This window comes from Occallatibacter gabretensis, from assembly GCF_001449115.1.
GTDB lineage: Bacteria > Acidobacteriota > Terriglobia > Terriglobales > Acidobacteriaceae > Telmatobacter > Telmatobacter gabretensis.
Genome location: NZ_LAIJ01000010.1, coordinates 634,386 through 729,622, shown reverse-complemented (window position 1 = coordinate 729,622; position 95,237 = coordinate 634,386). Strand labels below are relative to the sequence as shown.

Sequence of the window (95,237 nt, the reverse complement as noted above, 5' to 3'; positions counted from 1 at the left end):
TACCTCGTGCCATCTTGCTCTCCTCATTCCAGTGTGTCTCTTAGTCACTGGTACAAAGCAAGCCGGGCAGACCAAGACGCCAAACGGCGCCGCAACCAGGAACACATAACGAGCGGTTCTAAAGTGTTCTGTAAGGTTGTCTGCGAACCCATTGGGACGTTCACGTGCAAACAACGATTTCGGAGCCTGCGACATATCGATTCCTCAAGCCTCAATGGCGTTCAACTAGAGCCGTCGTACTGAGCAACAGTTCGGCTGGGTACACAATTCCCGCCAGCTGTGTCGGTTCGAATTGAAGCGAAACGAGACACACCCGCGAGATCAGCTAAAACTTCTCCAGCTGAAAACCATTCGATTTTGTTTTGGTAGGAAATGAAAAACTCCTACCGAGAGGTAGGAGTCATCAGCCTTTCCATTTCGGAAGGCGTTTAAAGGCGGATTCCTTCGCCACAATCTTTATATCAAAAACCAGAAGCAAGATCAACTCAAGCAAATCCTCGGTAACCCATCTGAATTAACGCATTCGCACTAAGACATGGTTGCCTGCTGGGTGGCGATTGAACTCATTTCCATCCCAGACTTCGTTACAGTGCAGAAGCGAATGGCTATGTAGTCGCACAGCGTGGGACTACACCTAATGGAACGATCAAGCTATGGCAGACAGGAACAAGACCCAACAGATGGCGGGAGATGTTCTCCGATTTCCTGACGAAAAATTGTGGCGGTGGATACGACTCTCACCGGCTCAAGCGCAGGCAGCACCATAGCCAACCGCATCATCGCTTTTCAAAACATGGTGCTGTCGCTGCTTCGTACTACCACGCCCTCGAAAATTCAGGGCCGCCGTTGCTGTCCTCGCGCAAACGGCTGTTGACACCGGCGTTGTGCTCAATGAGACGGCCGAAGAGCCAGATTACATCCGAAAGGCGATTGAGATAGGCCAATACTTCCGGCTGCACATCCGTGGCGCTGCTCTCCATAAAGCGAACGGCGCAACGCTCGGCACGGCGGCAGACGGTACGCGCGATCTCGTATGCGGCGGATTCCGTGTGGCCGCCGGGGAGCGACCAGTCTGCGAGAATGCCTTCTGTCGACTCAATCCTGTGCACGAGTTCCATGAGCTTGTCCACGTCTTCCGTTGCAATCACAGGCGGTGATTTTCTGCTCTCCGGCGGGTGGCTAACGCGGAACCAACGCGGAAGAGTGTCCTCTGGATTTCTTCGGTCCACGCTGCGATCTCTTTGTTCTGACAGATGCTGCATGCGAAACCGAGATGCGAATTCAGCTCATCGACCGTGCCGTAGGCCTCAACGCGAAGATCAGCCTTCGAGATACGTATGCCGCCAGCCAGGCCGGTCTGTCCTCCATCTCCATGCTTGGTTGCAATGCTCATCGTTCTTCTCCTTGCAGCGAATCGGTCTCCTCTCATGGGATGCGAAGTGTCTTGATAAGAAGAGAATGGTCCTATTCGATGATAAGTTCATCCTCGAGAGAATTCAGGCTCTGTTTTGCATCCTGTGTCGGCGGTAATTCTATTTCGCTGATGGGGGTGTCTTGAGAGCGGCCAATTCCCTGTTTGCCTGGCGGAGAAAAAGGGCGTCGGGATCGGCGTGAGACCAGAGGGCGAGAAAATGCTGATACGCATCGATCGCGGCGGCGCGATTGCCTTCAGCGGCCAGAGTGCGGCCGAGTCCCAGCCAAGAAAGCGGCTGTTCCTCGGTGTCGGAATTCTGTAGCGGGTAATCGACAATCACGTGATATTGCTTTTCGGCCAATGCGTTTTCGCCGGCTTCGCGATATGCGTCGGCGCGTAGCAGCGTGGTGAGCGGATCGCGTGCGTCGAGAGGCCGCGTGCGCTCGAGAGCGGCGACCGCGTCCGCAGGTTTATGCGCCGCCATGTCGGCCAGTGCCTGCACTTCCGGGCCACGGTAATCGTTCCAAATGGTGCCCTCGGGAAACTCAGCCTGCATCGCGTGGATTGCCGCTTCGGCTGCAGCAAAGTCTCCCACCCTGGCAAGGCCGACAATACTGTCCTCATCCTTTGGGTCGGCGGGCACGCTGCGGATCAGGCGCGTGCCATCCGCGACGTCGCCCTCTTCCACCAGGTTGGCGCCCTCATTCCATATAAGACCGTTTGCCCTGTCGTCGTCGCCCTGAGTCCGAAGCAATGCTACGCTCTGGGCGAGAAGCCGTTGTGCGTCTCCGAGTCGACCCTCGGCGGTGGCGATCTGCAATTCCACCATCCGGAAATAGACCGCGTCCGGATGTGCTGCGGCCCAATCCCTCTGCTTCTGCATGAGCGCAGTGTCATGAAGGACGTAGGCTGACTCAAGATAATGCCCGCGGACATTGTCCCCATCGAGTCCCCTGGCGATGGCGCGATCGAGGGTGGCTATGGCTGCTTTGGGATCGCCTGCCATTCGTTGTTCAAAGGTCAGATTGGTGTACATCCCTTGAACGTCGGGCCGTAGCTCCAGGGCACGTTCTTCGGAGATCAGAGAATCGGCATTGCGGCCGAGGTCGCGCTGAACGGCGGATAGTCCGGACCATGCCGGTCCGGAACGGGGGTACAGCTCGGTCCAGGTGCGATAGTTTCTTTCGGCTTCGTAGAGATTTTGTGTCGCGGTGGAGTGGTAAAGGGCGGTAATTTCCAATCGGACTGGCTCGCTGGCTGTGTTCCGTAGGCGAAACGCCGTGGAAATTGATTTTCGTTCCTCGGCAAATTCGTTGGTGCTGAACTGGTTTGCAGCCAGACTGAAATATGCGCCGGCGAAATTGGGATCTATGGTGATCGCGTTTTTCAGCAAGGCGATTGCGTCGGTGTATTTTCCCTGCGCTCCCAGAATGTTGGCCTGGCTGTAATCCTTGAGCGCTTCAAGAGACGGGGTGTTTTCAGGGAAGAGCGGCGTGTCAAAACGGGCGATGCTGCGGCGGGATTCGCCGAGTTCCTGGCGAAGACTTTCGGCGAGCTTGTCAATGCTCTGCGGAAGCTCTTCCGGAGTGGCGGCTTCCCGCTTTGCCTCGGCGAGGACTGCACCGTTCACGCAACTGGTGGCGTCTTCGGTCACCAGAAAATGTTGACCGACCCGTGCGACCGTGCCACGCAAGACGGCCTGACTATTGGTTCGCTCGCATATCTCACGCCAAATTGCCGGGGTCATGGCTTCGTCCGGCTTACGCATCATGGCGCCGAGGGTTAGGCGGACACGCGCGGGTGAGACTACGGAGACAAAAGGGCTTTGTGATAAATCGATGCGCAGGGCGTCGTCCAGAGTCCTGTCCAGAATCTTGTCGCCGGTACTTCCATCCATCGGAGTGAGAACGACGTCGATGGGCGCGCCGCCGGTGCGGTCAAGCCAGCGCTGCCAGCCAAACCAGCCCCCCGCGGCCAGCGCGACCGCGAGCGCACATGCGGCGGAAGCAACGACAACCGGATTCCGCTTTCGCGCCGCGGCTGGCAGACGCGCGGATTCGCGACCTACTTCCGTCTCGTCTTCTTCGAGCTTTTCTTCGAGAGTGATTCGTGTGATCGATTGGCTGGTGCTGAGAACGATCTGCTGCTGGACCTGTTCGTGCGAGACGGGAAGAGGCTCGATTTCGACTGGCGCGGCGAACCGATAGCCTCGACCGGGAACGGTCTCGATGATCTTTATGCCGGACTGGTGTCGCGAAAGAGCCTTGCGCAGCAGGAAGACCTGCTGGGTGAGATTGCTTTCCTCCACGAACTGGCCGGCCCAGACGGTTTCGAGCAGTTCGTCCTTGCTGACCACGCGATTGCGGTGCTCGACCAGGTAAAGGAGCACATCAAAGCTCTTCCGATTGAGTGCAATCGGTTCTTCCGCCCAGCGCAGAGTCCAGCTGAGGCGATCAATTACATAGCCTTCAAATCGGATGTGGCTCTTTGCTTCCAGCAAGATAGACCGCTTGAGAAGAAATTGAGTTGGGATTGATCGGGAGTTGAAGGCAGCATTTCAATGCGCATGGGATAACGGAGACCATGCAACGGACGAGTAGCAAAATACAACGATCAAAGCCTTGCTTGAAGCATAGCAAACAGGCGGTGGAAGCGCCATCGTTGTCGATGCGGGCAACATGTCTCCCATTTCTGGCCATCGCCGGCTCCGCTTCGCTCACACGGATGGCCTCATGAGGCGCGTTCGCCGGATTTCGGTCAGCATCGAGCACCGCGAGATCTCTGCGTCGATCACCCAGATCCTCCAGCGACCTGTGACGAGTTCTGGAAGCACTGGCTCGCCCGATGTCCTGAAAGACGCTATTCCGCCGGTGCACTGCCCGCAATGCGGCGGTACATGGTTTATGGGCTTTCAGGATGTGCTGGATCGAGGATTCATCGACTGGGTTTTACTCAAACTCGCGATTCTCACCGGGAGCATTCACCTCCAGCGACAGCCGGATGGCCAGCTCTGGATATGTGAGCGTTCGCTGCAACAGTTCAAAGAAAAGCCCGGATGACCTGGCGCAAGCGGCAGAATTTTCGCCCCGCCTCCGTCCTTTTGCTTCGCCCCATTTCTTTTCGAATTCGTGACTTTCAGATTTAGGAGCTTCGCTATGATTCCCCTTTTACCCTCAAGACGCTCTCTGCCAACTCTAGTTTTCATGCTGCTGACGCTCGCCACCACGTCTACCTCAAAGGCTCAGGCCCTACCCCGGACTTCGGCTGAACCTCAGACTCGGACTGGCAGCCAGTCCTCAACTTCAGCTTCCAAAGACGAAATACGCAAGACGCTGATGCGGCAGCCCCTGCATTTTGAGCCCGCTGCTGACGGAGCCATGAACGGAGAAATGACCAGCCGGACCTCCGAGCAGACATTGCGTATCGGCGTAAGTGGAAAGGTGGAGTTCGCGGCTCCGGGCGCATCTTCACTCTCGATGCAGCTTGTCGGCGCGAATGCCAAGGCGAAGCCCGAGGGAGAAGATGTGCTTCCGGGTTGCAGCAATTACATGATTGGCAACGATTCTGCGCGATGGCGGAGCGGCGTCAGACAGTTCGGACGCGTTCGAGTGCCGGCAATTTATCCCGGCATCGATCTTGTCTATTACGGCAATGGCAGCCAGCTGGAGCATGACTACATGGTTGCCGCGAATGCCGATCCGACCCGGATACGGATGCAAATTCAAGGCGCAAATGCCGTTACGGATGACAAGACTGGCGATCTGATCATGAGCCAGGCGGTTCATGCCGGCGCTGATGGAGAACGGTTGCGCTTTCTGAAGCCGGTGGCGTACCAGAAGCTTAAGGACGGCACGAAAAGGCCGATTACGGCCAGCTATCAGCTTCTGGCTAATGGCGATTACGGTTTTTCCCTGGGCCCTTATGACCACTACCAGCCACTGGTGATCGATCCCGTGATCCTCTATGCGAGCTACTTCGGCGGCAAGCACTATGACTCAATCGTCGATGTGAAGCTAGGCACGGATGACAGCATTTATCTGCTGATGACGACGGATTCCACCGATCTGAATACGGTTGGCGCACCCACCGGCGCATGCGCCGGCCAATGCGGCCCAACGAACCCGGACAACGGCGCTTACACCGTGCCCGACATGTACGTCGCCAAGCTCGACAAGACCGGCCAGACCCTGCTCTTTGCCACCTATCTTGGCGGCAGCAATATGGACCAGGCGTTTTCCCTGGCGCTTGATTCCGACGGAAGCATTTACATCGCGGGCACTACCCTCAGCGCCGATTTTCCACAAGTCAATGCCTATCCCGGCGGCCAGCCCACAGAGGGAGGCGAGTCGACGACCGGAGGCATCCTTTCCAAGCTATCGGCGGATGGATCGAAGCTCCTTTATTCGACCTATATCGGCTTCGGGCTACCGAGCGCGGGATATGTCGGTCAGGTCGGGGATGGAACCTCGCACTATATGGTCACCGCAAACAACGGCATCGTCTACCTGCTTGGAGCAGCGTCCCTCGGAAGTCCCGACGAATTCATCTGGAAGAAAAATGCCTTGTTCAGCACCGGTGTGGATTTCGTCGCCGAGATCGATACCACCAAGTCCGGAACCGACGCCGTCCTCTGGGCCACCCAGGTGGGCGATGGCAATTCTGCCATAACCTCAGCTACGTTATCGTCGCTGGCGCTCGATTCCAAAGGCAATGTCTGGCTTTATGGCGGTACTCCGGACTCCGCATTTCCGGTTGCCACCTCTGGCGCAGTGCAGCCCAAATGCAGCACAACGAGCACTACATATTGCAATTCGAGCTTTCTGATGGAGCTCAACCCTGGCGGCACCGCTGTGCTCTACTCCTCCTTCCTTGGAGGAACGAATCAATCCTCCGGCAATTATGGCAATCTCTACAGTGCCGAAATTCAGATAGACGCCGCAGACAACATCTATGTCTCGGGCAGCACCAACCAGGCTGATTTCCCGATTAAGAACGGTGTTTATCCGACCATTCCAAGCGACGACTTTTACGGATATCTCAGCAAGATTTCCGCGGATGGCGGAACGTTGATGTATTCGACCTATCTGCATTCGGCGGGTGTAATCGGGGTTTCTTCGAACGGCCAGGTGGCCTTCGCCGGCAGCTCCGGTGCTGGTTTCCCGCTTAAGAACAATCTCACGACTACGGAGCCCTCCGGAGAATACATGGACGGTGTCTTCGGCTTAATAGATCCCACTCTGCCCGGCGACAACTCGCTGTTGCTCTCGTCCTACCTGGGCACTACCACGAACTTCACGCTGCCGATGCGAGTGTTGCTGCCCAGCAGCGGCCAGATACTCATGGTGGGCGAGACCTACGCGACCGATCTTCCTGTCATCAACGCGTATCAGGCCACCTGCTCCAGTTGCGCGTCGGATACGGGCGGTGATGGATTCATCGCGGCAATTCAGCCAAATGACACCCTGACACTGACGCCTGCCACGATCACTTTCCCTGCAACGAGCGTGGGATCGACCAGCGCGGCCATGACCGCAACGCTCTATAACGGAACGACGAAGAGCATCTATGTTAAAGAAGGCTCGCTCACTGACAGCAAGGATTTCACTCATAGCGATAACTGTGCCATCCTCTCCCCGCTGACCGGCTGCACAATCACGTTCACCTTCACTCCTCAATCCGCTGGGACGCTGACTTCCACTTACACAACCGGCGACCTTGATAATCCATCCAACCCGCTCACCATCGCGCTGACTGGTGCGGCGAACTCGGCGTCCATAAGCGTTTCACCAACCTCGCTTGCTTTCGGCACGGTAGCGGATGGCACAACTGCAACCCAGTCTGTCACCGTCACCAATTCCGGCGATTCAGCCGCGCCTATCAGTGGTGCAAGCATAAGCGGGAACGCGGCCTTCGCTTTAACCAACAACACGTGCGGCGCCTCAATTGCCGCCAATGCAACCTGCCAGTATTCCATCACGTTCTCTCCCACGGCAGAATCGCCCTTCACGGGCACATTGACCATTACGGATAACCTGGGAACGCAGGTGGTCCAGCTCACGGGAACAGGAGGCCCGGCTAAGGCCTCTGAAACTCTCACGCCGGCCACCGTTGCTTTCGGCAATGTCTACGAAGGCCAGACCGCTACGCAGACAGTGACCTTCACTAACAACGGTTCGGCTGCGGTAACGATTAGCGCTGCAACCATCAATCCTCCCGTCTACTCGATCGTCACCACAACCTGCACTTCGCACGTAGCAGCCGGGGCATCCTGCACCTACACATTAAGCTACAACCCCATCGGCGTTGGCTCTGCAGTGGGCAGCTTCACTGTCACGGATGGATCGTCGAATCCTTCGGTGACTCTCACGGGAACAGGCATCCAGCCTATCAGCGGCGACAATGTCTTCCTGATCCCGGGTTCTATCAACTTCCAGAACGTCGTCGTGGGGCCACTTACCGAATCCCCTTATGCCAGTCTCACATTTGCCAACCAGACATCGCAGACCATTCAAGCCCAAGCCAAGAACTACGGCATCACGGGAGCGAACGCGCCCGTGTGGGGGCAAACCCTCGGTTACTCAGGATTCTGCCAGTACGACGGTAATGGTGACTACACAATCACCCTGGCTCCGTACACCAGTTGCATAATCAGCGTCTCCTTCGATTCGGATTCCGCTGCCGCAGATACGACTTACACCGCGCTATACCAAGTCAACTGGAACTATTCCGGCCAGACACAACTGCACTACATGGCGAGCGCTCTTACCGCTAACACGATTACTCCTGAAATTTCTTCTGTAACTCCAACAACGATTCAATTTCCGGCCACACCCAACGGCAAGACAAGTCCTGCCCAGGTCGTCACCATTACCAGCTCCGGCGATCAGCCGCTCAGCTTTGCGGGAGCCACGTTCAATGGCACGAACCCCGCGGCTTTTAAACAGACCAACAACTGCCCGGCAAGTCTGAACAAAGGCACTACCTGCCAGATATCCGTGTACTTCATTCCGGGAGCCACCGGGAGTGAATTCACGGCCAACATGGATGTGAGCCTCGGCACGGGCGATACGACCGTGACACTCAGCGGCGGCACCAGTCCTTCCGACTTTGTCCTCTCCTCTCCAACCCCACCGCAGGGTACTACGAACGCGAAATGGGAAATTGACGTCGCGCCACTGACCGCAGCCATTGGATTCAACCAACCCATCACGTTCACAGTGAGTGGCCTCGATCCTTCCTATGGAACACCGGTCTTTACCCCGTCCACGGTTACACCCAAGAACGGCACGGTCACCACGACGTTGACTCTCACACAGGCGTCACCTGCGGCACTCAATCACAAACCGGCTCGTGGTCCGGGCGGCATACGAACCGCTCTGCCGGCCCTCGCCTTCTGCATGGCGTTCCTGTTAGGGTTCCGCAGGAAACTGAAGAACTATCGCACCCGCATCGCGGCAATCATCGTGGTTATGGGACTCACAGCATTCGCACTCACAGGATGCGCCCAGCCCGCAGTCAATTTCACCGTAACCGCAACCAGTGGAAGCATCAGCCACCAAATAACACTGACTATCCAACCCTGACCATGACTATCCAATCATGACTGCTACCCATGCACTAAGGCCGTGTTTACGGCCTTAGTGCAGCGCAGCTGCTCACTTCGATCACTCGATTCGGCAAGTTCGGTGGCATCACGTCTGCGGCGGGCTCGGCGTGATTCTTATTCCCGGATACGATCTTGCAAGCTTCGACTCGATTTACCGCAATAGCGCCGGTCTGGCCGCATCTATTACTGTGCTTTTTTCTCATTGTTGCTACGGTCGTCATCCGGCAACTGATGGTCGGGGTCGACGACAACAGAAGCGATTGGTGTCTTGCTTTCGACCGTCCAGGTATAGCTGCCTTTCTGCAGCCATGTTTCCACTGGAAGCCTGACGCGCGTTTTTGTTCCGTCTGCAAGGATGGCCTCCACTGTGGTGGGCAACACGAGCTGGCCGCGATTGCTCAGCGTGACAGTTGAGCCTTCAATCTTATCCACGGCCACATCGTACTTCCAGTTGTTCAGATACCAACCACGCCAGAACCATCCCAGATCTTCCCCTGCTTCGCTTTGCATCTCGCGGAAGAAATCCGAAGGCGAAGGATGCTTGTATGCCCAATCGCGGGTGTACTTGCGGAAGGCCCAGTCAAAGCGCTCCGACCCAAGAATCTGCTCGCGCAAGAGAACCATTCCGTAGGCGCCTTTGAAGTAGCTCACGGGATGGCCCACAGCAAAGCCATAAGAATCCGCCGTGGCCATAAGTGTGGGCGCATCGGGATTATCCAGCACCTTCAGAATTGTGTCGGGGGGCTCTCCTCCGGCAGAGTATTCGCTATCGCGCTTCGGTCCGTATTTGCCGTTTGCGTACGTTGCAGACTCATCGATGTCGATGAAGGTGTTGAAGCCCTCGTCCATGAACGCGTGGCGTCGCTCATTCGAGCCTACGATCATCGGGAACCAGTCATGGCCAATTTCATGCGCCGTAACCCAGAAGAGAAATGAGCCATGATCGGGAATGCCATCAAAGACAATACCCGGATATTCCATGCCGGTTGAGAAGCCGGCCACATTGATAGCCGCAGGCCAAGGATATGGGTACCATTGCTTCGAAAAATGCTCCACCGTGTCCTTCACATACTCGGTGGATTTATCCCACGCATCCGGCCCCACGCTTTCTGGCGGATAGAAGCTCATTGCCAGCGACTTTTTGCCATCGGGCAGATTCATTCGCGCCGCATCCCATACAAAGACAGGAGAAGCGCTCCACGCCACATCGCGCGTGTGGTCCATGTGGAAATGCCATGTGAGGGGACCGTTCTGCGTGGGACGGCTCGCGGGGTCTGTTGCTTCCTCCGGCTTACGGATATAAACAGTCTTGTCGCTTGTGCGCGCTTGTTCCAGCCGATCCTGCTCGGCTTTGGTAAGAACCTCCTTCGGATTCACAAGCTCTCCGGAGCCGGCAACGAGCATGTTTGAAGGCACATTCACGTAGTAATCAAAATTGCCGTATTCCAGATAAAACTCACTGCCGATATAAGGCAACGTGTCCCATCCGCGCAGGTCGTCATACACGCACATCCGCGGATACCACTGCGCCATATCGTAAATTTCACCCTGCTTGGACATGCCCCAGGAATTGCGCCCGCCCCATACGCCGGGAATCTTGTAGTGGTACTGGATGTGAATCTTCAGCTGTCCACCGTGCGGCTTGAGCGGTTCCGCAAGCCGAACCTGCATCCGCGTGTCATTGACAATATAGTCGGCTTTCGCCTTCGTCTTGCCTGACTCAATCTCGACCGAATCCAAAACAAATCCGTCTGTCGAAGTATCCTCTGCTGGAGCAGTTGCGGCACCACCACGTGCGCGTCGTAAACCACCCATAATGGCGTGCGCCCGCGAATCCTTGCGATAGATGTTCTGCTCCATGTGAATCCACAGGCTGGGCAATGTATCAGGGCTGTTGTTCGTGTAGTGAATGATCTCCGTCGCACTCAACTGCCGTGCTGCTGTGTCGAGCTTGGCGTGGATCTCATAGTCCGCCGCATTCTGCCAGTAGCTCGGCCCCGGCGCACCATTGCTTGACCGGTATGCGTTCACCGGATCGGGCAACGAGAGCGGCGCAAAGGTCCGGCGCGGATCATAAGTGGTGGTCGTTGCACTCTGTGAGAAGGCCGTTGCGGTGGCAAGCGAAAGAAACAGAACCGGCTGGCATAATCCGCGCGGAAAGACCGAAGAAATCTTCATTAGCACTCTCCCCACCCAACAAAAGTGGATCTGTAAGTTTGAATCAGATTACATGAGAGAGCTGCTGCGCATGATGATCTGCTAATGCGCGAGGATGCGGCGTAGCTGTTGCTGAGCGCGCAGATTTTCTTCCGGAAGGCCTATGGTGATTCGTACCCAATTGTTATACGGCGGAAAGGCTCGCGCAACTTCAATGTCTTTCGCTGCGAAGGCGGAAGCGATCTCATCATGCGGGCGGCCGCTGTCGAAGAAGACGAAGCTGGCGCGTGAATCCGTGTAACGCAGCTTGAGTTCATCGAGAACGGCATGCCACTTGGCTCGTTCACTTGCCACGGCGGCACGAACGTGGGCAACATGTGCCTGGTCCGCAAGCGCAGCCGAGGCCGCCGCCATATTAAGCCTGCCGAGTGCTTCCGCATCGCCAAGTCCCTGTTTGCGCAGAAATTTTCCAATCTCTTTCGGTACGATTGCATACCCAATGGGAAGACCCGCGAGGCCGTGGATCTTGACGAAGGTGCGAAAGACAATCACGTTGGCGCCGTCACGCACCTTGGAGGCTGCTGAACGTTGCGCGAAATCATCGGTGTATTCGAGATATGCTTCATCGACGATCGCGGTCGCGTGCTGCGATACGTTGCGCAGGAAGCCGTGAAAAGTGGTGGAGTCGCTGACTGTGCCGGTAGGGTTATGTGGATTGACGAGAAATATGGCGCGAGTACGGGGCGTAATGCGCGACGCAAGGGCTGGCAGGTCATTCTCGAATGCTGGGTTCAGCGGCACGCCAATGCCTACGCCTCCGACGCGACTTGCTGCATCGATGAGCGCGAGATAGCCGGGTGTTGAGTAGAGGAACTCTCCTCCCGGGCCGCCCTGGCTGCCGAGGTACAGCCCAAGCTCAACCAGGATTTCTCCAGGGATAATCTGCTCCGGGGCTACGCGCTCATATGCGGCGATCTGCTCTACGAGTGCTTGAGCGGCGGAGGGTTCGCCGTAGCGAGAGATTTGCGTAAGCGCTTTTTCGATAGCAGGCGCGACCGTTGGAGACGGGCCCCATGCATTCTCATTGAGGTTGAGCCGGATGCGCTGCTGTTCTGAGGGTGCTGCCCAGGCAGTTAGAGAACCCGGCAATACAAGGCCGGAAGCGAGAAAAGCGCCTGATGTCTGAAACAGCGAACGCCGTGTAATGACTTGAGACACTGCAATGGCTCCTTGAAAAGTGAGGCGGCAGGCCGCCAGGGCCCGCCGCGTAGTATTCGTTAGTAAGTGATGTGGAGACCGAGTTGAAGATAGCGTGGAAAGTTAGCCATGGACGTAATCTGTCCGAAGTTCGAGCTTCCCAATGCAGTGTTGGGGCCATTGAACAATGGCGTGTTGAAAGTGTTGAAGGTCTCGGCGCGGAACTGGATATTCACACGGTCCCGGATAGGGATGTTCTTGAACAAGGAAATATCCCAGTTAGCGTAGCCTGGTCCACGCAGTGAGAGTGTGCGCGGAGCATCGCCGAAGGTGTAAGCGGATGATGCGGTGAAAGCTGCGGGATTGATGTAGCCGTTGAGCCTGTTATACAGGCTTCCGCTGGTTCCCAGAGGCGTATCTTCCACAAGATTTGGTCGCTGCACTCCGTTGCCGGCTACGGCGCTATTGGCATTGTTGCTCTGATAAACCGAGATGGGGAAACCGCTGCGGAAGGTTGGAAGCACATTCAACTGCCAATGGCCGATGATGTGATCGACGAATTGGCTGTTTGTTGCAAAGCGCTCACCGCTGCCGAAGGGAAGATCATAGAGCGCCCCGGCAACGAATCGATACGGGACATTGGAGACCGATCGTGCATATTCGCCTTCGAGGTTATAGACGTTTTGCGGAGCAGCTGATCCCGGGCTTTGAATGCTGTTGGCTGTGGCAAAGGATGAATCCCAGTTGCTTGACCAGGTGAACGACGCGATCAGGTTGAGTCCGCGTGCGGCACGCTTTTCAGCTTTGATCAGCAGTGCATCGTATTTGGCATGCGCAGAACTCACCAGCAGGTTGACGGAGGTGAACTGCGGAAACGGACGCAAAGCCTGGGAGCGCGCCACCGTGGATTGACCTAGGATACCTGCGCCTCCGGGAACATATACCGGGTTCGCTACCTGGTCACTTAGAGAGCTGCCGAGAGAGAAGTTCGAAGGGTTGAGCTGGTTGATGTTGATTGGCGTGCTGCCTCCGGGTGAGGGGGACAGGTTCGTAGAGCGTGAACCGATGTAGGCAGCGTCCAGGGCGATGTGTCCGGGCAGGTCGCGTTCTACATCCACTGAGAACTGCTGCACGCGCGGCGCATGAAAATTCTGATCATATGTTGTGACAGAGTTTCCTATGCCGGTGAGCAGACCGGCGGAGTTTCCTGCCGGCTTCTGGAAACCATCAGGAAATGGATTGCTGAGCGAGTTCGCGGATGTCTGGTCATTGTCTGTGCTGGCTACGTAGTTGTTTGCCTGAGAGTAGCCGGGCGCCAGCGCACCGATAGGATCGTAGCGGACAGGAGCATACAGAATGCCGTAACCGCCGCGCACTACTGTTTTAGAGTCGATCTGATAAGCAGCGCCGATACGCGGCGCAAACTTGGCGCGCGAAAGATCGCCAATATCTCGCTGATTGCCGTTGACGCCGGCAAAAAGAATGCCGCCGGTTACGCTGGCGCCATTGGAGAGCTGCGCCTGGACCGTGCGATTGAATCCTACGGCTAACTGGTTGTTGTTTTCCTTGAGGCCAGTTTCCGCTTCCCAACGCAAGCCGAGATTGAGAGTAAGGCGGCGCGTGATACGCCAGTCGTCCTGCGCGAAGACTGCGTTGTAGTCGAGATATGTGTGCAAGAACGTAGTGAGATCGACTTCGCCCGAGACTGGATAGCCGAGCAGCAGATCGGCAATGTCGTCCCCGGAGAGACCATCGGAAGAGTTTGGGTTGGCCTGTGTGAATGCGCCGGTGAAAGTGTAGGTTCCTGGAGCATTGCTGTAGTCCTGAAAGTCCAGACGCAAGCGGCGATACTCGGCGCCGAACGTGAAGTCATGATGACCAATGCTTTTTGAGAGCGCTCCATTGATGATTTGCGATTTCCAATTGTCGAGCTGGCTTGTGTTCTGGCCGAGCTGAGAGTAGTTGGCGAAAAAGATAGTTGGGAAGAATTTGGACTGAATGTTGTCCGAGTAGGACTGTGGGAAGCCGAGTTCACTGGGATCGAATCCCTGGCTGACTTCATTAATCAGATTGGGGAAGCGATTGATGCCGTAGCGCGCGGTCAGCACCGTGCTCGGATTTAGAATCCAAGTGCTGTTCACCTGCGTAGCGTCTACCTGACGATGATAGATGTACGAGTAGCTGCCCGGCAGTGTATGCAGCGGATTACCTAGCGGCTGCAATGCTTCATAGAAGATGTAGGAGCCATTCACGCTCCACCACGGCCGGATTTGTTGATCCAGCTTCACCGTGACTTCCTGGGCATGATCGCGCACGTCATCTGTTCCGGTGAACTCATTGGTGCCAGCTGCCGGCGACGGAAAGTATGAAACGATGTTCTTGCCAACCGTGTTGACATTACCGATGACATTGCCTGTGAAAGGGCGCCGGTGCACGCCGGTTGCATCCGTGTAGGTGTCATTTGGGTTGTAGATGACGTGTGGTGAACCGTCCGCGTTGAAGTCCTGGGAAAAATTGCCGCTGCGCTCAAGATCCGTGGGCACTACAAAGGTTTCTGTGTACGGTGAGGTTTGAATATAGCCTTCGGACCCGATCCAGAAGAAGGTTCTATTACTGCCATCATACAGATGCGGAATGAAAACAGGTCCTCCCAGTGACGCACCCCAGTTGTAGTAAGGACTATCCGGACGCGCAATCCCGTTGCGGTTGGCGAAGAAGTCATTGGCCAGCCATGCTGTCTGGCGGGTCTCGCCAAAGATGGATCCGTGCAGTGCATTGGTGCCGGAACGCAGCAGCGTATTGAAGACGCCGCCGCCGGTGCGGCCAACCTGTGCGTCATAAGTGAGCGCCTGTACCTTCACATCCTGGATGGACTCGATTGTCGGTATCGCAATGGGACGGTTGTTGGTGTCGGTGATCGGCACACCATCGATAAGATAGAGGTTTGAGGCAATTGGTCCGCCTGCAACCGATGTCGCCGTGGTTCCATTCTGATCGGCAAAGCGGATGAATTGGGGATTGCCGGTATTTACGAACACGCCTGAAAGACCTACGGCGATGTAAGGATTGCGGCCGAGCACAGGAATATCTTCGAGGCGGCGCTGATCGAAGTTCGCGCTTATGGAAGCAGTGGCGTTATCCACCAGCGGCGCCTGCGCTGAAACCTGCACGGAATCAACAGCAGTGCCGACGGCGAGCTGCACATCGAGTGTTAGAAAATCCTGCGTGGCCAGGGCAATGTGGGTGCGGTCGGCGGCTTCGAAAGAAGCTGCTGCAACATGCAACGTATAGATGGAAGGCCGAAGCGCGTCAAATGCGTAAGCCCCGTCCGAGTTCGACGTGGTGGAACGTACTTGGTGGGTGGTTTCGTCGGTCAATGTAATGGATGCCTTGGGGATTACTGCACCGCGGGCATCGGTGATGGAGCCGCGCAGGCCTCCGTTATACGTCTGCGCTCGCGCATTCGCAACAAAGAGAATGAGCAGCGAGAACACGATGAAGTGCAAAGATTTTCTGAATGATTGCGTCATGAAACAGCCTCTCCTGGAGCATTGACAAGGGAATATGTGGAATTTTGCCCGCTGCAGGAGGTCGCTTGAAGCGATTATGGAATGCGCCTGCACGTCAGGCACTGATTCCATTGAGTGGATGAGGAAGGAAAAAGACTACCGGCGAAGCATCGACACGCAGCCGCTCAACTCAATGGAATAAGCCCTTGAGTAACGACAACAACAGTTTGCCGAACGCTTGCGCATGATAAGAGTATATGCGTTTCAGGAATCGAAGGTCAAAGTGTATGCGATGAAGGGAGACAAACGTGCAGTGCTGACCTTCGAAAATTATGGGGTCGCAGGCTCACCCGGCGCCGTGCCGTTTTCATTCTTGCCGTTCGAACTGAGACGATTCTCATCCCTGACTACTTGAAGGCGCTGCACCATTTGATTGCGCTTGTCATTTTCGCCCAGTCCCGCGTATGCCCTGACGATAAGGAGATATGCTTTCTCATAACGCGGATTCGATTGGACTGCAGCAGTGAGATAGCTTACGGCATCCGCGGGACGCTGCTGATCCAGGAGCAATGCTCCCCATTTCACATTGTGCAGGAGAGTAATTGCCATCTGCCGCGAGGGACTGAAGGTTCCACATATCCAAGCTGCGCGACGAGTTCCTCAACGGGGAGATCTTCTACTCGATGAAGGAAATCAGGATCCTGGCAGAACGCTGGAGGGTTCACTACAACACCATCCGGCCACACTCCTCACTCGGCTATCGGCAAACAGCACCCGAGTCGTGGCAGACCGAAACCAAAACAGAGTATGGAGAAGTGGAAAGCAAACAATGCATCCCACTTCCCCACGCCCTCGACAGCGGCGATTTGATCACAAAAGAAGCTGCGCTACGCTAACACTCCACGGTACAAAAGATCGGGCAGTCCAAGTTGAGGCAGCGTGGTTGATGTCGCCTCTCACATCGCGCAGTGCATCTCTTGAGTCAAGAGATTGAACTCAAGAGATGCCCCATGCTAAGCATGGTCTGTGACAAGAAATGTCTGATTCTTCTCCATCGACTTCGTCAATTTCTGAAAATCGCCCTGAGTAAGTTGAGCAGGCAGAAAATCTGTCCTGCCCTCCGGATGCACTGCATCCTTCATCATCCGCTCGTGGTGATACGTTGACACACTCAGTGGCCTGACCGATGTTTTGCGCCAGTGATTTTGTTAGTGTAGCGCAGCTTTCTCTGAGTTCAGGTAGCCGCCGTCGGGGGTGTGGTGAAGTGGGAAGCGCGTAGCGGTTTCCACTTCTCCACACCCCCAGGTGTTTGCCAGCCAGGCCTCCGGTGCGGGCGGTCGATAGCCCAGTGATGAGTGCGGCCTGACGGTGTTGTAGTGGATGCGCCAGCGTTCGGCCAGCACACGTATTTCCTTCATAGAGTAGAAGATTTCTCCGTTGAGGAACTCATCCCTCAGCTTCGAGTTGAAGCTTTCGCAATAGTCGTTCTCCCAGGGAGAGCCGGGCTCGATGTACAGTGTCTTTGCTCCTGTATCTGCAAGCCATTTGCGCAGATCATTCGCAACGAACTCCGGTCCGTTGTCTGATCGTAGATACTCCGGCACTCCTTTCATCACCATGACATCAGCCAGAGCTCCGATCACTTTGGCACTCGACCATCTACGTTCGGCACGAACCAGCAGGGATTCGCGTGTGTGCTCGTCGATTAGATTAAGCAGACGCACTGTTCTTCCATCGTGCGTCCGTGCGCTGACGAAGTCGTAACTCCATACATGGTTCCTGTGCTCAGGCCTCAATCGCACGCACGAGCCATCGTTGAGCCACAACCGCCCTCGTGGCTTTTGTCTCTTCGGAACCTTCAGCCCTTCGCGACGCCATATGCGCTCCACCCGGTCCTTGCCCACTCGCCAACCTGCTCGCTGCAACAACGCCGTGATCCGGCGGTAGCCGTAGCGCCCTTACTGGCTGGCCAGATCGACGATGGCCCTAGTGAGTGCATCTTCGTCTTCACGCTGTGTCGGCCGATAGCGCTGCGTGCCGCGTGGCTGGTTCACCACACGACACGCCAACCGCTCGCTCATCCCGTGCTCTTGCCGGGCATGAGCCACCGCGCAACGCCGTCGCTCAGGGCTTAGAAGTTTCCCGAAGCGATATCCTTCAACACCAGCTTCTCAAGGCTTAACTCACTGACCAGACGCTTCAGCTTCGAGTTCTCTTGCTCTAGTTCCTTGAGACGACGCGCCTGGTCTACCTGCAGTCCACCGTACTCCTTGCGCCATCGATAGTAGGTCTGCTCAGTGATCAGGGCTTCCTTGCACGCTAAAGTGGTCGTCTTGCCGTTCGCCACTCCCACTTCGATCTGCCGAAGCAGGTTCACCACCTGCTCAGGCGTATGCCGCTTCCTCGCCATATCCGGCTCCTTTTCGTCCAGTTCCTATCATTGCAACTGGCACAAAACGAGCCCGGCAGTCCTCGTCATCAAGTTCGATGAGCGTTTGACCTGCCTTGACACTTTCATAGTCACCGACGTTGACCCTTTTAACTGTGCCGGAAATCCGTGTACTCAAGGGCGTCATATCGGCCTTCAGGTACGCATCGTCGGTCTCCTGGTCAGGGCGACTCCCCTGCCATCCTGTCCAGCGCCCTGCTATACCAAAGAGAAGACCTGCAGCAGTAAGCAAGACGATCAAGGGAATAATCCACGATTTTCTAATCATGCCTTGGAGCCTCCGGGCCTCGCTTAGATTCATTCGTCTTAGACTTGATCATTCGAGCCCTCGCTCAGTGCACTCCAAGTACACTGCAGGTAGCGTTCTGAGCGAGGTCATAGACGGAGCTCCAAAGACGGGATAGATAGAAGTCGTGCTGATGCAATCCAACAACCAGCAGATCGGCCCTTTGGTCTTTCAGGAAGTGGAGAACTGCTTGTACCTCGTTGCCAGCTACAACCGAACCTTGTGCATGAACACCCAACTCTCGCGCCAGGCTCGCTGCCTTCTCGTGCATTTCCCTGTGGCGGTGCCGTCGCTCTTCGATCATTGCGGCAGAAGCATCTGGATCAACAACAATTGAAAACGAGACGTAAGCAGGAAGATCACCAAGAATTGAAACAGTCGTTAGTTCTGCACTGCACACACGTGCAAGATCGATCGCCATCCGTAAAGCGCGCTGCGATTCAGGCAGATCATTCAATGCGACAACAATGTTGGAGAACATGAAAGCAACTCGGCTCTATCGTAAGAAGCCCCCTCGAGTGGTGGCCATTACATATTTCTGGTATGCCGGAAACATCACTTCGAGAGCAGGGTCGAAATCTATACAGAACTCGGGCTATCCCAGGAACCATCCGGAAGGACTCAAGCTTAGATCTTGAGTACAAGGAATATGTAATTTACCAGTATTCGAAGGATTACTAGCATCCGATTGTTCACCTGCCGGCATGTGATTTATTTCCAGCCAGGCCAAAAGCGACCTTTTGACGACGTATTCCGCAATACGCAATGCAGTACTCAGCAACCACAAAAACTGTAAAGGAGATCGTTAGAATGCCGCTCTACACTGCGATTACCCAGGAGGGCGCCGTCTCAAATGAGACCAAAGCGAAGATAGCGGAAGAGATCACGCGAATCCATTGCTCTGTAATGAAGGTGCCAAGGAACTTCGTCCGTGTCATCTTCCTTTCGTATTCTCAGGGATCAGGTTTTACAGCAGGGTCAGAGGCTCCAACGGCCACGCTCAATTGCGTTTTGAGGAGTGGACACACAATCGAGGAAAAAACGGACATGCTCAAGCAACTCTGGGCGAAGTTTCAGGATCTCACGGGAATTGCAACGGATCAACTCTCTCTTTCTCTGCAGGAGATCCCGTCTGCCAATGCCATGGAGATGGGGCAAATCATGCTACCGGTGGGACAAGAATAGAATCTGGTTCGTATTTCGGATCACTTCTCCGCCGTCACTCGCGGAGTTGATGCATGTGCTTCTTTTCTCCATTGGATTGATCCTCAGGATCGGTCGAACTGCTTTCGGATCTTGCGCGAAATAGCTTCTGCCCCGCTCTTCGTGGCTGGGACAGGACGACGAGATAAAAAGGAAGCGGCTCCAGCTTTATGTTCTTCTTCTTGGGCACAAGCCAAAGATGAAAGTGCGGCGCATGCTCGTTCACCGAAAGGTAATAGATGCGGTGGGCTCCAGTGATAACTTTGACCGCCGGTACAAGTCGTCGCATGATCGAAGCGAATTCCGCAATCTCGGCCGAAGTCATTTCACCAAAGTCGAGAAGATGGCGTCTGGATTGAATGATTACCGTTCCCACATGAGACATCTTCAGCGGGGCATGCTCTACAAGAAAATGTTTCCCTTCGACAATGTACCTCCTGTGGGCGGAGGCTCTATTCCTTCTTGCTTCCGGCAAACAAAGCAGTCTGATCGGTGATGCCACGGGCGTGGGCCAATTTCTGCAGGCCTCTTGTCGGACTGCTCCTTATCGGAATAGACGAACATTGACGACCTCCCTATAACAGCGAGATGTTACAAGGAGGTCCGGAGCAAAGAAATTACATGTTTCTAATATGCCGAATTGCCCACTAAACGGCTCGTAGCTTTTGTTCCGCTTCACCTGCGGTCGGCAGAGTGAAGCAACAAGCGAACTCGAAAGTTGTGCAGACGGTGATGGTGCAGAGACGGGAACAATCACCCGTTGCACAAGAGCAAGGGCAGTTTAAATCTTAATTGTGGGGTTTTGTGGGGTTGGCCGATTTTATCGAATCCATTAAGCACTTTGAAATCTGGTGGACGCGGTAGGAATCGAATTATCAACTAAACGGATTTTCAACAACATGCAGGTCAGCGGATGACACCTTAGACCATGCAAAGCAACCTTAAACCGATAGACAAAGCGCAGATAGAGCGCGCTTTTGACGCCTGCGCGCTGTAGGTTTGGCATCTGGATAGAGTTGCGGGACTCGAAGGCCAGGATCACCTGCTATGTCGGGGTCATGCTTAAAGCTTACTAATTTTGTACCACTGCTATCGTGATGTTGCCATGCACAAATTTCCGTCGGAATGGCGCTCCAATCCGGCGACATAAACCGGCCTATCGCGCTGCTGTAATATCGGGCGTCTAAGTAGTCGTTTCCGATTCGGCGTCTGTTTCTTTGCCGGTTGAACGGGGGCGCGAAAAACGCCGGTTGATTGCACAAATGGTGGGGAGCGTCATACTATTACTCCCTCCCGTCGTAGGCTCACTGCTGCTTCGGTCGCTGTCTCACCATTAAGTCCATGTATCGCAAGGAATTATTGCGAGAATAGGCGTATTTGTTCAAGCTTTGGAGATCGGCTAGATTTGTGTCTTTCCAGAAATCATCCGGCGACATGAACCGTCCCATGCTGGATGCATAGTACCTGGCCTCGAAGTAGTCGTTGCCTGATTCTCCGTCTCGCTCTTTGCTGGTGAAGTGGATGTCGTCGTTGTTGGATCCGAAGAGATCCGTCTGGGCGTCGCCGAAAGGCAGGCTGAGGTACGCCGCGGTCGGAACACCAGTTGCGGGACTGGTGTAGGCGGCCTGGGAGCTGAGCCAGTTGGTGAGGGCGAAGTTCTCCGTCTGGCTGGCGTTGCCCGATGCGACCGTCGCCTCGCCGAAGTGTTTGCCCCCTACCCACATATCTTGGAAGTTGCCGACGTAGCTGCCGTTGACGTAGATCGCCAGCAAGGAGCCATCGGGATCGCGGATGTATTCGGTCTGAAAGCTGCCGAAGGTCTTGTTCACCCGTTGACCGTCTGCGCCATACAGGTAGGTGGCCGTGCCCCCGATTGTGGGGGAAAACGAGGTCGCCAGGCGCCCCTCCCGATCATAGGTCAACGTATTGGTTCCATCGTACAGCAGATTTCCCGCCGCATCGGAACTGTACGTGGGACCGCTCAACCGGTTATTCGCGTTGACCGGAGTATTGATCGATGTACAGGTGAGCCCGGTTCCCGATGGTTGCTGACTGAGGCGGTTGCCGAAGGCGTCGTAGGTCTCCGCGCAGCCGAACTGAATCGCCCTAGAGCTCATAGCGCTCGATAGGGGGTTGGAGGCGCAGAGAAGCCGGGACAAGCTATCGTAAGTGAAACTTCGTACACGAACGAGCTGGTTAGTATCAATAGCGAACGCACACTGACGCCGGAACAGTATCGTGATTTCGCGGATGTTCCTCCCGAGCTGGAAAACTCGCCAACATCGCCAATGCGAAAACGCGACGCGCCTATTATTCGGATCGGGATTATGGTCTTCTGTCGAGATTCTCACTCAAAACAAAATACACTTTATGTCTCATGTAGTTATTTTGTAATCTGCATTTCTCTTTGTGACGCATGTACAGGCGTACACCAGTTCAGATGCGGGTGTTTCCTTACGGTTGCTATCCGAAAACTATTGTTCAGCGGTACGTACAGTGCTGCAAAACCTATAGGCTGGCGGGAAAAAGTGCACTGGATGTTTGTTCTATTTATCGCGCTATACGCAGCGCTAGACCAATGTGAGCTTGATTCCCATGACGCGTAGAGCATTGGCGATCTCCAATGAGAGCCCTGTGTCCGTGATGACATGATGAATTGCTGAGGCTTCCACGATTTTAGACAGGCTACGGCGATTGAATTTGGTTGAATCGCACACAGCGACCACAATCGAAGAGGCTTTAACCATTGCCCGATTTACGCTTGACTCCATTACATTGGGCGTCGTCAGGCCGGCCTCTATATCGAAACCATCCACGCCAAGGAAGAGGATGTCGGCGTGCATGTCATGCAACATATCCTCCGCCAAAGGTCCTACCAGGGAGAAGGAGTTCTTGCGCAATGAGCCTCCGGTAAGCAGCACCTCCAGGTCGGATCCGCTCAATTCTCCGGCGATGTTGACTGCATTCGTAATGATAGTCAAATGCGAAAACCGCTTTAGTGCGCGCGCAACTGCCGTAGTGGTTGTGCCGGAATCGAGCAAAACGCACTGCCCTTCCTGCACCAGATCGGCCGCCGCCACGGCAATTCGCAGCTTTTCCCCGGAATGACGGCCTTCTTTTTCCTGAAGGGATGGATCCGCGAGCGCGCCATTGCCTGCCTGCAGAGCACCACCGTGCGTGCGTTGCAGTACACCTCGGCTCTGCAGATAATCCAAATCTTTGCGGATGGTAATGCGCGAGATGCCAAGCGATTCCGCAAGTTCCTCGACGAGCACGCGGCCATGCTTTTGTGCCAATCCAACGATGTACTGACGGCGCTCCTCAATCAACATCTGGGAGCCGCGCCCTCCCCCAACCGCAGTTCTGGACGAAGATGCCTTTGAAACGCTTTGTCGCCGCATGCTTTCTCACAACGTAAATTAGATTCTGCTCTAAGAGCATGTGCAAGATTACCTGATTGCAATAAGAAAGGGAATACGAAAGAAAACGGAGCATGGCAGCCTGGGAATGGCTATGCGACTTGCGTCATGCATGCGGCTGCGTACCGCCGCAGCACGTCGCGGATGTGGTCCACAATCAGCGACTCAGGATTGCCGGCGAATAGAGGCTCAGCATGCTCTCGGGGATTACTATCTCTGAAAGATTGGTAACAAACTTTCGTAGAGCAGTGGATACTTCCAGCAGAGCCCAGTAGTAGCGGACGCGGTCGCTGTAGCTGCTGCAATACGAACTCTCGAAGTGTAGCGGGAGACATCTAGGTGTAGCCGCCGTATTGATTGACGTGATTGCTTATAGCCTCTACCAGGAGCAAAGATCTGTCTTCGGCTGCCTGCTCCGCAGCGGCGTACAGAACCCAGGGATGCCGCACAGACCTAGATCGCTATCGCGATGCCGGAACTGCGTTTGAGCAAATGATTTTGAAGGATGACGAACATGGAATTAATAAATCCGGAAGCTCTGCACAACGCGGTTAATGACGCCGCCGGGGCTCGGAGAGTCCGGGTTCAGCTTGTGCGCCACGGAAAAATAAAGACCCAGCAATTGGCCAAAGATCACATCGACAGCGGGACGATACACATCTTCCACATCCAGATGCAATGCCAGATATCGGTCGCAAAACGGAGCAACTTCCGCCTCCGCATGTGCCGGCCCTAGCGCAATGCGTTCCGCCACCACCTGCTTCTGGCCGATCTCCGCAAGTAGATCCCTGGCATATTTCGTACCGCGATCATTTCCAGAAATAAAGCTGATAAAGAGCGTCTCCTTATCCAGCGCCGCCATCGGGCCGTGTCGCAATCCGAGCACCGTTTCCGACATTGTCTTTACTTGCCCGGCAGTCATTTCCAGCACCTTCAGAGCGGATTCTTTGGCCACGCTCGCTAGCGATCCACTGCCGACAAAACATACTCGGGAAAAATTGCGCTCCGTGAGCGCATCCGCCTCCACAGCTACGCGCATCAGTAAGTCTTCGGCGGCGCTTATCAGCTGCTCCAGTACTGGTTTGTACTCTGCGATGGACCACGCGTTGGCAAGACAATGGCCCATCACGACCATGTTGGTGAAGGAACTGGTCATGACCAGGCTGCGGTCGTTCACCGCATTATCGAGCACTATCACCTGGGTGCGTTCTACGCCCCTACAGACTTCGACCATTCGAGCGTCGGCGTTGCAAGTGACAACGAGATGAGAGATGTTCGGATAGAGCTCGATTGCCTGTTCCAGGACAGCCACACCTTCTGGAGAGTCACCGGAACGGGAGAAGGATATCCACAGATACCTGCGGCCTGGCACGATGTACTCTTCCATATTCGGCAACAAATCTGTGCTTGCCACCGAACTCACTTCGCAGCCCCATTTCTGGCGGAATAGAAACTCCAGGGCTTGTGCGACATAATCGGAAGTGCCCGCACCAATGAGCATCACTGCCGGTCTTTTTTCCAGCGGCTCACGCACTCCAGCAGCATCTAAAAAGGAAGCGATTTTCTGCTGATTCTGCTCGAAAATACTGAATGTAGTCCGCCAGGTCTCCGGCTGCTGTGCAATCTCACTTGGAGTGAACAAAAGGCCTCTAACCCTTTTCTCCTCCAGAGACAAATCAACAAAACTCGACAGAAAAGTCACAATCCGCGTCCTCGAAAGAAAAATGCTATTAATCGCACATATTCGAAATTAAAAATAACGAACGATAACTACTATACTGCAATTAAGGAGGCAAAAACAACAAAAGCTTGCTATGAAAACGAAAGCTAATTCCCTTCCCCGAAACCCCTGGATATTGCGATTGCAGGAGAAACTAACCTCGACCTTGTGCTTTACGGCCTGCGGGAAGACATGCCTGTAAAGCGGGAAATTCTGTGCATCCAATTTAATGTTATACTGGGAGGTTCATCTTCGATTCTGGTCCATAATCTTGCCACTTTAAGCGGTGTGTTATAGCTGCCCCTATTATGCGCCGGGTGCATGGGCCATAGGCGTTCCTTACGCAATGGAAAGATGGAGTTCGCGGGACGCATTCTCGAGATAGACCTTGCGCAGAATGGAATCCGGAAGATGAACGCCGTAAATCTTCCAACGCCCTTGTGGAGGCACGTTTGCAGGCGCGTAATCAAAATACTCGTCATCGGTTTCGAGAAAGCGGAAGTAAATCTCGTAGAGCTTGTCGTTGAAAAGCTGCTGCGGAAGATCGTCTGTATGTGGGGTTGCGTCTGTGCCAAACAGAATGCGGTCCTGATACTTTTCGAAGAAGGCGCGGGCTGTTCTTGGCTGCCGCCCAAGCTCGCCAATGCGTGCGGCGATATCGACTGTCATATTGGAAAAACGGTCCATATTCTGTGCGACATTTTTCAGATTTTCCGCGAAATTACCACAGTGCAAGACAACAAACCGCGTCCTGGGGTGACGGGCTATGACTCTGTTTCTTGCTTCAATCAATTCCTCGTTGGACGGAAAGTCTTTTCCATAAAAAGACCAATCCGGATGATTGTTCAGCTCTTCATAGCGCTCGTTAAATCTGTCCGTAGGAGTGAAAAAAGCCACAGGATCGGAGATGTGAATGGCGACAGGCATCTGCAATGCGCCGCAGGCTTCCCACATCGGGTCAAAGCGAGGATCATCGATTTTCACGAGTTTCCCGGTGGTGATGTTTTCCCTGAGGTAGAGCCCGAGCGTTTTCAGAACCTTCAGCCCACGCGCACCATTTCGGTGCGCCTGCTCTATGGCCTGCGCCTGAAGAACAGGAAAGTTGGGTTCGAGAAATTTTGAGTAAATCGGCTCTGTGAATGTATAAAAGCGATCCGGATGCACTTTGTCATATTGCTTGACCGCTTCGATCAGGCCTGTGTCGTATCCTCCGGTTAAATTCACCATTGAACGAATATTCTTGCGATCCATGACTGTGAGCAACTGCAGGGGACTCTCATAGAATTTGCGCTCCGGCGACATTGGGATGCCATTAACTGTCTTTGCGGAAAAGCAAAGGTGCGTGTGTATGTCGATGAGCGGATAACGGGAGCGTGGTATATGCGTCTCTTGAACCTGCAACATGCTTTTGGGTTCGTAATTCACGAGCGCGAGCGTGTCGGATTGCTTTGGTTCGAGAGTCTGCAATGGAGCAAGCGCGTCGGCACGAGGAATAGTTCCAGCGATAAGACCAGCCCCCGCAGCATATAGCATCTCACGACGATTCATCGGTGACTTCCTATACTCAAGTTGGGTTCATTCATGATCATGCCTGCCTGAAGACTCTATAAAAAACTCCCGTGGACAAATTCCTGTCCACGAGAGATGTTAGAGGCAGATCAAACAACACTTCCTTACAATATTCATCCTGCATTTTCATGCGGATGAATATGCGAATCAGAACACGTACTTTGCCGCAATCTGGAAGAACCTTGCGTCAGGTGTGTTGCTCTGAAAGATCTGAACGCTGCTTATCCGTCCGCCGCTAAGGCTGAGGTCGTCACCGCCCGAGGGATTGGCCCACGAAGGCGTATTGAACAGATTGAAAGCATCGGCGCGAAGCTGAACGTATTGCCCGTGCAGCGTGTTGAAGTTTTTGAAGCCGGACATATTGACGCGCTCATTTCCGGGCCCGTGAATCTGGTTGGACTTGGAGCCGGAATACTGGATTGCGCTTTGAAGGCTCGTCAAAAACGTGCCGACGGGAATGTTGGCACCGGGCGTTGGATCAACAAATGCGCAAGGGTTGTACCAGTTTGTCCTGTTCTTCACGTGAGCCGGGCAGGTTTGTCCGGCCATGTCGATATTCGCGTCAGGCACGCTTCCACCGCCCTTGAATGGGTCGCCGACACGAATCGCATTGAGTTGATTAAAGCCCTTGGCACCGACGAAGTTGCCCCCGCCGGTGGTGACCGTGAACGGAATGCCTGTCTGGGCAATCCATGTAGCGCTGGCAGACCATCCACCTACAAGGTAATTAAGCAGCCCGCCGGAATTGAGAAACCTCTTCCCCGTGCCGAAAGGCAGTTCATACATGCCATTCAGCGTAAAGCGATGACGAATATCGTAATTCGAATTCGTGAATTCCGCTTTCAGCGGAATGAGGTTTGTGTTGCGATAGCTGGGCCCACCGCCAATACCGGGGTTAGCGGCATCATCTTCTCCATGTGCATAGGTATATGCAGCAAGGAAATTCAACCCGTTGGAAGCATGTTTCTCCAGCTTCAATTGCAACGAGTTGTACATGCTTTCGCCTATCCACTCTTCTGCGTTGGAAGTTGAGAGAGACAGGTTGGGAAATGCAAGAGTGCTTTGATTGCCGTTCGGGTCATTGGCGCCGGTTATGGCAAGAGGACCGAGGGGGTTGGTGCCGGCATACGTGTGCTTGGCATTGTTTCCGACGTAGGCAGCCGTTGCAACCATAGTCGGCGTCAATTCCCGTTCGATTGTCAAATGGTAGCTCTGCGTGTACGGTGTCTTGATATTGCTGTCGGACATGGCCAGTCCGCTGGAGCCTGCATATTGGCCGATGCCGCCATTCGCGTAGTAAAGGGAGCTGCCGCTTTCAAGAGTCGTTGAATAGGGCAGATAAGGTGCGTATGTATTGTCTGCCGTGGCGTTGGAGGGACATTGGCTGGCGGTATTAAACGGGCCTCCCTGAGTGGAGGGAAGGCAATAGCCGTAAGGTGCAATGTAGTTATTATTGAGCACCACCTGGTAAGCGAAGGGATAGTTTGTCTCCAGTTCCGCACCACCAGGAGCTTCGAGCGAGCCATAGAACAAACCGTATGCGCTGCGCAGGATCGTCTTGCTATTGAGCTGGTAGGCGAACCCAAGGCGGGGGGCGAAGTTATAATGCTGTACGCTCACCAGGGAGTTCTGATTCGCAGTGGTGTATTGAATCGAGACATTGTTTGCCTGCATGGTGTTTATAAAGCTGGTCGAGAGCGGAGCGGAGTTCGCGACCATGGCGGGCAATACATAATGACCTGCGCCGACAGCGGATTGCCCATTGATGCCAGCGCCCGCCGCAGTCAAGTTCTGCGAGTCGATGATGAAGTTAGCCAGTTCTCCACCCTTACTGCTGGGCGGCTGGACAAAGTCATACCTCAACCCAACGTTCACAGTAAGCCGCGGGCTGACCTTCCAGTCATCCTGAAAATATGCAGCGCGATAGTTGCGATAGTAGCTTGTATTCCATCCCGGCGACATGCCGATATTGCCCATGTTGTCAGTAAAGGCATCCGCTGCGCCCGTTCCGGTAAGAGTTGTTCCCACATTTCCAGGAGTGAATTTTCCGGTGTACTGACCATTGAAGTTGTATCGTCCACGCGGATATACGGATTGCGAGAAGAGAGGCCGGATGCTTTCAATTTGGAATCCAACTTTAAAGGAATGACGTCCCCAGGTCCGGGTTAAGTTATCGAGTATCTGGTAGATGTTCTGGCGCTCAACCGAAGGAACATCGTGACGCGAGCCTGCTGTGGACAAACCCTGCGAACCGCCGAAGAGCAATTCCGGCAGGCCGCCGTTTGGCCCGGCAAATCCAGTGAAGGGCACGCCTCCCATCCCGGGGATTAACTGGTCGGCCGGAATATCGCTGTTTGTCTGAACAAACTCATACACGCCCCAGTTGTATCCGAAGCGAAATTCATTCACCAGATTGGAGCTGAAGATGTGAGTTTCGCTGAGCATGAAGTTCTGCGCGAGATTGTAGTTGGTGGAACCGTGAAAACCGCCTGGAGCAACCTCGTTGCCATCAAGAATTGGACCTAGAGGGGTGCCATAACCGGTTTGCTCATGCGTATAGCTATAACGAGCGTATGCCTGGTCCTTTTCATTGACGTTCCAGTCCAGTCGCTGATCCCACTGCCATGTATTGTCATGGACGGGCACATTCACGTTGTAGTTTGCATAGGTTGTTCCGGAGCCCGGCGTGTTGTAGTTGGAAGCAGTCCAACCATTGGCGTTTGGCTGGGGATAAGCCTTCATGATTTCCTGAGCAACAATGTCGATCTGCCCGCCCGCACCTGGATCGCCACTGGAAAGAGCATTTGTCGTCGGAGCGCCGATTCCACTGCCAGGAGTGGCAGCGGCCCATGCGCATAGCTGTGGTGTACTGGCGCAGAGCCCCTGAGCCCCCGCTGCCGGATTGGCAAAGGCGCCCGATGCCGTCAACGGCACTTGGCCGCCCGTATTCGGCGCAAAAATCCCAATTGGCGCATTTTTGCCTGTGAGGCTGGTATTGAACAACTCGGAGAAATCGCCCGCGCGCTCACTTGCCGTAGGCACCGTCAAACCTGGGTCGGGGTAGCCGAACGAGATACGATTTACTTCCGCATCTCCAAAGTAGAAGAGACGATTCTTCCAGATAGGCCCACCAAACGTAGCACCGAACTGGTTCTCGTGGTATGCGGGAACAGCACCATTTGCTGAGTCCCAGTCTGCCGCATCCAGGGCATCGTTGCGAAAATATTCCCACACATCGCCATGAATCTTATTGGTGCCCGATTTTATGCTGGCGTTCAGCACCGCTCCTGCAGAGTGTCCAAACTCGGCGCTGTAGTCCGAAGTATCGATCTTGAACTCTGCCAGCGCGTCCGGTGGAGGCTTTACGTTGTAGCTAGCACCATTCTGGAAGTCATCCACGTTCACGTTGTTGTCGACGCCGTCGAGGATGAAGTTGTTCTGCGTGGTTCTCTGGCCGTTCGCAGAAAAATCTCCTGTCGCGCCGCCGCGCGCGCCACCGGCCGATAGGCCCGGAGCCACACCGGAAGTCAACTGCGCGATATAAACCCAATTGCGCCCATTGAGAGGTGTGTCATTGATGGTCTGCGTACTCATAATCTGCCCAACGGATGACGTATCGGATTGGAGTAGCGGCGGCACATCCTTCACGATCACGGATTCCGTTACGGATCCGACCTGCAGGGAAACAGGAACGCTCAAATGCTGCTGGATGTCCAGATGCAGGTTCTCGCGGGTTGTTGTCTCAAATCCAGGAGCCGTTGCGCTCACGGTATAGTTACCGATCTTCACCGGCGTAAATGTGTAAGCGCCCTGGGCGCCCGTCTTGTCCGTCAGGACCAGCCCCGTATCCGTGTTGAGGAGCGTGACCATAGCGCCCGGAATAACTTTGCCTGAGCTGTCGGTCACAACTCCGGTGATGGTTCCCTGGTCAGCCTGGGCAGATGCCAGGCGCCCCGACAGAACGCAGTAAAAACCGAGGAAAGCAAGCAGTGTACAGATGATGCGTCGTCTCATTGGCCTCAACACGATGTCCTCCATTGATTTTTTCTTCCCTTGCACTGCTCTATCTCGTTCTTAATCCAAATTTGGCAGCATCATTCCCATTCTTGGAAATTTGTGATGGACAATATCACAGTTAATTCACAAAAAGCAAAGAAAAACATACATAAAAAAACTTATAGAAACATCATCTTGCATCTCTTTATCACACATATACTTACCGGAAATCATTTAAACCGTTAGCTGGATAACTACTCTTTGTGGAACTGGAATGTCGAACGCGGACACCTCTAAATTTCTGTTTCGGCTTTCCTATCTGATTTTCATGATTGACGATTTGTTATAAACACAATCAAACGATTGGTTGCGTAATTGAGAGCATGTTTCGGAAGAAAGCAGAGAAAGCCGCCATAGACGCACTGTTGCTGCGGACTTGCGATATGCAAGACCTTCACTGAGGTTTTCTTTCGCCGTGCAGTTTGGGCCGACAGTATCGCTCTTCTGAAGGACAATACAGCGGCGCGGAGAAAAAGAACGAAAGCTGCTCAGGCAGCACTTCGATTCCTTTTCTCCGTCCAACTGGCCAGATTCTTTCCTGCGCTAGCGGGTAAAGAGAGTTAGGTCGATTGCGTCTCCCATGGCCTTGTACCCGGCATCGGAAGGGTGCAAATGGTCTCCACTATCGTATATAGAGAGAAACTGCTGCGGATTTGCTGGATCTTGCGTCGCCTTATCGAAGTCGATTGCGCCATCAAATGCTCCGCCGGTACGAATAAAGGCATTGACCTTGTCGCGAACTTCCTGTCCCTGCACGCTTGCGTAGCCGGCGCCGCCATAAGGTGTCAGTGTGGCTCCATAGATCTTGATGCCGTGCGCATGGGCGCGCTCAATAAGTTGCTTGTAGCCTTCAATCAAATCGTCGGCCGTGATGAGGTCACCGGGAAGTTTGGGATGGGCTATGTGCCCAATGTCGTTGATGCCTTCCAGCACAATGACATAACGCACATTCGGCTGCGCCAGCACGTCCCTGTCAAAGCGGGCAAGCGCGGAAGGCCCTGCCTTGTCATGTAGCACGCGATTACCGCCGATTCCTTCATTCATCACAGCAAGATCCGCGGTCTTTTTCTCCGTGTGCAGCCGCGCAGCCAGTATGTCCGGCCAACGATGATTGGCGTCTGTTCTGCTGGCCGAGCCGTCCGTGGTGCTATCTCCAAAGCAGACAACCGCGCCGCGCGTGGCCGTTTCCACTTGCACGCCCTTAAGGAAATACCATGAATGATTGACGGTGGGCTTATCGAGGTTCTCTGCCGTAAGCTGGTTACCGGCAGCACTAAGGTTTGTCTGGTGAGCAGCTTCATGAAGAGAAATCGTACCGATGTGCTGCCCTGGGATGAAGAGCGTTACCGCGATATCTGAGAGTGAAAGCAGCGGTAATGCAATCGGGTCGCTTACGGCCAACGCCCCCGGAGCAATGGTAATTCCGGACTGGCCTCCGAAGAGAACAGGCTTAGCGCTTCCGAGCTTGAGAGAACCATCCTGCACGTAGCCATCTCCAGTAGCCGTGGCAGGCAGGGCTATGGAAGCTCCATCGATTTTGAGGTCAGAGTCGCCAAATTCATTCGTGAGAACAATGCGAATCGACGAGCCACCCAACGACACATGCACATACTGGCGCAGCGTCGTTTCTTCCGCAAAGGCATTGTGTTCGTTGGGCTCGGCAATCGGAGCAGCAACCCACGTTCCTACCCAGGCATCATGCTTGGCAGCAGCGTACGCCGAAGGCATAGACAAGTGTTGGGCACATAGAAGCAACACGACAGACAGGTAACGAAGGCGCATGGGAGATCCTTTCGATTCAAATCAACGACGCAGCATAAGCAGCGAAATTTGTGCAGGAAGGCGCCCTTGGTTCTGCATCAAGGATGCGCAACCGGAACCGGCGATACGACTGCCTCATGCCCATTCGAGTCTCCCTCGACGGGGCCATGCCAGACTCCTCCACCGAATGTGGTGATGTAGATTTGCGCAGGGTCGTTCGTATCGAGAAATATTCGATGCGCCCACTTGAAGTCAAATCCGGGAATACGTGTCCAATGTGCGCCCGCGTCCGTTGATCGATATGCTGCCGCGTCAAATCCTGTTATGTAGAGGGTATCCGGATGGCGCGTATCAACTGTTAAATCGTAGACATGCTGTGACTCGGTAAAGAGTGCCTTCCATGTTTTTCCTCTGTCGTTTGAAACGTACACACCTCCATTGTGGTCCGTCTCATCGCCCTCTTCGCCCCACGCTGTGAGGTAAAGATGCTCCGGGTTACGGGGATCGATTTCGAGACCTGTCGGTCCGGTTACACCTGCGGGAAGCGCAACCGCCTGCCAGTGTTCCCCGTGATCGGTTGAGCGATAGAGCGCTCCGGCTCCCGCGAGCTGCTGGCCTTTGCCTTCGCTACGGCGCGCCACGACAAGATACAACGAGCCATCCTGACTTGCGGTGATGCGCCATGCAAAGGGCTCTTCTTCAGCAATGCCATCGTTCTTTTGCACCCAGTGTTTGCCGCCGTCCGTGGATTTGTAAACGCCACTGCCAAAGGAGCAGGCATATAGCGTACGGCTGCCGACGGGACTGGAAGGATCAAGCAGAATGTGTGTAACCGAATCCTGTGGAAGACCTGCGTTGCTGGGCTGCCAGTGGCGGCCGCCATCGGTTGAAACAGCAACTCCTCCTGCAAAAGACTTCGGGCTATGCTGGCGCCACATCTTGGGGCGAGGCAGGTCATGCGTGCCGCTGAACGCGCCCCACATCAGGCCGCGCTGAGAGGGATCGAAGGCCAACCAATAAGTGGTGTTGCGCCAAGCATCCGGAATGCCTTCTGTGCTGCCATGCCATGACTCGCCGCCATTCGTGCTTGCGAAAAGCCCGATGTCCGTGTTGTCGATAAACATGTGCCGCGAATCAAAAGGATCGAACTGCATGCCATAAGAGGTCGTGACGTCGAGGCCGCGTGAGATCCAGCCACCATCGCCGGCCTTGCGGGAATTCATCTCTTGCCATGTTGCGCCGCCATCCAGAGTGCGATAGGTACGAAAGAGATCTGTGGCATAAACAACATCAGGACTTGCCGGTGCTACACCCAGGCTATAAGGTGAGTCGAACCAGATATTCTGATTCTTCTGTGCAGCGCGCTGCTCCACCCAGGTTCCTTCCAGATTATCCGCGGAGTGGGTTGCTTCCTTGAAGACAACTTTCCATGTCTGCCCTCCATCGGTTGTCTTCGCAATGCCGTTGAATAAATTCTCGTCGCCCGCGCCCAGGCGGAGAGATTTAAACCCGATATAGGCCGTCTCTGGATGTTGGACACTTGTGGCAATCGCGCCAAAACTGCCGGATGTTTGCTGCAGCGCAGGTGTAAATGTCTGCCAGTGCAGCCCGGCATCCTTCGTGAGATGCACAAGATCATCTTTGCTGATCGCGTATATCCAAACCTCACCGGCAAACCGGCCCGCGCTGGCCGATTTGAATTCGCTTCCAATGCCGCCCTGCTCTGTAACCTTGCCATCCGGCGCAATGCGATAGGCAGAACTACCGGAAATTGCGACGAGGTCTGAGCCCTGCGTGGTGAGAAGCAAAACGCGCTGAGGCAGCGATGCGAAGCGGCTCCACGTAATGCCGTCATCCGCAGAGCGGACAATCACAGCCGGCTGACCGCGCTGCTCAAAGGCAACGTAGAGATACTCTGCCTTAGCGCTTTGCCCATCTTTTCCGTTCTTGATTACGATCGCAGATACTCCACCGCCGGGATAAGCAGGATCCTGCGACGTAAGGGCATAATCGGAATGGTCACCAAGCTGATGCTCTACGGTGCCATGGGCCGGGCTCGGAAAGATCATGCTCCAGCTCTGCCCGGAGTCGTTGCTACGCCATAATGCGGCGTTCCCGGCATAAATCACCTTCGGGTCGATCGGATCGAAAGCGAAAGTACCCATTCCTCCACGAAGATTGAACATGTGCCAGGAGAGACCGTTGTCATGCGTAACGTAGCCGCCGCTCATATCGCAGCGCTCTACGACAAGCCGGGAGTCATGAGGGCTGATAGTTGGTGAAATTGTGGTGCCACCGCCGCCGGGACCAACCACCTTCCAGCTATTCGCCTGAGTCTGCGCAAAGTTTGCAACCGCTGCCGGAAGCAAGAGCATTGCAACCGCAGCCATCCGCCTCAGGCTGCTATGTGTTCTTATTCCCATCATCCATCCCTCAGTTTCCGCGTATAGCTCTACCGAACAAAAATTTCGTCGAACGCAGATAGCTTTCCGAACCGAAAATAGTATAATAGCGCACAATTAGTAATTAAACGATACAAAACGGAACACAAGATGCGGAATAACAATTCCATTTCACTTGAACCGGCGGATTCACAGTGCCGTAGGATGGGGCGTATGTCATGGGGAAAAAGATTCTATCGGGTGCGTTGTTGCTCGTCGGAGCAGTATTTCTGACTTGCCGGCCTATTGCAGCTCAGGTCAAGGTGTGGCAAGACACACTGACACTGCCCACGTATGAAGAAGGTCAGCCGGATGCGAATCCTCCGTTCGACATCTACTCAACAGGACGCTTCAACTATCCATACACTATGAGGAACAATCTGACAGGCGTAAAAGAGCCTCACGCCTGGCGCGCAGTTCTTCTTGAAAATGAATACCTGAAATGCACCATTCTGCCGGACATTGGCGGGCACATCTATACCTGCGTGGACAAAATCAGCGGTCAGCCCATCTTTTACGCCAACCCCTCCATTAAAAAAGCGCAGATTGGATATCGCGGCGCATGGGCGGCATTCGGCTTGGAGTTCAATTTCCCTGTCTCGCACAACTGGGTTTCCATGTCGCCTGTCGATTTTGCGTATGCGACGCACGCGGACGGAAGCGGCTCCGTTTGGATAAGCAACATTGACCGGGTATACGGAATGCAGTGGCAGGTGGAATTAATTCTACGGCCAAAATCCACGGTTCTTGAGCAGCGCACAACACTCTACAACCGCAGTGATCTGCGGCGGCGCTACTACTGGTGGAGCAATGCGGGCATTCAGGTGTGGGACGACACTCGCGTGGATTACCCGATGCGCTTTGTTGCCACGCATGGATTCACGGATGTCTATAAGTGGCCCGTTGGACCGCAAGGCGATCACGATCTGAGCGTAATCAAGAACCACACGCTTGGACCGGTCTCCTACTTTACGTATGGAAGTCGCGAGCCCTTCGCGGCAATCTGGAATCCACATACACAGACAGGCACCGTACACTTCTCTGAGTTCCGCGATCTGCCGTCCAAAAAAATATGGTCATGGGGTGTTGACCCGGCGGGGCTGGGGTGGCGCACCGCGCTTTCCGATAATGAAAGTGCCTACGTTGAGATGCAGGCAGGTCTGTTCCGCAATCAGGAAACCTTCGCCTTTCTTGAGCCCGGCCAGACCATTCACTTCTCGGAATACTGGATGCCGGTTCGCAGTACAGGCGGCGTTTCGCGCGCCAATAAGGCTGGCATTGTGCGATTGAATGTCGATGGTAGCAATGCGACTACGGCCTTGAATGTGAACGAGCCTCTGCCGGGAGCGCGTATCTCGCTTCTGCAGAATCAATCGGTGCTATGGAGTGAAACTACTGACCTGACTCCGGAGAAAACCTGGACTCATTCCATCGCCCTGAAAGACAACGCAGTGAAGGTTACATTTCGGCTGCAGGACAAGAGCGGAAGCACCGTGCTTGAGCAGACGGATGGCAAATACGATTGGGATCCCGTGACGGATATCCAGACGGGACCGCAAGAAGCGCTGCGCTTTCCTGAGCCTGCAAGCCGCTCAGGAGAGGACTGGTTGCAACTGGGACGAAACCAGGAGCTGAATGGAGTCTACGTCGGCGCTCTTGCCACGTATCGCGGGGGCCTTGCGCGTTATCCGTCGGATCAGTCGCTCACAATTGCCGCGGGCAGGCTGGCAGCCACGCTGCAGCAGTACGAGGATGCGGCGCGCTTGCTCCAGGCTGCTCAAAAACGCGATTCTTCCAATGCCGAAATTGCCTACTACCTGGGAATCGCAGAAGAAGGCCTTGGGCAGGTTCGCAAAGCGGAGATTGCGTATGAAATTGCCTATCGTCAGGCAACTTTACGCGGACCTGCCGCGCTTCGGCTGGGCGAATTGCGTGCACAACAGGGAGACTTGCCGGAAGCGGCTCTGTTTCTGCGCGCAGCCGTTGCTGCCGATCCCAGCACTTTTCGCCCGCGTGAGGAATTGGAAGCGGTTCTCCGCACGCAAGGAGAAAAAGCCGAGGCCGACAGCCTTTCCAAACAGGGTCTGGAGGCTGAGCCTACGAACGACTTCCTGAAGCAGGACGCTGGTCAGCCTGATGCATCGCATCTGTCGGCGGACTACTATCGTGTCTTGCGCGTGGCCGCCGAGTACATCCGTCTGGGGCTCTATCGCAACGCGCTGGCAGTGCTTACGCGCAAATATCCATCTTTTGCCGCAGATCAGAGCGAGCCGGGCTCGGTGCTGCCGCAGAACAACCCACTTGTGCTTTACTACGCCGCCTACTGCAACAAACGGATTGGCGCCGACAACCCGCAGAACTGGGAAGCTGCATCGAAGCTCTCCGCAAACCTGATCTTCCCGTCCAGTGATACCGACAGGGTCGTGCTGGAGTCCGCAGTGTCCGCCAACTCCAAGGATACGACTGCGCATTTTCTCCTTGGCACACTCCTGTTTTCCAAGGCGATGACCGATGCCGGGTTGGCGCAGTGGATGGAAGCCAAGCAGCTCGCTCCAAAGCTTCCCGTTCTGGATGCCAATATCGGCAAAGCTCTGCTTGAGTTGAAGCACGACCCGCAACGGGCGATTGCCTCTTTCCGCGAAGGAATGCACAACGATCCCGAGAATGAGGTTCTATACACGGGACTGGATGAAGCCATGAGCCTGACAGGCGCTTCTGCGGCGGAACGTGCCGAAGCGCTTGCGCAATATCCATCGGTAGACGACTCTCACTCAAAGATGCCGGCGAATCTTGTGTATCAGCTTGCACTCAATCGTGCCGAAGCAAAGCAATTCGAGCCCGCACTGCGTCTCTTCCAGGCCCGCTTCTTCCCCAGTGAAGAAGGCGGGATCACATCGGCGCAGGTGCAGTTTGAAATTCAGCTTCTGCAGGCATCGGCATGGGCTGCCGCATCCGGCTGCGCCCATGCGGAAACTTTCCTGCAGAGTCTTAAGCCGGAAATCGGCTTATCCGCTCGCGATTATGTGAAACTTGCTGATATTGCGCAGACCTGCGGCCAAAACAAAAACTCCGAAGAGCTTCTACATCAGGCAGCACAGAGCAAGGAGCCTGAGGATGCGATCTGGGCATTTTTTGCGCAAGAGAAACTCGGTCTCAACAACTCTGCAAATCGGAATGAGCGTCTGGCCGAAGTCCTGGCCAAAGCAAAGAACGCCGTGGAAGCCCGGCCCGATTCTAGCTCCCGCTGGTATTTAGTGGGACTGGTGCAACAAGCGCTGCATCAGAATGATTTGGCAAAACAATCCTTTGAGGAAGCGCTTCTTCTTCCGGACGAACGCATGTCGCACCATCTCGTCCGCCTGGCAATGTCTGATCCGAACTAAGCGGTCTTTCAGAAGGCTTTGCATCCTGCCCAGCCATTGCATTCAGCAACGGCTGGGCATTTTTTTGTAAATTTACTGATTCTCGTGAAAGCGCTCTTTCGCCGTGGGATCGTATACCGTGCTTACATAGCCGGTCACCCCAATCGCCGCTGTCTTATGCGCAATACGGCCATCCAGTCCGATGGACTCGATGGTAATTGTGTATTTGCCAGGCTGGGTATAGGTATGTGAAACGCTCGAACCTTCTGCACTGACTCCATCGCCAAAATTCCAGTGACACTGCAGCATGGGCGCCTCCGCGTGGCTCGCGGCAGCATTGAACTCGAGCGCGGCTCCCGCATTAACAGTCTCCGGAAGATGCACTTCAAAATCAGGAGAGACAGCACTCACCGAAGTATCAACCAGCTTGAACATGCGCACGGAATGCGCAGGCTGCTGAATGGCGATTCGTCCGCTCTCGACGGGCAACGATCCGCCACGCAGGATGTCGGTCACACGAAATACTCCATCCGGCTTCAACCCCAGAGTCTTCAACTCAAGATTGTGGCTGCCTGGTTGTTCCGTCCAGTTAAAGACCGTGAGAACCCACTGCCGGTTATCTTCTTTCAGCAGAAAAATGCTCGGCTGTTTATCTTCCGGCCCGTAGGTCATCAGATCCACGGGGATCGACGCGTGTCCCAGTCGCGCCATGTCCAGCAGATCCGCATTTCGTGCCAGTGCAAGCCGCTGTGGAGACGCTCCCAGCGCAGGCAGATCGTCGCCAATCTCGAACATTCCTCCCGAAACAGCCGACAATGCAATCGACGCTTCAGCCTCATCTAAAGTAAGCGGCTGCTTGTTCCCATGCCAAACCCGGTCAGGAATAATCTGCTCGGAGATCGTAAACGCATCCGGATCTGACTCATAGAAATTGTGGTTCATGTAGTAACGAGCCGCTATGCCTGACGCCACATCTCGCGTGGCTCCGAAGGTGTGGCCTGTGTCCTGCGAAATGCGGCCCGCATCCACAATGCCGACGGGCGTCAACATTGGACCGCCATCCTTATCCATGATCACGTGTTCGCCCACGGCTCCGCGAATCACTTCAAGCCCGATGCGCAAAGCCTCCAGGGCACTTGTATTCGGTCTGTAATACACTCCCTCAACTGCGGTTGAATCCATAAAGTCAAACTTGAGAAAACGCGCGCCCCAGTCCCTCACCAGCGTCCGATAGGTTTGCCGAAGGTATTCCTGCGCGCCGGGATTAGTAGTATCCAGCGCATACAGGTCGTCAAAGTGTCCGCCCACTTTGCCAATATGAATCGGTTCTCCATGCAGATTATGCACAAGCCAGTCGCGATGATGTTCATACACCCACGAGCGATCGGAAACCTGAAAAGGAGCAACCCAGAAACCAAAGGTCAGCCCATGGCTTCGCACCTGCTGACCAACGGTTGCCATGCCATTAGGGAATGCCTTGCCGTCCGCGGTTGCATACTCCCCGCGCGCATACTGGTATCCCTCGTCCACCTGAAAGTACCGATACCCAAACGGCTTCAAATTCTGCGCGAGCCATTCGGCATTCGTCAGTACGGTTCCCTCGGTCACGCCATAGTAATACGCCGTCCAGCTCCACCATCCAATGAGTGTAGGGCTCGAAACGCGCGCCTTATGAAGAATGCGGATGGCGCGCCCATATTGCTCCAGCTGCGCATGGTAATCCGAGCCTATCGCAAACATCAGCCTCTCCGTACTAAGGCTCTCGCCCGGCGCCACCGTCTGCATCAAAGGGACATTGTTTTCCGGCCCATACGGCTGACTCTGCTCGCGTATCGCCTCATTGGTTCCTGTATCTTCCACATCGTAGGACTGCACATGCGCGTCCGGCCTGCCTGTGCTGTTCAGATGAAACATGGTCAGCAGCTTGTCTGCCGATAATGCGCCGAGAAAGAGGCTTTGCCCGCTTTTCCGGTTGTAAATCAGCTGGCTTCCATAGGCCCGATGAATGCCACCGTCCGCTTCTCCCAGATCCATCAATCGAAGTTGCGGCGTATCTTCGCTGAAGCTGTCGGAAAGAATGCGGTCTTCAGATTGCGGTCCATTCAGCTGTACGGCTCCCGCACCGCTGCTCTTCACCACGTACACAGAATGAACCACAACTGAGTTCGCGGTGGAATTCAACACTTGAACCTGAATGTCACCCCAACTTTGATCGGCATACATTCGGAATTGGCACACCAGATCTGCCTTGCCCGGTAATCCGGTGTACGTGACCCTAAATAATTGTCCCTCTCCCAACTCATCATGAAATGGGGTGCGTGATTGCTTATGAGATGGATAGAAAGAGGACCGCAGCGTTCCCGTTTCAGTCTCTACTTCGATTTCCGAGCGCAGTACATCGCCGGGAGTGGCTTCCGACCGTAACACGTAAGAACCATCCTCAAGAATTGCAACCGAGATGCCTGCCCCATGCGTTTCGGGCTCCTGAGAGGTAATGGCATACATCCTGCTCTCCGCGCAAACCGGGAGCAAAGCAAAAACAAGCGGCAACTGACGGCACCATGTTTTCCAGGTCATTTCACGGATCCTCATCCCAATACATTTTTAAGATCAAAAATGTTTCGTATTGTTTCCTTTTATATAGTATTAGGAGAAACATCGCAGTATTTTTTTATAATGTGCATCGTAATTAGCCTGCATGTATCTTGAAATGCTTGCAGAATTGACTGTACTTGATACCTAGAGCAGCATATAGCCAGTAGCAATCCACAGGTCTGTCGGGGAGATGGGCAAGCGGCTAAGTAAGAGACACTTGAGAAATATGGCTTCATTTGAGCACTTTGATCTCTCTGCGTCACGCACCCCCGCGTTGATCGCCAGAGACAGCGCCAGACGGATATTGTGAGATCGGAGTTCATAGGCACAGACCATGGCGTGAACTCTAGCGTTCCCCCAATCGCACACCTTTACAGAGCCACTTCCCGTTTCTGGCGCTCAACTCAATGGATACGACGTTGGTTAGGTGTCTCAGCCTGAAAATGTGAACTGGAACTCGCAGCCTGCAATTATGGCTTCACCGTCACCATCACTATTCCATGAATGGGAACCTCAGCCGAGTAGCTTCCCTTCAGTCTTCCAATATCCTTGTGGGACCAGAGATCACGCACCGAGGCAGTCAGATCAGTTGGATATCCTATGTTGTTCCAATTGACGGCAATCTTCGCGGGCGATTCTCCCTTGTTCAGCATGGCAACTGCCCTGCTGCCGTCCGCCAACTGTTTGGACCAGACCTCCAGGTTTCCAGTCTTCATTACTCTGCTACCCGCTTGTCCCAGAGGGTCTTGATCGATGGCGATTACCTCTTTATTGGTTAGGATCTCTCGCGTAGCTGTGGACATATGGACCACGTCATTACCGGCTATCAGCGGAGCGGCAAAAATTGCCCACATGCCGAAATTCGTACGATACTCATCTTCCGTCATGCCTCCGTTGCCCACCTGCAACATATCGGGATCATTCCAATGGCCCGGCCCAGAATAGCTCCCGATTCCGCTCATTAGATCCAGAATCTCCGAAAGCGAATTACCACCCCAACTCATCTTGCATTGCCAACAATCCAGAATATCTCCGGTCGATCGCCACATATTTCCGACCGCGCCTGCCCAGAGCCACGGATTCGTCGAACCCCATTCACAGATGCTGAAGACAATGGGACGACCGGATACTGCGAGAGCATCACGCATCACCGTATAAGAAGATTCGGCATTCTGGGTAGGAAGTGTGGAACACCAATCCTCCTTGAGATAGTCCACGCCCCACATGGCATACTGCTTTGCATCCTGGTACTCATGCCCCAGACTGCCAGGCCTTCCCTCGCAGGTCTTCATTCCCGCATCGGTATAGAGGCCGAACTTCAGACCCTTTTCGTGGATATAGTCGGCCAAGGCCTTGATACCTGATGGAAACTTGGCCAGATCCGCAACAATATTTCCCTGTGCGTCTCGGCTCAACTGCCAGCAGTCGTCGAGTACGACATATTGATACCCCACGTCCCTCATACCATTTGTCGCGATAGCATCAGCTGTCTGCCGGACCAGTTTCTCGTTGAGGTCGTCACAACGAAACCGGTTCCAGCTGTTCCAGCCCATTGGTGGAGTGCGGGCCAACCCGTTATCAACAGCGTGCGCGGGTGCAGAACTCGACAGAAAGCTCAGCAGCATAATCACTGCAAAACTCAGGCGAAATAGAAAAGAGCTCGCTTGATTCATCGCTCACCTCTGGAACGAAATTGCGGAAGCTACGAAAGGGTCAGCTTTGCCCCGCGAACCCATCGAGTTCAGAGGCCGATTCTTCATCGAGGTAGACTGTAACGTTTGGATGAGTACGGAGAATTGTTGCAGGGCAGTTTGTCGAAATCGCTTCCGCAAGCGTGCGCCGGATGATGGCAGCTTTGCGGACTCCGGGAACAGATACGATCAATCTCGGCACTCGCAGAATTGCCGGAATGGTTATGCTAAGTGCGTTGTCAGGGACCTCCTCAAGAGTATTGAACCATCCCTCAGCAACTTGCTGCGCACGGCAGGCAGCATCCAGCTTGACTACTTTTACGTCTTGCGGGTCGTTGAAATCGGCCACTGCAGGATCCATAAATGCGAGGTGCCCATTCTCGCCAATTCCGAGCAAACAGAGCTGCGGGTTAACGGACCTAAGTACCTCAGCATAGAGGCGGCAACTGTGATTCGGATCGGTGGCCGTCCCATCAAGCTCATAGAAGGCCCCGATATCAACCTTCTGCGTAAGGTTCTCTCTAAGGTAGCGCCGAAAGGAAGCGAAGTGTTCGAGTGGTAAGCCTACATATTCATCCAGATGTACGCCCTGCACGCGATTCCAAGGGATGCCCTCGATGCGTGTGAGAGCTTCCAGTGTGTCCAGTTGGGAAGCACCTGTGGCAAATATCACGCCTACCGCTTCCTGGGTGAGGCCGAGCCTTTTTATAGTGTCTGCTGCGGCAAGTGCGGCGGCCTCGCCCATTGACTTTGCACTGGGATGGATTTCAACAGCGAGGTTTCCGATCTGAAAAAATCGTGCCTTTTCATCGACTGCAGCCATTCTTTTTCCTCGATTGATTTAGCCGCATCCGCTGTCGTCCGGGGCCCGGCGCCATTCATCTGCTAGGGAAGGTTTAAACCTGCGGAGTGCAGATACTTCGAACTTTATGTGCAATGCTATTTCATGTCAAGAAATATTTCACAATTCTGTGAAATTAAAAATGATCATATCAGCACGCGTAACTTTCGATCGCTTAAGCCCACATCAGCTTGTTATGTGAATAGCTTTTTTGCGGATCGGCTCCGCCCCCACTGCAATCGGTTTACAAGATTCTCTCTTAACTAACTCAGTGGGAACCGTAATCTGTTTGGACTCGCATCCCGGCATGGCAATGCGGTTGAGAATCAGTTCGATCATCTGCTTTCCTAATTGCTCGGGAAACTCGCGGATGGTAGTCAGGCTGGGATAGAGCCATTCGCCGACGGTGTCATCACATCCTGCCACGCTGATGTCATCAGGAATGCTCAATCCGCAATCACGCAGGGCCTTATAGACTCCATGGGCCGTAGCATCGTTTCCTGCAAAAATCGCGGTTACAGGTTCGTGGCGAGCTATTAGAGACTTGGTTGCGATGTAGCCTACCTGTGCGTCATCTTCCGAGTCAACATTCGAATTGCGCGGAGAAAGGCCGGCCTCCTCCATTGCCTGAACGTAACCCGCAAGGCATCGAGCAAACCAGGGCAGCCGGGAGTTTCCCACAAAACATATATTGCGATGGCCTAAGCTAATGAGATAACGCGTCATGTCGCTGCTCCCGCGCGTTTCGTCGGAAAAAACAAGGTCGCCTTTGGACAATGGGGGCGGGTCGAAGATGTTGTTTCCCAACGCGACATAAGGCACGCCCTCGTGCTCCAAAAGTTCGATGAGACTGCCTGAATTTGTCCCGGCGACGATGACGGCTCGAATCAAATCGCGGCGATCGAGGATCTTTGGGAGGTGGAGTTGGTCACGCTGAACGTTGAGCGGATAGTTGTAAGAGAGGAACACAACGTCCCAACCATGCACGGCGCAGCAGGCCTCAGCTCCGCTTAGGATCCGGGAATGAAAAGGGTGAAGCATGATTCGGTTGCTCAGGAGAAAGGCGAGCGTCTTGGCCTTGTTGCGCTGCAGCAGACTCGGATCGAATTTGGCAGCCACATCCAGAACCGCCGTCTGAATCGCAGGGTCAACACGGTTATTTCCGTTCAAAACCCTGGACACGGTGGCCATGCTGACCTTAGCCGCTTCCGCAATCTCTCGGAGACCGACCTTGCCTCCTTTGGGAGGTGATTTCTTCATATCGTTTGCCGTGAAAGAACCTTGAGAAACATTTCGCAACTGCTTTCCAGATTCAACTATACCTAGGGATGGACCGAATCGGAACCAATGACTATCTGAATGTACGGGTCGTCACAAATTTGACTACAAAAATATGTGCAAATTTCCCAACCCCGCGGTAAGTGCCCGGTGGCAAAGCCACCGGACCTCACCAGTTTGTTAGAAAGTGTAGACCAAGGATAACTGGATCTTCCGTGGACCGGAGGCAGTACCGCTAATCACGCCCCAAGCCGTTGACGCATTGCCACCTATGTAGCTGGCTGGCGTTCCGTAACTGGAGATATTGAATGCGTTAAAGGCGTCGACGCGGACCTTGAGGCTCTGCTCTCTGAATGTTGCGAAACCTTTTGAAAGCGAAAGATCATAGTTCTGAAATCCTGGGCCGCGCTCCGTGCCAACACGAGCGGTGCCTACGTTTTGATTAGTGCGGCCATAAGCGCAAGTCGGATCAGAAGCCGACGGTGCGGTACCGTACGAAGTACATGCAACTGCCGATGGATCGGTGCCAAACCACCTGAATATGCCATCCGGCCCCTTGCCCCGATTTACAATCTTCATCGGACCATAGTGGTTAGCGAATTGAAAATAATCTCCGCTCAAGTTTTGAGCACAATTATTACTACAAGTCGGGCCTTGATGCATTGTCAATGGGTAGCCTGAATTGATCTGGGCGTTCGTTGAGAACTGCCATCCGCCAAGTACCCCATCTGTTAACCGGTTCCATGACGAGCCATATTGTTTTCCGCGGCCGAATGGCAGTTGGTAGATCATGATCCCCGTGACCACCTGCCTTGCGTCAAAGGTGGAAGGACCGTAGTCTATCCGCGGATTATAGGCATCCTGCCAGTAGGAGTCGTCATCGTTGTAATTGTCGGTTCCGAAATATCCTGGGTTGTTGGTAAGAGACTTCGCGAACGTGTAGTTCAACAGGAACTCCAGTCCCTTGGATTGGTGACGTTGAAGCGTAGCCTGGAGAGAATGATAGTTTGAAATGCCGCGGGATACGGTCTCTTTGAGCACGTTGCTCCCTGGGTTGTCAGGACTGTTTGGATTGCCGACAAGCGCAAAGTATGGCTCGATCGTCTGGTAGCAACTGTCAATCTCCGCTGCTGATCCAAGATTCGCACATGTGTCGTCACTGGTGTATTGATTAGCCCACAAAGGAACAGCCAGATGCTGGCCCGTCTGGCCAACATAGCCTGCCTGCACCGTCGTGTGCTCGCCGATCTGATATTGAAGATTCAGGTTAAATTGCTGGATCACGGCCGGCCGCATATTCGGGTCCCAGGCATAATACTGGGCTCCGGCGCCGGAGGCTGCAGCCGGATTTCCAACAAGGCCATTGCTTAGTGAAAAGACATTTCCCTGCGTTGTGCCAGTGGGGCCTGTCGAGTTGTTCGTAACTGCGGGCTGGAATTGCACGTTCTGCGTCATGCGCAGAGACGATCCCGTAGATTCCAACTCGTCGGTGCTCCCGTAGCCGCCGCGAACGACCAAACTGGGAGTCATTTTATAGGCAAACCCAATGCGCGGCATAAAGCCCAGGTAATAGGGGTTTATAAGAGCCCGGCTATTTGTCGTGCCGGTGGTTGCATTTTTTTGACCCGCGAACTCCAGCATGGAGTTGATCGGAGTGCCAGCGGGCTTTCCTTTCGCATAGGCCAGATTGACATTGACCATCTTGTTGTTAACTTCATAATTCGGCTGTTCGTAGGAATATCGCAGGCCCAGATTCAAGGTCAGATTTTGAGTTACCTTCCAGTCATCTTGCACATAAACCGCATCACGCCATTGGCGTTGGCCGAACGGGCCTTGAACTCCGGAAATCTGAGCCTTGGAAGCGGTATCGAGAAGAAATTCAGCAAACCCATAACCTTCGTCACAGCAATTATTCCAGTTAGCCGTATCATTGCCGTTATACCCAAAATATCCCAGCGTGCCACCGGTATCGCTCGAGCTAAAGTAATTCTGCTGATAGCGCAGAAATTCAACTCCAAACTTAGTTATGTGTTTACCATGCTCCCAATTCAGGACGTCGTTGTAATCGAAATTGTTATCGACGGCGAAGCCTTGAATAGGCGGCTCTGAGCCAAAATTACTAATATCCCAGCCCTCCCCGCTGCTCACATCAATGTAAGAAAAACCAGGACTTGTCTGGCTGAAACTCGAAGGCATACCGATGCCGGTCTTGCTATTCCCGTCCGTCCCAAAGAGTCCTGATAGATCCTTCGGAATACTGGCATCGAGAGAGATGCGGGTAAATCCAACACGAGCGTTGTTGACTATCGTTGGCGAGAAAATGTGCGTCCATGCGGCTGCGATGTTGGTGAACGGGTAGTCATCGGTAAACGGGATTACCGCTGCCACGGGAACCTGAAGAGGCTGGTCCCATGCATCGCCATAGCTGAATTTGGCCATCAGAGTATCTTTAGAATTGATGGTATAGTCCAAACGAAGATCGCCCTGATCATTATGCGTGGTGTTAGAACTGATTCCTTGATAATTACCACCAAGTAGGGCACCGGGCGCAGGGGCATGGTTGGGCAGTGGAAAAGCCTGGGGATTCTTCAGCAGAAACGCAAACAATTGATTGTTTGGATTGATTGGTACGCAATTACCGGTAGGGCCCGGATAGAGAGTTTCGTTATTGTATCCATTGGTCGTATTCCACAAACCGGTCATTCCGTAATAAGACACCGCTGCAGCAAAATCCCCATAACCAGCTGGACAAGTCGAAGCCGTGTCGTTAGGCCCTGATGAAGTGGAAAGGCCGCGCATTGCCGAAGTGGGGACACCCGCCGAACCTATGCCGGTAGAGTTATTGCGGAACCCTTCATAGTTGCCGAAGAAGAACAGCTTGTTTTTGAAGATGGGCCCGCCTACCGCCGCACCAAACTGATTTTGCGTATAACTGGCTCTCGGGCTTCCGACGTTCTTGTTCGCCCAGGTATTGGCGGTAAGTCCACCGCCCTCATGAAATCCAAAGATGCTTCCATGAAACTGGTTGCTTCCGTTCTTCGTGACCATCACGATTTCGCCGCCGTTTACGTTCCCATACTCGGCGTCCGCATTACCGGTGATGACATGAACTTCCTGTATCGAGTAGGGCGAAGGATTGTAACCGAGACCATTTTGCAGAGTCTCATTGATATCGACGCCGTCCAGAATATAACTGTTTGACTGCTGACGATTACCATTGAATGACGGCTGAACATCCGACGGTGAGCCCTCATGCACGGTAAAGGCATCGCGCTCGGTGCCTTGCGTTCCGCCCATCAGAGCAGAATTTGGATTGACTGATCCCGGCAAGTACAGAGTCGCGGTTTGAACATTCAGCCCATCCAAAGGCATGTTTTCCAATGTATTCGAACTGATTGACGTGCTCACGGTGGAGTTTTCTGTGTTCAACAACAGTGAGTGCTCCCCCACGTTCACGGTGACAGACGCCTTGCCGATTTGTAGATGCACATCGGCCGTTGCGATCTGGTCAATCTGCAATTGGAATGGACCTACGCTGCCAGTTTCGAAGCCTGGCGCGGTTGCGGAAACGGTGTAGCTTCCAAGCACCAGAAACTCAAAATCATACAATCCGCTTTTGTCGGTAATGGTTTGTCCAGTGACTCCGGTGCCAGCGTTAGTGATGGTCACCTTTGCTCCAGCCAATCGAGCATCGGTGGGGTCGGATATCACGCCGCGCACAGAACCGGTAACTGTTTGAGCCATTGCCGCTGTTCCGCTCAAGCACAAAACAAGAAGATAAAACGATCTCACTATCCATTCCCTGCTCATATAACCCTCACTTGAGAATCGTGTATAGCGGTATTGTTCACTCCGCTATCCTCCTGGCGCGGGGAGCCACTGGTTCCCTTTCCAAGGCAGATTCGTTTTCCATATCCCCGAGTAGTTCCGAACAACTGCAAATAAATTTCGAAACTACAGCGGCCGAAATGTGCGAATGACAACTTATAGAGCAGTGCGATCAGAAAAAGCAATGAAAATATCTCATTTTTGTGAAATATTTCTTTGATCTGTTGCTGTATTTCACATAAGCATGGCGATGTGCCTTAAAACCAGCGATTTAAGTGGTTCACGGCAGCCTGCGTAACGGTGTTTTTCCTTCGCTTATCAAATCGCTTGCAGTGCAAGAAAACATATTCCCCAATGCATGGCGACGGCTGCTGTATCAGGGCTGTGCCGTGAGCTGCTCCAGGGCTACGCGCGACAAGTGGTGTGCCATCCATTCGTCCGGGAGCATCAGCGCGTTCTGGAAGGAATGGATAGCCTGGTCTGGCTGGTTCAATGCGCGTTGCAACAGGCCAACACCGTACCAGTGATAACTGGTGTATAAGCTGGGCTCGTTTATATTCCCGACGACGAGAATCGACTGCTGCATCTGCTGCATAACGTGGAGCGCATCAGGGCTTCCCAGGCTTTGCAGGGCCATGTAAGTCCATAGAAGGTCGGCAAAGCGGCGTCCGCGTCCCGCTTTCTCAAGCAGAGCCTGCGCAAGGTCCGGCTGGCTGCAGGTCTTCGCGATGGTTGCCATTCTGAAGTAGCCTTGCGATGAGGCGCCGTTTTTGCTCAGCCGGGCAAGGTCGCCCGCCAGGAGAGCATCCGCAGCCGGACAGCCGCCGGATTGAGCCTCAGTCTCTGCATGCATCAGTTCAACTTCGAATAGCACCTCATCCGCGGTGATCCCGCCCTCTTCGCTTGCGAAGAATCGGCCTTGGAGAAGCGTCTCTGCCCGCCGGAACTCTGCTGCCTCAGCGCGTGTAAGCGCCAATTCATAAGCAAGGCTCTCAGGCATGGTGGAATGCGGCGAATCGACATCCGGATAACGCGATAAGGCAGCTTCACGTTTCTGCGGCGAAACGTGGGTGAGGCTCATCGTTTCGTCAGCTCCGATGTAGACGGCCGGGTTGAGACGATCATTTTTGAGGCCGCCCTCGAAATACGTGAGCGCGCGCTGCGGATCATGCTTCAGGTCGAGCCAGGCACGGCCCAGATCGGCTCCCACAACCTGAAGTCCTGGGGCAATTTGCAAGGCTTGAGTCCAATGCCGCATTCCTTCGTCATATAGCCCTTTGGAGAACAGCAGCGTGCCAAGCAGATAGTGCGCGGTGGCATCCGCTGGATTCGCCAGTAGCGCGGTCTCAAGGACGAGATGATCCATTCCGGTGGAAGAGAATATAAATGCCGTAGAGAGCCGCGAAGCATCGCGCCAGCTCTGGCCAGCCTCCATGCCGAGCTTCGACCTGCAGTAAGCAGCATAGTAACCGACCATGGGATGCGACTGGGGCAGCACGGAACCCGGCTCGGTCTGCTCGACGGGAACTGCGGGGTATCCCCGCTCGAGCAGGTCCAACGCGTTGCGATATTGCCCCAGTTCCATGTATTCCGTTGCGACGTGGAGCACGCGGTATGGATCAGCCGCCAGATGGGGCAGATCCGGCGTGCCGAGCTCGTTTTTCAGCAAATCGCTTGTCGGTTCTGTCTCGATAACCGCACGCGCAATCTCGTCTGCCCGCGCGGCATCTCCTGTGGCGCGCGCCAATATCGCCACCTTTTCGTGAGCCTCATAATTCAGAGGTTCGAGATCCTCGGCTGTCTCCGCAAGTTGCATTGCACGCTGTAACTGTCCTTCACGTGCGTGCAATCCTGCAAGCTTCAGCGCGGCGGCCGCGCGGTAAGAGGCCTGCCTGTAAGCGATGTCGAATGCGGTCTCAGCCTCACGCACATGGCCCAGCCCCTCTTCCGCGATTCCGAGATAGTAGGCAGTTACGGAGTTTGGCGTATCCAGTTGCTGCGCGGCCTTCAGAAGCGGCTCGGCCTCTTGGTAGCGCTGTAAAGAAGCCGCAAGACGCCCAGCGGCAATCTTCAGAGAAGCGCTATCGGGAAATGCTGCAAGCCCGCTCTTATATGTGATCATCGCCAACAGAATCTGTCCCTGTAGCTCTTGGTCCATAGCTACCTGTAGCCATTGATCTTCAGTTCTCTGTTCCGGCGAGGGAGGCGAAAAAACCTGCTGTGGCCCAGTATGAATCGCAGACGCAGGATCGACGTCATACTCTCCTTCAGTCTGTTTCAAGAGAGACTTACCATGACGGTCAGTCAATTCGAAGGTGACTGGCGCGTTTTGCCCAGAGGTGGTGACAGTCCGGGACCAGGTCTTCTCGGGGCTGAGATCCAGAGTAGAGGTCCACAACGTCTTATCTCCCTGAGTCAGCGACAGGTGGGCACCCGGGATTCTCCGGTTCACATTCAGAGCAGCGGAGATCTTGGTTCCCTTTGTATCCAGATAAAGCACGCCCGCAGGGTTTGCTCGTGAAATTCCACCCGTTCCGCGGACAGGCATCCATACTTCGCTGAACTGAATCGTCTGGCCTGGATCGAGGAAGGAGTATGTTTCCTGGTTGCGGAAGAGCCCGGCCTGGATCTCTACATAACCGCTGTGGTCATCCGATAACGCTTCGCGCCACATGACACCGGCAGGGTCTGAGCCCCACGACCAGACCTTTTTCGCCGGCAAATCCTGATACTCGGAGTACTGAGCCGTGCCGGTATTTGTCCTCGGACTCCAGACGCCCATGAAGTTCTCTTGCGTTCCATGCGAAAAATAGGAGACCGGACCGTCAGTTTCGTTACCAAGAATGCTTAGGTCCTTACCTCCCGGTATTAACGTAGGCCATGAATATACGTCGGTGAATCCATGCGAGGCCACATAGTGCATCGGATATTGGAGACGCGAGTCGTCCCACACCCGCACACCCGCGTTATCCCACCAGTAGAAGCGGTGGCGAACATCGCTTCGGTTGTAAAGTGTAACGCGCTCTTCCAGTAGCGTGGAGCGTGGCCGCAAGATCAGTTCCACGTTCCACTGCATTCCATAAGGGCGATCGATATTGCCGATGGTCACCGAAGCGCTGCCGTCCTGATGGTTGGAACAAGCGAAGTCGACAGGAGAGAGCGTTGTCCAGTTGTGTGAAACCGGAAAATTGTACTCAACACCGAACGCGGCCCAAGCTCCCCGGTGCCCGATCTCCGCTTTCTTGATGGAGGTGTTGGCATAAAACATGGACTGGCCGCTCAGTTTGTCCATGCAGGTATAAAGGTGCCCTCCGACATCGGGGAGTATGGTGCATTTCAAATATTCGTTTTCAAGAAAGAGGGCACGCCAGGCATGCACCTTCTTCGTGCCACTGAGGCTTGTGCGCAAAGTATAAGGGTAATTGAACTCCGTTGTTGCATATGTATCGAAAGGAGGGTTGGGATCCGGAGGTCCCTCTTCATATGTCGGCAGAGCAAGAGTGCCCTGCCACACCTTTACCTGCGCGACAGAGGCACTGCTGAAGCCTGCAACGAGTGTTGCAGCAAGCAACAACTTCAAGGCTGCCCTGAGTAAACCTTTCCAGCATATGGTGAATGACGGTATACTGCACCCGCTCATCTAAAAACTCCCTCTTTACACGGTCACCCATCATTGAGAATGCAGGCTGCGCCGGAAGCTCAAGCACTCAGTTCCACAACACCGTAGACCTTGAAGCTCGGAACTGCGAATGAAACCATTCCGTCCCTGGACTCACTCTTGAGCAGCTCCCCGCCAGATGTATCGGGAGAGTAAAACCTGACGGCCGCGACGGACTCTCCGACATCCAAAGCGCACCGCACTTTTACACCTGCGATGGACGAAACATGCTCGGCATCGCAATTGACCAGATGCACCAGTCTGCGGCGTCGATCTGATTGTTCGACCACATTCGCGATCAAATACTCCGGCCCTTGCACTTCAAGTGGAATATCTCCGTGCGATGCCCATGCGATTGCATCGATCAGTTGCCTCCAGTTCTTTGGCCGTTTCCAAAACGACATTCCGATCGTGAAATACGGTTCCGGCGGAGGCATCGTGCCATCGAATTCTATTGCCGGTATGTAGGCGACGCGGCCTTCCCCAACTTCGTTCCGCATGGTCGTACCCGTATTCACATTTTTGGATATCGAAGGGCTGGGATCAGCCACAAGACCCTGTAGTCCAGGTGTAAGCCTCACCCGGCGCCAGGTATCGTAAAGCCCGGTCTGTTCAGTAGCGATCAATCCGCCACCAGCCTCCACAAACCGGCGGATTAGCGCGATCTGGCTATCAGACAAGCATTCCGAATTAGGAAGTATCAGCACTTTGCATTTGGAGGGAGACAACGACTCAAGATGTTCGTCGAAGATCATATGAAACGGAACATTGGACTGGATCAAAGCTTGCTCCATCAGGATTGCGCTGAGTCCCGCGCGTGCATGGTTATAAGTGATCGAGGCATAGGACCGGAGTACAGCCACGGATGCAACATCCTGAGTGCCGACGTACAAATCCCGATTCTTTCTGTAAAAATCAATGTACTTCAACATCAGTGGCGACAGCGGACTTCCCCCGGCGTAGCCGATCGTCTGATTGAATGCCAGGCATTCCCCAAGCGCAGCCTCGCTTTCCGATGTATAAGTGAATGCTACGTTCCGAAATGTTCTCGCCAACTTATAGGTCCGCACTGTTGAAATCAGCGTGTTATCGGACAAGTACTTCGGTTGAGTGGCTGACTCAGCCCAGAATACCTGGGTTTTTTTCAGCAACCGCGCTTGATCGATACCGCCTCCCCACGGGCTGTTGTCGCCCGAAATACCACCCGAGTTGATCTCTATGACGATCTCCGGGTTCAATGACCGAATCTCTGTGACCATCTGATCCAGGGCGTCAGCCATCGTCTGACAGCGATAGTCGATCCACTCCTGGAAGACCGGATCCGAGATAATATCAAGCTGTTCCGGAGGATTGAAGCGGTTCCATAGCGGTGGGTTTACGTACGAGACATTCGTAAATCCCAGACGTTCTTTCAGCTGTACTTCGGAGTACTTCTTGCGCAGTCGCGCTCGGAAGCCTATCTTGCATTGCTCGCAATGGCAGGAGTCCGGCTCCGGGTTAACATCAAAATTGTCGAAGTGAATGAAGTCCGTTTTTACTTCCTGGACCGCAAAGCGAACGACCTTTTTTAGATAATCAAGATACTGCTGGTTCGAAAAACAAGGACGATAGCGAAAGGACTGCTGATAGCCGTACGTCAGCATGATCGGCTGACCGGCCGCATCGCGCTGGATCCAATGTTCTGCTTGAGGCTCCTCTGCAAAGAACGTTTCATACATCATGGTGTCCCACTGAATGTATGTGTCTACCTTCATTTGGTAGCGATGAGCAAGGACCGCGGCACGAACGGTATCCTGCATCTCCTGCATCTCGGCCGCCATGCCGAACCCCTTGTAAAAATGAGTGTGAAACACCTCCACGCCCTGGCTATGAAGCAGTCGAATGACTTCCTCACTCTGAGCGCGCTCGTAGATCTCCCGTGAGTTAACAGCTTGACCGCCGCGGCGGACAACGAAGATATACGGTTCATGCGTCCCCCCGGCATCGATCAACCCGTTTTCAATCCAGGATCTTTGAGGTCTAGAATCAGCAACCACTGCGGAGGCGAAGCCGTATACACTTCCGCCGCTTAGCTTTGCCAAGGCGTAGCTGCCCACTACCGTTCCCATGAAATCTCTGCGATTCATTGCTTCTGCCACCCCTTCAAATTCATACGCGGTTTTACACGGCAGTATAAACGCTCTGCAATTCTTTCACATATTCGTGCAAAATTTCATTGACATTGCGCTCGGGCCTATTGTCAGATTGGTCTGTCTCGTCATGCACGCGTTTGTCGTGACCGCGCAGGCGCTATTGCCGCAAGGTCCGCTGACTGCTCTCAGAAGTTGCAGCCAGCGGTGACGTGTCGCGGGATACTTTTCATCATTTCTGGAGTTTGGGGCGCTGAAATCTTTGTGTTAAGCCGACTTGGCATTCACGGATGCACTATTCTGCTCTGCGGGATTCTGCTCGAGGCTTTGTCCTTCGCGCAAGCAGGGGGCCCGCCTGTATTGCACGCCAGAACTTACAATTCTCATTTTCCTGCCGCTGCGGGGATCGGAGAATCGTATAACGGCATGGGATTCGCCTCTGACGGCAAGTTGTACTACGTGATTGACTCGGCCGCGTATAACGTCCCCGGCCAGATGTATTCGCTCGCCCCGAAGACAGGCGTCATTACTCACATTGCCGACTTGAATACGGCGACTGGACAGGGAGAGGTTAAGGCCGTCGCGCAGGGCAAGAGTCACGTGAACTTTATCGAGCGTGACGGCAAGCTATATTTTTCCACTCACCTCGGCTACTACAACAAAGAAAGCGGAGTAGAGAGAAATGCTGCTCCACCAAACGGCTATCTTCCTTACCCGGGAGGTCATTTTCTGTCCTACGACCTCAAAACCGGCAGATTTGAATCGCTTGCGATTGCTCCTCTCGGAGAGGGCATCATCAGCTTCAATATGGATGTAAAACGCGGCAGGCTATACGGAATTACCTGGCCTACCGGACACTTTCTCACCTTTGACCTCGTTACAAAGCAACTCAGGGATTTCGGTACATTCTTTGCCGCCGGAGAGAGCGGAGAAGTCGGTAGTACCTACCGGGCGATCTGCCGGCGAATCGTTGTTGACCCTCGGGATGGGTCGGCATATTTCACCAGCGGTGAGGGCTTGATCCACAGATATATTTACGACACTGACCAGGTCGAAACGATTCCAGGCGTGAACCTGCGCAAAGATTACTTCGGCGACCTCGACCCCACTAAGCCAGGAATGGCGTACAACTGGCGGGCTGCCGTGTGGAACCCCAACGACAACGCCATCTACGCAGTCAACGGCGCATCAGGATACCTGTTCCGATTTGATCCGGGCGCCCGCAGTGTTGAGGTTTTGGAGAGGCTGACCTCCGAGCCATCTAAACGGACGGGGATGGCCGACAAATCCGGGTACGGCTATCTCGGACTCGCCCTGGATACACGCAACAACCTGCTTTATTACCTGACCGGCTCGCCGCTTTCTGTCGGAAGCAAAAACGAAGAGGGGTCACATCTTATTACGTACGATATTTCGAAAAACAAGTACCACGACCACGGCCAGGTCATGCTTGATACGGGTGAGCCCGCTGCAAATGAGCAGGCACTCGTGGTTGCAGAAGATAGCACTGTTTACACGCTGACCCAAATCAACCGCAATGGAAGCGAGGAGATGGATCTTATTAGCGTCCAACCGCTGCCTGCCGGACCATGAACATGAGACAGCAGTTATCGTCCCTGGGTTGAAGCCGGGCTCCGGAACGGGGCGTCCTTGAATGTGTTTGCGAATACTCCGTGCGGATTATCCTCCATCAACAATCGTGCAGAGGTCGCCGGTAGACCAAGGATTTTGGTCAGGTTATGAAAGGTGCGAGGCATGGTCACAGTAGATCCCAGCAAGTGCGAGCTATCCGGTGCACGTGCAATAAGGTCGTCCCCAATGTTCAACTCCCACCGGCCGAGTGTATATCTTCCGGGGCCGAGATCCGAGGCAGCGATGCCGTCCGTAACGACAATGGTTTTTTCCAAGCCAATGAGGTCGAGGTAATTGCGCAACACGAAGAATGGGATGTGCACACCGTCGGCGATGAAGCAGAGCCAGAGTTTTCCTCGTAAGCTAAGAACCCTTTGGATAATGTTGTCGTGGCGTGGCATCGACGCCGGGCAGCCGTTACCAACATGAGTAAACATGACAAGACCGTTATCCATCGCAGCCCGTAGTTGGTCGAGAGATGCGTCCGTATGGCCAGCAGAAACTATGATTCCCTTATCAGAAAGCAGTCGAGTAACCCTCAGCCCGCTATCGAACTCGGGCGCAAGCGTAACCAGCCGCACAAAGTCGCGGCCTGCAGTAAGCAGGCGCTCCATGAGGGACGTATCAGCTGGAATGATTGCATCTTCCGGATGTGCACCGCGATATCCGGGGTTTGGATTGATGAATGGACCTTCGACATGAATGCCTTTGATGATGCGCTGGAGTTTGGGGTGATGCTCCAGAAGCATGGCAATGCGGCCCAGACGTGCCTCCATCACCTCAATGGAGTCCGTGATCACTGTAGCCAGAATTCCGCCCACGCCCTGAGATTCCAGTCTCTGGCAGACCCTTTCCAGCGATGCGTGATCTAAGACATCACCGTTAAAATCAACACCGGCATAGCCATTCAACTGAAGATCAAAATACGCCATAGGCCTCAAGACTACATGCGGAGAACCGCTTGGAACAGAATGTGCCGCACGGACATACTATTACACGGAGTTCGCGTCCCCGATAATGGCAAGCTGCAGCAGTCCTAAATTGACGATCATGAATTGAGCGATGGACCATCGCAAAGGAGGACACCGTGGATTGTTGGATGGATCGTTGCCAGAACATACTGCTAGATCGGGAGCTCCCGGATATTCCATGCGAGTGAATCTTTCTGCACTTGATTGGTTCGTAATCGCAGCCTACCTCGGCGGCATACTGGTGCTGGGCCTTCGCGTGAGCCGTGGCGTGACAAATTCGAAGAAGTTCTTCGTCGGCAATCGCGCCTTCGGTAAGACCATCATGATCGCCCAGGCTCTGGGTACGGGTACGCATTCTGATCAGGCCGTCGGTGTTGCAGGAGCGGCTTACACTGGCGGCTTGTCCGGGATCTGGTATCAGTGGATGTGGCTTTTTACGACCCCTTTTTACTGGATACTGGCGCCAGTCTTCAGACGTTTGCGCCTCACGACCACCGCAGACTTTTTCCAACTGCGCTATGGACGGCCCTACGCGGTTATGTACGCCGCATTTTGCCTTTATCTCCTTGCGCTATGGCAGGGCATCGCTATCAAGGGAACCAGCGAAACAGTTTCTGCCATTACCGGACTCCCGGAATGCTCCATTTCAATTACAGTCGCGATCATTTTCACGATCTATGGCGTAGCGGGCGGCCTGGTTGCAGCCGCCGTGACGGACTGTGTCCAGGGCATTCTCCTTGTGGTGCTCTCGTTTCTCGTCCTCCCGTTCGGGCTGCCGAAAGTTGGAGGGTTAGCAGGACTTCATCACGCTCTAAAGCCGGATTACTTCACCATATTTGGCGCAGCAGGCGGAGAACTGAGCTCATTCAATGTCACCATGCTGGTCATTAGCGGATTGGCAGGGATCGTCGCACAGCCGCACATGATGGCAGTTGCTTCGACAGGAAAGACCGAGTGGAACTGCAGAATTGGGTGGACGTATGGGAACTTCGTGAAGCGCTTCTGCACCGTCGGGTGGACGCTCACCGGAATCCTAGCCGCCGTCCTCTTGCCCGGTCTCGCCTTCGGAGAGCGGGAGAAGGCATTCGGCATGGTCGTAAGATTGGTGCTTCCCGCAGGGCTCATTGGGCTGATGACAGCGTCCATTATGGCCACGGCGATGGCAACCTGCTCAGCATTCATGATCGATGCAGCTGCGTTGTTTACCGAGAATATCTATCGGCCACTGATCGCCTCGAATAAAGAGGATGGCCACTATCTGAAGGTTGCTCGTACGGCCTCCGTGATGGTTACCGCTGCAGGCTTCGTGTGCGGAACAACAATGCCGTCTGTAGTGGCAGCAACGGTGCACTTCATCAGCATCCTGCCGTTTCTGGGCGTGAGCTTCTGGATAGGGATCATCTGGCCTCGAGCAAATCGATATGGAGCATGGATAAGCACTCTCGGTTCCGCGATAATCTTCTTCGGTGCGAAGCACATTGGCGCCTCAAATGCATGGGCTTCCCTGGCCAGCCTCCTCGTCGGCATCGCTGGAATGATCGCAGGAAGCTATTTTGGAGAACCTGAGGAGCCGGTCAGAATGAACCGCATTTTCGGATACTTGCAAAGACCTGCAGTAGACAACGACATACTTTCGGAGGCCGTACTTGAATAGGCTGCATGAAGACGAGAATGGCCAGGCATCAATTTTGCGAGATCTATTGAAGCTGCAAAGCACGTTCACGTTCAGGCGCTATCGAATCGATGTCATTGGGTTCTTCGTAGCTTGGATATTCGTACTTGCTTTCATCGCGTTCTACTGGGTTCTATCCAGATGGACCTAGGAACTTGTTGAAATAGGTATCTCTGGAAGACGCTCATTAGATGGTCTGGTGGCACGGGTCAAAATCTCTTGGACTTTGCGCGGGGAACAAGAGAAAACCTGAAAGCATGGGCACAGTGAGCACAATCTTGAGTTTAAACTTTGTTCTAAATTATTGATTCTTTGGTGGACGCGGTAGGAATCGAACCTACAACCTGTCGGTTAAGAGCTAGAATCCTGCCTTGCTCGGCAGTGCTCGATATTGCCCTATCTTGCTTGTTTCTATGCCGTTACAGAAATCGATTCGACGAGGTGGAGTGTAGGGACTACCCCTAAATACCCACCATTTTGAAGGAGTGTCCCTACAAAAATCCCTACAGCGATTGTGGGTGCTTTCACCTTTGGCGACAGAAGTCGAATGGCACGTCCCGCTCAGATGCGATCTCAAAAACAGGTCGCTTTCGCGCTACCAACTCACAAAGGCAGGGACCGTCCAAAGGTGGCCCAGGCAAGAGCCTTCACCGCACTTCCCTCTGGGATTTCGAGTATTTATACGAAGGGGCTTGTCACCTCATTGATCGAAGGAGGAAACTGCCGGGCTTGCAGAGGACTCCGGGAAGCCCTTTCCCGAGCATAGATAAAATGTTTGACTTCGACAGGCTTGATAGCATACCCCAGCACTCGCTCTTCAATGTCACGATCTGCCACTGTGAAACGATCATGCTGACGCTCATGTTCAGCCCATGAATCAACTTTGAAGGACTCCAGGTAGATGTTCGGAGCTTTGGTATCGACGAAGATGCCCCAACTTGTTGCGCCATCGCGGCGGCGAACCCTCTGGTATTTGTGGATCAGATGTAGAAACTCCGCAGCTTTCGATGGATCGATCGTGTACTTCACCGTGCCAGCACGGGTCCCAGGAAGGGGTTTGGTGCTTCAAGTATGGTTGGTTTGACCCAATGATTCCATGAACTGAGATCGGCTGGAATAGCCGGCAGCCTGAATAGAAGCTGCAGCAAAACACAAGCTCCTGTTCCAATGGCGGCGAACACCAGAGCTTCATGGACACCCCGGTGCAACGCAACATATCCCCAAAGGGTGCTCCCAAATGCAACGCTTCCCTGAAAAACAAAAAGATAGACGGCAAGCACCCTAGCGCGAATCCAATCCGGGGCAAGTTCCTGCACCATGATGTTGAACAGGGACATGACCGATGTCCACGACGCGCCGCCCAAAAGCATCAGCAGGCAGAGGATGGCAGGCGAGCGCAACAGGGCCATGCTCAAAATGACTATGGCGAATGCAACCGTGGCGAAAGATAACAATGCCTCGGAGGAAATCTTTGAACGAGTCCGTTGCAGAACCATTGCTCCCGCGACTGCGCTCAGTCCGAAGAACCCCAGCAGGAAGCCGTATGTAATTGGGTTCGTGCTTATGGACTTCACTGCCGTCGGCAAGAGCGCCCAGAAGGAACTGGTGAAAAAGATGAGAATTGCCGACCGAAGCAGAAGCGTACGAACCCCTGGTGAATAGCGGACGTAGCGGACCGCCGCAGCGGTCCCGCCCCGGAAGGTCTCTAACGGCAGTGTGCTCTTTCGGGTAGGCCTCTTCCACCGCGCAACGACGGCAATCACTCCCAGAAACGAGAAGGCGTTGAAGGCAAATGCAGCACCCACTCCTAGGGCCGCCACGATGAAGCCGCCTATCCCCGGACCCAACGCGCGAGCGAGGTTGAACTCAATTCCATTCAAGACCAGCGCTGCAGGCAGCTCCTCTTTATCGACCAACTCGGGAAATATTGCCCGCCAGGAAGGAGATTCGAAAGCATCTCCAATTGACAATCCGAGCGTAAGCAGGAGCAGTAGCCATGGAGTCATCCCTCCGAAGACTGTTGCAACCGTGAGCGCGACGGCGACCGCGAGCATCCAGACTTCGGTGCAAAGAATCAACTTTCGGCGATCGAAGATGTCGCCTATGGAACCCGCCGGCAGAGCGAGCAGAAAAAAGGGTAAGGCAGTTGCGGTTTGAATGAGTGCAATATAGAGAGGATTATTCGTCAGAGAGGTCATCAGCCACGCTGCGCCGACGCTCTGCATGAACGTACCAATGTCCGAGACCAGGTTGGATAGAAGCAGGCCTCGGAACGTTGAATTACGAAGCGGGCCCCACGGACCTGGAGAGTTAACCGCGTCTGATTGAGAGACCTTGGTCATCGCTTTGTGACATTACATCATGAATTGCCGAGGGCACCCGCCTCAGAGCGGTCTGACTACTCTTCGGTCCGTGAACAGTTTAGCTACGGGTTGTTTCGAACAGGAACCAAATGCGTCGCTGGCTCTGATCGATCCAGTTCTCGAGAAGGCTCGCCGTGGCCACATCTCCCGCGTCATCGCAAAGCACATGCACGGCGCGATGGCTCAATAGAAGCGCCTTTTCGTCTTCGCGCAGTTCGCTCAACATATCGGCCGGAGTGACAAACTCCGCATCATTATCCTGGATGCGCCGCAAGCGAGCGATGTGTCCAATGGAACGGACGGTGGTACCGCCGATCTTGCGAGCCCGTTCGGCGATTTCGTCGGTCATTGCGAAGAGCTGATCGCCTTGATCGTCGAGAAGCAGATGATAGTCGCGGAAATGCGGACTGCTCATGTGCCAATGGAAATTCTTGATCTTGAGATAAAGCGTGAACACGTCGGCGAGCAGTACGTTCAATGCTCCCGTGATGTCCCTGACTGCTTCCGGAGCGATGTCGGAAGGCGTCGTCAATCCAGCCTTGCGCCGCCCAATAAGTTCAGAAGTATTTGCCATGATTTATTTCTCCTTTTGCTCTCTTAAAGTGTCCTTGGAAAGTGCACGGGCTGACTGGCGGCACATGCTCGCCCTTCTACCAGGATGACGTTGGCCGCGCGCAGCACTTAGCGGGGCGCGATGTTTTGCCTTGGGTAGCGGCGTCACTCACGATGAGGAGCCGCATTGTTCGTCCTCAGGCGGGATGGATCATCTCACGCGCATAAGCCAAGCCCATCCCGTAGCCTCCGCCGTTTGCGACCACGATACTCCGCGCATCCTCATAGGTTTCGTGCCGCGTCCAGTCGCGCTGGAATTCGAGCAGAACTTGAATCCAGCTGGTCAACTGTGCGCCTGCCGATTCCATCCGACGCAGAGCCAGGTCATGTCCCGCCGGGCTCAGCCCGCCGCATGCATCGGCAACCACGAAGACTTCAAATCCGTCATTTAGGGCGGAGAGCACCGGGAAGGAAACACAGGCTTCCGTCAACAATCCAGCAACAATCAGCCTCTTGCGCCCTGTGTCCATCACGGCGCGATGTGCCACGTCATCTTCCCAAACATTCATATTCCGTCGCTCCACTGGAGTGACGGACGGCAGTGCCTCTTGCAACGCCGGGAGCATTGGGCCACTGTAAACCCGGCTCGCGGATGTAGAGGCGACGACCGGCACCTTGAATGCGATTGCGGTGCGTGCCAATGCTACGGCGTTGTTGAGCAGTGTCTGCCTGGCGAAAGACTCTACGCCGAACGCCAGCCCGGCCTGGAAGTCCACGAGCAGCAGAGCACATTGCTCAGGCTTAAGAAGAGTTTCAGATCCTGTCATGACATTCCTCCGGGCCGTTTGGTGGACTGCTGCCGGCTGAGACAACTTTAGCGGCGCAACTCGGCACTGTCACCCCCCGATCGAGTAGCAATCATGCCCCACATTTCAGTAGAAATCCATCGCAACCGGAATCAATCTTCGCCTCGACCATCAATCGTCGAGGAAGCCGCGTTTCATCGCAATCATCACCGCATGGGTTCGGTCGTTGGCCTGAAGTTTCGCAAGGATATTCTTCATATGCCCTTTTACCGTATCTTCAGTGATAAGGAGCCTGTCCGCGACCACCTTGTTAGCGCAACCGTCCGCAACGCAACGCAGCACCTCGATCTCTCGCTCAGAAAGAGCATCGGCAACGAAGTGCTCTGCTATCTCCGAAGCAATCTCTGCGGGAATATGCCGCTGGCCTGAATGGACGCGCCGGATGGTGCTGATCAACTCCGTTCGGAACATGCCCTTCAGCAGGTAGCCCACCGCTCCTACCTTTAATGCGCGAGAGGCCTGGATATCTCCAGAATATGTAGTGAGGATAACGATGCGTGCATTCGGGAACTCGCCTCGAATAGCCATCGTCGCGTCAATTCCGTTCATTTGCGGCATGCGCAAGTCCATCAGGGTCACGTCGGGCCTGTACTGCCGAAACGCAAGCACCGCATCAACGCCGTTGTTCGCCTCGGCTACCAGTTCCATGTCAGCGTGCTGTTGGATTGCAAATGCAATGCCGTCCCGCACCAACGGATGATCGTCAGCGCACAGAATTCGGATTCGGTCCGAAACAGCCATAGCATGCCTCCCAGTATCGACCTGACGACAATTTTGAAGGCCCTCAACAGAGCGTGCAAGAGAAGTGCTAATCCGAGCAGTCCTATTGCTCATCACCAAACTATGCCCGATGTTTAACACTCAGATCCAAGGCACTGCTCTTCAATAGCCTCAATCTGCCATGAAGCGAATTCGCTTGCGTTAGGGAATCCCATCGAAGCGCTCACCTGGGCGCACTCGACAGTTTCACTCTAACTCACGGCAAGCCCTGCTGAACGACACGAAAGGGTTGGTCGAAGTTAATGCGACCTCTTTCTTCAGGTCGGATGATTACCCTGGTTCGGTTTGATTCGAGTTGCCGTTCGGATGGGGCACCCAACTGGGGCGCCGGAGAGGACTCACAAATGGCCCCTTCCTTCCGACTCGAAAGGGGCGTGGTCAAGTCTCGGTTGTCACTTAGCTTGAGCACAGCAGGAAAGTCGGTGTCCAGGCAAGATCACCTCGCGCGGGATACAGCCTTCACTTCAGTGCCTGCGCTCCGAAGCATTGCGCTCCATCCGCACTAACTGCCGCTGCCAACGCTATCAAAGGGAGAGAGGATTATGTCACTCGCAAAACGAAGTGAAAAAGGACTGCTCACGCCAGACAACTGCGTCGTGGCTCTCATCGATCATCAACCGCAAATGCTGTTCGGTGTCACCAGCATCGACCGCCAGACGCTCATCAACAATGTTGTTGGCTTTTCCAAAGCCGCCAAGCTATTCGACGTTCCGCTCATTCTCAGCACCGTTGAGAGCAAGTCGCTCAGCGGGTATATCTGGCCCCAACTGAAGGCTCAATACCCCGATCAAACGCCGATCGAGCGCAGCACAATGAACGCCTGGGACGATGCGAACTTTGTGGCCGCCATCAAGGCCACTGGGCGCAAGAAGATTGTTCTCGCCGGCCTCTGGACTCAAGCTTGTGTTACTTACCCGACAGTTCAGGCCATTTCCGACGGATACGCGGTATACGTCGTTGAAGATCTGAGCGGCGATCTAGACCTGAGAACCCACAACGCAGCCATGCGCCGCGTAGAGCAAGCCGGAGCCAAGCCGGTGACCTGGATTCAGGTGATGCTCGAATGGCAAAGAGATTGGGCCTTGAAGGAGACCTATGACGGCGTCGTTGAAATCGTGAAAAATCACGCTGGCGCGTATGGAGTAGGCGTGGAGTACGCATACACCATGGTGCATGGTACGGCGCAGACGCACTTCCCCACATGGACTCCGCCTCTTGAACTGGCGGCGCACAAGTAAGCAAGACAGGGAAGGTGGAAGCCTTCCCTGACCGCTCTTCTAATAGAAGTCCTGAATTGCCCGGAGGATCCTTTGGCCCAGAAGACGATTTACTTCAACGGAAAGATTGCGACGAATTCCATCCCATACTTCGCCGAAGCGATGACGGTCGCCGATGGAAAGATCGTTGCTATTGGCGCTTCTTCAGACTTGCTTCCCGGTCGTGATTCAAGTACGGAAGTCGTCGATCTCGGTGGCCACACAGTGATTCCCGGCCTCAACGATTCTCATTTGCATGTGATCCGCGGCGGCCTTCATTACAATTTGGAGCTTCGCTGGGATGGCGTTCCCTCCCATGCAGATGCCATGAGGATGCTGAAGGAACAGGCAGCTCGAACACCAGCTCCGCAGTGGGTCCGTGTCGTCGGCGGCTGGACGGAATTTCAGTTTGCGGAGCGGCGTATGCCAACTCTCGCGGAGATCAACGAAGCCGCACCCGATACTCCTGTTTTCGTCCTGCACTTGTATGACCGGGCGATGTTGAATGCGGCTGCATTGCGTGCGGTGGGCTACACCAAAGACACGCCGGATCCATTAGGCGGAGAAATCCAGCGCGACAAGCGCGGCGTTCCAACCGGCATGTTGATCGCCAGGCCGAACGCCGGAATCCTCTATTCAACGCTTGCCAAAGGACCTCTGCTCAGCTATGAGGATCAGTTGATCTCTACCCGCCACTTCATGCGTGAACTGAACCGGCTTGGCATCACCAGCGCGATTGACGCAGGCGGAGGATTCCAGAATTACCCAGACGACTATACGGTTGTCGAGGAGTTGCATAAGCGCGGGCAGATGACGCTGCGTATTGCTTACAACCTATTCACCCAGCGCCCAAATCATGAGATCGAAGACTTCAGCAAGTGGACATCTTCAGCATCGCTCTATCAAGGCGACCACACTTTGCGGCTCAATGGCGCCGGCGAGATGCTTGTCTTTTCCGCTGCCGACTTTGAGGACTTTCTGGAGCCCCGACCCGATCTCGACGCGGTCCTCGAAACCAAACTCGAGGAAGTGGTCCGCCTGCTCGCCGAAAAACGCTGGCCATTCCGCCTACATGCCACATACAACGAGTCTATCGAGAGGTTTTTAAATGTATTCGAGAAGGTCAACCGCGACATTCCACTCAGCGGTCTGCATTGGTTTTTCGATCATGCCGAAACGATCTCCGATCGGAACATTGAGCGCACTGTAGCTCTCGGGGGAGGCATAGCGGTGCAGCACCGCATGGCGTTCCAGGGAGAATACTTTGTCCATCGCTATGGCGCGGAAGCGGCCAAAAGGACGCCACCCATCCGGCGGATGCTGCAGATGGGCGCAAATGTTGGAGCCGGGACGGATGCTACCCGCGTAGCCAGCTTCAACCCCTATGTGTCGCTCTATTGGCTGGTATCCGGTCGCACAGTGGGCGGACTGCGCCTCTACGACGATGCAAATCGCATGACCCGCGAAGAAGCACTTCACCTCTACACGCATGGCAGCAGTTGGTTTTCGACTGAAGAAGATGTGAAGGGATCTCTGGCGCCTGGTCAACTTGCCGACTTCGCAGTGCTGTCGTCGGATTACTTCGCTGTAGCTGAAGAGGAAATCAAAGGGCTGCAATCTGTCCTTACCGTAGTTGGCGGTGAAGTCGTTTATGCGGCTCAGGGCTTCAGTGATTTGGCTCCGCCCCCATTGCCCGCTGCACTGGACTGGGCGCCAACGGTGCACTATGGTGGCTATCACACGCCCGCGTCAGCTGTTGCCGCGCTCCTGCATCACGGATGTTCTGGTCACCATGCTTCGGCATCTCTGCCAAAGTCCGTGCGTCTTGGAGAATCGTTGTGGGGCCTGGGCTGCGACTGCTTTGCCTTCTAACATCAAGTCGAACGGTCTAACTAGGGTCAACAGGATGGGAACATTGGATCGGTCTCAAGCATTGCCGAAGGGAATCGATCGTCAGACGTTAATCCGGTTGACCCGCGACAGTACGTATGAGTTGATCCTCACTTTCGTTTTGCTCTTTGGAGTGACGACCATTGTGAGGTGGGTGATAGGACCATCGCTCGTCTCTCACGCCATCCCGGATATTCATGCTGAGCTGTGGATCGTCGGCACCGCGGTCGCATTGCTTCTTGCAGGACTCATTCTCAGCCCTCCAGGCAGGATTTCCGGCGCGCATACCAATCCTGCCATTTCTTTCGCGATGTGGAGGTTCGGGGTGTTTCCGGGAAGAGCCGTCATTCCCTACTCCGTCGCCCAGTTGCTCGGCTCTGTACTCGGCGTAATCGCTGCGCGAGGAGTATGGGGATCGATTGTTTCCAATCCGCCTGTGGCGTTTGCCGTACTTCAACCGGCAACAGGATGGTCGGCCATACAGGTCTTTGTAACCGAATCTGCCGGCATGGCAGTGATCGTCTTTTTGGTTGGAATCTGCCTCTCCGTTCATCGGCTTGCGAAATTCGTTCCTTGGATTATCGGCGCGCTAGTCGGAACAGGAATTGCAGTTCTTGGAACAGCCAGCGGCGGCAGTCTCAATCCCGCTCGTCAATTCGGACCGGCAATCGCCTCGGGACAAACACACTTCCTTTGGGTCTATTTGCTGGCACCCATGGTGGGAGCGGCGTTTGCGGCATGGTTGCGGCTATGGATTCAGAAACGTCGCCAGGTACTCACCCATCGGTTGTGTGGAACGATCGGCTGACTGGATATTGGAGAGCGCCGTGAGGATAGAATTTCTCGGTATATCGAACGGAAACTCAAGAAGGGGCGCAGACATCATACACATGGGAAGAATAGCTTGCTTGTTGGTAGGTTTTGCTCTCCTCGATTCTTCACGGATTCTCGCTCAATCCGTCAGCACCGACCAGGTCCCAGAAGTCAGCCGCAAATACCAACTACTCCGCGAAGACGAGGACTGGACTTTTCTTCGTAATCCTGAACTGAAGCAAGACCGCTGGGATCAGATCAAGTACATCCCATTCCATCGCAATGCAGCCTCTTCGTATCTCACGATTGCCGGCGAAGCCCGCGAGGTATGGGAGCAGATTGGGAATGATAATTGGGGCCAGGAACCGTACACCAATGGATATCTGAACGAAAGATACATGCTCTCCTTCGACTTTCATTATGGGGAGCACATAAGCTCCTTCGTCGAGCTGAAGAGCGGCTTGAATTCGTTCCGCGACGGTGGTCCGCGGCCCATTGATGAAAAGAAGCTCGATTTTCAAGCTGGCTTCCTCGAAGTAGGCACCGCTGGGAGCACCAACTGGGTTAAGCTCCGGACCGGCAGACAGGAGATGGAGTATGGCTCGGGTCGATTGATCGATGTTCGAGAGGGCCCGAACGTCCGCCTCAGTTTCGACGGCTTCAAGATTAAGTCGAACCTCAATGCGTGGAAGATTGATGGGTTCGCCATGCGGCCCGACCTCGACAACCCTGGTTTCTTCGACAACGCCCCCAACCACGCGGTTGGGTTCTGGGGCGTCTACTCGACAAGAGCGCTGACGAAATCGATTTCGATGGACGCGTATTATCTTGGCCTCGATCGAAAACGAGCGACATTCGAGAGAGGTACAGCGCGCGAACTTCGCCATACGATCGGATCTAGGATCTACCGCGCCCAGTCCGCGGAAAAAGCCGGATGGGACTTTGACGACGAAGCCTTGTGGCAGTTTGGCACCTTCGGTTCTGCGAACATCAAAGCATGGACCGTGGCCAGCGACACAGGCTATAGCCTCCCTAACATGCGTCTTAAGCCGCGGTTCAGTGCGAAAGCCGATATCTCAAGCGGGGATAATCCCCAGACAAATTCGTTAGGCACATTCAACCCACTTTTTCCCATGGGCAACTACTTCGGCGTTCTGGCAACAACGGGACCAGGGCCTTTGAACTTCGTTGACATTCATCCGCGTGTCCAGACGCAATTACCACGATCCGTGACCGTTTCCACGGACTGGCTCTTCCAGTGGCGGGAAAATGTTCTTGACGGAGTTTATTCGGTGCCTGGAACGCTAATCCGTGCGGCAGGCAATAGCAGAGCCCGCTATGTCGGAGATAGGCCGGGCACTGAGGTCCGATGGCAAGCTGACCGTCATATATGGTTTCAAGCTGACTACGGAGTTTTCTACCCAGGCGGGTTCTTGAAACAAACACAGCCGAGCCGTAATCTCAATTACTGGGCGTTGTGGGCCGGCTACAAGTTTTAACCGCACATGGAACAACCAAGGCTTGGAGGAAGCGATGCCTGAAACAACAAATCCCCCGCCGATTGTGGGCCTTCATCACGTGACCGCAATCGCGTCAAATCCGCAACGAAATCTGGACTTCTACACCAAACTGCTCGGACTTCGCTTCGTTAAGAGAACTGTCAACTTCGACGATCCGGGTACATACCATTTTTATTTTGGGGATGATCTCGGTTCACCGGGAACCATCCTCACTTTCTTCCCTTGGCCGCACGCCACGCGGGGATCACTCGGAGTGGGCGAGACTTCGGCGACGGCCTTCAGCGTTCCTACGGATTCCCTCGCGTTCTGGGAGTCGCGGCTATTGATTGCCGGTGTGCATGCGCAGCGTCTGGCAACTAGATTTGGGAACTCGGTGCTTGGTTTTGCCGACCCGGATGGCATGCGCATTGAACTGATCGCACATGAAGACGCCAATCCGAGTCGCACTCCTCGCAATAGCGATGTGCAATCTGAGAATGCCATCCGCGGCTTCTTTGGAGTCACCCTATGCCAGGCCGGATTCGAATCGACAGCCGAAGTTTTGGAGAGAATGGGATTTCGCAGAGCCGGTGAAGAAGGAAACAGATATCGATTCAGCGCTGATGGAAATGCCTTCGGCCGTCACGTCGATGTGCTGGTTCAGACTCAGCTGATGCACGGCCGCATGGGTTCCGGGAGCGTACACCACATCGCCTTCCGGGCCAATGACGATGCAGCGCAACGATACTGGCGGGAAGAACTCAGGCGGTTTCCCTTGAACGTAACCCCGGTTCTTGACCGCACGTACTTTCATTCCATCTACTTTCGCGAACCAGGCGGTGTGCTCTTCGAGATAGCAACAGACCCGCCGGGCTTCAGTTTCGATGAACCGCTTGAATCACTCGGAGAATCGCTCAAGCTTCCGCCTTGGCTCGAATCTGAGCGTGGCGCGATTGAAAATGTGCTTCCCACCATCTCGCTCCACTATCAGAGGTCTATCGATGACGGGAGATGATCCGCACGGTAATGAGCCAATCCTTATAGCCGGAGTCGCGCTCTCACAAGCACGCTCTGCGCTAATTCTGCTGCGCGGTCGCGGCGGCTCTGCGGAAGACATTCTCAGCTTGAGCGAAGAGTTGGGCAACGAGTCCACCGCCTACCTTGCTCCCCAGGCGGCGCAGCACACCTGGTACCCAAATTCATTTCTTGCGTCCATCGCAATGAATGAACCTTGGCTGAGCTCTGCGATAGCCAAAGTTGGCGCATGCATAGCAAAGATAACGTCAGCGGGAATCGGAGTTCAACGGATCGGGATCGTGGGCTTTTCACAAGGTGCTTGCCTGGCATCGGAGTTTGTTGCCAGGCATCCAGCACGTTACGCGGCGTTGGTCGCATTTACCGGTGGTCTCATCGGCCCGATGGGTTCAGAACTGCACCATGCCGGCAATCTCGACCGCATGCCGATCCTACTCAGTTCCGGTGACCCCGATCCGCATGTTCCATGGGAGCGCGTCCAGGCGACTCAAGAAGTCTTCGTAGAAATGGGTGCATCCGTGAAGGCGGACCGTTATCAAGGCCGTCCCCATACAATTCTCCGCGAGGAGATTGAGTCAGCACGTCGCCTGATTGAGGATGGACTTTCCTGAATGCTCTTCGATGTCAAGGAAGCGTCTTCCCCAGATCGTCTAACCGCTCGATAGCTGAGCTTCCATCCTCTTTCACAAGTATGTTGACGCGGCGCTTGCCATGATTATCAATCAAAACCACTCCCGACTCGCCCGCATTATTTAAGAACAGATAAGCCGAAGAGCCACTGGAGCGATCGAACTTGACATGAGCTCCCTTTTCATCAATTTCGATCGCCGCATCCGGACCATGCGCCACCGGGTTGTGAAGCTTCAGCGACCCATGCCCAGCGGCATCGAGTGATGCAGATAAGCCCGGCGTCCCGTCTTCGTTCAGCAATTGCATGATCGGCAAACCTGATTGAATGGAGAGAAGCATCCGCGTTTTGCCAGCCGCATCAACCAATCGAACCTCACTCGTCACTAATGGAGTTGGTTCTTTCTGCATGCTGTTCCTCCGCTTTAAACCACCTTGATTCGCCCCGCTGTCTATCGTTGCACATCCAAGGAGCAAGAAACCAATAAGTGCTCCATGACTTGCCACGCGGCCACCGACTCCATGTCTCGTCAATCGTGCGCTCATCGCCCTCCAGCTCTCAGGCCTTCACAGGCCTTGAATTTCTCATCCCCATACCGGCGAACAGCGATTGCGGATCTCTTCGCCTTGCAAGGGCAAGCAAAGACATACTTGAAGGCAGATGGGTCTCGAATGTCCGATTTCGGCAATGACTAAAACATCGCTTGGCCTACGAAATAGCGCCAGCAATGAGAATCCCACGCCGCGGTGTGTTTGGGAATCCCCAATGGTGCCGTTCTCTGCCCACCCCATCGGGTAGTGACTGGAGAGTTAATCTTGAATTACGGTTCTCTTGAGTAACCTGGAGGAAATACGCTATGCGTCGTACCGCATCCATCCTCACAATAGCCACAATGGTTTTAAGCGTTACGAGCCTTCCATCGATCGCGTTCACGCAGGCGGCAACGGTTACGGCTTCGTCCACCATCGCAGTAGCGCCTCAATATGACACGACACACGTGTACGTGGCGCCAGCCAAGGTTGACGCATTTGTCGCCAGCTTCCTCGGTACATTTGGCGGAACAAGCACCAAGCAGGTAGTCACTACAGTGACTCCAACGCCAAGTCTGACAAGCTCTCAACTGCTGCAGACACCCGTAGGAACCGTGTCGGCATTCGGGTTCAGAACTCCCATTCCCACTCCCTTTGGCTCTGAGCGAACAGGGTATCTGGTCACTGACATGAATGCAGCAATCGAGAAGGCCAAAGCCACAGGAGCGGCTGTTGTTGTGACACCCTTTCCCGACCCCATCGGACTCGATGCCGTGATTCAATGGCCGGGGGGCGTTATGACTCAGATCTATTGGCACACCACTAAGCCTTCCTATGCTCCATTTGTCACTGTGCCGGAGAATCGCGTGTATGTCTCTCCGGATGATGTCGAGAAATTCATGCGCAGTTTTCTCGCATTCTCAGGTGGACGAGTGGTGTCCGATGAAACGGCTGCTCCGGGGGCCGAAATAGGCTTGCCGGAGATTACTTTCCGGCGACTCCGCGTCGCGTCGAACTTCGGAAAGATGACAATCTTCGTGACGGACCGCCGGTTGCCTTTTCCTCATGGCAGTGAGACAACCGGATACGAAGTTGCGGACCTCGACTCAACCTTGAAGAAGGCGACATCGCTCGGAGCTAAACTGCTCGTCCCCTCTACACCTATTGAGAACCGTATATCAGCAATCGTGCAGTTCCCCGGCGGATACATCGCGGAGATTCACTCAGTAGCTCCGTAGATCGATATTGATTAAAGATTAAGCGTCGGGGTGCCCGTTGTTTGGATCTCGCTACCCTATGAGGTCTCTCGATCTCCACTCTTAAGGGGCGTTCAATGGGGAAGATTCTCGCCCATACTGTGGATCAGTCGTACTCGGCATCGACGCCTCTGAGCGAGTCACTCATCCTGCGAGATTTGGTCTAACTTCCGGCCCTCGTAGAAGTTGATTTGTTCACGCAATCGAACGTGTCGAAATCTCATCGACTATCGCGGAGAAATCTATGTTTCATGAGAACTTCTATTCGGGGCTGAGTGTTTTTGTCAGTCTGGCCTTTGCCATTCTTCCGGCAGCGCCGCTGATGGCACAGAAGCAATCTTCCAAAGCATCTGTTACGAATATCGTGCTGGTCCACGGCGCATTCGCAGACGGCACAAGCTGGTCGAAGGTCATTACTCTTCTCGAAGCAAATGGCTACCACGTGACCGCGGTCCAGAACCCGTTGACGTCGTTGGCCGATGATGTCGCGGCCACGAAGCGAATCATCGCTCTGCAAGATGGTCCAGTCATCCTGGTCGGTCATTCATGGGGTGGGGCTGTCATCACCCAGGCGGGCGATGATCCGAAGGTCGCTGGACTAGTTTATGTCGCTGCCTACGCGCCTGAGGTCGGACAGTCTGCGAACGACGCCAGTGGTCCCTATGGGTTGACAGAAGGTCAGAAGCAGATTCGCGTCGACAGTGAGAAGTTCGCTTCAATGACCTCCGAGGGAATTCTCAACGACTTCGCGCAAGGCTTGCGCATGGCAGAACGCAAACTGGTATTTGCTGTTCAGGGACAGAGCTACGGCCCAATGTTCGGTGAGAAGCTTACTATCGCAGCATGGAAGACAAAGCCGTCCTGGGTTGTCATTTCGGCGGACGATCGCATGCTCCCACCGGCCATGGAAGAAGCGCAAGCCAAAAAGATTGGTGCGACTGCCGTTACATTGCAGACATGCCATCTCGCAATGCTCCAGGAACCCGCGAGAGTCGCCGAAGTGATTGACGACGCGGCAAAGAGTTCTTTGAGCAAGTGAACAGACGTGCTCATTTTCTGAATCAACAAGAGAGACCACGCTTTATCGCAGGAGATCATCATGTCCGCAGTTGTCAAAAACATAGTGCTTGTTCACGGAGCGTTCGCCGACGGTTCAAGTTGGTCAAAGGTCATCCCCATCCTTCAGCAATTGGGTTATAACGCGGTTGCCGTACAGAACCCTCTGATTTCACTCGCAGATGAAGTCGCCTTCACAAAGAGAATCATCGCTCTGCAAGATGGCCCGGTACTTCTTGTTGGCCACTCCTGGGGAGGGGCCGTGATCACGCAGGCGGGCGACGATCTTAAGGTTGCGGGGCTTGTCTACGTCACGGCCTACGCGCCCGAGGTCGGGCAATCTGCTAATGATGCGAGCGGTCCGTTCGGACGGACCGAAGGTCAAAAGCAGATTCGGGTCGATAGCGAGAAATTCGCAACGGTAACCGCCGAAGGCATGCTCGAGCGAATCGCAGAGGGCCTTCCTCTGGCAGAGAGAAAGCTTTTTCTCGCGGTGCAAGGCCAGAGCTATGGGCCGATGTTCGACGAAAAGCTGACAGTTGCGGCGTGGAAGACCAAACCCACATGGGCTGTGATCTCCGCCAAAGATCAAATGCTTCCGCCCGCCATGGAGCAAGCATCTGCCGAGAAGATGGGCGCAGTAACAACAACCATCTCTACTTGTCACATGTCGATTCTTGAGATGCCGGAAACTATCGCAGCAGTCATCGATGAGGCGGCAAAACTCGCATTGAGCAAATGAAAATGCAGGCGTCCACAGTGAGGTGCGGACAGTCGGCCTTCTAACAAAGCCTTAGTAGAGGAGTTTGCAATGGTTGATGAAAAGCTTCACGGAGCACCCCAGACTGCGACGTCGTTTGATCCTGCAGCGTTTCTGATAGTGCCTGCGAAACGATTCGAAGATCTTCGGGTAGGAGACATTTTCCGGGCGCCAAGCCGCACGTTGACGGATGCACACGCAGCTGCATTTCAAACCGTTTCTGCGGACAATCATCCGGTACATTATGACGCAGTGTGGGCAGCACGGCATGGCCATTCTGCCCCGGTCGTGCACGGGCTACAAGTGCTCGCATTCACCGCCCCTGGAGCGACACTGTTTCCTCATTACATCGGGGAGGTGTTCATCGGTTTCACCGAGCTGTCTTGCAAATTCCTGAAGGAGGTTCACTCCGGCGACACGCTTTATCCCGCTCTGGAAATTGTCGAGCTCTCTATCGACGCACCGAACGGGACGGTCACAACGAGCGTCACCGTCTTCAACCAGCACAAGGAACTTGTCCTGTCAGGACAGCACAAATATCGATTGAAGCTGGAATAGATCTCAGCCAACCATCTGCGCCCATCGAGGCCGGCCACAAACGAGATCCGCCGCATAGCCGAAAGGAAAAGATAATGTCCATACAGGAGAATGTACAAACCAGACTTAGCCGCCGCGATTTTGTGATGACCGCTGCTGCAGCGTCTGCGACGGCGTTGCTGTTACCTCATCGCGCAATTGCTTCAAGCTCTCTTGCCACATTGAGCAATCAGAAGCTTTCGACTGACAACGGTACTAAGACGATCACCGTCAAGGACGGAACGACGATCTATTTCAAGGATTGGGGCGAAGGCCAGCCGGTCGTTTTCTCGCACGGCTGGCCGTTGAACGCAGACGCGTGGGATTCTCAGATGCAATATCTGGGCCAGCGTGGTTATCGGGTGATCGCGCATGACCGCCGAAGCCATGGCCGCTCAGGGCAAACCTGGGACGGGAATGAGATGAATACCTATGCGGACGACCTCGCATTCCTCTTCGAGACGCTAGACCTGAAGAAAGCTATCATGGTTGGTCACTCCACCGGCGGCGGTGAAGTGGCTCGTTACATCGGGCGTCACGGGTCAAAGCGCGTGGCGAAGGCCGTGCTGATTTCTTCCGTCGTCCCTTTCATGCTGAAGACCGAAATGAATCCCGGCGGTCTACCGATCAATGTCTTTGATGGGATCCGATCCGGTGTCGCGGCCGACCGGGCGCAGTTCTATAGAGACCTCACGCTGCCCTTCTTCGGCTATAACCGGCCAGGCGCAACAGTCTCCGAAGGGATTCAGGAGAACTTCTGGCTCCAGGGAATGCAGGGCGGCATCAAAGGCCACTACGACTGCATTCGAGCTTTTTCTGAAACCGACTTCACCGACGATCTGAAGAAGATTAATATTCCGACGCTGGTGATGCACGGCGACGATGATCAGATCGTTCCGTTTGCCGACACGGGTGCACTAACAGCGAAGATCGTCAAGAATGCCCAGCTCAAGGTCTATCCCGGATTCCCCCATGGTATGCCGATTTCCCATGCGGACGTTATTAATCCTGATCTGCTAGCGTTCATCAGATCGTAGTAAGCTGAGGTGCAAAGGGCACAGTCTCGCAAATGCGATCATTGCAACTTCCCGTTGCCGGATCTTCTGCATGTGGTCCCCCATCACTTGTCACGGCTACACGTGCGATTGTGAACATTCTTCGACGTGAGAGTGATGGGGGACATTGTTCGAAGTGATGTAGTCTGCGCCGATCGACGATTCGCTCATGCTTGCATCACTCACGAAAGAATGCCAACAGATCGGCGTTGATCAAGTCGGGATGAGTTTCGGCCATACCGTGCGAAAGTTCCTTGTAGGTCTTCAGTTTAGCGTTCTTGACGATTCTTGCTGTGCGGGCGCCGGTAAAAGAATAGGGGACCCCTTCATCGTCTTCGCTGTGCATCACCAGCGTCGGTACGTCAATTTTTTCTAAGTCCTCAGTAAAGTCCGGTTCTGAGAAGGCCTTGACGCAGTCATAATGCGCCTTCAAACTACCCTGCATGCCTTGGAACCAATACTTGTCTTGAATGCCCTTGTTGACCTCAACTCCCGGCCGGTCGAAGCTATAAAAGGTTAGCGTTCCGTCCTTGTAAACCTGAGAACGATTCTTCACGAGCGCATCGCGCAGCCCATCAAACACTTCGAGGGGCCATCCCCCTGGGTTCGTGACGCTCTGGAGCATTCCGGGTGTTACCGAGGCAAGAAACACGATTTTTGCGACGCGCGATAATCCATGCCGGCCAATATAGCGGGCGACGTCGCCCCCGCCCGTAGAGTGCCCTACTAGAATCGCGTCATTCAGATCGAGAGTCTCAAGCAAGGCGGCGAGGTCATCCGCATACGTGTCTATATCGTTGCCCTGCCAGGTCTGCTCAGACCTTCCATGTCCCCTGCGATCGAAGGCGATCGCACGGTAGCCTTGGTTTGCGAAAAAGAACATCTGCGGGTCCCATTCATCCGCACTCGCCGGCCACGCATGCGAGAAGATGATCGGCTGGCCTGTGCCCCAGTCCCTATAAAACAGCTTCGTTCCATCATGTGCAAGAAATGTACTCATATATCCTCGTTTCTGTCACCCCTAACGGTGAATTGATTTGTACTGCGTCCATGTCAAACCACTAGAAGCTTCGTGCCACTCCACAATTGCCCCGCGATTCGCGGCAACTGTTCGTCTTCCGCTATGACAATGGCATCCATTCCAAGAAGGTCACGGGAATGCCATCCGGATCGCGCAATTGAAAGAGCCGTGCACCCCAGGACACGTTTTGCGGGTTTGGAGTGACAAGCTGGAGCCGGCGCCGCAGAGCCTCAAGATCGTCTACCTCGACGACAATATGTGTTCGCTCGCCTGGATTGTAGAGATCCAAGCGTTGACGTTCGCGGCTGTTGTCGAGAATCTCAAGCGTCAAGCCACCCAGGTCGTATCGACGCCCTCGACCATTTGGGCGATCCCATTCTGCAACGACAGGAAATCCGAGCAGCTCCCCGTAAAAGAAAGCGACGTCATTGAAGGAATCGGTGGCAAGGGCGATATAACTCATGCGGACTGCCTCCCAGACCCCTGCTCACAGAACGTTGCATGATCCATCTCAGGCAAGACTTCCTCCACAAGCAGTTGCAGGTTTCGTTCCCAGGCCTCTCGTTGGTCCGATGCATCGTAGGAGACAATAAGCAAATGTCCAAACCCCCCCGTCCCTTCTTGTAACTTCTGAATCCGTTTCGTCACGGTAGCCGGAGATCCGACGAGCCAAAGATTCTCAGCGAGGTATTCGAGATCAACCGCGGCATCCGGCATGGCCGGATGAGTCTTAAGCAAATTACCAAGACCAAGATGAAAATAGAGAGGCAATAGAAACTCCCTCCAGCACCGGCCCATGTTGCCCTCAATTGCGAGTCGTTGTGCCTCTTTGTCTGTTGGCGCCACGTAAACGTCCCGGATGATCCGCCAGTCCTTACGATCGGGCGTCCGTCCCGTGCGAGCCGCGCCCTCAAGCACCGCGGTCCAATGAGCGGACGTGAAAGCTGGGTCTGGACTGATGCTCAGGCTCACAGGGATATATCCCTTTTCGCCCGCGAGCTTGTGGTTCTCAGAGCCCGGCGTCAGGCCCGCGATCGCAATTGCCGGGTGAGGGAGCTGGAACGGCTGCAAATGATAACCAAGCGTATAGAGGCTTTCTGGCTTTCCGGTCGACCAGAATTCACCAGTGAAATCGCGCGGACCCTGAGTCCAAAGCGAGGTGATAATGTCTAGCGCCTCAAAGGTCATGCGCCGGTTGCGTCCCCCACTCACATCAAGGCCGAATACTTGATGATCCGTTGGCAACGCGCTGATGCCGACTCCCAATTGATACCGGCCTGCCGCCATGTGATCCAGATATGCAACGCGGTGTGCGAGTTCAATCGGATGATGATATGGAAGAAGATGTCCTAACGGCCCCAACATTATTCTCTCGGTGCGACAGAGCGCTTGAGCGATCAAGAGGTCAGGCGCTGGGCACGGCTCCCAGTTGGAGGTGAAATGTTCACCGATCCACGCCTCTTCGAACCCGAGTGAATCGAGTCGTTGAAGTTCCTCGAGATCCCAAGCCTGCCCGTCCCGGATGCTTCGTTCAGGGGGATGTGTCGGCATCAACAGAGCGCCCAACTTCATTGCAATTCCTCTTTGTCGAACGTGTCCCCAAGTGAATCGATCTAATGAAAGGCCGGTTCCGGGTTCTTGGTCTCTGCGTACTTCTTGAGGTGCGACATCAACACACCCCACATTGTGTTGCAGACTCTCAGCTTGTCGTCTGACTCATCATTTCCCTCATGATCGAGATCCACCGATGTACTGCCCTCTCCTTTTTCTACGAGATGGAAGATAGCCTTCGTTCCAGCCGCAGATCCTGGACCTTCCAAACACTCCCAGCGCACCGTTGTGCCTGGCTTAATCACCTCAATCTTCCAGTGGAGCGGACCTTCCTTGGTCTTGAAATGGAGCTTGATCTGCTCTCCATGCCGAGCCCCGCCTTGAGTCGTCGGCGTATACCACCCCTGCAGGCCCTCTTCGGTTGTAATTGCGTTGAAGACTTCCCGCTTCGGGGCGTTGATGAGTATCCTGTGTGAGTGCGTAACCATAGAACCTCCTTTGATTCGTCGATTCGGAGATGATCAAATGCTCACTATTCGAAATCGACCTAATTCTCGAATGCAGCCGGGATGAGACGGTCGTTTAGTTGGTTGCTCTGCCTGTTCACTGAACACTGTGGACCTTTCCAACGTTCAAATAGATCCTGTTCGAGCTCGATTCCCAGTAGATCCAATGCTCGGTTGAGCGTGTGATCGATCACGTCTTCCAGAGTTGCAGGCCGTTGGTAGAATGCCGGCACAGGAGGCATGACAATTCCTCCCATTTCCGCGATCCTCACCAGAAGACGCAGGTGACCGAGATGCATGGGCGTCTCGCGGACAAGCAGGACCAGCGGTCTCCGGTCTTTGAGCATTACGTCTGCTGCCCGCAGGAGCAAGTTGTCGGAATAGGAGGTCGCGATCCCGGATACGGTCTTCATCGAACATGGTGCAACAATCATTCCGCTCGAACGAAAAGAACCAGACGATATACTTGCTGCGATATCGGCAGAGCGATGGACACATGTCGCCATCGATTCAACCTCTTCCACGGAATAGGCGGTTTCGAGCAAAATCGTTCTGCGTGCCGCTGGACTCAGGACCAGATGTGTCTCCAGCGAGGCCACTCCATGAAGGATTTGCAGGAGGCGAATTCCATAGATAGCTCCGGTAGCACCCGAGATTCCCACGATGATCCGTTTCATGTGCTTCGCTCCTGGCGATAAAGCCGAACCATCATTCGTAATCTCGAGCGCGATTATTTGAGCTCGCGCTGGAAGCCGATTTCGGGGCCTCGAACGTTACTCGCTTCCCTCGACAAAGTCGCCGGCCTCAGAAAATGTATATGGGAAGTTTGGGCTCGCGTTCGCTCTCCGTCCAAGTGTGGGCCGCAATTGGCCAAAGGCACGATAGACAACCGGATACGGTTGACCCGCGAAGTGTTCCAGAATCTCCTGCCACGTCCTCGGCACATCGCGAATGAAATGCCTCATCTCGGCAACAATCTCGGCTTCTTCGAGTGGGCTTGAACTGTCTGGCTGGTTGATCGGCTCTGTGACCACACACGCTTCGAAGTCAGCCTGAATAGCACCGGCGCCCATGGTGCAATCAAAGCCGATCTTGGTGACGCTGAAAGGAGGCTCAGGCTGACGAAGACTTGGATCGAGCGGCATAGTATTCTGCCCTGGCACGATCAATGTGCCACGGCCGGGGTTGTAGCGCCAAGCCTGTGCCCACTTCACGCGGCCATCATCGTAGATATCGACGTCCTCATCGAACACATACGCGATCTTCGGCATGTACTGCCTGCAGCCAGTTAGCATCACCCCGAGCGTCTGCATCGCATCGCCGCCTCCCACTGCCTTGATGCGCGCGTACGCAACATTGCCGCCACAATCCGCGGGAGCGACGACATCCTGCACCAGGATACCGGCGCGTTGCAGCTTCTCGAAGAGCTCGCCTTCGATCGCTTGCTGGAATGCGTACATGTCAGTCTTGCCCGGATGAAGTCCGCCGATTGTGGCGTGCTGATAGATTGCTCCTTTGCGGTATGTGATGCAGTCAATAATCACATTCCAATTTCTTGGAAGTCCGGCTCCATATGTTCCCGGAAACTCGCCATATGGACCTTCGTCGTGGATCATGCCTTCGCTTGTGACAACGCGGCCTTCCAGGACGATCTCCGCATTCGCTGGAACCGTAAGATCGTTTGTCTCGCACTTCACGATCTTGGCGGGCTCACCCAGAAACCCGCCCAGTTTGTCCCACCCGTCGATCCTAGCGCCTGGATGACGCATCATCGATGCGATCTTGTCCAGAGTTGGACCACCGATACAAACTGCTATGGGCATATCCTTGCCCAACTCGTGATATCGCTGGCCTGCAATGGAACCACCGTGGAACCACGCCCTCATGTCCACGTTGGTCATGTTCTTCGAGCGATACATCATCCGCTGGATGGCATCGTTGATTTCTCCCGTCACAGGATTTCGGGTCACGATGCGCGTGTCATTGATGTAGGCCTGGCCGTCTCGAGGATGATGATTGAACAGCGGGAGGATTGTCAGGTCAACATCATCACCTCGCAGAATCACGTCTTTGCAAGGAGCCGTCTCCACAAGCTCCGCTTTATAGTGAATATTGGACCGGCGCGCGATCTCGCTTCCGACCTCTTTTAATCCGCATTCCAATGAGAGCGCATACATGGCGCGCGAGCCGTATCCATTCGCGAAAAATGGAAAAGCACAGTCCGCTACGCGCTCGACCAGGATCGCCTGATCGGGGTTGTCTTCCATCAGTTTGGGAAGTTCGTCGACCCGTTTTTCATCCGAATAGCGGCGAAGCAAGCCATTCTGCTCCAATGTGTCAATGAATTCGGCAAGGCTCTTTTGGGCCATTGGTATCCTCCGGCGGAGAAGCAACGGTGATTGCGGATGAACTCTTAGGCTGGAACCATGTTCCGACTCCAAACCATTTCACTCCGCGGTTCAAACCTGCCGCCTTGATCCCGAGGTTAGTCGGAGAATCAAGAACCGAGGACACCCCTTGGGTGTGCTCTTCGTCAACCAATTCGGGTAGTCGCAACAAACTCACGCATCAACTGGCGGAGACCTCGCTTGGAACTCGAAGGCGATACCCGAAATGGCTGGAACGGGAGCCCCTTTTCGGGTCTGCGGCTTTCCTCTGTATAAACGACACTTAAATGCATCGTCAGGCCACGGACCAGTTCGCATTGATCCGGGCAATGGAGCCGAACATGTATCGACCAAACCCACTCCCTTCGCAAATCACAATTCCACTGCCATCAGATGAAGAAGCGGGAAGAATCATCGGCGACAGCTATGACCCGAAGATGACATTGAACGTGATTAAGATGATGGCCGGCACCGAGGACATGTACCCGCCGACCGTTGCGTTCATCAAGGCCATGTTTCAAGCGGAAGGAATCGATCCTCGGACCCGCGAGATGATTATGCTCAGGGCAGCCAAGGTTCTCAACTCGCCCTACGAGTGGCAGGCCAATGTGGTTTTGGGAAAGAATGCGGGGCTCACGGATGAGGAGATCGAAGCTGCTGCGTGCGACGGCCCGGTCACCGGGATCAACCTCGACTACGTTCTGGTATGCAAAGCCGCGGATGAACTTTCGTGTACAGCCACATTGACGGACGATACTCTGTCCGAGCTGTTGAATCGATATGACGAAGTCGTTTGCCGCAAGTTTATCCTGATTATCTCGTGGTTCAACTTGCTGAGCCGCTTTCTCAATGGATGCCGTGTTCCGCTCGAGACGGCCGACAAGATCGGCGACAGTACATCACCGCTTCGATGATGCACTCGGCAGTGCGCAAAGATATTATGGATGCCACCCCCTAGTAACTGTGGGTCTTGTAACAGAGCGATTGAATAGGTATTATCGGAGGGCGGCGAACTCTGACTTCGCCTGTTTGTAAGCCGGGAGATCAGGATCAGCGCCTTTCCAAATGGCCAGAAAAGTTTGGTACGATTTTCGGGCATCGGCGTTATCTCCCATCATTGCCTGCGCTCGTCCAAGCTGAAGGTACGCGAGCGCGCCTGTAACCCACCTTCCGACAAGCGCAGAATGATCGATCAGCTTCTGGAATTCTCCTGCCGCTTGCTTTCCCTGGCCCATCTGCAGATACGCGAGGCCGCGAACATAAGCTGGATAAACACTGTTGAGACTCGTTGGGTACGCCAACTCGTATCTTTCTGCGGGACGCAGCAATTCTATCGCGCTCGCTGGCCTGTTCTGGCGGAGTTCGATCGACGCCCAGATCGTAGGAAGCAAGTAAAGCTGGGTGATAGTATCCTCCGGCGACTCTCGACTGATGTCGTCGGCCAGTCTCTTTGATTCCTCACTATTTCCCGTTCGAGCGAAGACCAAAGCAAGACTTGCCTGTTCGGCGCGACTCCCATGGAGCTGTGTCGTGCTTCCCAACTGTCGGGCGGCGTTTGTGGTATCCCCGGCTTCAGCTTCCTGCAACGCGAGATCAATTGTGCCGGGAGTAAGCTGCCCCCGGGCATTGCCGGTCGCCTGGAGTTCGTTGTAATTCGGTAACAGGCGACGCGCTTCTGCAAAATGCCCGTAGTAGCATTCAATCTCCAATTCCCTCCAAAGAGCGTTTTTCTTTCGACCGTGGTCGTTGAACCAGCTCAACTCTTGTCGCATGCCGGGAGCGTCATGCTGAAGAAAAGCAATTAGGCTTCTCAAGTCGTGGATTTCCACGTCGTCGAAATTTCGGGACTTCGCCTCATCAAAGATTGCTTTAGCTTCCTCCAGATGCCCCGCGTAGGTGGTGGCCTGCATCAACGGGCGGTAGCTACCGTCGCGCAGCAAAGGCATCAGCCGAATTGCTTCGCGAGCCTCGGAAGCGGCTCGATCATAGTCTCCGAGGATAAGAAGCGACGCGGCGAAGTTATGACGCCCTACGCCATCCAACGGGAAAGTCTGGATCCATTCCTCATATATAGGATAGGATTTTTGCAAATCCCCAAGCCCAACATCGTAATATAGTGTTTCCGCGAGAAACTTGAGTTGGCCGGTCAGCCTTTCCCGCAGTTCATAAGCCTTTTTCTCGGCAGCCAATGACTCCGCAGGTTTACCGGCGTAGAGATAGGATATTCCCACAGTGGCGTATGCCAGCGCGAAGGATGGGTCGATACCAATCGCCCGCTCGTAGAGTGGAATGGTGGCTCGGATATCCCGTGAGAGCTGTTTCTTAAAGCCTTGAGACAAGAGTTGCAGGGCCTCAGGCGACCACGAAGTTGCCAGTTCCAGGGGCTTGTTAAACTTCTTCAGTAAGTCCCCTGGCTCGCCCATTCTTCTCCGCAATTGAGCGCCCGCAACTCCAAGTGCATGAACCACCCCATTGCGGAGCGGCGCGTCCTGTTCAGAACTGGCGAATATTTGACCAGTACTGCAGTTAACTCCAGTCAAAAGAATGCGGTAATTGTTGCCGGCGTCGGCGATAGCGCTGGTAACCACTGCTTTGCTGTTGGTCTTCAAACATACTTCGCGAGCAATTTCCGGTGTCACTTTTCCGTCAATAGGGTGATGAAGCAGAGTCATCGTTTCTCGCACCTTATCCTGCGCGAGAACCTGGAGAAAAGGCGTCTGCGATAGTTCGACGGGAAGAGCGAAATTCAGAGCATCGTCGAGCACGGGATCGCTGGTGCGATTGGTAATGTCGGCAATGACAATCGTGTCACCGGCTGCGAGCTGAAATCTGTGAAGATATCGCCAGGAGACAATAGCTACTGTAGCTGCTAAGAGGATCAGAGCTGCCGCTGCAATCCAGTTGCGGATTCGACGCAGCCGCAGACTCCGTGGACTTGGAACTCGTTCCAAAGCACCGCGCATCTCCGCTGCCGAACCATAACGTTTGCCAGGCTCCTTCTCAAGTGCTTTTTCAATGACCGCTTGAAGCATCGGAGGGATGGCGGGATTCAATTCGCGAATTCGGGTCGCCTTCTCATGCAGCAGGGCTTGATGCACTTCCGCAGCGCTATTTCCAGGAAATGCTCGTTCGCCGGTCGCCATTTCAAAGAGCACAAGACCAAATGAAAACAGGTCGGTACGGGCATCCAGCTTTTCCCTCCGAACCTGTTCTGGCGACATGTAGCTGGTTGTCCCCATCGCGAGGCCCGTTCTGCTCAATCCCGTATCCAAGCCGATTGGCGCCTTGAATCTGATCAGCGGATTGGTAGAGTGCACGGAGTCCGGCTGTTCCCGACCTCCATCCTCGTCGGACTCGACAAGCTTCGCCAGTCCAAAATCCAGTATTTTGGCCGATCCTTCGCGAGTAATGAAGATATTGGCCGGCTTAATATCTCGATGGATGATTCCCTTCGCGTGCGCTGCCTGCAACCCATCGCAGGTCTCTAGTGCAATCTGGAGAAGGTCGTCCAGAGGCATCTTCGTTTCGCCGGATTCCGCAAGTTTATCCCGCAGCGTTTTCCCGTGCAGCAATTCCATGACGATGATTGGCTGGCCATCGTAATCTTCGATTTCGAAAATCGTGCAGATATTGGGATGGTTGAGAGCCGATGCAGTTTGCGCCTCGCGCTCGAAGCGTTTGAGAGAGGCCGGGTCACCGGCCATTTCCTCGGGAAGAAACTTCAGCGCAACCTGGCGGCCCAGTTTCAGGTCTTCTGCCCGGTATACCATTCCCATTCCGCCGCCGCCGATCACCTCAATCACGCGAAAATGAGAGACTTTTCTGCCAATGGGCCCAGCGCCGGTTTCACTCGCAGATCGGCCATCTTCAGGTGAGAGATCGTAGGGCAAAACTGCGTTCTGACGATCAACAGCGGTCACCCACTCTACGGGAATGACAAGTCGATATCCTCGTCGCGGCACCGTTTCAATATATTTCGGTTCAGTGGCCGAATCCCCAAATGCGCGCCTCAGGGTTGCGATCGCTACGTTAATACTATGTTCGAAATCGACAACTGTATCGTTCGGCCAGAGCCGTCGCCTTATTTCGTCACGACTCCCGAGCTCCCCATTAAGCTCAACCAGGACACGAAGGACTCGGAACGGCTTTTCCGGAAGGAATGTCCTCTGGACAGCCGACTCGAGATCAAGGGAACATAGCTCCCCCGTCTCCAGATTGAGTTCGAAAGATCCGAGCCGCACTCGGATTCGCTGATGAGGCTGCATGGATCTCCCGAAGATCTCCACCTCATCTCCGTATCCGGAAAACGGGAATCCACGAATCGAGGGTGAACTCATTGTACCGAGAGAAAATGCCGACCGTTTAGAATCAGCATCCTTCAGGCCATTTGTCACAAATTGATGTTCAATTGACCTTCACTGCATTTACCTAAGGTGCCGCCCCGCGCATGCTCGAAGGCGTAAAGGGGGAGCCCTATGCAAAATGCAGATCCAATCCGTGTGATGTGTGTCGATGATCATCCGCTTGTGCGCGATGGTGTCAGGTTTGCACTCCACCAAGAGAATGACATGCAATTGGTGGCCGAAGCGACCAACGGGCTCGAGTCCCTTGCTGCCTTTCGCAAATTCATGCCGACAATTACCTTGATGGATGTGAGTATGCCGCTGATGGATGGGTTGGACGCAACTGCTGCGATTCGTGAGGAATTTCCCCAGGCGAAGATCGTAATTCTCACCAGATACGCAGGCGACATCAAGGCTACACGAGCCTTTAAGCTTGGAGCTGTCGGATATCTGCTCAAAGGACTCTCCCGAAGGGAACTAGTTGACGCAATACGGGCGGCTCGATCAGGGATAAGGCGGATACCGATGGAGATTGCCTCTAATATCGCAGAACATGTGAGCGCGGATCACTTATCTGAGCGCGAAATCGAAGTTCTACGCGAAGTAGCAGGGGGCTGTGCAAATAAAATCGTCGCCGAGAGATTGCTGATTTCCGAAGACACCGTCAAGGGACACATGAAGAGCATCCTGGCAAAGCTGCAAGCCAATGATCGAACGCATGCGGTTATGATCGGCCTGAAACGCGGCTTCCTGGGTTGTTTCGAGACTTCCGGTGAATCCTACTAAGTAGCTGTCCAACGAGTCGAAGTTTTTTCTCAAGAGCTTCTACATACCCCAAAGGGTTGTCTCGTATGAACACCATCGAAGCTTTGCTCCTGTCATCTCTTTGAGACAATGCTTGGGAAAGAACAGTTCGCGAAGGCCGGCGATGCCCTTTTTGTCGCCGGCATCAGGAGGCGTCATGGGTTCAGCCAGTCTCACCATTTCGCGCCGTTTATTTGTCTCGGGCGGCATCGCGGCCGTCGCTACTGCATTTCTCCCCTCCATTGTTGCGAAGCTATCTGCTCAGGAAGCTTCCCTGACCGGAGCACAATTCAGGGCTTCGGGAAAGACCGCGAAGATTCAGATCCGTAGTCTTCGAGGTGATCTCCGTTTCTTGATGGGATCTGGCGGCAACGTCATCGTTCTGCCTGGCGCGGATGGTTTAGTTGCCGTTGATAGCGGATTGGCAACTTCTGAACCACAGGTGAAGGCAGCTTTGAACGCCATTTCTCCGGGTCCGGTGCGCCATTTACTGAATACTCATTGGCACTTCGACCATACGGACGGGAATCAATGGATGCATCGCGATGGCGCTGTCATCATAGCGCACGAGAACACGCGCAAACGCATGACCCAAAGACAATCGATTCCGGCATTCTCCATCGACTTTGAGCCTTCGCCCGTCGCGGCGTTGCCCACGGTCCTTTTCAGCCAATCCCATGAATTGCGGCTGAACGAACAGAGAATTGTAATGAGACGTTACACGCCGGCACATACCGATTCCGACGTCTCCGTATTCTTTGAGAATGCGAATGTGCTTCATGCGGGCGATGCATGGTTCAATGGCTACTATCCATTCATCGACTACGATAGCGGCGGGAGCATTGATGGGATGATTGCCGCATCGTCTGAGAATTTGGCGCGTACGGATGCTGAGACCTTGGTTCTTCCAGGACACGGAGATGTCGGCAGGCGAATTCAGCTGGTCTCCTTTTACAATATGCTCGTGGACGTGCGCGGGCGGGTATCGGAACTGAAAAAGAGAGGTCTGCCGCTTCCTGCTGCAATCGCTGCAAAGCCGACGGCGAGCTACGATCGGGCTTTATCGGGAGGATTTGTTTCGCCCGAATTATTTACGAGCCTCGTTTACCGCGGTGTGTAGTAGCGGATTGCCATTCACCTTATTCAGTTATTCATGACGGCGAGACCGGAGAGCCGCGCGTTGGCCAACGCGCAGTTGCGTCATGTGCCTACTCGAATGGGTTATCTCCAAGACCCTCGACGGTAGGTACCCATCTAATTCCGTCTGCTCAACAATCAAATCTAGGGATGCTGCTTCGACATTGCCAGAAGGTATCCGAATCCTGACGACTACGATCGTGCCTCGCGGCACGGGACAACACAAGCGAAACCGGCCAACCAGAATTGAGGAAACGCATGAGCACAATTACCGCAAAAGATGGGACTACGATCTACTACAAGGACTGGGGATCAGGCCAACCAGTTGTTTTCTCGCATGGCTGGCCTTTGAATGCTGACGCTTGGGATGCTCAAATGCTCTTCCTCGGGCAGCAGGGCTATCGCGTGATCGCTCACGATCGCCGCAGCCACGGGCGTTCCGCGCAGACATGGCAGGGGAACGAGATGAACACCTACGCGGATGACCTTGCCGCATTGTTCGAAGCCCTGGACCTGAAGAAAGCTGTGATGGTGGGCCATTCGACCGGCGGAGGAGAAGTTGTACGTTACCTCAGCCGGCATGGTTCGAGCCGAGTCGCGAAGGCAGTCCTCATCAGCGCGGTCCCGCCCATCATGGTGAAGTCCGCTTCCAACCCCGGCGGCACTCCCATTGAAGCTCTCGACAGCATCCGTACTGGCGTCGTTAACGACCGCTCTCAGTTCTACAAAGACCTTTCGCTCCCCTTCTTCGGCTATAACCGCTCCGGAGCTAAAATCTCCGACGGCGTCCGAGAGAGCTTCTGGTATCAGGGTATGCAGAGCGGCATCAAGGGCTCTTACGACTGCATCAAAGCATTCTCTGAAACCGACTTCACGGAGGAACTCAAGAAGATCGATATCCCCATGCTCGTCATGCATGGAGACGACGATCAGATCGTTCCCTTCCCTGATGCCGGTGCACTGACAGCCAAGTTGGCCAAAGACGCCACTCTGAAGGTCTACCCCGGCTTCCCGCATGGAATGCCCATCATTCACGCCGATGTCATCAACATGGATCTTCTGGAGTTCATTCGAGCATAAGCGGCACTGAGCGGGTCGCGTGTGCGGCCCGCCAGTTTTTTGAATCCCGTAGCCACGTGCCTGACTTGATGAAATGTTTTGTCGCCTCACCTACTGTCACTTTCTTTTTCGAGTAAACGATGGAACTCAGCCCAACGCATCATACCGTCACCGTCAATGGCTTGAAAATCCATTACGTCGAGATAGGTAAGGGACCTCCCGTAGTGCTTCTGCACGGCTTCCCGGAGACGTGGTATGCCTGGCGGCATCAGCTGCCGATATTAGCAAAGCATTACCGAGTCATCGCTCCCGATCTACGCGGTTACGGAGAGACACAAAAGCCCAGCAGTGGCTATGACAAGAAAACAATGGCTCGCGATATTCTGGGGCTCATGCACTCCTTGGGGATCGAACGCGCGGCCGTGATCGGACACGATCGGGGCGCCAGGGTCGCGCTAAGGTTAGCCAAGGACTTTCCCGAGGCCGTGAGCCGATTCGCCGCGCTTGACAATATCCCGACGCGCACAATTTTCGAGAGAATGAACACCGAAGTCGCACGCACCCACTGGTTTTTCCTGTTCAATGCAGTGCAGGATCTCCCCGAAGCTCTAATCACTGGGCGTGAGGAGATGTGGCTACGCCATATCCTATCTTCCTGGTGCCATAATCCCGAGTTGCTCACCGAGCGTGAAATCGGCGTCTACGTTAGGGCATACAGCAGGCCTGGAGCACTCCGAGGCGCCTTCGAAGACTATCGCGCAGCTATGACAGACGTGATGCAGGACAGGTGCGATGAAGGCTCGTTACTCGATATGCCAACTCTTGTACTTTGGGGCGAGGATTTTGCTGCCGGCGGAAAGCTTTGGGATTTTCGGGAGGTGTGGAGTCATTACTCTAACTCCCTCGAATTCCTTTCGCTTCCCGAATGCGGCCACCTACCCCACGAGGAGAGGCCAGATCTCGTCAACCAAGCGCTCTTGACCTTTCTCGCGCCGTGGAAGGGCTAGAGGGAACGATCGGTAATAAGCTAAACAACACCCGCAAGGCCCGTCGTTGCTCTTCGACGTTCAGATACTCGTAAAGTGCGCCTCTCAAATATCCAGGTACCCAAAATGGGCATGCCGCCGACGCCTTAAAGAGGGTTTATACGAATTGCAGACTCCTATAGTTTTGACCCAGCAACATAAGCGAGCTTCATACCGAATCTTTCCTGATTGCAACAGGGGCATTTCCCAGTTCAGCAAACTGAGGAGGACACATTACCATGGATCATTTTGGCAGTACGCAATACTCGTCGAGAGGCGCAGAGCCGCACGTTCCCTTCAGTGATGAGCTCCTTGTATTGGCAGCGCAGGATGGTCATGAGTGGGCGTTTACTGAACTCTGCTCCCGCTGCTCAAGGCGCATCCTCATCATGCTCTTCAAAATCACCAAGAATCATGAAGACGCCGAAGATGTCCTGCAGGAGTCGATCCTAAAAGCCTACGTACATTTCAAGAACTTCAACCAGGCTTCAACATTTTCAACCTGGCTGACACGCATCAGTCTCAACTCGGCGTTCATGATGCTGCGCAGAAGGCGCGTTCGCCCAGAGAGATCTGCGGACGAACCTGCGGATGCCGGCAAGAATCAATCGCATTGGGAGATTGCGGATCGACGCGCAAACGCGGAGGAACTCTTCATAGATCACGAGAACGACGTGCGCCTGCGAACGGCGATTTCGCGTCTCCCCACTCCCTACCGACAAGTGATCGAGATTCGTCAACAAACTGATGGATCGCTCAAAGAGATCGCTCAACGCACAGGCATAACCGTCGCGGCGACAAAATCGCGGATGATGCGCGCCAAAAAGGCATTGCGCGCATCCCTTTCATAGCTTGCTACTCAATGCCGTCGCTTCGTAGTTTTTTCGGCATCGGACTCGCGGATAGGCCCGAGGACTCTTACTCCGGAAGGTGAAATATGGACACGCCCAACGTAGGCTCAGACGTGGAACTGCTCCCCGCTGTGAGAATTGGAAAACTGCCAGGCCTTGAAATTGAAGCTGAGGCCGACGAATCTTGGCAAAGGACAACTTTAGGAATCACTGAAGTCCTTGAAGCACTTGAACAAGTGGAGCTTCTCCGCGGATTGAATGAGGCGGAATTCCGCTGGCTCGCCGAGCATGGTCTAAACCGAATCACCGCCGATCGGAGCGTGGTATTTCGTGAAAACGAACCTGCTCATCACATGATGATCATCTTAAGAGGAGAGATCTATGTGCACCGAAGAAATTCGGGGTCCGTGCTCCTCACGATTGGCCGTACCGCCCAGATCACCGGCAAACTTCCCTATTCGCGGATGGAACGTTGGGGCGGAGAGGGCTGCAGCTCCGATTCCCTGTGGCTGCTGGAGATTCACGAAAGTTTTTTTGCCGAAATGATTGTTGCGATACCTTCGATGACTCAGCGGTGCGTTTCTATCCTCCTTGATAGGAGCAGAGACTTTAAGACGGCAGACCTGCAGGCAGAAAAGTTGATTTCGCTAGGCAAGCTGGCAGCGAATCTCTCACATGAGCTGAAGAATCCCGCGTCGGCAATTCGCGGGGCCGCTCTGAGCCTCAATGCGGTCACCAATCGCGCGGAGGAACTCTGTAATCTGGGCCGCCTGTTTCGCTCCGATTCAGAGCTACAAAGTTATCTTCGATGGAGCGAGTTCGTGTGCCGAGGAGCACTCAAATCCTCAGCATCTTTCGCGGCCACCGAAGGCGAGACCTCTCTCGCAAGTCTGGATCGCGAAGAGCGTATTGAGGAGTGGCTCGAACTTCATGACATCTTGAGAGCGTGGGAGATAGCCCCGGAACTGGCCAGAGGAGACATTCAGACCATTCATCTTGATGAAATGCTGACGGATTTCGAGAAGGACGCCCTCCCGCATGTTCTCAGTAGTCTTTCCCGGTCCGTGCGCGCGATGCATCTCACAACCGCTTTGTCTGGCTCCGCGCGGAGGATCTTCGAAATCATCACGGCCATTCAAGATTATGCCTACATGGATCAGGCACAGATCCAGGAGGTGAACCTGTCAGAGTCTTTGGGCAATGCTTTGACGCTCCTTCGCCCAAGACTTCAGCAAGTCCAGGTCTCGCTGGATTACGATCCGGCAACTCCGCTCGTTACTGGCTTTGGAGCGGAACTGAGTCAGGTGTGGACCGCTCTCCTCGAGAACGCAATCTACGCGATGAACGGACAAGGAACGTTAACGATTACGACAAAGCCGAAAGGTGAGATGGCCTTCGTTGAAATATGTGACAACGGTTCGGGCATCGGCGATGACGTGGTATCTCGGATTTTTGAACCGTTCTTCACCACGAAGCCCTTAGGCCAGGGCCTGGGGCTAGGTCTGGATACCGTACGTCGCATAATCGAGAAGCATTTTGGATCGGTCAGCTTAGTCTCAAGGCCTGGTTCAACCTGTTTCCAGGTCCGGCTGCCAACGAATCGGCTACAGATTTACTGACCTGAAGCGGACTTGTCAGGAAGTTATTCGGAGGTTCATATGAAGGAAGTTACGACTCTAGCGATACAACAGGCGGAACTGATCATCCGCTTATACGAATTGCGGCGAGAGCCAGTAATGCGTCTTGCGCGCACATACGTCGGGGGAGAATTCCTCCCGGGCTCCATCGACGATCTCCTGGCTACCATGGGGGACCCGGTGCACAGCGCCTACGTTTTGCAGGTATTCGGATACTGGGACATGGTTGCGGCTATGGTATTTCAGGGCGCGCTCGAAGAGAATCTCGTCTATGCGTGCTGCAGTGAGATGTATTTTCAATTCGCCAAAATAAAGCCCTACATTGCAGAATTTCGAACGCGAAACTGTCTTCCGGAACTTTTTGCGAACCTGGAACAATTGACGGAAGCATCAGCTCCGGGGGCAGCACGACTGCAGCAAATGCAGAACTATATTCAAGTTTGTCAGTCCGCGGCTCGTCAGAAGAAAATCAAGTAATGTTTCCAGGGCATCAAATATCCGTAGGTACTTTCTGGAGGATAGTTGTGGATCTCAAATTGAAGGGCAAGACCGCACTCGTAACCGGATCGACTGCTGGCATCGGTTTTGCGATCGCAAAATCACTTGCTGACGAGGGCGCACGTGTCTACGTGAATGGCCGCACCCAGCACCGCGTCGATGCTGCCATTCTCTCGCTTCGCTCGAATAACCGGTCCGCAGAAGTGGAAGGCATTGTCGCGGATTTCTCGAGTGCAGATGGCGCTGAAAGGGTAATTTCGACATTGCCCCTGGTGGATGTGTTGGTGAACAACGTTGGCATCTTCGAGCCGAAACCATTTGCAGAGATTCCCGACACGGATTGGTACAGATTGTTTGAAGTAAACGTGATGAGTGGAGTACGGCTTTCTCGGCACTACCTTGCAGGCATGCTGAAGAAGAATTGGGGCCGCATTCTTTTTATCTCGAGCGAGTCAGCCGTACAAATTCCGGCCGAAATGGTCCACTACGGTATGACCAAGACAGCCCAGGTTGCCGTAGCGCGCGGAATCGCGGAATCTGTAGCCGGAACTGGCATCACAGTAAACAGCATTTTGGCCGGCCCTACCGAGTCGGAAGGCGTGGGCGGCTTTGTTGAAGCATTGGCGAAGCAGCAGAACAAATCGAAGGAGCAAGTCGCGAAAGAGTTCTTCGAACACGCGCGACCGTCTTCCTTGCTAAAACGCTTCGCCTGCGTAGAGGAAGTTGCGGCCATGGTCACCTACTTGGCAGGGGAACTTTCTTCGGCAACGAATGGCGCAGCATTGCGAGTGGATGGCGGGGTGGTCCGCGCAATTCTTTAGAAGGAGACTTCAGGCTTGTTGCTGTCTCGTCTTGAAGCTCGCACCTATAGAGGTGAGCTTCAGCGTGACTACTTCTTCCTGAACTTGGCTTCCAATTCCGGATGTTTGTCGAGTAGGTGTTTGGCAAGTAGGCAGATTGCCTCAACCTGCAAAGAAAGATCATTGGCATATTGGAATGCCCTTGTGACCAGCTCAGAATCGAGGCCCTTGCCCCGCTGCTCCTGAGGAACTTCCGTATGCCAGATCGTCATCCAGCCAAGGCCACCTGTTTCGAATTTCAGGTAGCTGACCTGTCCATCCTGCTCAATCTCAAACCGGCTTCGGGTGACCTGGGTTGAATTATTCATGCGGTCCTCGTGGTGGATGTTAAGCGAATGCCGCGTCGTTCTGCAACGAATCGGCGCAGATGAGCCAATCGCACGCCTTCCCTCATCCAATCTGATCGACTATTGAATCAATACCTTCGAACGTTACTACTCGAGATCGCCAATTCCCGGCAAGTCCGGACCCTCTAGAGAGTCGTCCTTGAGGGAAATATCTGCAAGATCTTCATCAGCAAATGCGTACCGACCCGGCAGGAACTCTCGCATGGCCGTCAGCCATCGCGATGATTGGTTTTTCCACGGGAAACCGCTCTCTCTTCGAGCATAAGCTCGTCGCGCTTCAAGGCAGACGTCGATTCGAGTGCCAATTTCAGCCGAGCTCGCGAATTCGAATTCGGCTCCCAGATCTCGAGCCCGCTCACGCATACCCGGAATTCCCCAGTGTCCACGCCTGAATCCTGAACGCCCCACTTCGGTTCCAACACCGCAACCATTATCGCGGCAGCAAACACGCAATTGATTCACATCGTAGTTCAGTTCCAAAACAATCTCGGTGGCCTGCGCGTGCCGTATCGAATTCGTGAGAGCCTCCCTTCCAATCGAGTAAAGCTCGTGCTGAACCGCTGGCCGCAGCGTTCTCGGTTGGCCTTTCACAGTTAACTTGACCGGGGCGCCACCGTCGACTTGAAGCGCTTCCGCGGCCCTGCGGAGATTCTTTTCAAGATCGCCAGGCAGAGCAGCCTCCGCGCGTAACTCTCTGACTTTCTCGCGGCCCTCGCTGATCACCCGGTCAGCGCGAACCAAGGCATCGCGAAGCATCGCCCGTGCCGGTTCCTCAGCCGTCAACCGCTCTGTGGCGTAGTGAAAGCGGAGTATCAACCCTTGGATTCCTTGAAGCAGCGTATCGTGTAAATCTCTCGCAATGCGGATGCGTTCCTGAGCTCGTGCTTCAAGACGCGCTCGCATTTTGGCCGTGATGTGTTGCACGCGCATTCGATAGATCAGCCAAATGAGGCCAAAAACCGGCAGCATAATTAGCAGGTAGAACCAGATTGTCCGATAAAACGGAGCATTGACTGTGAGCTTCATCGCCGCCGGCAACTCTGCCCATGGCCCCGTGCCGCTCGCCGCCCTTACCCGAAAATGATACGTACCCGGCGGGAGATTCGTATAAAAGGCCTGTCTACGACTACCAACGTCCTGCCACTCATGGTCCTGGCCCTCAAGCATATATTGATAGGCTACCCGATCAGGAGAATTAAGATCGACACCGATGTAGTCGAACTCCAGGGTCTTCAGCGGGATCGAACCGAGAGAGATCGGTTCACCTTCCGTGGCATGGCGGAGGACGCCGTTCACGGCCACGGACTGCAGTTGTACGCTCGGCTTCGAGAACCCCCGGCTTGCCATCGCAGGATCGATTGAGACCAGACGGCCGGAAGTTGCAAACCAGAGAAGACCGCTCTTGTCGACAATTGCCGACGGGGTGGGTTTACTCTGAGTCGGCGCACCGATCAGACCGTCCTGCTCATTCAGCAGCTGATAATCCATCGCATACTTCGGCTGCTGAACGGCCTTGCTCCACTCCACCTCAGGCAGACGGACGACGCCAGACCCGGCATTCAGCCAGAGGTCGCCAAACCGGTCTTTTACGATGCCTGAAATGCCCCGCAGCAAGCCGGGAGTGCGAAGCTGCAATGTGTGAAAGCGCATGCCATCGAAGTAGGCCAAACCGTCGGAGCCACCCGCGAAGACCAAGTTACTGGTCTCGTAGAAAGTGAAAACGCTATTCACCTCCAGGCCCTGTTCGCGTCCGAATGTGCGGTACCCGCCTGGATCATCAAGCACAATTTCATTTCGCGCGTATCCCAGCCAAATCCGGCCCCTGGATCCTTTCATCAGCGAAAGCGGTGCT

The 95,237-nt window shown here is 54.4% G+C and carries 66 protein-coding genes, 4 pseudogenes and 1 riboswitch (1 of these 71 only partly in view); of the genes and pseudogenes, 27 read left to right on the top strand and 43 right to left on the bottom strand.

Annotated features, from left to right (window positions below; genetic code table 11):
* Positions 1-387: 387 nt before the first annotated feature.
* Positions 388-458, bottom strand: a riboswitch (Fluoride riboswitch).
* Positions 459-815: 357 nt separating this feature from the next.
* Positions 816-1,393 (bottom strand): annotated as a pseudogene (locus tag VO84_RS19135) (cob(I)yrinic acid a,c-diamide adenosyltransferase).
* 139 nt (positions 1,394-1,532) lie between these two features.
* A complete protein-coding gene (locus VO84_RS19130) occupies positions 1,533-3,914 on the bottom strand; it encodes a winged helix-turn-helix domain-containing protein (RefSeq protein ID WP_231738076.1) in 2,382 nt (793 codons plus the stop codon).
* Between the two features lie 232 nt (positions 3,915-4,146).
* Here VO84_RS19130 and VO84_RS19125 point away from each other — a divergent pair, with 232 nt between their 5' ends.
* Positions 4,147-4,473 carry a hypothetical protein gene (locus tag VO84_RS19125; RefSeq protein ID WP_197414122.1) on the top strand — a complete coding sequence of 109 codons (327 nt, stop codon included), beginning with the start codon at positions 4,147-4,149 and terminating at the stop codon, positions 4,471-4,473.
* A gap of 144 nt (positions 4,474-4,617) precedes the next feature.
* Positions 4,618-8,997: a choice-of-anchor D domain-containing protein gene (locus tag VO84_RS19120; RefSeq protein WP_197414121.1), complete on the top strand. Its 4,380-nt coding sequence runs from the start codon at positions 4,618-4,620 to the stop codon at positions 8,995-8,997.
* A gap of 206 nt (positions 8,998-9,203) precedes the next feature.
* On the opposite strand, the gene VO84_RS19115 is transcribed toward VO84_RS19120, so the two are convergent.
* From VO84_RS19115 to VO84_RS19100, 4 genes are all read right to left on the bottom strand, one after another.
* Positions 9,204-11,198, bottom strand: coding sequence for a M1 family metallopeptidase (locus VO84_RS19115; protein ID WP_058189335.1), 1,995 nt, complete (start codon positions 11,196-11,198; stop codon positions 9,204-9,206).
* An 81-nt stretch (positions 11,199-11,279) separates the two neighbouring features.
* Positions 11,280-12,395 (bottom strand): pyridoxal phosphate-dependent aminotransferase, encoded by a 1,116-nt coding sequence (locus VO84_RS19110; protein WP_197414120.1) that lies wholly within the window; start codon positions 12,393-12,395, stop codon positions 11,280-11,282.
* Between the two features lie 59 nt (positions 12,396-12,454).
* Positions 12,455-15,904 carry an outer membrane beta-barrel protein gene (locus VO84_RS19105; protein WP_058189334.1) on the bottom strand — a complete coding sequence of 1,150 codons (3,450 nt, stop codon included), beginning with the start codon at positions 15,902-15,904 and terminating at the stop codon, positions 12,455-12,457.
* Positions 15,905-16,213: 309 nt separating this feature from the next.
* Positions 16,214-16,492, bottom strand: coding sequence for a tetratricopeptide repeat protein (locus tag VO84_RS19100; RefSeq protein WP_058189333.1), 279 nt, complete (start codon positions 16,490-16,492; stop codon positions 16,214-16,216).
* Between the two features lie 29 nt (positions 16,493-16,521).
* Here VO84_RS19100 and VO84_RS23085 point away from each other — a divergent pair.
* Positions 16,522-16,779: pseudogene (locus tag VO84_RS23085) on the top strand (integrase core domain-containing protein); the annotation flags it as partial.
* Between the two features lie 312 nt (positions 16,780-17,091).
* Here VO84_RS23085 and VO84_RS22280 read toward each other — a convergent pair.
* From VO84_RS22280 to VO84_RS19075, 3 genes and pseudogenes are all read right to left on the bottom strand, one after another.
* Positions 17,092-18,293, bottom strand: a pseudogene (locus VO84_RS22280) (IS3 family transposase).
* Entirely contained in the window at positions 18,268-18,600 is a 333-nt protein-coding gene (locus VO84_RS19080; protein WP_058189330.1) for an HlyD family secretion protein, read from the bottom strand. The pseudogene VO84_RS22280 and the gene VO84_RS19080 overlap by 26 nt, the downstream one beginning before the upstream one ends.
* Before the next feature lie 64 nt (positions 18,601-18,664).
* Positions 18,665-19,099, bottom strand: coding sequence for a universal stress protein (locus VO84_RS19075; RefSeq protein ID WP_058189329.1), 435 nt, complete (start codon positions 19,097-19,099; stop codon positions 18,665-18,667).
* A 284-nt stretch (positions 19,100-19,383) separates the two neighbouring features.
* Between VO84_RS19075 and VO84_RS19070 the strand changes: the two genes are divergently transcribed.
* Complete coding sequence (locus VO84_RS19070; RefSeq protein ID WP_082662180.1) at positions 19,384-19,803, top strand: tautomerase family protein; 420 nt, start codon at positions 19,384-19,386, stop codon at positions 19,801-19,803.
* Between the two features lie 34 nt (positions 19,804-19,837).
* Here VO84_RS19070 and VO84_RS19065 read toward each other — a convergent pair whose 3' ends face one another.
* The 10 genes from VO84_RS19065 to VO84_RS19030 all read right to left on the bottom strand — a co-directional run bounded on the left by VO84_RS19065 (position 19,838) and on the right by VO84_RS19030 (position 34,736).
* Positions 19,838-20,296 carry a hypothetical protein gene (locus VO84_RS19065; RefSeq protein ID WP_197414119.1) on the bottom strand — a complete coding sequence of 153 codons (459 nt, stop codon included), beginning with the start codon at positions 20,294-20,296 and terminating at the stop codon, positions 19,838-19,840.
* An 829-nt stretch (positions 20,297-21,125) separates the two neighbouring features.
* Positions 21,126-21,938 (bottom strand): RHS repeat-associated core domain-containing protein, encoded by an 813-nt coding sequence (locus VO84_RS19060; protein WP_058189326.1) that lies wholly within the window; start codon positions 21,936-21,938, stop codon positions 21,126-21,128.
* A 453-nt stretch (positions 21,939-22,391) separates the two neighbouring features.
* Positions 22,392-23,153 (bottom strand): transcriptional repressor AgaR, encoded by a 762-nt coding sequence (agaR, locus tag VO84_RS19055; protein ID WP_058189325.1) that lies wholly within the window; start codon positions 23,151-23,153, stop codon positions 22,392-22,394.
* Between the two features lie 244 nt (positions 23,154-23,397).
* On the bottom strand, positions 23,398-23,598 hold the full coding sequence (locus VO84_RS23400) for a class II D-tagatose-bisphosphate aldolase non-catalytic subunit (protein WP_408033317.1): 201 nt from the start codon (positions 23,596-23,598) through the stop codon (positions 23,398-23,400).
* Positions 23,576-23,689: a class II D-tagatose-bisphosphate aldolase non-catalytic subunit gene (locus tag VO84_RS22650; protein WP_157440006.1), complete on the bottom strand. Its 114-nt coding sequence runs from the start codon at positions 23,687-23,689 to the stop codon at positions 23,576-23,578. Before VO84_RS22650 ends, VO84_RS23400 begins: the two co-directional genes overlap by 23 nt.
* 71 nt (positions 23,690-23,760) lie before the next feature.
* On the bottom strand, positions 23,761-24,882 hold the full coding sequence (locus VO84_RS19050) for an SIS domain-containing protein (RefSeq protein WP_231738075.1): 1,122 nt from the start codon (positions 24,880-24,882) through the stop codon (positions 23,761-23,763).
* A gap of 417 nt (positions 24,883-25,299) precedes the next feature.
* Positions 25,300-26,508: an amidohydrolase family protein gene (locus tag VO84_RS19045; protein WP_197414118.1), complete on the bottom strand. Its 1,209-nt coding sequence runs from the start codon at positions 26,506-26,508 to the stop codon at positions 25,300-25,302.
* 168 nt (positions 26,509-26,676) lie between these two features.
* The gene (locus tag VO84_RS19040; RefSeq protein WP_058189323.1) at positions 26,677-30,543 is read right to left on the bottom strand and encodes an outer membrane beta-barrel protein; all 3,867 of its coding nucleotides are present in this window, start codon (positions 30,541-30,543) and stop codon (positions 26,677-26,679) included.
* Between the two features lie 585 nt (positions 30,544-31,128).
* Entirely contained in the window at positions 31,129-32,313 is a 1,185-nt protein-coding gene (locus tag VO84_RS19035) for an SGNH/GDSL hydrolase family protein (protein ID WP_231738073.1), read from the bottom strand.
* 131 nt (positions 32,314-32,444) lie between these two features.
* On the bottom strand, positions 32,445-34,736 hold the full coding sequence (locus VO84_RS19030; RefSeq protein WP_058189321.1) for an exo-alpha-sialidase: 2,292 nt from the start codon (positions 34,734-34,736) through the stop codon (positions 32,445-32,447).
* Positions 34,737-34,966: 230 nt separating this feature from the next.
* Here VO84_RS19030 and VO84_RS19025 point away from each other — a divergent pair, with 230 nt between their 5' ends.
* Positions 34,967-38,170 (top strand): DUF5107 domain-containing protein, encoded by a 3,204-nt coding sequence (locus tag VO84_RS19025; protein WP_082662177.1) that lies wholly within the window; start codon positions 34,967-34,969, stop codon positions 38,168-38,170.
* Between the two features lie 72 nt (positions 38,171-38,242).
* Here VO84_RS19025 and VO84_RS19020 read toward each other — a convergent pair whose 3' ends face one another.
* The 8 genes and pseudogenes from VO84_RS19020 to VO84_RS18990 form a co-directional block, all read right to left on the bottom strand.
* Positions 38,243-40,726, bottom strand: a complete 2,484-nt coding sequence (locus VO84_RS19020) for a PKD domain-containing protein (protein ID WP_197414117.1) — start codon at positions 40,724-40,726, stop codon at positions 38,243-38,245.
* A 488-nt stretch (positions 40,727-41,214) separates the two neighbouring features.
* Positions 41,215-42,417, bottom strand: coding sequence for a glycoside hydrolase family 27 protein (locus VO84_RS19015; protein WP_058189318.1), 1,203 nt, complete (start codon positions 42,415-42,417; stop codon positions 41,215-41,217).
* A 40-nt stretch (positions 42,418-42,457) separates the two neighbouring features.
* Positions 42,458-43,258 carry a glucosamine-6-phosphate deaminase gene (locus tag VO84_RS19010; protein WP_058189317.1) on the bottom strand — a complete coding sequence of 267 codons (801 nt, stop codon included), beginning with the start codon at positions 43,256-43,258 and terminating at the stop codon, positions 42,458-42,460.
* Between the two features lie 204 nt (positions 43,259-43,462).
* A complete protein-coding gene (locus tag VO84_RS19005) occupies positions 43,463-44,395 on the bottom strand; it encodes a LacI family DNA-binding transcriptional regulator (RefSeq protein WP_231738071.1) in 933 nt (310 codons plus the stop codon).
* Positions 44,396-44,536 (bottom strand): annotated as a pseudogene (locus VO84_RS23395) (LacI family DNA-binding transcriptional regulator); the annotation flags it as partial.
* A gap of 198 nt (positions 44,537-44,734) precedes the next feature.
* Positions 44,735-48,298: a TonB-dependent receptor gene (locus tag VO84_RS19000; protein ID WP_058189315.1), complete on the bottom strand. Its 3,564-nt coding sequence runs from the start codon at positions 48,296-48,298 to the stop codon at positions 44,735-44,737.
* Positions 48,299-48,758: 460 nt separating this feature from the next.
* Entirely contained in the window at positions 48,759-51,962 is a 3,204-nt protein-coding gene (locus tag VO84_RS18995) for a DUF5107 domain-containing protein (RefSeq protein ID WP_058189314.1), read from the bottom strand.
* A gap of 119 nt (positions 51,963-52,081) precedes the next feature.
* Entirely contained in the window at positions 52,082-54,148 is a 2,067-nt protein-coding gene (locus VO84_RS18990) for a beta-galactosidase (protein ID WP_197414116.1), read from the bottom strand.
* A gap of 447 nt (positions 54,149-54,595) precedes the next feature.
* Here VO84_RS18990 and VO84_RS18985 point away from each other — a divergent pair, with 447 nt between their 5' ends.
* Positions 54,596-55,762 (top strand): NHL repeat-containing protein, encoded by a 1,167-nt coding sequence (locus VO84_RS18985; RefSeq protein ID WP_058189312.1) that lies wholly within the window; start codon positions 54,596-54,598, stop codon positions 55,760-55,762.
* A gap of 14 nt (positions 55,763-55,776) precedes the next feature.
* Here VO84_RS18985 and VO84_RS18980 read toward each other — a convergent pair whose 3' ends face one another.
* On the bottom strand, positions 55,777-56,733 hold the full coding sequence (locus VO84_RS18980) for a hypothetical protein (protein ID WP_197414115.1): 957 nt from the start codon (positions 56,731-56,733) through the stop codon (positions 55,777-55,779).
* A gap of 217 nt (positions 56,734-56,950) precedes the next feature.
* On the opposite strand from VO84_RS18980, the gene VO84_RS18975 reads away from it, so the two are divergent.
* Positions 56,951-58,426, top strand: a complete 1,476-nt coding sequence (locus VO84_RS18975) for a sodium:solute symporter family protein (RefSeq protein WP_058189311.1) — start codon at positions 56,951-56,953, stop codon at positions 58,424-58,426.
* Positions 58,427-59,122: 696 nt separating this feature from the next.
* On the opposite strand, the gene VO84_RS23200 is transcribed toward VO84_RS18975, so the two are convergent.
* The 5 genes from VO84_RS23200 to VO84_RS18950 all read right to left on the bottom strand — a co-directional run bounded on the left by VO84_RS23200 (position 59,123) and on the right by VO84_RS18950 (position 62,966).
* Positions 59,123-59,473 (bottom strand): MFS transporter, encoded by a 351-nt coding sequence (locus VO84_RS23200; protein ID WP_058189310.1) that lies wholly within the window; start codon positions 59,471-59,473, stop codon positions 59,123-59,125.
* Positions 59,470-60,786, bottom strand: coding sequence for an MFS transporter (locus VO84_RS18965; RefSeq protein ID WP_058189309.1), 1,317 nt, complete (start codon positions 60,784-60,786; stop codon positions 59,470-59,472). The genes VO84_RS23200 and VO84_RS18965 overlap by 4 nt, the downstream gene beginning before the upstream one ends.
* Positions 60,787-60,865: 79 nt before the next feature.
* A complete protein-coding gene (locus VO84_RS18960; RefSeq protein WP_058189308.1) occupies positions 60,866-61,381 on the bottom strand; it encodes a Dps family protein in 516 nt (171 codons plus the stop codon).
* Between the two features lie 175 nt (positions 61,382-61,556).
* Positions 61,557-62,186, bottom strand: a complete 630-nt coding sequence (locus tag VO84_RS18955; RefSeq protein WP_058189307.1) for a hydrolase — start codon at positions 62,184-62,186, stop codon at positions 61,557-61,559.
* Between the two features lie 150 nt (positions 62,187-62,336).
* Positions 62,337-62,966 (bottom strand): response regulator transcription factor, encoded by a 630-nt coding sequence (locus tag VO84_RS18950; RefSeq protein WP_058189306.1) that lies wholly within the window; start codon positions 62,964-62,966, stop codon positions 62,337-62,339.
* A gap of 581 nt (positions 62,967-63,547) precedes the next feature.
* Between VO84_RS18950 and VO84_RS18945 the strand changes: the two genes are divergently transcribed.
* From VO84_RS18945 to VO84_RS18920, 6 genes are all read left to right on the top strand, one after another.
* Entirely contained in the window at positions 63,548-64,243 is a 696-nt protein-coding gene (locus tag VO84_RS18945; RefSeq protein ID WP_058189305.1) for a hydrolase, read from the top strand.
* A 72-nt stretch (positions 64,244-64,315) separates the two neighbouring features.
* Positions 64,316-66,133 carry an amidohydrolase gene (locus VO84_RS18940; protein ID WP_058189304.1) on the top strand — a complete coding sequence of 606 codons (1,818 nt, stop codon included), beginning with the start codon at positions 64,316-64,318 and terminating at the stop codon, positions 66,131-66,133.
* 43 nt (positions 66,134-66,176) lie between these two features.
* Positions 66,177-66,959, top strand: a complete 783-nt coding sequence (locus VO84_RS18935) for an MIP/aquaporin family protein (protein ID WP_197414114.1) — start codon at positions 66,177-66,179, stop codon at positions 66,957-66,959.
* A 100-nt stretch (positions 66,960-67,059) separates the two neighbouring features.
* The gene (locus tag VO84_RS18930; protein WP_231738069.1) at positions 67,060-68,463 is read left to right on the top strand and encodes an alginate export family protein; all 1,404 of its coding nucleotides are present in this window, start codon (positions 67,060-67,062) and stop codon (positions 68,461-68,463) included.
* 34 nt (positions 68,464-68,497) lie between these two features.
* The gene (locus tag VO84_RS18925; protein ID WP_058189301.1) at positions 68,498-69,478 is read left to right on the top strand and encodes a ring-cleaving dioxygenase; all 981 of its coding nucleotides are present in this window, start codon (positions 68,498-68,500) and stop codon (positions 69,476-69,478) included.
* Positions 69,465-70,109: an alpha/beta hydrolase gene (locus VO84_RS18920; protein WP_058189300.1), complete on the top strand. Its 645-nt coding sequence runs from the start codon at positions 69,465-69,467 to the stop codon at positions 70,107-70,109. Before VO84_RS18925 ends, VO84_RS18920 begins: the two co-directional genes overlap by 14 nt.
* A gap of 13 nt (positions 70,110-70,122) precedes the next feature.
* On the opposite strand, the gene VO84_RS18915 is transcribed toward VO84_RS18920, so the two are convergent.
* Positions 70,123-70,536: a hypothetical protein gene (locus tag VO84_RS18915; RefSeq protein WP_157440003.1), complete on the bottom strand. Its 414-nt coding sequence runs from the start codon at positions 70,534-70,536 to the stop codon at positions 70,123-70,125.
* 446 nt (positions 70,537-70,982) lie between these two features.
* On the opposite strand from VO84_RS18915, the gene VO84_RS18910 reads away from it, so the two are divergent.
* The 5 genes from VO84_RS18910 (at position 70,983) to VO84_RS18890 (ending at position 75,341) form a co-directional block, all read left to right on the top strand.
* Positions 70,983-71,894, top strand: a complete 912-nt coding sequence (locus VO84_RS18910; RefSeq protein ID WP_058189298.1) for a hypothetical protein — start codon at positions 70,983-70,985, stop codon at positions 71,892-71,894.
* Between the two features lie 262 nt (positions 71,895-72,156).
* Positions 72,157-72,951 carry an alpha/beta fold hydrolase gene (locus VO84_RS18905; protein WP_058189297.1) on the top strand — a complete coding sequence of 265 codons (795 nt, stop codon included), beginning with the start codon at positions 72,157-72,159 and terminating at the stop codon, positions 72,949-72,951.
* A 60-nt stretch (positions 72,952-73,011) separates the two neighbouring features.
* Positions 73,012-73,710, top strand: a complete 699-nt coding sequence (locus VO84_RS18900) for an alpha/beta fold hydrolase (protein ID WP_058189296.1) — start codon at positions 73,012-73,014, stop codon at positions 73,708-73,710.
* A 69-nt stretch (positions 73,711-73,779) separates the two neighbouring features.
* The gene (locus VO84_RS18895) at positions 73,780-74,286 is read left to right on the top strand and encodes a MaoC family dehydratase (protein WP_058189295.1); all 507 of its coding nucleotides are present in this window, start codon (positions 73,780-73,782) and stop codon (positions 74,284-74,286) included.
* Positions 74,287-74,360: 74 nt separating this feature from the next.
* Positions 74,361-75,341 carry an alpha/beta fold hydrolase gene (locus VO84_RS18890; protein ID WP_082662170.1) on the top strand — a complete coding sequence of 327 codons (981 nt, stop codon included), beginning with the start codon at positions 74,361-74,363 and terminating at the stop codon, positions 75,339-75,341.
* Between the two features lie 196 nt (positions 75,342-75,537).
* Here VO84_RS18890 and VO84_RS18885 read toward each other — a convergent pair whose 3' ends face one another.
* From VO84_RS18885 to VO84_RS18860, 6 genes are all read right to left on the bottom strand, one after another.
* Positions 75,538-76,359 (bottom strand): alpha/beta fold hydrolase, encoded by an 822-nt coding sequence (locus VO84_RS18885; protein WP_058189294.1) that lies wholly within the window; start codon positions 76,357-76,359, stop codon positions 75,538-75,540.
* Between the two features lie 121 nt (positions 76,360-76,480).
* Positions 76,481-76,843 (bottom strand): VOC family protein, encoded by a 363-nt coding sequence (locus VO84_RS18880; RefSeq protein WP_058189293.1) that lies wholly within the window; start codon positions 76,841-76,843, stop codon positions 76,481-76,483.
* Positions 76,840-77,952 (bottom strand): LLM class flavin-dependent oxidoreductase, encoded by a 1,113-nt coding sequence (locus VO84_RS18875; protein WP_058189292.1) that lies wholly within the window; start codon positions 77,950-77,952, stop codon positions 76,840-76,842. The genes VO84_RS18880 and VO84_RS18875 overlap by 4 nt, the downstream gene beginning before the upstream one ends.
* Positions 77,953-77,993: 41 nt before the next feature.
* Complete coding sequence (locus VO84_RS18870) at positions 77,994-78,419, bottom strand: SRPBCC family protein (protein WP_058189291.1); 426 nt, start codon at positions 78,417-78,419, stop codon at positions 77,994-77,996.
* A gap of 59 nt (positions 78,420-78,478) precedes the next feature.
* Complete coding sequence (locus tag VO84_RS18865) at positions 78,479-79,114, bottom strand: UbiX family flavin prenyltransferase (RefSeq protein WP_058189290.1); 636 nt, start codon at positions 79,112-79,114, stop codon at positions 78,479-78,481.
* A gap of 96 nt (positions 79,115-79,210) precedes the next feature.
* Positions 79,211-80,806 (bottom strand): UbiD family decarboxylase, encoded by a 1,596-nt coding sequence (locus VO84_RS18860; RefSeq protein ID WP_058189289.1) that lies wholly within the window; start codon positions 80,804-80,806, stop codon positions 79,211-79,213.
* Between the two features lie 305 nt (positions 80,807-81,111).
* On the opposite strand from VO84_RS18860, the gene VO84_RS18855 reads away from it, so the two are divergent.
* Entirely contained in the window at positions 81,112-81,738 is a 627-nt protein-coding gene (locus VO84_RS18855; protein WP_082662169.1) for a carboxymuconolactone decarboxylase family protein, read from the top strand.
* An 81-nt stretch (positions 81,739-81,819) separates the two neighbouring features.
* On the opposite strand, the gene VO84_RS18850 is transcribed toward VO84_RS18855, so the two are convergent.
* A complete protein-coding gene (locus VO84_RS18850) occupies positions 81,820-85,089 on the bottom strand; it encodes a protein kinase domain-containing protein (protein ID WP_197414113.1) in 3,270 nt (1,089 codons plus the stop codon).
* Between the two features lie 210 nt (positions 85,090-85,299).
* Between VO84_RS18850 and VO84_RS18845 the strand changes: the two genes are divergently transcribed.
* From VO84_RS18845 to VO84_RS18810, 8 genes are all read left to right on the top strand, one after another.
* The gene (locus VO84_RS18845; RefSeq protein WP_058189286.1) at positions 85,300-85,953 is read left to right on the top strand and encodes a response regulator; all 654 of its coding nucleotides are present in this window, start codon (positions 85,300-85,302) and stop codon (positions 85,951-85,953) included.
* A 175-nt stretch (positions 85,954-86,128) separates the two neighbouring features.
* A complete protein-coding gene (locus tag VO84_RS18840; RefSeq protein WP_082662167.1) occupies positions 86,129-87,091 on the top strand; it encodes an MBL fold metallo-hydrolase in 963 nt (320 codons plus the stop codon).
* Positions 87,092-87,366: 275 nt separating this feature from the next.
* On the top strand, positions 87,367-88,188 hold the full coding sequence (locus tag VO84_RS18835) for an alpha/beta fold hydrolase (protein ID WP_058189285.1): 822 nt from the start codon (positions 87,367-87,369) through the stop codon (positions 88,186-88,188).
* Between the two features lie 119 nt (positions 88,189-88,307).
* Complete coding sequence (locus VO84_RS18830) at positions 88,308-89,174, top strand: alpha/beta fold hydrolase (RefSeq protein WP_058189284.1); 867 nt, start codon at positions 88,308-88,310, stop codon at positions 89,172-89,174.
* A gap of 257 nt (positions 89,175-89,431) precedes the next feature.
* Positions 89,432-90,043 (top strand): RNA polymerase sigma factor, encoded by a 612-nt coding sequence (locus VO84_RS18825; RefSeq protein ID WP_058189283.1) that lies wholly within the window; start codon positions 89,432-89,434, stop codon positions 90,041-90,043.
* 86 nt (positions 90,044-90,129) lie between these two features.
* Positions 90,130-91,662, top strand: a complete 1,533-nt coding sequence (locus VO84_RS18820) for an ATP-binding protein (protein WP_058189282.1) — start codon at positions 90,130-90,132, stop codon at positions 91,660-91,662.
* Positions 91,663-91,701: 39 nt separating this feature from the next.
* Positions 91,702-92,157, top strand: coding sequence for a DUF4760 domain-containing protein (locus tag VO84_RS18815; RefSeq protein ID WP_058189281.1), 456 nt, complete (start codon positions 91,702-91,704; stop codon positions 92,155-92,157).
* A gap of 47 nt (positions 92,158-92,204) precedes the next feature.
* Positions 92,205-92,999: an SDR family NAD(P)-dependent oxidoreductase gene (locus VO84_RS18810; protein ID WP_058189280.1), complete on the top strand. Its 795-nt coding sequence runs from the start codon at positions 92,205-92,207 to the stop codon at positions 92,997-92,999.
* A 68-nt stretch (positions 93,000-93,067) separates the two neighbouring features.
* Here the strand turns inward: VO84_RS18810 and VO84_RS18805 are convergent, their stop codons facing one another.
* A complete protein-coding gene (locus tag VO84_RS18805; RefSeq protein ID WP_058189279.1) occupies positions 93,068-93,346 on the bottom strand; it encodes a GNAT family N-acetyltransferase in 279 nt (92 codons plus the stop codon).
* Positions 93,347-93,472: 126 nt separating this feature from the next.
* On the bottom strand, positions 93,473-95,237 hold the 3' portion of the coding sequence (locus VO84_RS18800) for a sensor histidine kinase (RefSeq protein ID WP_197414112.1). It continues 1,313 nt past the right edge of the window; only the last 1,765 of its 3,078 coding nucleotides appear in the window; the start codon falls outside the window, past its right edge — the gene reads right to left on this strand; it ends in the stop codon at positions 93,473-93,475.

Excerpts from the sequence above, each read along its gene's own strand:
- VO84_RS19045 (WP_197414118.1), bottom strand. The coding sequence starts at position 26,508 with ATGAATCGTCGTGAGATGCTATATGCTGCGGGGGCTGGTCTTATCGCT.
- VO84_RS18985 (WP_058189312.1), top strand. The coding sequence starts at position 54,596 with ATGGGATTCGCCTCTGACGGCAAGTTGTACTACGTGATTGACTCGGCC.
- VO84_RS18980 (WP_197414115.1), bottom strand. The coding sequence starts at position 56,733 with ATGGCGTATTTTGATCTTCAGTTGAATGGCTATGCCGGTGTTGATTTT.
- VO84_RS18965 (WP_058189309.1), bottom strand. The coding sequence starts at position 60,786 with ATGACCAAGGTCTCTCAATCAGACGCGGTTAACTCTCCAGGTCCGTGG.
- VO84_RS19010 (WP_058189317.1), bottom strand. The coding sequence starts at position 43,258 with ATGGCTGCAGTCGATGAAAAGGCACGATTTTTTCAGATCGGAAACCTC.
- VO84_RS19015 (WP_058189318.1), bottom strand. The coding sequence starts at position 42,417 with ATGAATCAAGCGAGCTCTTTTCTATTTCGCCTGAGTTTTGCAGTGATT.
- VO84_RS18990 (WP_197414116.1), bottom strand. The coding sequence starts at position 54,148 with ATGGGAACGGTAGTGGGCAGCTACGCCTTGGCAAAGCTAAGCGGCGGA.
- VO84_RS18920 (WP_058189300.1), top strand. The coding sequence starts at position 69,465 with ATGACGGGAGATGATCCGCACGGTAATGAGCCAATCCTTATAGCCGGA.
- VO84_RS18925 (WP_058189301.1), top strand. The coding sequence starts at position 68,498 with ATGCCTGAAACAACAAATCCCCCGCCGATTGTGGGCCTTCATCACGTG.
- VO84_RS18870 (WP_058189291.1), bottom strand. The coding sequence starts at position 78,419 with ATGGTTACGCACTCACACAGGATACTCATCAACGCCCCGAAGCGGGAA.
- VO84_RS19115 (WP_058189335.1), bottom strand. The coding sequence starts at position 11,198 with ATGAAGATTTCTTCGGTCTTTCCGCGCGGATTATGCCAGCCGGTTCTG.
- VO84_RS19025 (WP_082662177.1), top strand. The coding sequence starts at position 34,967 with ATGGGGAAAAAGATTCTATCGGGTGCGTTGTTGCTCGTCGGAGCAGTA.
- VO84_RS19035 (WP_231738073.1), bottom strand. The coding sequence starts at position 32,313 with ATGCCTTCGGCGTACGCTGCTGCCAAGCATGATGCCTGGGTAGGAACG.
- VO84_RS18865 (WP_058189290.1), bottom strand. The coding sequence starts at position 79,114 with ATGAAACGGATCATCGTGGGAATCTCGGGTGCTACCGGAGCTATCTAT.
- VO84_RS19125 (WP_197414122.1), top strand. The coding sequence starts at position 4,147 with ATGAGGCGCGTTCGCCGGATTTCGGTCAGCATCGAGCACCGCGAGATC.
- VO84_RS18945 (WP_058189305.1), top strand. The coding sequence starts at position 63,548 with ATGTCACTCGCAAAACGAAGTGAAAAAGGACTGCTCACGCCAGACAAC.
- VO84_RS19100 (WP_058189333.1), bottom strand. The coding sequence starts at position 16,492 with ATGGCAATTACTCTCCTGCACAATGTGAAATGGGGAGCATTGCTCCTG.
- VO84_RS18880 (WP_058189293.1), bottom strand. The coding sequence starts at position 76,843 with ATGAGTTATATCGCCCTTGCCACCGATTCCTTCAATGACGTCGCTTTC.
- VO84_RS18975 (WP_058189311.1), top strand. The coding sequence starts at position 56,951 with ATGCGAGTGAATCTTTCTGCACTTGATTGGTTCGTAATCGCAGCCTAC.
- VO84_RS18815 (WP_058189281.1), top strand. The coding sequence starts at position 91,702 with ATGAAGGAAGTTACGACTCTAGCGATACAACAGGCGGAACTGATCATC.
- VO84_RS18905 (WP_058189297.1), top strand. The coding sequence starts at position 72,157 with ATGTTTCATGAGAACTTCTATTCGGGGCTGAGTGTTTTTGTCAGTCTG.
- VO84_RS19105 (WP_058189334.1), bottom strand. The coding sequence starts at position 15,904 with ATGACGCAATCATTCAGAAAATCTTTGCACTTCATCGTGTTCTCGCTG.
- VO84_RS18885 (WP_058189294.1), bottom strand. The coding sequence starts at position 76,359 with ATGAGTACATTTCTTGCACATGATGGAACGAAGCTGTTTTATAGGGAC.
- VO84_RS18840 (WP_082662167.1), top strand. The coding sequence starts at position 86,129 with ATGGGTTCAGCCAGTCTCACCATTTCGCGCCGTTTATTTGTCTCGGGC.
- VO84_RS19075 (WP_058189329.1), bottom strand. The coding sequence starts at position 19,099 with ATGTTCTCCAACATTGTTGTCGCATTGAATGATCTGCCTGAATCGCAG.
- agaR (WP_058189325.1), bottom strand. The coding sequence starts at position 23,153 with ATGTTGATTGAGGAGCGCCGTCAGTACATCGTTGGATTGGCACAAAAG.
- VO84_RS18910 (WP_058189298.1), top strand. The coding sequence starts at position 70,983 with ATGCGTCGTACCGCATCCATCCTCACAATAGCCACAATGGTTTTAAGC.
- VO84_RS19080 (WP_058189330.1), bottom strand. The coding sequence starts at position 18,600 with ATGATTAGAAAATCGTGGATTATTCCCTTGATCGTCTTGCTTACTGCT.
- VO84_RS18955 (WP_058189307.1), bottom strand. The coding sequence starts at position 62,186 with ATGACAGGATCTGAAACTCTTCTTAAGCCTGAGCAATGTGCTCTGCTG.
- VO84_RS19070 (WP_082662180.1), top strand. The coding sequence starts at position 19,384 with ATGCAGTACTCAGCAACCACAAAAACTGTAAAGGAGATCGTTAGAATG.
- VO84_RS18820 (WP_058189282.1), top strand. The coding sequence starts at position 90,130 with ATGGACACGCCCAACGTAGGCTCAGACGTGGAACTGCTCCCCGCTGTG.
- VO84_RS18900 (WP_058189296.1), top strand. The coding sequence starts at position 73,012 with ATGTCCGCAGTTGTCAAAAACATAGTGCTTGTTCACGGAGCGTTCGCC.
- VO84_RS18890 (WP_082662170.1), top strand. The coding sequence starts at position 74,361 with ATGTCCATACAGGAGAATGTACAAACCAGACTTAGCCGCCGCGATTTT.
- VO84_RS19120 (WP_197414121.1), top strand. The coding sequence starts at position 4,618 with ATGCTGCTGACGCTCGCCACCACGTCTACCTCAAAGGCTCAGGCCCTA.
- VO84_RS19020 (WP_197414117.1), bottom strand. The coding sequence starts at position 40,726 with ATGACCTGGAAAACATGGTGCCGTCAGTTGCCGCTTGTTTTTGCTTTG.
- VO84_RS19030 (WP_058189321.1), bottom strand. The coding sequence starts at position 34,736 with ATGGCTGCGGTTGCAATGCTCTTGCTTCCGGCAGCGGTTGCAAACTTT.
- VO84_RS18850 (WP_197414113.1), bottom strand. The coding sequence starts at position 85,089 with ATGCAGCCTCATCAGCGAATCCGAGTGCGGCTCGGATCTTTCGAACTC.
- VO84_RS18915 (WP_157440003.1), bottom strand. The coding sequence starts at position 70,536 with ATGCAGAAAGAACCAACTCCATTAGTGACGAGTGAGGTTCGATTGGTT.
- VO84_RS18895 (WP_058189295.1), top strand. The coding sequence starts at position 73,780 with ATGGTTGATGAAAAGCTTCACGGAGCACCCCAGACTGCGACGTCGTTT.
- VO84_RS18805 (WP_058189279.1), bottom strand. The coding sequence starts at position 93,346 with ATGAATAATTCAACCCAGGTCACCCGAAGCCGGTTTGAGATTGAGCAG.
- VO84_RS18875 (WP_058189292.1), bottom strand. The coding sequence starts at position 77,952 with ATGAAGTTGGGCGCTCTGTTGATGCCGACACATCCCCCTGAACGAAGC.
- VO84_RS18950 (WP_058189306.1), bottom strand. The coding sequence starts at position 62,966 with ATGGCTGTTTCGGACCGAATCCGAATTCTGTGCGCTGACGATCATCCG.
- VO84_RS18860 (WP_058189289.1), bottom strand. The coding sequence starts at position 80,806 with ATGGCCCAAAAGAGCCTTGCCGAATTCATTGACACATTGGAGCAGAAT.
- VO84_RS19000 (WP_058189315.1), bottom strand. The coding sequence starts at position 48,298 with ATGGCTCAAACAGTTACCGGTTCTGTGCGCGGCGTGATATCCGACCCC.
- VO84_RS18845 (WP_058189286.1), top strand. The coding sequence starts at position 85,300 with ATGCAAAATGCAGATCCAATCCGTGTGATGTGTGTCGATGATCATCCG.
- VO84_RS18830 (WP_058189284.1), top strand. The coding sequence starts at position 88,308 with ATGGAACTCAGCCCAACGCATCATACCGTCACCGTCAATGGCTTGAAA.
- VO84_RS19060 (WP_058189326.1), bottom strand. The coding sequence starts at position 21,938 with ATGAGCTCTAGGGCGATTCAGTTCGGCTGCGCGGAGACCTACGACGCC.
- VO84_RS18855 (WP_082662169.1), top strand. The coding sequence starts at position 81,112 with ATGCATCGTCAGGCCACGGACCAGTTCGCATTGATCCGGGCAATGGAG.
- VO84_RS19040 (WP_058189323.1), bottom strand. The coding sequence starts at position 30,543 with ATGAGACGACGCATCATCTGTACACTGCTTGCTTTCCTCGGTTTTTAC.
- VO84_RS18960 (WP_058189308.1), bottom strand. The coding sequence starts at position 61,381 with ATGGCAAATACTTCTGAACTTATTGGGCGGCGCAAGGCTGGATTGACG.
- VO84_RS18825 (WP_058189283.1), top strand. The coding sequence starts at position 89,432 with ATGGATCATTTTGGCAGTACGCAATACTCGTCGAGAGGCGCAGAGCCG.
- VO84_RS18835 (WP_058189285.1), top strand. The coding sequence starts at position 87,367 with ATGAGCACAATTACCGCAAAAGATGGGACTACGATCTACTACAAGGAC.